We start from the raw sequence: 114,773 nt of genomic DNA, 5'->3' as shown, positions 1-114,773 counted from the left end.
CCACATAGCCATGAACGGTTTGCAGTGCCTCCTCTTTCGGCATGACCCGCTGCAAGGTCTCGTAGGCCGCAATGCCTGGTAATATCTGCCGCTTGAGGTGGTATTGCTTTTCCTTGCTTGCACCCGCATTTTCAGCCAGAAGTGCATTTAACCGCACATCAAAAGCGGCGTTCAGTTCCTTTGCCTGCGCGGGAAAGCGTTGCGCCGCAGTCTCCCGAAAGTCACGGGAAAGATAGGTTTCCTTCCTCTTCATCGTCCGTTACCCTTTCTTTTTGTACCCACAGTCGCAGTAGGGCCCGCCGGAGGCAAGGGTGTACTGCCGCACAAAATTTGTCACGCCGCCCGCCTCGTTCATGGTGTAGTCCAGATGGCACAAAGCGGGGGTCAGGTCGTACAGACCCAGCTCCTTCATCAGCACACAGATGCCGCACTTGGTAAAGCGTCCCTCGTAGCCGCTGCCATCCGGGTATTCGTAAAACTCCATGTTCCACGAATAGGGGTTGCGGTCGGCGGCTTTCAGGGCGGCAGTGGCTTTCATAGCGGCAATATCCTTTGGGGTGAACTTACTTTTTCCGCTCTTGCGGCAGAACCACTGCATGGGCGCTGTCATCATGGATTTTGCGTAGTAATCCGTCAGCCTGTCCACCTCCGGACGCTGCGGCATGGAGGGGATGAACGCGCCGAGCATTGCGCAGTTGACGATGTTCATTTTGAAGCGGTCGGCCTTTTCAAACTCCGGCAGCCTGCGGATGATCTGCCGGTATTGCGGCTTTGCCTTTTTCGTGATGGTTCTTGCGGTGGCTGCATCATAGCCCAGCACAGCGGTCAGTTGTTTTTGAAAGGAGCCTGAAAACAGCACCCACATTCCAAAAGGCATCCCGGCGTATTTCATTGCAGATACCTCCCGGCTTCCGTTTCCAGTGCCTGCCATACCGGGTAGGCTGCGCCATGTTCATCAAAAAATTTCTTGAGGTCCCGGTTCAGCGCGCTCATTTCGTCGATGGCGTTCATAGCATGGTCGGAGGCGCAGAGCTTGCCCAGCGAAGTGGCACACATCAGCTTGAAAAAGCGCAGGCAGGTCTTGCGGTACTTTTCCCCTTCAAAGTCCGCATCCTCCTTGGGCAGAATGGCGTGCCCGGCATCTCGGATGGCGCGGTATCCCTCGATGTTGGCATCCAGCACACGGTTCAGGTACGCGGTATCTCCCCTGAGCTTTTTCAGGTCGCCGTCTGTCTTATAGCAGGCGAAGGCCGCAGGCATCACAAACGCAGCATGGCAGAGCAGATAATCCTCCATGTTCGACTCGTAAACGACCTTGTATTTTGTGCCGTGGAAAATGCGCCCGATCAACTGTTTATTGGAGGTTGCACCCGTCAGCTGCCCGATGGTGATCTTCTTCAGGTCGATGGAGACCACCCGGTCAGCCTCCCGATGCCCGGCAGAAAGCGCAAAGGCAAACAGGACGTTCTTTTCCGGCAGTGCCGCCGCCAATGCTTTTGTCTGTACGTTGTTGCCCACAAATACGATGTTTTTCGTCCGATTCGCCCGCAGCGTGTCCAGAGCGGAATCCAGCTGTGTATAACGCAGGACCACAAAGATCACATCGTACTTTGCATCCGGCGCAAGCTCCGTCACCACCGGAATGCGGCTGACCGAAGTGCAAAGCGAAAACTTATCCTTGATCCGCAGGCCGTTCTGCTTGATCTCCGCAGCCCAGTTTCCTCGCGCAAGCAGGGTAACATCCTTTCCGGCGCGCAGCAGATTTCTTGCCAGATTGCACCCCAGAACGCCTGCACCATATACCAGAATTTTCATTTCTTGCCTCCAAATCCGATCTTCACGATCTGCATTTTCATCCCGTTGTCCCCGACCCTTGCAAGAAACCGGAAAAAGCTACTGACGGAAGGGCCTTTCCGATCACTGTATTGTCATCATTGCCGCCAGCACCGCCGCTATGACTGCCATGCCCACCGTGCCGAATAGCCACTTTTTCTGCTTGTCTTTTGCAGTAATGTAGGGCTTCAGATCCTCTGTTCCGGGGATCGTCCATGCGTTCGTGTGCCCCACCCAGTAGCCATCGATCAAAAAGCGGTCAATGAGATTCATAACGGACAAGATGACAAGCAGCTGCCAGAAGCCCGCCGCAAAGCCTTTCGCACCATTTATCCCATAGACACAGACCAGCACATAGCTGATATAGCCGGGGACGCATACCGCTTTGAAAATCAAAGCATTTCGCTTTATTTTCTCGTGTGTTGTAAGTCCCAGCTTCACGCACCGCCGCTGCACCGCCGGGCTGTAAAGATGCACCATCCCAACAGCCCCTTTGCGGATGCCCACGGCACAGACAAGAAACAGCAAAGCCCCCAACCCAAGACCTTCCAAAATCACCTGTAAAAGCATTACTTGTTCCTCCTGTATCCGTTTTCATCCCGGTATTCGGGATGTTCCTTTGCATACGGGTCTTGATCGCCGCAGATGGTATAGTCGCATCGGCAGCCGTCCACGCAGGTGGTCGTCCGCACGAGCTTGGCATGGAGCAGTTCCATGGACGCATAGTCCACATTGCACAGGGCGGGCATGATCTCTGTAAGGCCGTTTCTGATAGCAAATTCCGCTGCGGGACAGGCGGTAAATTCATAATAGATTGGCTTGTTCTTTTCGTAAGGAGCCACTGTCATTTCATAATCGTGCCACTTGTCACAGCCCGCTTTTGCCTGTACGAATGACTTGTACATCAGTTTCTTCCAGAATGGCTTGTTGCAGTCCACGAATTTCAGTTTGCGGAAGGTCGGCAGGATCAGATTTTCCTCGATTTCCTCGATTTCGCGGAAGGATGTAACCGCTTTGCAGGCTGCATAGTAGCTCATGATGGCGATGCAGTCATAGGTGCCGCCTGCGCCGTTGTGAAAGTTCCGTTTCCCGCCCAAATCAGTGCGCCAGTCTGAAAGAAAATCCACATACTGCCGCTGCACCTTTTCCCATATCATCTCCCGCTCCGCTTCCGGGTAATGCAGGGCGATTTTCGACTGTATCTCCTTCTTGCAGGGCTTGGAATACAGCACATGACAGCTGCGGTCGAATGGGAGTTCATCGTCCTTCATCTGTTTGCCGCCTCCTCACGGTTCGTTTGTGTGAACAAGGTTGTTGTCTACTGCTTGACATCTTTCCAGCGGGTAAACCATCGTGCAGTTAGATTTTTCATCGATTCCGCTACTATGTATGGTTCAAAACGCTGTGACGATCAAGGCTGACAGTGCAGCGACTGCGGCAAACAACGGGATGCCGCGCCAAAACGATTCGATATGTTTTTTTGGATTTTGATAGTATTTCTTCTCCGGCAGGAAAGAAAAGCGGGTACGTTTTGTGTTGCGCCACCAGAGAAGATCGATCACCAAAAGATCGAACGGCCCAAGCCCCTCGCTGAACGCAAGAAAGTACCAAAATGCCGACAGATAACCGTCCAAGTTCAGCACACCTCTCAGCGCAAGTCCTAAAGCGGAAAACACGACTGTGAAAAGCAAAAGATTGCTGAGCCAAACGGCAGCGGTGGATTTTCCCTTCGGAACAGCCTTTCCAAGCTGATGGTCGCTTCGCACACGGTTTTGAACTTCTTCGGGATAAGAACGCAGCCCCATGAGATTTTTCTTGTCCGTGCCTGTTCCAAGAAAACATACGCCCCAATACAGAAAATAAAAAGCAATTGCAACGATGATTTTCATCAGCCTATATCTCCGTTGAATCCAAAAAGCTGCGGATAGAGCATTCTGATTTTTCCTTTCTTTCAGCTTCTTTTGTTTTGAGCTGCCGATGTGTGTGTCAGGAACTCCATGATTCTCCGATAAAAATCCTGCGGATACATCATCACAAGCTCCGCGTGATCCATCTTCGGAATTTCATGCAGTTGCGCCCGTGGAAAATATTGCTTTATAAAGCAGCTATTGCTGTGTCGCGCCTGCTTTTCCTCTTCGCCGTACCAATATGTGATTTGGCAGCCCATTTCAGCCGGCTTCGTCGGCAGAGTATAATTGTTCGCCGACCAGAAAATGTTGCGGACGGTGCGTTTTGAATAGGTTTTCAGATACGCCGCCAGCGCATCATACTCCTTCACTGGATCGCGCCCCGGCATCGTCCAGCGCTCTGGCGGATAGACCGTCTCAAGGACCTTGCGGCTCTTCGCTATGAGCCTGAAACCAAGATTGTCACGCAGGCAGGCGAGACGGCGCAAAATCAGCGGCATCCGATACGGCGTAATGCCTGCATCAATAACGGCGCGCTCGACCGGGATTTTTCCCAAGGCGAGAAAGCGTGTCAGACACGCACCGCCCAGAGAACAGCCATATGCCGCGTTCAAGTGGGTAATGCCGCGCGCTTGCAGCCAATCTGTTACCTCGTCTACTGTCGTCTCCACAGAGATAAAGTCTTCTCCCGTTTCGCCGTGACCGTCATAGACGATCTGAATCACATGGTAATCCTGCGAAAGCAGGCCAACCGAGTCGGCGAACGCCCACTCCGGCTCCGCCGTGCACGGCAGAAACAGCAGCGTCTTTTCATGTTCTTTTCCATATTCCAAAGTTCTCATACCATCCGCCCCTTGGTTTTTGCAGCATTATTTTTTCGGATTACACTCCGTCATCGCGCCAAAGAATGCCGGTGCGCCGCCTGCACTTCCTTATCTTCCCACGCCCTTTAAGTACCCGCTTTTTGAGTTTTCCTCAGTATCATCGGATTCATCATAGGCATCGTAAAGCGCATTGGGGTCGTGGGCTCTTTTCTTGAAAGGCGAGCACAGCTCATTTTTGTGCGCAAAGGCAAACTCCATGTTGTCCGTCCAACCTGTGTGACCGGTAATGAACAGCGGATGCAGCCCACGTTTTCTCAGCTTTTTCTCCAGCAAAGCCAAAGACTTCACCGCCAGCTTGTTATCCTCTGCCAGCGAAGAAATAAAACTGTATCCGCCGTCCGCACCGAACCAGAGGGTATCGCCGGTAAAGAGATATTTCCCGTCCACAAGGTATACCATGTGCCCCCATGTATGACCGGGAACGAGAAAACACTCGATCCTGATGCCGTCAATATCAAAGACCTCACCATCGTGCAGCAGCACTTTTTCATTGTTGATCGTCACCTGCGGCAGCTTATAGAGATGATAAATGACCTTGCGGCGTGCTTCTCCGGTCAAATACCGGTTCTCGATCTCGCCAATGTACAGCTTCGCATTCTGGAACAGCCCCGGACTGTCTGCTTCCACCGCACCCACATGGTCGGTGTCCTGATGGGTGATAAGGATATGGTGTATCGACTTCGGATCAATCCCAAGCCAGCTCATTTTTTCGGCAAGGCGATCGTAGTTATATCCCGCATCGACCATAATGGTCGTATCGCCTTTGCGGTAGAAGAAGATGTTCGCCACCCATTCGCGCACGCAGGCAACATTCTTGTCAATCCAGCCGGTGTTCAAAGGCTTGAAGATCTCCTTGCCCCGGTACATCCAGCTCATTGCTTTTCTTTGAAATTCCGTTGCCTTTTTCGACATGATCGCACCTCATTTCTGTGCTGTGATGCACAGCCAGCCCTTTTTATTTTTGTGGTTCTGGATCTTACAAAATCCTGCTTGCTCCAGATACGTTTTACCGTTCACAATGCAATGCTTTTTACCAGATGCGCCCACTGCTCCGGGTGACAGGCCAGCAATTCTTCGTGCTGCAAGTTCTGCTCATGGAGAACAGGATGTGCAAAATGCTGCTGATACCGGGCACGATATTTTGCGCCCATTTTCAGGGCGTAAAAAATATGGATTTCGGTACCGGGCACATGGATCTTATCCGGCAGCGGAGTGATAAGATCGGAGTAGAACTGATTTTTACAGCTCTGCATGGTCACATAAGGGCGGGCCTCACCGAACATTTTCAGAAAGGCTTTGACATAATCCCCCGACTCTCTGGCACGCTTATCCAGACGCTTTTGGAGAAATTTTGCCTTGAACTTTCCGTCCCGCACCACAGGGTAGATCAATGGCAGCAGAAAATCCGTCTGCAAGCTTGCCGCCAGCGGCGACGCCTGATCCAGATCGGAGCTACCCAGAATGCCGTAGTCCATGTGGATATTCTGCCGCGCCGCCAGCAACCCCACAAACGAGCCGCCCAGAGAGCAGCCGTAGGCCGCCCGGATGCGACCGCCGCAGTGGGTCTTGAGGTAGGCCTCGATTTTTTCGGTCTCCTCCAGCATGGTGGGAAATTCAGTCTGTTCAGTCTCATCAAAACCATCGTAGCTGACGCACAGCACCCGGAAGCTGTCAGCCAGAAGCGGGATTACCGCACCGAAATTGCTTTTCCAATGGCAACAGGTGCCCGGCAGCAGCAACAGCACCGGGGCATCCTCTGCACCAAATGTGTAGATTTTCATCGTGATACGTTCCTTCTCTATTTATTTTCCACCTGTAAATAGAAGAGATATATTTCTTCGTATAGGGCAGAGTTTTGAGTTAGGTAAAGCTAACTTTTCATTCTATAAAAAGCCGCTTCTCAGCGGTCCTTCTGCCAAAATAATACGCCCTGCCGTCTCCTCTGTCAAGAAGTTTAGGCATTTTCGGAGATTTTGAAAAAGATTTCGTTATTGGAGCTTTCCCTGCGGCATAGAGGAGGCAAAACGTTTCCCGCATCGAAAAAATTTCGTCCCTGTAAACTTGTCTGTTTCTGCTTGACAACGCCCTGTGGGAGTGCTATTTTAGTTTTTGTCAATTAGCCTCACCTAACTATCTGAGGGATACTTCTCCCGCAGTTTTTTCTTTGCGCGCATTGTTAGGATAAGCTAACTATATGTTTTTAGAAATAAAGATAGAGGTGTGTTACGATGAGATTGAAAAAAGTATTTGCAGGTGCCCTTGCGGCAGCTATGCTGGTGTGCGCTGTGGCAGTTCCGGCCTTCGCTGCGGAAGACGTGGAGCAGGAGAACTGCCTGTCCTCCAGCTATGTCCAGATGAACATTCCCTACGCCGACTTCTACAAGGCTGCCGGTGTGGACAACGCATCTGAGATTGATGCAGTTACCAGTGCCACCAAAAACAAGACTCGTGCAGGCAACCTTGCCGCCGGTTCCTACCACGTCAACGCTGATGGCACTGACATCACCGGCGTTTCCTTCCCGGTCAAGGTGCTGACCCCGTGGGCGCTGAAGAATGCAAAGCAGGTCACCGATGCCGACAGCTACGACATTACCGTTACCCTGAAGGGCAAGGAATCCACTACCACCTACACCGGCGCAGATGCTCTGTTTGAGAACGAGAGCTACGCTTACTACAAACTCAACGAGACCCCGGCCTACTACATCACCGCATGGTACAACCTGCTGAGCGGCAAGTGGGAGTTTGGCAAGGTCCACGCCGCCGAGACCACTGTAGAGGGCGCAACCGTGGAACTTAACACCAACGGTCACCACACCACCTACGAGATGAAGATCTCCGGTTTTGATCTGGACTACAAGACCAACAAGGTCTACGGCGTGGTACTGACCACCGCCGACGGCACCGAGTATGGCCTGCATCATGTGACCAACATCTGGCATGGTACCAAGTTGGGCTTCAATGCCAATGACCCTTACTTTGCATCCATCATCGGTAAGACTGTTACTCAGATCACCTTCTACGCCGCCGATGGCGTGTATGTCCTGCCGGTCAACGTGGCGCTGTGAGTGCACGGGAAGCTGCCTAATTTATTACATAGCACAGAACGGCAAGGTCGCTTGGCAGCAGGCGGCCTTGCCGTTTTATAGCAACCTGCGTCTTGAATGCACAAGCAACAGCCTGTTGCTACTGGCAGTAGAATGATTTACCGCAAATAGAAGATGGGTTTTGTTCTGATTCACATAGCTTATTTTTCCCAAGACACAAGATGTGTCGTACTTTTCCCGCTTCACTTCAATAAATTTTCTAAAACCCTCTTGACGTATTCTACATACCGTGGTATTTTCCTTGTAAATCCCGCTGATTTTGTGGATTGGTTTGTCCATCCACAAGATGTGGTCGTGTTCATTCTGAACACAGCCACAGAAAGTGGTTGGTTATCACCGTGAGACCCACCACTTCCGTGAGGAAAAGTCCACGAAAAATTTACCGCCCCGCAACACACCCGATTCATTTTGCCGCTTACTTCACCCGACAAAATCCTTCGCTGCGCTGCGTGGGCGGTATTTTTCTTTTTCACAAATAAAATCTTATGTAGTTGTTCAATCTTCCGAAATTTATTTTTAGTTGTTGGCTGTACAACCTCAAAGCGTTATTCTTATGCTTGAAAGAAGCAGGACGTAGTGTCCGCACTGCGCCCGGCTTTCTTCATACTGTACCTTGAATCCTTCATAAGCCGTCTGAACGCGATACTGTGCCACGACCTCACACTTTCCGTGAGCGAGCCGGACAACGCCGCTGCAAAACAGGGGCAGGAACTTCGTTCGGAGCAAACGGTGACTCCCATACATGAGCAGAAACCCTCTACTTATTTTTTGTGTCTTAACAATTCGGAAACATTTGTTGAAAATGCGTTTTGAGCGCAGCGGTAGAGGGCAAGAACCGTCCCGTGGCCACAAATTTTCAATTCTTGAAAATTTCCTGTCCATCCGGGACTTCACTTTTCAAACTCTTGCGAGTTTTCCAAGTGATCTTGTTAGGGCGTGCCTGCCCCAAACCCTGCTCATCATTCGTGCCTTGCGGCACGAATGGAACGGCGTGTCGTGCTTTACATAACTTCACCGAGGAGTTATCGAACAGACAGGAGGTACAATGACCAAAACGAATGTTCAACCGATTCCTAGCAATTCCCAGCACCACGACACGCCGAACAACAAAACGCACATCATCAAGTTCCGTGTGACAGCGGAGGAAAAAGCGTCACTGGAACTCACTTGCAAACTCCTGAATCTCTCCCTCTTTACGTTTATCCGCCGAGCCATCCACAACGTCAAGATCGAGAAAACAGTCATCGTTGCAGGCGGTGGAGAAGAAACCCTGACCACTGTTTCCACCCTGCTTGCCCAGTGCAGCAAGGTGGGCGGCAACCTGAACCAGCTTGCAAGGTATTTCAATTCTGGCGGTGCGGACACCGAGCAGATACGAGCGAAACTCCTTGACGAACTTGCAGACCTGACCGCATTTCGGCTGCACGCCGAGAAAGTTCTGGGTGAACTGTATGGCAACGCTCAAGCATATAAGCTCTAAGAACTCGGACTACACCGCCATCGAAGCGTATCTCGTTTACCAGCACGATGCGTTCACCGGAAAGCAACTTCTGGATGAACAAGGCAAGCCGAAGCTGCGGGAATCCTACCTGCTCGACACCCTTGAGTGCGGCGATTTCTCGTTCGCAACGGCCTGTCTGCTGGCAAACCGCAAGTATGGCAAGAACACCCAGCATGGTGATATCAAAAGTCACCAGTATATCATCAGCTTTGACCCCAGAGATGCGGCCGACAACGGCTTAACCATGGAAAAGGCACAGGCTCTTGGCCTGAAATTCTGCGAAGAAAACTTCCCCGGTCATCCTGCCATCGTCTGCACGCACCCCGATGGGCACAACCATTCGGGAAACATTCACGTCCACATCGTGATCGGCAGCATCCGAACACGAGAGGTGGAGCGTAAGCCCTATATGCAGAAGCCCCGCGATTGGCGTGAGGGCATGAAGCACTCCAGCACCGCCCAGACCATGCGGCACCTCCGTGTCGAGGTCATGGAACTGTGCGAGGGTGCCGGACTGTACCAGATCGACCTGCTCAACGGCTCGAAGGAGCGCGTGAGCGAAGCTGAGTATTGGGCGCGTAGGCGCGGCCAGTTGAAACTTGACCGTGAAAACGCAGCCCTCACCGCAGCCGGACAACCGCCCCGGCAGAAGAAGTTTGAAACCGTGAAGGACACTTTGCGGAAGCAGATTTCTTCGGTGTTGTACCGTGCAACGAGCTTTGAAGATTTTTCTGACAGGCTCATGCAGCAGTACGGCATTGCCGTCAAGGAAAGCCGTGGACAACTCAGCTATCTGCCTGCTGGCAGAACAAAGTTTATCCGAGCGAAACATCTCGGTGACAAGTTCGATAAGACGGCAGTGTTTGCCACGTTGCAGGCAAACGCCGAACGCAAATCCAAGGCTCAGTTCAAGCAGGATGCCATCGGGAAACTGATCGACATCCAGTCGAGGATGACCGAGGGCAAGGGCATCGGCTATAAGCGTTGGCTCACGAAACACAATCTCAAAGTTATGGCACAGACCGTGAAGCTTCTGCAGGAAAAGTGCTTGACCGACGAGGACGCTCTGAACCAGCGCATCGCCGAACTGGAAACCAAGTATCACGACGCACTGGCTGTGGTGAAAGACCTCGAAAGCCACATGAAAACCAACAAAGAGCTGCGCTATCATGTTGCAACCTACGCCAACACCAAGAGCGTCGCACAGCAGTTAAAAATCGCCAAGCGACCCGCAGCTTTTGAGGAGCAGCACCGTGCAGAGCTGACAGCGTACCGGGCGGCAGCAGCCTATTTTAAGACAAACAACATCACAAAGCTGCCCAGCCCGAAAAAGCTGGAAGCCGAGAATGCGCAGTTGGCATCCGAAAAGGCGAAGTTCTACGAGCAGTACAAGGAAGCCAAGGAAGAACTGCTCAAACTGAAAACCGCAAAGCAGAATGTTGCGTCCTTTTTCCGGGAGGAAGAACAGGCGCAGCAGGAGAGATAAAGGAGTGTGCGTATGATCAATCTGAAAATCGACCCGGAGTTCCAGTCCCAGATTCCTCCTCTGACCGATGATGAATTTAAGCAGCTTGAAGAAAATATCCTCAAAGAGGGCAAGCTGCTGTCTCCTTTGATCGTGTGGAATAACACCCTTGTTGACGGACACAACCGTTATGCGATTCTTCAGAAGCACCCCGAAATCTGCTTTTCTACCATGCCGCTCCGCTTTGCAAATCGTGAGGAAGCACTCGCTTGGATTTGCAAAAATCAGCTGGGGCGGCGCAATCTTTCCCCCGAACAGAAGCGTTACCTGCTGGGGAAGCAGTACGAATCCGAAAAGAAAGCCGAGAAAATTTTTCACGGCAACCAGTACACTTTAGCAAAGAAAAGTGGTGGGTCTCACGATGATACCCACCACTCCGGCAAGAAAACCTGCGACCGTATCGCAGAAGAAAACGGTGTCAGCCGTGCATCGGTTCTTCGTGCACGGCACTACACCAAGGGCATTGATATCGCTGATACTCTCGCTCCCGGCATCAAGAAAAAAGTCTTTTCCGGTGAGGTAAAATTCACCAACGATGAAATGTCCAAACTCGTGCAGAGCAGTCCCGACAAGCGGCAGGACGTATTCGCCGAGATCATGCACCCGGAGATCACGAAAGCGATGGAAGCTGCTGACGCAGAACCCAACGCCGACACTCCGGTTCCGATGCCCACAGCCGACCCGGAACAGTTCAAGACTTATCAAGTCCCGGACGAGTTCATGCGGGTCTACAAAACCTTGAGCACTGCCACAGAAATGATGAAAAACACATGGAAGCGGGTGCTCAAGAACAATCAGAGCTATCTCTCCGACCCGGAAAAGCAGAAAGTTCTCCGTTTTGCCATGCAGCGGCCGGCCCTCTATCTGAATGAGCTGGAAGCCTGCATGGAACAGATTCTCACTGAAACCCTTGAAGAAGCTGAAAAGACCGCATAACGACAGGCACTTGTAAGCCATCAACGAGCCACCAGCTGCAAGTGCAAGGCGGAAAACATCCGCGCTCTTGCGCCTGATAAGAATTGGAACTTTGATTTTCTCGCCCGACTTTGCCACGGTGGGACAGTCAAAGGAGCGTGCGTTTGAACAAAAAGAAAAAGTCCACAAACACTTCCCCTTACCCCGATGAAGTCATCGACCGTCTGGCACGGGCATTCTACCCGGCCATCCTTGCCTGCTGGAACAGTGAGGAAGGCCAGAGGGAGTTTGCTGCGTGGCAGGCGGAACAGGCTCATCACACTACCAGCAAAGAGAAACAGAGCGTTCCCGACGGGGAACGCCCTGTTGTACATATTGCTATCGCATGTGGTCTTTGGCAGGGTGCGTCCGCAGGGCGCACCCTGTTTTTTGTTTTTAACAAACAAGATGGAGCAGATCGGCCAGTATGATCATAGCAGCAATTATAGCAAAAAGGAACACGGGCAATCAATTTCTGGGCTGTGATATGGAATCACCCGGTCGAATTGATTCTTTTCCGCAAGCTCCCGGCACTGCCTTGCATCCAGATGCACCGGGTACCGCAGGAAGAGCATCTGTCCCTTCTCCAGCATTTCTGCACTCAGGCTGCCTGCATCTGGGGTCCCGGTCATAATGCCGAGTGCCCCGTGCGCTACCATTTCACGAGCGCGCTGCCCGGCTTTTCCTGTCAGCTGCGGGCCGCTGAGAAAGACAATGCCTTTTTCCCGGTTGAGGAAAGCATCCGGCTTTACCCAGTCCGCAAAATTCGGCGGCACCGGCAGCAGCCATGGCCCACCCAGCTGGATCTGCTGAATCTGCCGAAGGAAATGCGCATCGCCGTAAAATTTCAGATTCGGTGCAAAGTGTTTCAGCAGCAGAAGGATCTCCGGCCCTCGACCATATTTCGGCACCGGGAAGAACAGAAGCTGCGTCTGTTTCAAGCGCTGCACGGTCTCCACGCAGAGCTTTTTGACGCAAATGTTCCAGTCTGCATTCGTGCTGCCGTAAGCCGCATCCAAAACGGCCAGATCTGCCCTCTGGCTCCGCAGCAGGTCGCAGGGGTAGAGCGGGCTATGCTCTGCATAGTCGCCGGAAAAGAGGATGCTTTTTTCGTTCCATTCAAATCGCAGCCAGACGCTGCCCGCACAGTGCCCGGAACGTCCCCATGAGACCTGTAGGCCGGGCAGTTCCGGCACAGAGCCAGAGCCTTTGCAAGGGCAGAGACTTTCCAACGTTTGGATGTGATTCAAGGAAAAGGGCAGCTGGGTCAGAGTAGGCAGTGTAGCATAGATCGGCCCCTGATACCCCTGCTGCACCAGCCACGGCAGCGCCCCGGTGTGGTCAGCGTGGCTGTGGGTCAGAAAGACCGCCCTTAGCTTTTGAATTTGTGCCGCATTCAGCCGGGGCAGGTCATCCTCTGCGCCAGCCAGCAGACCGCAATCCACCAGAAAAGCATCCTCATCATGTTCTACATAAAAGCAGTTGCGGCCATGTTCGCCGCAGCCTCCTGCAATGAAAAGTTCCATCTCAATGTTCCTTCCGACGATCAATGACAGTGTTCAGGATCAGCAGTGCCGTGGTAGAAAACAGCACACACAGCACCGCCATCGCCATGCCAACTGAAACGCTGCCCTGCTCAAACTCCCGCACGATAAAGGTAGAGACCACCAGTGTGTTGGGCGGGGCAATCAGACTTGCCGTTACCAGTTCCCGGAAAGCGATGATGAAAGTCATCATCCAGCCGGTGGCGATGCCCTGCCGAATCAGCGGCAGTGTGATACGCCGCAGGATGTAAGCCGGGCTTCCACCGAACACCTGTCCTGCTGCCATCAGGCTGTCACTGATCTGGGTAAAGGATGAGGTGACGTATTGCACCGTATAGGGCAGAAACAGCACCACATAGGCCAGTACCATGATGCCCATGGTGTTGTACAGCGGCAGGATGTTGTAAATTTGATTCCAGAATAGCATAATTCCGATGACTAGTACAATACCCGGCAGCATTTCCGGCAGCAGACCAATGGCTTCCACCACCTTGCGCAGCTTGGAGTGTGACTTTCGCACTGCCAACACCAGCAGAGTTCCCAGCACCGCACAGATGGTAGCCGAAGTGACCGCCAGAAAAACGCTGTTTTTCAGAGCACTCAATCCCTTTTCGTTCTCGGTGAACAGTTCTACATAATGTGCGATGGTAAAGTTGCCCGGTGCCAGACCGTAGCCGCGGAGATTGATGAGAGAGGTGGAAATGACCGAGAAGTACGGAACCCCAACTGCAATCAGCAGCACCAGAACGATATATGCCCACGCACCGATGGCGGCTCCTTTGCTCATGGACTGCTCTACGCGGCGGGCACCCTTGCCGCTGACCAGATTATAGCTTTTGCGCGTGGTAATGTAATTTTGCAGCATCCACATACACAGACAGATGCCCACCAGCACGGAGGAGAGCGTGGCCGAACTGCCAAAGTCGATGGGTGCTACGGTAGCGTGGCGGTGGATCTCGGTGGTAAACACCTCAAACCCGATGCGCTTGCCCAGCGTAGAAGGAGTGCCGTATTCAGACAGCGTTTTCACAAACACCAGTAGCGCACCAATGGCGTAGTTGCCGGAAAGCAGCGGTAGAAAGATCTTGCGCATCCGGGCACCGAACCCCGCCCCGAACACCGCGCCTGCCTCTTCCAGACTGGAAGGAATATTCAGCATGGCGTTTTTGAGCATAGTGAGCATGAACGGAAAAACGTGCAGGCTCATCACCAGCACCAAACCGCCCAGTGTGAAGAAGATCTTTTCGCATCCGGCAGCTGCGGGGACCAGCTGCTGCAAAAGCCCCTTTTTCTGCATAAATAAGATCCAGCCCATGGAGGCAATGTAGGGCGGTGTCATGAACGGGATCATAAAGAGGATGTCAAAGACACGGTAGCGGGCAAATTTTGTCCGGGAGAGCAGATAGGCCAGCGGTGCGGCGATCAGCGTAGACAACAGCACCACCAGCACACCCAACAGCAACGAATTGCCGATCATGTGGGCGTTTTCCGGGTTCAACAGCGTCTGCACAGCGGGAGAAAAGTCAAGGCGGCCATTCTGCATGACCGCCTTGGCAAAAATCATTCCCACAGGACAGACGATCAGAAAGATCAGCACCACTGCCAGCAACAGCAGCGGAAGATCCGCCTTACGATTCGTCTGTTTCATGGAGCGTTACCCGTTGCTGGCACCGCAGATCTGGTTGATCTTTGCAGCATCATCGCTGGCTTCCGCCATCATCTTGTCCCAATCGGGCGTGATCTGAGGAATATCCTCCAGATTGCTGCGCTTGTCGCACTTGATGTCGGTGCGGCCGGGCAGCAGATAGGCATTTGCCACCAGCTGCTGTGCCTCATCGCTGAACAGATAATCGACAAACACCTTGGCATTGTCCATGTTGGGAGCCGTTTTCAGGATCATTGCCGGGCGGGGGTTCACGATGGTGCCGCCTGCCGGGTAGTAGATGTCCAGCGGCTCCCCCTTATTCTTGGAAGAATAGGCGTTGTAGTCCACGCCGGCCACAAGAATTCCCACTTCGCCGGTGGTGACAGCTTCCAGTGCAGCCTTGTTTGCGCCGGGGACCGTCATACCGTTGTCGGCCATAGCCTGAAAATCATCCCAGCCGTTCTTGACCACATAGCCTGCCACAAAATCCTTGCAGGCACCGGACTTTTCCGGGTCGGGGATGGCCAGCTGATCCTGATACTTTGCGTTGCCAAGGTCTTTCCAGTCGGCATCCAGCGTAGAGAACACCGTGGTGTTATAAATAACGCCCACAGCGGATGCACTGTAACCAAACAGCACACTGTCGTCATCCATCCAGCCGTCCACGATGAGGTCGGCGTTCTCCGGGGTGTAGCTTTCCAGCTTGTCATCCGCCTTCATGGACAGACCATCCGACCAAGAAGCCAGAATCACCACATCGGCCACCGGGTTTGCTGCTTCGGCTTCCAGACGAGCGAGGATTTCGCCGGTAGTGCCCTGAAACTGCTCTACCTCGATGCCAGTCTTTGCCGTAAAGCCCTCAGCCAGCTTATCGGCCAGACCAGCCGGAGAAGGCATATAGACCGTCACTTTGCCGGTGCCGGATGCCGCAGCGGAAGTGCTCTCACTTGCCACGCCGGAAGAAGCCGTGCTGGAAGTAACTGTGCTGCTTGCGGAGCCGCCGCAGGCGGTCAAGGCGGCAGCGGCAGTCAGAGTGCCCGCCACAGCCAGAAAATTACGACGGCTGATTTTATAATTACGCATAAGGATTCTCCTTTTTCATTTCCAATGATGTATCATCAAGCCGCACCTTGCGGCTGGAAGCAATTTCAGACGGCAACGATGGCGCTGCGGGGCAGATAAAGCGAGAGCTTTTCGCCCACCGAGACCCGCCGGGGGCTGATATATGTCCAGTTCTGTCCGTTGTGGTTCAGCTGCAGCTGGTAGCTGCTGCCAAGGAACTGCACCGCCGTGACATCGGCATCGTATTTTTCGGCCTGCTCGGCGGGAACCGTCTGTGCCTGTTCCGGGCGGAACAGATGATTCTGGTCGAGCCAGTTGGAAGAACCTACAAACCGTGCCACGAACTCCGTTGCCGGATGAGAATATATCTTTTCTGGGGTATCATACTGCTCAACTTTGCCGGCGTGGCAGACCGCAATGGCATCGCTCATGCTCATGGCCTCGATCTGGTCGTGGGTCACAAACACGCCGGTAATGCCCAGCTTGGTGATCAGCGTCCGCAGTTCCGAGCGCATTTCTTCCCGCAGCAGTGCATCCAGTGCGGAAAGCGGCTCGTCAAACAGGATGCAGGCCGGTTCAATGACGATCGCGCGGGCAAATGCCACACGCTGCTGCTGACCGCCGGACAGCTGATGAGGATACCGCTGGGCAAAATCATCCAGCTGTACAGCGTGGAGTGCATTTTTCACTTTTTCGTCCAATTTGTCCGTCTTGCCAGCCGCCCGCAGGCCAAAAGCCACATTTTCAAAGACAGTCATGTGCGGCCAGAGGGCAAAATCCTGAAACACAAAGCCAAGGCCGCGCTTTTCGGGTGGAAGATTGATCTTCTTTTCCGAGGAGAACACACAGCGATCCTCAAACCAGATCTCACCGCTGTCCGGCGTTTCCAGTCCGGCGATCATCCGCAACAAGGTGGTCTTGCCGCAGCCGGAAGGCCCCAGCAATGTGGTCAGACTGCCACTTTGAATGATAAAGCTGGTAGGCTGGATCACCTGCTTTGCGCCAAAGGATTTTGTAAGGTTAATGAGCTTGATCTCCATATTTTGCACTCCCATTTTTGATACCTGCTCTATGGTAGCACGAAGGATTTATGCAAACTATCCTGCTAGGGTAAAGCTCATGTAAAAGTCTGGCGACAAAAATTCCCCGCCAAAGTCAAGACCTTGACGGGGCAGAAGGAGAAAAGAAGGATTGCACTCAGGTATGGGGTCATTCAAACTGCGACTTGATTCCTTGCACAGGTCATACGTTGATGCCGCTCTGCCCTGTACCATGGCAAATAAAGAAGCGACAGGATCGCTGCAAGAACCGGCAGAAAGCCCATCAGATAAAACCGTTCTCCCAAGCAGTGCGCGAAAAAGGCTGTGATGGCATTGCCCTGCGGATCATTGAGAAAGAAAAAGTTTGTTTTCAGCATCCGATTCAGGAAGAAGATCGGCGTTGCAGTTGCACACAGAAAAGCCAGCACCCAGCGGATGTGATGCACCTGCGGGCGAAATCCACCGGCAAGCAGAAGGACTGGATAGAGGATCAGCAGAACGTGGATGCTGTAGGAATGCAGGTGCAGCAGGTTCCAGACCGGGAGCCGCTGCCACGAGGGACTCAACATTGCGACCACTGCTCCCGGAAGACAGATTGCGTAAAGGATCTCCTTGCTCCGATGACTCTGGTGTACGGCATCGTACCAGCAGACAAAGATATTGATGCTGCACAGGTGGAGAGGCAGATAGGTCACGTTCCATTGGCCGGTGTAAAGCAGGACAGCCTGTTTCATCAATTCATCGGCCAGCATCAGGACAAAAACAGCGCGAAGGATTTGCTGCCGGGTCACTTCCCTGCAGCGGCGATAGATCATAGCGCAGAGAACGACGATTGCAATCGCTCCGAGCAGTTCTGCCCAATGGACGGCACCAAACAGCGGGAATGCGCGGTAATCTGCCCCGCGCTCTGCCTGTATCGTCTGCACAGACTTCCAGAAATCTTCCATAGGAATCCTCCTTTTCTGCGATTTCATTTTACAATAAAATTGTATCATGGAAATCGAATTGGAGAAACCGTGCTGTGGTCAAATCCATGTGAAATCCGGGTGCAACTCATTTCAGGTCGGAATGCACATTGGCCTGATAAGCTTCCTCATAGAACTGTGCTTGGCAGTCCACCGCATCGGCACCGGGCATCCGACGGACATAGCTGCCGTCCGGCTGCTGTACACGGGCATTGCTGTTATCGGCCAGCATCGTATTAAAAATGTGCTGCAGGCGCGCTTTCAGAGCCGGAGCCGTGACCGGCGCAGCAATTTCCACACGGCGGAGAGTCGAGCGGGTCATCCAGTCGGCCGAGCCGATGTAATATCGGGCACGCTCTCCCCGCCCCAAAATATAGATACGGGAATGTTCCAGATACCGTCCCACAATGCTGATGATGTGGATGTTATCGGTCTCATCCGGGACACCGGCCCGCAGGCAGCAGATGCCGCGCACCACCATATCGATATGGACACCGGCCTGGCTGGCCTCGATCAGCTTATTGATGAGCACCTTGTCGGTCAGGCTGTTGATCTTGATGCCGATGTAGCCGCCCTCGCCGCGGGCGGCGGCTTCAATTTCGCCGTCTATCAGATTCAGCAGACGGTTCTGCAGGCAATGGGGTGCTACCAGCAGATTCTTGACCGAATCCACCGTTTCGCCCTGATCCAGTGCGCGGAAAACCTCGGTCGCTTCCAGACCGATTTCCCTAGATGCGGTCAGGAAGGAAAGGTCGGTGTACAGGCGGCTTGTCTTTTCGTTGTAGTTGCCGGTGCCAATCTGGGTGATAAAGGAAATGCCGTCCTTTGTTTTGCGGGTGATGAGACAGAGCTTGGAGTGGACTTTCAGCCCTTCGATACCGTACACCACATGGCATCCTGCCCGCTCCAGCAAACGAGACCACTCGATGTTGTTTTCCTCATCAAAGCGGGCTTTCAGCTCCACCAGAACATCCACCTGCTTGCCGTTTTCGGCGGCTTCCACCAGTGCATCCACCACCTTGCTGTGGTTGGCCAGACGGTAAAGAGTCATCTTGATGGAGACCACGTCCGGGTCGCAGGCGGCCTCGTGCAGCAGTTGCAGGAAGGGACGGATGCTCTCATACGGATAGTGAAGCAACTTGTCCTCTTCCAGGATCTGCGGAATGATGGGCTTGCGCTCATCCAGTGCAGGGCTGGGCTGCGGGTGGCGGGGCGCAAAGAACAGGTCGGTGTGGCTGCGCAGCTGATCCTCGATCTGGAACAGGAAAGAGTGATCCAGCGGAGAATCGTATTCAAACACCCGCTTGGGGTCCAGTTTCAGGTTTTTGCACAGGGACTGGATAATTTCTTCGTCGATCTCACGGCTCAGTTCCAGACGGACAGGTGCCAGCTTTTTGCGCTTCTTGACCACTTCGGCCATGTGATCCCGGTAGTTCAGGTCTTCGTCATAGATCAGGTCGGCGTCAATATCCGCATTGCGGGTGATGCGGGCCAGCGTTTTGCTGGTGACCTTATAGCCCTTGTAGAGCAGCGGCAGGAAGTGCAGGATCAGTTCTTCCGACAGGATAAAGCAGCCGGTACGGCCCGGCACCGGCACCAGCCGGGGGAAGATCTCATTGCCGCAGGGCACAATGCCGATCTTCTTCTTTTCTGCCTTGGTGCTCAGCACCGCAACCGCATAGATGCCCTTGTTTTTCAGGAACGGAAATGCCTGCTTTTTGCTGATGATGAAACTGGACAGCAGCGGCAGGTAGTCCTGCCGGAACAGTTTTTCCAGCTCCGCACGGCTTTCTTCTTCCATGTGAGCAAAATCCAGCAGGCGGATACCCTGCTCTGCAAGCTGTTCCAGCAGACCATTGTAGGCAGCATCCCGCCGGGCCGTCAGCTTATGAATAAACGCCAGTGCAGCATCGATCTGCTCCCCGCTGGTCATATTCGTTTTGTTTTCACGTGCGTTTTTGTCCAACAACATCTGATCCTGCAGGCTTCCGATTCGCACCATAAAAAACTCATCCAGATTGCTCTGGAAGATCGACAAAAAACTCAGGCGCTCACAAAGGGGCAGGCGAGAATCCTCGGCCTCTTCCAGAACGCGCTCGTTGAACCGCAGCCACGAAAGCTCACGGTTTGCATAGCAATGATAGGTGTTTTCCATATTCCTCTTCCTTTTCTCCGACCGGAATGCAGCGGATTGCATGATACAAACGCTTTTATTGTACCGTGCAAATGTAAAATCAAAAATCAGGAATGTGTCTGGAATATGTAAAATTGCTTTCGCACACAGATTTTACCGCAATTTGATTGCAACTGCGCCAAAATTATCGTACAATCATAAATACTTTCTTTTAACAAGGGAATCGAGGAACAAAAAAACATGACGTATAAAGATATCAAGCACAACGAAGAAGTCAACGAACTGCTGAAAAAAGGCAATCGAAATCTGGGCTTGCTGGGCTACACCGACCACTCGCAGGCTCATTGTGTCCGGGTAGCAGAAACCGCTGCGCACATCCTGAAAGAATTCGGTTATTCGGAACATGACATCGAACTCGCTCGGATCGCAGGCTATATGCACGACATCGGAAATGCCATCAACCGGAACCGCCACGCCGAATACGGCGGGCTGCTGGCCAACGAGATTCTCAAACAATATGACCTGAGCATTCCGGACCGCATCACCATCGTGTCTGCCATTTCCAACCACGATGAATCTACCGGCGGTGCTGTGGACCCCATCTCGGCAGCTCTCATCATCGGCGACAAGACCGATGTGCGCCGCAGCCGCGTGCGGGAAAAACCGAAGGCAACCTTTGATATCCATGACCGGGTCAATTATGCCGTGACAGATCAAACCCTGAAGATCAACGCTGAGAAAAAGGTCATCTCGCTGAACCTGCAAATTGACACCGACATTTGCAGTATGTACGAATACTTTGAGATTTTCCTGCAGCGGATGCTGATGTGCCGAGGGGCCGCCGATATGCTGGGAGCAACCTTCAAGCTGACGGCCAACGGTGCCAAAGTTCTTTGAAAGTTGAAAAGCCGAAGTTGTCGCACACTTTTGTGTGCAGCAACCTCGGCCCAATTTTAATCTTCTAATCCATGACTCCCGGCCACATTCTTCAAATACACCTCCGGGTCACCGTTCAAAATCAAATCCGCATAACCCAGTGGGTCATTGTAGATGAGGTAGTCCAGTTCGGTCTGCTGGGCCATGGTCACGTCCAGTGCATCCTCGATCCCAGTGCAGTCGATGGAGATTTTTCTCCCATCTTGGAGCAGCAGTTCCACACACCCGGTGTCCATGTTAAATTTGCAGGCTCCTTCATCGTACTTCATGTTCGTGTCCTTTCCGCCTTACGGCACCTTTACAGTTGTGATTTTCGTGATACGATTCTTCTGATAAGGTTTTGGACACACAGCGGCTGGAAAAGAACCCTCGTTCTGCTTTCCAAAGAAAACAAAAAATCCGAACCCTTCTCCTATCGAGAAAAGGTTCGGATTTTCATTGTTTGGTGCGGATAAGAGGACTTGAACCTCCACCGAGTTGCCCCGATTAGAACCTGAATCTAACGCGTCTGCCAATTCCGCCATATCCGCATATTCTGTTTTGTTCGCTGCCGTTCGGCTCGGAACGATATTTATTATACCACAGGTGCAAAGAAAGTCAAGCGTTTTCTGCAAAAATAGTACGACAAATTTTTTTGCGAAAATTGTTGCATTCCGTATAGGCCGAATGGGGCGAAAAATCCGGTGGAGTATGATACAATAAATATTACCCCTGCGGGGCAGCGGCCCGGCGGGACTATTTACGGAAGAGGGAAACTGCGAATGTTCAACATCATTATCTTTCTCATCGGTGCAGGCATCATGTTCTACATGGCATGGCGGAGCTGGTCGAGACGCCGCAAGCTCATGACCAAGGGCGAAAAGGTCGAGGCCGCTGTGGCAGGCACCGTGCAGAGCCGGGACGGCGAAGCCTACCTGTTGGAGTTCACCACTGCTGGCGGCACCCACCGCCTCCATTACCCCAAGTCTGCCAAGGGCAGAGAGCTTGCACAGGGAGCTGTCGTCACCCTTTATTATAACCCCGACGACCCCGCCGAGATGTACGTCGAGGGCGACAAGTCCGTCCTGGGTGCAGAGGTGCTGTATGTGGTGCTGGGCATCGTGCTGCTGGTGCTGATGGCCGGCATCGTCCGCTGAGAGGGGGAGAAGAAAATGAAACTCGAACATTTTGGCATGGCAGAACCCGGTGACTGCCGGGTGGTCTTTTCCGCCGCAGCAGAAGAGCTGGAAGCGGCGGTGCAGGCCGAAAAGGCGGCCCCGGACGCTCCGCAGGACGAGGATGACCTGCTGACGGCGGCGGTCAATCGGGCGATTCTGGAGGGTTTCTCGCCCCTGTTCGCCCAGCTGATGAAAGAAAACGATTTGCAGCCCGTCACCGACCCGGATTTTGAACTTCTGGCGGTCAACCGGGCCGAGGGCTTCCGGGCGGGGGTGCAGTTCTTCTGCCTGCCGCCGCTGGAACTGGGAGAGTACACCGGCTTTACCCAGCCCATCCAGCCTCGGCCTATCCGGGAGCTGACCATCGAGCTTGAAATAAACCGCCGCCACGGTGACGAAGACCGCGCCGCCGACGCCGAGGGCAAGCGCGCCCTCCGCGCCAAGGTGACGCAGGACATCTACGCCCAGCGCTGCCAGCAGGCCCGCGCCGTGGCCGAACAGGCCCTCATCGCCCAGCTGGGTACACACGTCACCGGCACGCTGCCCAAGCAGCTGGTGGCCGGCAACTACTTTGCCGAGCAGCGCCAGTTCAACCTGCGGATGCAGGCCAACGGCGTCAATTTCGACCAGTACTTAAAGGTGCAGGGCCAGACGGTGGAAGAATTCCGAGCCTGGCTCCACGCCGAGGCCGAGCGCAAACTGCGCAGCCGGATGGGTCTGCTGCTGGTGGCGCAGAAAGAAGGGCTTTGGCCGACGGAAGCCGAGGTGGACGACGAACTCGCCCACTGGGACGCAAAGCGGGACGGGGAGCACACCTTCGCTTCCAACGACCGCCGCCGCGCCGCCCAGCGCATCGCATCCAGCCGCGCCGCTGCCTTTATTCTGGCCCACTCCACCCTCACACCGCCGCCTGCTGAGGCAACGGTGCTGAAAGCCGAAAACAGGTAAAAAAGAAAATGTTGCCGACCCGCAAAAAATAAAACAGAGCAAACAAAAATGGGGCTGTTGCAAAATAGCCCCAACGAAAAAAATGAGATAGACTTCCCCGAAAGGGGCTGCCTATCTCATTTTTTGTTGTAAACTGAGGTTGTGAAAAAACAGATATAACAAGAACAGTATACAGGAAAGGGCGGCATCTACTCCACCCGAAAGCTGGAGCTTGCGTGCCACAAGCTCTGTAAGTGAAACCCGTCAGAACAAAGCACCTCTCCACTGCATGAAATCATTGAGATACCGCTGCTTTATCCTCTGGCCACGATCTTCTAAGCGCCGCATAGGAAATAAGGAAGTTTGCAAGCCAACCTGCAGGGACTGCAAGCCAAACAAAAGCAATGCCAAAACGCGGTGCACAAATCAAAGCAACAGACAAGCGGATCGCAAGGTTTACCATATTTGCAATAAGAAACGGCCGCATGATTCCGAGTCCGCGAAGAACGCCATCAGTTGCCATCTTGATGCCCATGAAGATGAAAAAGTAACCAAGCCATCTCATATAATCACCGGACACCTGATAGGCCAACGCGGTTCCGTCTTTTCCCAAGAACAACGAGGAAATCTGTGTGTGCAGTGTTTCAATGACCACGAAAGCAAGAACTGCAAAGCATAGATCCAACACCAGTGCAGCATGATAACCTTTTTTGATGCGCTCAATTTTCTTTGCGCCAAGATTCTGGGATACAAACGGCGAAACTGCATTGCCGATGGATACGAAGATCAGCGAAAAAACATTTTCTACCCGCATCGTTGCCGCATACCCGGCAAGTGCCTGTGTGCCGAAGGGATTTACCACTGCCTGCACGATCATCATACCGATAGACACTGTGGACTGCTGCAAAACCGATGGTACCGCAATGCGAAGCATGGAATACAGCTCCTGCCGGTCGAACCTGCTAAAGGAGCTCTTGTATTGCCGCATCCGAGACAGAAAGATCAAAAACGAAAACACGGCAGAAATTCCTTGTGCGATCAAGGTCGCAAGGGCTGCACCAAACACCCCCAGACCAAGACCAGCCACCATCCAGAGGTCCATAAAAATATTCAGGATAGATGAGAATATCAGCAGTCCCAACGGAATTTTGGATTCACCGATGGAAGTGAACATGGTAGAAAGAATGTTGTACATGAATAGAAACGGGAAACCCACAAAGTAGACACGCAGATACAATACTGCTTCTTCCAATATATCGGCAGGGGTCTGTAATCCGCTCATCATGAAATGGGAAAAGCAAAAGCCAAAGACACCAAGGACAACGCTTAAGATCAAAAAGCTGATCAGGGACGTTGACACAATGGTTTTCATTCTACCATAATTTTTTGCACCAAAACAGCGGCTTACAAGCACACCTGCGCCCACACCAGCACCAAGCGCCACACAAATAAAAACATTGGTCAGTGCAGCACAAGCACCAACAGCCGCAAGTGCCGAGGAGCCAACAAATTGACCAACTATTATGGAATCGGCCATATTGTATACTTGTTGAAAAAAGCTGCCAAGGATCATCGGCATCGCAAAAACAGTCAGCGCTTTAAGGGGTGGATCTGTAATCAAATATTCATCTTTCGACACGATTATATTCCTTCCAAAAATCGTTTATCGCAAATTTTATCGCAAGTCAAGAAATTAGTGCAACATTCAAACAGCATCTTTGCGATATGCAATTCACCGCTGTTGCATTGAAAAGTTGAATTGCTATAAGTTGAAGCGTTAAGTCTCCACACCCTCGAATTGGCTGTTGTAGAGCTTGGAGTAGAAGCCGCCCTGTGCCAGCAGAGTATCGTGGTCGCCCTGCTCCACGATGTGGCCGTCCTTCATCACGAGGATGACGTCGGCCTCCCGGATGGTGGAAAGGCGGTGTGCCACGATGAAGCTGGTGCGGCCCTGCATCATCCGGGCAAAGGCTGCCTGGATACGCACCTCGGTGCGGGTGTCGATGGAGGAGGTGGCCTCGTCCAAAATCAGCATCGGGGGCAGACAGAGCATCACGCGGGCGATGCAGAGCAGCTGCTTCTGGCCCTGGCTGATGTTGCCGCCGTCCTCGGCGATGACGGTGTCATAGCCCTTGGGCAGGCGGCGGATGAAGCTGTCGGCATGGGCTGCCTTGGCCGCAGCCACCACCTCGTCGAGGGGGGCGTCCGGCTTGCCGTAGGCGATGTTCTCCCGCACGGTGCCGGCCCGGAGCCAGGTATCTTGTAACACCATGCCGTAGCTGCCGCGCAGCGAGGCGCGGGTCACGTCCCGGATGTCGGTGCCGGAGACTTTGATGGAGCCGCCGTTGACATCATAGAACCGCATGAGCAGGTTGATGAGGGTGGTCTTGCCGCAGCCGGTGGGGCCGACGATGGCGATGCGCTGGCCGGGCTTGACGTCCAGAGACAGACCCTCGATGAGCGGGCGGTCGGGCAGATAGCGGAAAGAGACGTCCTCGATCTGGACGTGGCCGTCCGGCACGAGCTTTGCGGCGTTCTCCGCTTCGGGGGTCTGGTCTTCGGCGTCCAGCAGCTCGAACACGCGGGCCGCGCAGGCCAGAGCGTTCTGCAGCTCGGTCACGACGCCGGAAATTTCGTTGAAGGGCTTGGTGTACTGGTTGGCGTAGTTCAGGAAGATGCTCAGCTGGCCGATGGTGATGCCTCCGGCTACGGCATAGATCGCGCCCACGAGGCCGACGCCTGCGTAGACGATGTTGTTGACGAAGCGGGTGGCGGGGTTGGTCATGCTGGAGAAGAAGATGGCCTTCAGGCTCACGTTCTGCAGTCGGCCATTCACCTCGTCAAAAGCCTCGAGGCTCTGGGCCTCGTGGCCGAAGGCCTGCACGACCTTCTGACCCTCTATCATCTCGTTGACAAGGGCAGTCTGCTCGCCGCGCACGGTGCTCTGGCTCTGGAAATACTTGTAGCTGCGCTTTGCGAGGAAGCTGGCCACCACAAGGCTCAGCGGGGTGATGCAGACCACCACCAGCGTGATGGGGATGTTCTGCTGCAACATGAAGAGCAGGGTGCCGAGGATGGTCAGCACACCCGAGAACAGCTGGGTGAAGCCCATCAGCAGGCCGTCTGCGAAGGTATCCACGTCGGCCACCATCCGGCTCACGATGTCGCCGGATGGATGGCTGTCGAGGTAAGAGAGGGGAAGGGTCTGGATCTTCCGCATGGCGGCGTTGCGCAGGTCACGGCTGACTGCGAAGGTGATGCGGTTGTTGCAGACGCTCAGCAGCCACTGCGCAAAGGCGGCGACAACAGCCACCACGATGATCTCGTAGATGATGCGCAGCACGCCCGCGAAGTCCACGGCACCTTTGCCCAGCATCATGTCGATGGCGCTGCCGCAGAGGATGGGGATATACAGCTGGGCCGCCACGCTCACAGCGGCCACGATGAGGCTGCACACCACGAAGAAGCCGTAGGGCTTGATTTTCTGAAGCACCCGGGTCATGGTGGCCTTCTGCTGTTCAGGGGTCAGCTTGCTTTTTGCTTTTGCACTCATTTCTGCGCATCCCCTTTCTTGAACTGGCTCTCGTAAATTTCCTTGTAGACCGGGCAGCTTTCCAGCAGCTCGGCGTGACGGCCAAGGCCCACCATGCGGCCATCGTCCAGCACGATGATCTGGTCGGCGTGCTGCAGGCTGGCGGCGCGCTGGCTGACGATGAAGACGGTCAGATCGCCCGGCAGAGCGGCCAGAGCCTTGCGCAGGGCTGCGTCGGTGGCGTAGTCCAGTGCGCTGGCGCTGTCGTCGAGGATGAGGATGTCCGGCTTGCCTACGAGGGCGCGGGCGATGGTCAGACGCTGTTTCTGACCGCCGGAGAGGTTGCGTCCGCCCTGCTCCACCGGCTCGTCGAGGCCGAGGGGCTTGGCTTTCACAAACTCCGCAGCCTGTGCCGTTTCCAGTGCAGCCCAGAGGTCGGCGTCGGAGGCATTCTGGCTGCCCCAGAGCAGGTTGGAGCGGATGGTGCCGCCGAAGAGCTGGGCCTTCTGCATGACCACAGCCACCTTGCCGCGCAGGTCGGCGCGGGGGTACTGCCGGATAGGACGGCCCATGATCTCCACACTGCCATCAGTGGCGTCGTAGAAGCGGGGGATGAGGCTGATGAGGCTGGATTTGCCGCTGCCGGTGCCGCCGATGACGCCGATGGTCTGGCCGCGCTTGGCGGTGAAATTGATGTCAGAGAGGCTGGGTGCGCCTGCGCCCTTATAGGTCAGGCTCACATGGTCGAAACGGACGGCGTCGCCGGCCTTTTCCGCCGGAACATTGCCGGTGAGCTCAGCCGGGAACTCCATGCCGGGCTTGGTGTCCAGAACCGCCTGCACACGGCCTGCACAGGCCAGAGCCTTGCTCACCTGAACGATGAGGTTGGCCAACTTGACCAGTTCGACCAGGATCTGGTTCATATAGTTGACCAGCGCGATGACGTCGCCGGAGGCCATGCCGCCGATGCTTATCTCGATGCTGCCTACATACAGCAGCGCCACGATGGCAAGGTTGATGATAACGTAGGTCAGCGGGTTCATCAGGGCGGAGATGTGGCCCACGTGGAGCTGCATTTGGGTCAGCAGCTCATTGGCGTCCTCGAAGCGGTCCACCTCGCTCTTTTCCTTGTCGAAGGCGCGGACGACGCGCACGCCGGTCAGGTTTTCGCGGGTGAGGCCCAGAACCCGGTCGAGGCAGGTCTGCACCGACTTATAAAGCGGACGGGTGATGACCATGACGCCGAAGACCACGACGCTCAGCAGCGGGATAGCCACCACGAAGATGAGGGCGGCGCGGAAGTTGACCGTAAAGGCCATGATCATGGCGCCAATCACCACGAAGGGGCTGCGCAGGAACAGACGGAGGAAGAGGTTCAATCCGCTCTGCACCTGATTGACGTCGCTGGTCATCCGGGTGATGAGGGTGCTGGTGCCCATGGTGTCCATCTCGGAAAAGCTCAGCGTCTGGATGTGCTCAAACAGCGCATGACGCAGGCCGGTGGAATAACCCACGGCGGCTTTGGCCGAGAAGTATTGGGCCGTCAGGCTGCACGTGAGGCCGACGATGGCCAGAAGCAGCAGGATGCCGCATCGCACGAGGATGTAGTGGAAATCGTGGGCCGCGATACCCACGTTGACGATGTCGGCCATCACAAGCGGCACGAACAGGTCAAACGTAGCTTCCAGCATCTTGAAAAGCGGTGCAAGCACGCTCTCGCGCTTGTAGTCGCTGAGATAGCGAAGCATTTTGTTCAAGGCTCGATACTCCCTTTCTTTAATACATTTAGTCGAGACGCTCCTTATTATAACGCACTCCCAACAGGAATGCTATGTTTTTTGCCAAAGAAAACCGGCTCTGGATGCAGATTTCGGCTCCGGAGATTGAGAAAACCGGAAAATCCTGCTATACTGGAAAGGAATCTCAACGGAAAGAATGGTGGATGCAATGGCAAAAGATGGTGCGGCACGGCTGCGGCTGCGCCCGGTGGGCGCGGCAGACCGCAAAAAGCTGCCGGAATACGGGCCGCTGGGTACGGGCTGTCCGGCGATAGAGCGGGCTGTGGCAGCGCTCTATAAGGGCCAGAACGAGGAGAGCTTCTGGGCACTGATGAACGCCATCAACTATGCCCTCGAACTGGACACCAGGGTTCTGGTGCCGCTGGAAGCTGCGTCCGACCAGCCGGACGGGGCCGCCCCGTGGGCGGAGCATCCTGTCCCGGCGGAGAAAGCGAAAGACCTGCAGCCATGGACCCTGCGTACCCAGAAGGGCCGGTGTTACCTGCCGGTGTTCACCTCAGTGAAGATGGCGGAGGCCGATAAAGGCACAGCCAGCCGCCCCATGGCGGAACGGCTTCTGGCTTCCGCCATGCAGATGGCGCTGGACTCGGACAGCATCGACGGCGTGGTCATCGACCCGTGGACCAACTCTGCCACGCTGGACTGCTCGCTTTTGAACGGTCTGCTCCACGCCAGCCACGACACCGATGAGCCGGGCGAAGCGGAGCTGCGGGCCGGCAACCGTGCCATGGCCGAGGAACGCTGGGACGACGCGATGCATTATTATCAGCTCTCTGCCGAAGAGGGCTGCGCCGAGGGCCTTGCCATGATGGGCGAGATGCTCTACGAGGGCCGGGGCTGCCGCAAGAGCCCTGCACAGGCCCGCAAGTTCTGGAAAAAAGCTGCCGACGCCGGCGATGTGGCCGCATGGGTGGCGCTGGGCGACGATGCCATGGTGCAGGGAAAAGGGGCCGGTGCGGCTCTGCGGGCCTACCGCAAGGCCCAGAAGCTCTGCGCCTCCACCCCCGACATCGCCTATATGCCGCAGGTCTGCCTGCGGGTGGCCCAGTATGAGACCCAGTATATCTCCCGCAAAAAGGCGCTGGCTCAGCTGGCTGAGGCGAAGCAGGGCTTCCTCGTCCGCAAAAAAGAGGGCGACGAGACAGCCCAGAGCTGGCTGGACGAGACGGAGGCCGTCATCCGCCAGCTGCTCGAGAGAGAATGAGCGGAAACACAAAATCTTTACAAATGCTCTAAGAAATCGTCATACGGAACCGATATGATATTGAAGGAAAAATATGCGCGTCGCAAAAACAGAGAGGACGACCAGAATGAGCAAAGTGATCGGTATTGACCTTGGCACCACGAACAGCTGCGTGGCAGTGGTGGAGGGCGGCAAGCCCGTCGTCATCACCAACGCAGAGGGAGAGCGCACCACCCCCAGCGTGGTGGCGTTCACCAAAGACGGCGAGCGTCTGGTGGGCGGCGCGGCAAAGCGCCAGCTTGCCACCAACTCCGGCCGGACGGTGTCCAGCATCAAGCGGCATATGGGCAGCGACTACCGCGTCCACATCGACGGCAAAGACCTGACTCCGCAGGAGATCAGCGCCATGATACTGACCAAGATACGCCGCGACGCCGAGAGCTACTTGGGTGAGCCGGTGACAGAGGCCGTCATCACCGTCCCCGCTTACTTTGACGACAGCCAGCGCAAGGCCACCCAGGATGCGGGCCGCATCGCGGGCCTGAACGTCCTGCGCATCATCAATGAGCCTACCGCCGCCGCTGTGGCCTACGGCCTTGACAACGAAGCGCCCCAGAAGATCCTGGTCTACGACCTCGGCGGCGGCACCTTCGACGTCTCCATCATCGAGATCGAAGACGGCACCTTTACGGTGCTGGCCACCGGCGGCGATACCCGCCTCGGCGGCGACGACTTCGACCAGCGCATCGTGGAATACGCCGTGGCAGAGTTCAAGAAATCGGACCGCATCGACCTCTCCCGCGACCCCGCCGCCATGGGACGCCTGAAAGAAGAGGCCGAAAAGGCCAAGAAAGAGCTGTCCAGCGCCCTCTCGGCCCAGCTCAATCTGCCCTTCATCGCTGTGGGCAAGGACGGCCCCCACCACCTCGATTTGACCATCTCCCGCCCCCAGTTCGAGATGATGACCGGCGACCTGCTGGCACGGACGGTGGCCCCGGTGCAGAACGCACTGCGGGATGCCGGCATCTCGGCCTCGCAGCTGGGCAAAGTCCTTCTCGTCGGCGGCAGCACCCGGATGCCTGCCGTCGAGCGTCAGGTGAAGGAACTGCTGGGCTGTGAACCGAGCCACAGCCTCAACCCCGACGAATGCGTGGCAATGGGTGCCGCTGTGCAGGGCGGTCTGTTACAGGGCGGCGGCAAGCTGGCTGGCGCTTCTGGTGCAGCGGCGCAGGGCCTTGTGCTGATGGACGTTACCCCGCTGACCCTCTCGATCGAGACACTGGGCGGCGTGGCGACCCCCCTCATCACCCGCAACAGCATGATACCCACCCGCAAGAGCCAGATATTCACCACGGCCCGCCCCATGCAGACCAGTGTGGAGATCAACGTCCTGCAGGGTGAGCGGCATTTCGCCCGCGACAATAAGAGCCTCGGCAAGTTCAAGCTGAACGGCATCCGAGCCAGCTTCTCGTCCAAGCCCCAAATCGAAGTCACCTTTGATATTGACGTCAACGGCGTCGTGAAAGTCTCGGCCAAAGACCTCGGCACCGGCCGGGAGCAGAACATCACCATCACCGGCAGCACGAACCTCTCGGAGAATGAGATCCAGCGCGCAATGGCCGACGCGGCCGCCTACGAGGCCGAGGACAGCCGCCGCAAAGAGCGGCTTGACCTCCACAATCAGGCCGAGGTGCTGGCCTACAAGGTGGACGAGGCCCTCTCCAAGTGCAAGAAGGAGCTGGACAAAGAGGAGAAGAACCGCATCAAGGCCGATGTGGCAAACCTCCGCCGCTGCCTGCGGAAGGATAAGCCCGAGAAGATGAACGAGACGGAAGAAGCGAACCTCCGTCAGGCCAAGAGCCAGCTCGAAGCATCCGCAAACCACCTGATGGTGCTCTATGCATCGGAGCAGAGCGAGAATGGCTCGGACGGGACCATTTGATAAACAGTAAGACCCCCGCTGTGTTTGCAGCGGGGGTCTTTTGCGTCTGAGGGAAAAGTATCTATGGAAAACGAAGAGGAGAGAGGGAAAAGCTTATCGGCCAACGATGAGGTCGCGGCGGCTGCGGAAGCCCACGGTGAGGTGAGCGCTGCTGCCGAGGTGGCGCAGAGTGACCCGGGTGCCGGGCTTCTGGTCCTGGCACAGCAGAGTCAGGTTCAGGGTGGTGGAAGTCTTGCCGGTCTTGAGCACCAGAGTGCTTACGCCCTGATTCATCAGAGTCTGCATGTCGAGGATGGTGGTGCGGAAGGTGGCGTTGTCATCGGGGGCGTCCAGCGTCAGCACGCGGCCTTCCTGACGGGCGGTGTAGAGCACCTGCTTGCCCAGCAGACCCTTGACGGTGTAGCGAGCTTCGCTCTTCTCCACCGGCGTGTCAGAGGGCAGGGGAGTTTCGTCGGAGATCATCATCACGTTGCCCTGAATGGGGTTCTCCACCGGGGAAGCGTAGCCGCCGTAGTTGGGGTCTACCTCCCCCACCGGAACGTCAGAGTGGAGAGCAATGTCACCCTGAACCATGACCTCGGACGACTGAGGGGGCAGATAACCGGCAACAGTCGCGTCCTCGGCGTCGGCGGCAAAGGCACCCACGCTCATGGCGGCGGTCATGGTCAGCAGAGCGGCAGCAGCGGCAGCGCGGCGGGCAGTGTTCTTGTTCAGCAGTCTCATAGTAGTATCCTCCTGTAGATGTAGGGAGTCAACCTCTCCGTCAGCGCTGGTGCGCTGACGGAGAGGTTTATCCCAAATGCTTTTATCAGCGGTACGGCGTATCAGAAAACCGCCGTATCTGTAATGAATACGGATACGGCGGCTGGATTATTGCAGAGATCCTATTTTAATTTTCGCTGGAATCTTTTTCCTCAAGGATAGCCATGAACTCGTCGCCGGTGATGGTCTCCTTTTCATAAAGGTACTTCGCCAGCTCGTCGAGCTTTGCACGGTTGTCGGTGAGGATCTTGATGGCCTTTTCGTGCTGGGCCTTTACCAGCTCCACGACCCGCTGGTCGATCTCCCGCTGGGTCTGCGCCGAGCAGGCCAGCGAGGTGTCGCCGCCCAGATACTGGTTGTTCACCGTCTCCAGGGCCACCATGTCGAACTCTTTGCTCATGCCGTAACGGGTGAGCATGGCGCGGGCAAGCTTGGTGGCCTGCTCGATGTCGTTGGACGCGCCGGTGGTGATGGAGCCGAACACCACTTCCTCGGCAGCGCGTCCGCCGGTGAGGGTGGCGATCTTATTTTCCAGCTCTTCCTTGGTCATCAGGTAGTGGTTGCCTTCTTCGACCTGCATGGTGTAGCCCAGTGCGCCCGAGGTGCGGGGGATGATGGTGATCTTCTGCACGGGTGCGGAGTGATTCTGAAGCGCCGCCACCAGTGCGTGGCCGATCTCATGATAGGCTACGATGCACTTTTCCTTGTCGGTGAGGATGGAGTTCTTCTTCTGGTAGCCTGCAATGACCACCTCGATGCTCTCCTCGAGGTCGGCTTCCGTGACCGACTTGCGGCCGGCGCGCACGGCCCGCAGGGCGGCTTCGTTGACGATGTTGGCCAGCTCTGCGCCGGAGGCACCGGAGGCCATCCGGGCCACGGTGTTGAAGTCGATGCCGGGGGCAAGAGCGACTTTCTTGGCGTGGACCTTCAGGATCTCTTCGCGGCCCTTGAGGTCGGGCAGCTCCACAGGAACACGGCGGTCAAAGCGGCCGGGACGGGTCAGAGCCGGGTCGAGGGAATCCGGGCGGTTGGTGGCCGCGAGGATGATGACGCCGCTGTTGCCCTCGAAGCCGTCCATCTCGGTGAGCAGCTGGTTCAGGGTCTGCTCACGCTCGTCGTTGCCGCCCAGCTGGCCGCTGTTGCGCTTCTGGCCGATGGCGTCTATCTCGTCGATGAACACGATGCAGGGGGCTTTTTCCTTGGCCTGCTTGAACAAATCACGGACTTTGGACGCGCCCATGCCCACGAACATCTCCACAAACTCCGAGCCGGAGATGGAGAAGAACGGCACGTTGGATTCGCCCGCCACGGCCTTTGCCAGCATGGTCTTGCCGGTACCCGGAGGGCCGACGAGCAGGATGCCCTTGGGCATCGAGGCACCGATCTCTTCGTATTTCTTGGGGTCGTGCAGATAATCTACGATCTCCTGTAAGTTCTCTTTGGCCTCATCTTCGCCGGCCACATCCGCAAAGCGGATGCCGTGGGTGGACTGGACGTAGACTTTGGCGTTGGACTTGCCCACGCCGCCGAACATCATTGAGTTCGCGCCGCCGGCCTTTTCTATGAGCTTTTTGTTCATGAAATTGCCCAGCCAGACGAAGAGGACGATGGGCAGCACAAAGCTCAGCAGAAAGCTCAGCAGCGGCGAAGCCTGCTCGACGATCTCACTGGAAAACTGTGCGCCTGCGTCGTAGAGGCGCTGGGTCAGGTCAGGGTCGTTCATCAGGCCGGTCTTGTAAATTTGCTTTTCGTCTTTGTCAGTAAAGATGATTTGGTTCGATTCCATATCCACCCGGCCGATGTCTTTGTCCTCGGTCATAGACATGAAGGTGCCGTAGTCCACTTCTTTTACCTGCCGTTCGCTCATCCACGGCACGAGCACGAAGTTGAGCAGCATCAGCACCAGTAATACAATGGCGTAGTAAATAGCCAATGGCTTTTTGGGGGTCTTGACTTCTTTCATGGGGGTCCCTCCTTACGTTGCAAACAGCATACCACGACGCCATTTCAGAAACCAGCGTTTCGAGGCGAACTTTGCAAAAACTTCGCAGATTCTTAACAAAGCAAAGAATCCACCCGCAAATTTTGAAAATTTATGCTGCTATTTATGTGAAATTGTTTCATTTTCAATGTGAGCCGAACTTCTTGACAGGGGCGGCGGCTTTTGCTAAAATGAAACCACTTTGAACAAAGCGCAAATGCGTTGACGGGGAAAAAACGATTTTCTTCTGCGTGCAGAGAGCCGCCGGATGGTGCAAGGCGGTGCAGAGGGTTTCGGTTACTGGCCCCTGAGCGGCAGGACTGAAGCAGACAGTAGGTCCTGACGGAAGCCCACCGTTATAAGGGCAGCGATTCGCCTCAAAAAGCCGATCGTGCAGAGCGGCTGTGCTTTTGGCACAGCAAAGAGAGTGGTACCACGGGTGCCCTGTAACAGAAATTACAGGCTCTCGTCTCTCAGGGGATTTCGTCCTTTGAGAGACGGGAGCCTTTTCGTTTGATAAAAGGAGTCAACCTCTCAGTCAGCGCTGACGCGCTGCCGTAACCCGGCCCTGTCGAGCGAATGCGAGACCGAGAGGTTGACACAGCAAAAATGGAGGACAAGAATTATGATGGACGCTACCAAGTACGCACCGGGATATTACCCGGTCCCCGCCGGCTATGACAGCTGGGTCAAGAAAGACCACATCGAGAAAGCTCCCACCTGGTGCAGCGTGGACCTGCGCGACGGTAATCAGGCCCTTATCGTCCCCATGAGCCTCGAGGAAAAGCTGGAATTCTTCCAGATGCTGGTCAAAATTGGCTTCAAGGAAATCGAAGTCGGCTTCCCGGCCGCCAGCGAGACGGAGTACGAGTTCCTCCGCACCCTCATCGAGAAGAACATGATCCCCGACGATGTCACCGTGCAGGTGCTGACCCAGTGCCGCGACCACATCATCCGCCGCACCTTCGAGGCTGTCAAGGGCGCACCTCGTGCGGTCGTCCACTTCTATAACTCCACCTCCGTCGCCCAGCGCGAGCAGGTGTTCCACAAGTCTAAGGAGGAGATCAAGCAGATCGCCATGGACGGCGCAAAGCTGGTCAAGCAGCTGAGCGAGGAGTATGAGGGCAACTTCCTCTTCGAGTACAGCCCCGAGAGCTTCACCGGCACCGAGGTGGACTACGCCGTTGAGGTCTGCAACGCGGTCCTGGACATCATGCAGCCCACCCCCGACCGCCCCATGATCATCAACCTGCCGGTCACGGTCGAGATGAGTATGCCCCACGTTTACGCAAACCAGATCGAGTATTGCGACAAGAACCTCAAATACCGCGACAGCGTCATCATCTCCACCCACCCGCATAATGACCGCGGCACCGGCGTCGCCTGTGCAGAGCTGGCCGTTCTGGCAGGCGCTCAGCGGGTGGAGTGCTGCCTCTTCGGCAACGGCGAGCGCACCGGCAACGTGGACGCTGTGACCCTCGCCATGAATATGTACAGCCACGGCGTAGACCCGAAGCTGGACTTCTCCGATATGCCCGCCATCTGTGCTACCTACGAGCGGGTCACCCGGATGCACATCTACGAGCGCACCCCCTACGCCGGCCAGCTGGTGTTCGCCGCCTTCTCGGGCAGCCATCAGGACGCCATTGCAAAGGGCATGGCCTACCGCAAGGAGAAGGGCGACCACCGCTGGACCTGCCCCTATATTCCGGTGGACCCCCACGACATCGGCCGCACCTACGACGCCGACGTCATCCGCATCAACAGCCAGAGCGGCAAGGGCGGCATTGGCTTCGTGCTGGAGCAGAACTACGGCTACAACCTGCCCGCCAAGATGCGCGAGGCGCTGGGCTACAAGGTCAAGAGCGTGTCCGACCACAGCCACAAGGAGCTGAGCGCAGGCGAAGTGCTCCACATCTTCGAGGATACCTTCCTCAACAAGTCGAAGCCCCTGTCTGTCGTCGAGGCCCACTTCGCACAGGTCAACGGCATCACCGCCACCGTCACGCTGGATCTGAACGGTCAGCGCAAGGTGGTCACCTCGGTGGGTAATGGCCGTCTGGATGCTATGGCAAACGCTATCCAGAGCGCCACCGGCATGGACTTCCACCTGGAAACTTACTCCGAGCACAGTCTGGACGAAGGCTCCACCTCCCGCGCCGCTTCCTACGTCGGCCTCGAGTGGGGCGACGGCATCGTCACCTGGGGTGCAGGCACCGATACCGATATTATCGTGGCCGGCATCCATGCACTGGTCAGTGCGATCAACAATAAATAAAGAGAGATTTTTGAGAGAGTATCAAAAGGAGAATGAACCATGGGAATGACCCAGACGCAGAAAATTCTGGCCGCACACGCAGGCCTCGCCGAGGTCAAGGCAGGCCAGCTCATCAACGCCAAGCTCGACATCGTGCTGGGCAATGACATCACTACCCCCGTCGCCATCAACGAGTTCGAAAAGGCGGGCTTCAACGGCGTGTTCGACAAAGAGCACATCGCCATCGTCCTCGACCACTTCGTTCCCAACAAGGACATCAAGAGCGCGACCCAGTCCAAGCAGTGCCGCGAGTTCGCCAACAAGTACGACATCCTCAATTTCTACGATGTGGGCCAGATGGGCATCGAGCACGCTCTGCTGCCCGAAAAAGGCATCGTGACAGCCGGTGACTGCGTCATCGGCGCCGACAGCCACACCTGTACTTACGGCGCACTGGGCGCATTCTCCACCGGCGTCGGCTCCACCGATATGGCCGCCGGCATGGCTACCGGCATGGCATGGTTCAAGGTGCCTGCTGCCATCAAGTTCGTGCTGAACGGCAAGCTGCCGCCGAAAGTTTCCGGCAAAGACCTCATCCTCCACATCATCGGTATGATCGGCGTGGATGGTGCGCTGTATAAGTCGATGGAGTTCACCGGCCCGGGCGTCGCTTCCCTCTCCATGGACGACCGCCTGAGCATCTGCAACATGGCCATCGAGGCCGGTGCCAAGAACGGCATCTTCCCCGTGGACGACGTGACCAAGGCTTATCTCAAGGGCCGCAGCCAGCGCGAGCCGGTGTTCTATGAGGCCGACCCGGACGCCGAGTATGAGAAGACCATTGAAATCGACCTCTCTGCACTTGAGCCCACTGTCAGCTACCCCCACCTGCCCGAGAACACCCACCCCGCCAGCGAGGGCAAGGACATCAAGATCGACCAGGTGGTCATCGGCAGCTGCACCAATGGCCGCCTCGAGGATATGGAAGCCGCTTACAACATCCTGAAGGGCAAACACATCGCAAAGGGCGTGCGCGGCATCATCATCCCCGCCACCATGGCCGTGTACAAGGAGTGCATCCTCCGCGGCTGGACGACGGCCTTCATCGACGCGGGCTGCATCGTCTCCACCCCCACCTGCGGCCCCTGCCTCGGTGGCTACATGGGCATCCTCGCCGAGGGTGAGCGCTGCGTCTCCACCACCAACCGCAACTTCGTGGGCCGCATGGGCCACGTCAAGAGCGAGGTGTATCTGGCTTCGCCCGCTACCGCTGCCGCCAGCGCACTGACCGGCTACATCACCGACCCCCGCACGGTCTGAGAAAAGGAGAGTCACCCATGAACAACGCAAACGGTTCTGTTTTCAAATACCCGGATAACGTGGATACCGACGTCATCATCCCGGCCCGCCACCTGAACACGCAGGATGCCAGAGAGCTGGCCAGCCACTGCATGGAGGACATTGACAAGGACTTCATCAACAACGTCAAGGACGGCGACATCATGGTGGGCGGCTGGAACTTCGGTTGCGGCTCCTCCCGTGAGCACGCACCGCTGGCCATTAAGACCGCCGGAATCTCCGTCGTCATCGCCAAGAGCTTCGCGCGCATCTTCTACCGCAACAGCATCAACATCGGTCTGCCCATCATGGAATGCCCCGAGGCTGTGGACGCCATCAGCGCAGGCGATACTGTCAGCGTGAATTTTGATACCGGCGTTATCACCGATGAGACCACCGGCAAGACCTTCCAGGCCGAACCCTTCCCGCCGTTCATCCAGAAGATTATCGCCGACGGTGGTCTGATGAAGTCGCTGACGAAGAAATAAGGAGCCTAAAATGGAAAAAAACATTGCTGTCATCTGGGGCGACTGCTCCAGCCCCGAGATTGTGAAGCAGACCCTCCGCGTTCTCGATAAGGTGGCCGAAAAGTACGGCCACACCTTCCACTACACCGACGCCGCGATGGGCGGCGAGGCCATCGACAAGTACGGCGACCCGCTGCCCCAGCATGAGTTGGACAAGTGCCTCGCGGCCGACAGCGTCCTTCTGGGCGCTGTGGGCGGCCCAAAGTGGGAGGGGCTGCCCGGTGAGCAGCGCCCTGAAAAGGGTCTGCTCCGTCTCCGCGCCGGCATGGGCCTCTACTCCAACAACCGCCCGGCCAAGATCTGGCCCCAGCTGGCCCCGGCCAGCCCCCTCAAGCCCGAGATCGTGGCAAAGGGCATCGACTTCATCATTGTGCGTGAGCTCATCGGCGGCGTCTACTTCGGCAAGCACGAGACTTACACGCTGGAAAACGGCGAGAAGCAGGCTGTGGATTCCATGCCCTACTCGGAGCATGAAATCGAGCGCATTGGCCGCATCGGCTTCGAGACGGCCATGAAGCGCCGCAAGAAGCTCTGCTGCGTGGATAAGGCCAACGTGCTGGATACCAGCCGCCTCTGGCGTGCGGTCATGCACCGCCTGCAGGCTGAGTACCCCGAGGTGGAGTACAGCGAGATGTTCGTGGACAACTGTGCCATGCAGGTCGTCAAGGACCCCAGCCAGTTCGACGTCATCGTCACCGAGAACATGTTCGGCGACATCATCTCCGACGAGGCCTCCATGATCACCGGCTCCATCGGCATGATCCCCTCGTCCAGCCTGGGCGACGGCACCCGGGGCCTGTATGAGCCTATCCACGGCTCTGCTCCCGACATCGCGGGCAAGGACATCGTCAACCCTACTGCCTGCATCCTCTCCGCCGCTATGATGCTGCGCTACTCCTTCGGTATGACTGAGGAGGCTGACGCCATTGAGAACGCGGTGAATAAGGTTCTGGACAAGGGCCTGCGCACCGCCGACAACATGAGCGATGGCTGCACCTGCCTCGGCTGCACCGCCATGGGTGATGCTATCCTCGCGGAGATTTGAGTTTACCGGAAAGTAATAGGATAAAGTGGTAATACCCCGCCGCTGTTCGCTGTTTGGTGAATGGCGGCGTTTTTTCTATAATACAATGTCAGCAAATTCCGCTTTCTGCCTTAAAGTGTGAAATAGATTCATTTGACAAATCAATTTATGTAAACTATACTAAATCCTGTCTTTGACAATAAAAATAGCCCGTGTGCCGGGATGGATAAACAGAGATAGGATGGGAAAAACGATATGCTGACACTGGATAAGATCTACCACGCCGCCTTTGTCCTCAAGGACGTAGCCCGCAAGACCGACCTCATCGAGGCACCCCGGCTCTCCAAAGACTGCCAGCTCTACCTCAAGACCGAGAACCTGCAGGTGACCGGCAGCTTCAAGGTGCGCGGCGCTTATTATAAGATCAGTCAGCTCTCCAAGGAAGAGAGCGACAAGGGTGTCATCGCCTGCTCGGCGGGCAACCATGCACAGGGCGTGGCGCTGGCCGCTACCCGCCGCGGCATCAAGAGCATCGTCTGTATGCCGGACGGCGCGCCCATCATGAAGGTTGAGAATACCAAGAACCTCGGTGCGGAGGTCTGCCTCGTACCCGGCACCTACGACGACGCCCACGACAAGGCCGTGGAGCTGCAGGAAGAGACGGGCATGACCTTCATCCATCCCTACGACGACGAGCAGGTCATTGCCGGTCAGGGCACCATCGGCCTTGAGATTCTCGACCAGCTGCCCGATGTGGACGCCGTCATCGTGCCTGTGGGCGGCGGCGGACTCATCTCCGGCGTGGCCTTCGCCATCAAGAGCCTGAAGCCCGACGTCAAGGTCTACGGCGTGCAGGCCGAGGGCGCACCCAGCATGTACCGCTCCCTCCATGAGCACAAATACCAGACCCTTTCCGCCGTCTCCACCTTCGCAGACGGCATTCAGGTCAAGACCCCCGGCGAGCTGACCTATAAGCTTTGTGAAGAGTATGTGGACGACATTGTCACTGTCACCGAGGACGAGACCGCAGCCGCCATCCTCTCCCTGATGGAGAACCAGAAGCTGGTGGCCGAGGGTGCAGGCGCAGTGCCTGTGGCGGCGGCGCTCTTCCACAAGCTGCCCATCGAGGGTAAGAAGGTCGTCTGCCTCGTCTCCGGCGGCAACATCGACGTGAACATCCTCAACCGTGTCATCACCCGCGGCCTCGTCATGAGCGGCCGCAAGGCCAACCTGACCATCGCGCTGGAAGACAAGCCCGGCCAGCTGCAGCAGGTGGCCGACATCGTCTCCCGCTGCGGCAGCAATGTGGTGTCCGTCCTTCACGACGGCTCCGACCCCAACATGCCCATTTCCAGCTGCTTCCTCAAGCTGACCCTCGAGACCCGCGACAACGCCCAGATCGAGCAGATCCGGCAGGAGCTCACCAAGGCAGGCTTCCAGCTGGTGGCCGAGCGCGTATAACTTTATCGGTAAATGCAGAAACGCCGCCCGAACGGGCGGCGTTTCGTTTTGTCAGCCGATGATCTCGTACTGGAAATATTCGCACTTGAGCTTGCTGCCTACGTCGATTTCCGGCGGCAGGAGTGCCAGTGCCACCGGGTTCAGCTCGTCGCTCTCGATGTCGGTGCGGCGCAGGTTGACGTAATCGCCGTCAAAGCTCACGACTTCGTAATACCAGGGCCCCATACTGTTTCCTCCCGTGATTCATTCCTGTGTGTTCTCTTTTTCCTGCTTCCGCCAGTGGTAGTACGGCCCGAGGATGCAGACGGCGGCGAGTATCATCACCGCGAGGATGATGCTGGTGACGGTCTGATTGTCGGAGAAAAAGTAGAACAGCAGCTGCCCGCCGCCCACGATGAGCTCCAGCACACCCAGAAGCCTCTGCCAAAGGCGGCGGGCCTCTTCGCTGGACGATTCCAGCCGCCGCGCCAGCACGCCGGGCAGCTGGACGCGGAGGACGTCTGCAATGCCCCAGACGAGGAAGATAACGCCGATGACAAGATGGTGTAACATAAGCCACGCTCCTTTCTGCGCTGTGCGCTGAACAGAAAAACTTTTACACAGCAAGTATACCATATCGGTGAGACCCCGGCAAGGACGGGATTTGCCTGCCCGGCTCAGAAAATTTGGGTGGAACCGCCCGGCGGGCTTGTGGAATTTTGAAAAATATGCTATACTATTCTCTACTGATGCGCCATCGCCAAGCGGTAAGGCAGGGGACTTTGACTCCCCCATCGTAGGTTCGACTCCTGCTGGCGCAACTTGAAAAAAAACCGCATGAATGCTGGAAAATCCAGTGTTCATGCGGTTTTTTGTTTTCTGTGAAGAAGAAAGGTTTGCTGATTTTGGGCGTTTTGAAGTTCCAAAAGCAGTATAAAAGTAGTATAGAACAGCAAAAAAGCCGCCCGGCTTTTGTACCGGGCGGCAATGGAGAAGAAAAATCGCAAAAGCGATGAAAATATCGGTTTTACAGCAGCTTACAGGATGTCGATGTACTCACCGGCCAGAGCCTTGTTCATGCTGCGGACGGCGCAGAACTTGCCGCACATGGAGCAGGTGTCGCTGTGGTCGTCCTCGGGCAGGCGGGCGTCACGGATGGCCTTTGCCGTCTCGGGGTCGAGGGCGCAGGCGAACTGCGCATCCCAGTCGAGGACGCGGCGGGCGTCGCCCATCTTGTCGTCGATGTCCCGGGCGTGGGGGATGCCCTTTGCAATGTCGGCAGCGTGGGCGGCGATCTTAGAAGCCACGATGCCCTGCTTGACGTCGTCCACATTGGGCAGAGCCAGATGCTCGGCAGGGGTGACGTAGCACAGGAAGGCTGCGCCGCTCATGGCCGCGACAGCGCCGCCGATGGCAGCAGTGATGTGGTCATAGCCGGGGGCGATGTCGGTGACGAGGGGGCCGAGGACGTAGAAAGGTGCGCCCATGCAGAGGGTCTTCTGGATCTCCATGTTGGCGGCGACCTGGTTCAGAGGCACATGGCCCGGGCCTTCCACCATGACCTGGACGTTGTGCGCCCAGGCCCGCTTGGTCAGCTCACCCAGACGCACCAGCTCTTCGATCTGGCAGACGTCGGTGGCGTCGGCGAGGCAGCCGGGGCGGCAGGCATCGCCCAGAGAGATGGTGACGTCGTGCTCTTCGCAGATGTCCAGAATCTCGTCGAAGTGCTCATAGAAGGGGTTCTCGTTGCCGGTCATGCACATCCATGCAAACACCAGCGAGCCGCCGCGGCTGACGATGTTCATCTTCCGCTTATGCTTGCGGATCTGCTCGATGGTCTTACGGGTGATGCCGCAGTGGAGGGTGACGAAGTCCACGCCGTCCTCTGCGTGCAGACGCACCACGTCGATGAAGTCCTGTGCCGTCAGGGTGGCGAGGTCGCGCTGGTAGTGGATGACCGAGTCATACACCGGCACAGTGCCGATCATGACGGGGCATTCGTGGGTCAGCTTCTGACGGAAGGGCTGGGTATTGCCGTGGCTCGAGAGGTCCATGATGGCCTCTGCGCCCATGTTGACGGCGCTCATGACCTTCTGCATCTCGATGTTGTAGTCCTTGCAGTCGCGGGAGACGCCGAGGTTGACGTTGATCTTGGTGCGGAGCATGGAGCCGATGCCCTCGGGGTTCAGGCACTCGTGGTGCTTGTTGGCCGGGATGGCGACCTTGCCCTCAGCGACCAGCTGACGGATCTCTTCGACGGTGCGGTACTCCTTCTTGGCCACCGTTTCCATCTGGGGCGTGACGATGCCCTTGCGGGCGGCATCCATCTGTGTGGTGTAAGTCTGCATTTGAAAATCCTCCGAAAATACGCTCTCTTTATTTATGAACAGCGTCCGGGACGCCGTGCATCCAGTTTTCGACCCCGACGCCGCCCAGAGTGTGGTCCAGCGGGCCGGAGCCGCGGCCCAAGTCGAGCTGCGCGTTCAGCGCGTCGGTCAGGTAAGCCTTGGCCCGGGCGATAGCTTCTTCCAGCGCAAACCCTTTGGCAAGGTTGGCCGCAATGGCACTGGACAGAGTGCAGCCCGTGCCGTGGGTGTTGGGGTTTGCGATACGCTTACCCGGAAACCAGATCTCCGTGCCATCCGGGAAGGTGAGCAGATCGTCGGCGTCGGTGTCACTGTGGCCGCCCTTGAGCAGGACGGCACAGCCGCAGTCGGCGGCGATGGCCCGGGCGGCGGCGCTCATGTCGGTACGGCCCGAGATGTGCAGGCCGGACAACACTTCGGCCTCGTGCCGGTTGGGCGTGATGACCTCGGCCAGAGGGAACAGCTCCCGGCGCAGGGTGCGCACGGCATCCGATGCAATCAAATCAGAGCCGGAGGTGGCTACCATCACGGGGTCCACGACGATGTGTTCCGCCTTGTAAAAGCGGAGACGCTCGGCGATCGTCTCAATGAGCGGGGCAGAGGACACCATGCCGATCTTGACGGCGCAGGGGCGGATGTCGGTGAACACGGCGTCGATCTGCTGGGCCAGAAACTCGGGGCTGACCTCGAAGATGCCGGATACGCCGGTGGTGTTCTGGGCCGTCAGGGCGGTGACAGCGCTCATGGCGAAGATGCCGTTCATGGTCATGGCTTTGAGGTCGGCCTGAATGCCGGCGCCGCCGCTGGAATCGCTGCCCGCGATGGTAAGTGCAGTTTTCATGGGTTTGCTCCTTTAGATGATTTGTTCTGTCAGTGCCTTCAGCTCTTTGCACTCAGCCTCAATGTCCTCGGCGCTGAAGATCGCGCTCACGAGGGCCACGCCGTCCGCGCCGGAGCCTTTGAGCTTGAGGATATTGTCTTTATGGATGCCGCCGATGGCCACGACCGGCACATCCACGGAGGCGCAGATCTCTTTCAGTCTGCCCTCCGGCAGGACGTCCACATCGGTTTTGGTGTGGGTGGAAAATGCCGCGCCGACGCCCAGATAATCCGCGCCGTGGGCCACGGCCAGCTGCGCTTCCTCGACGGAATGGGCCGACACACCGATGATCATGTCAGGGCCGACCTTGGCGCGGACGTCCGCTGCGGCCATATCTTCCTGCCCGACATGGATGCCGTCGGCATGGCATTTTATAGCGATCTCGACGTTATCGTTGATGATGAAGGGTACGCCATAGCTGCGGCAGAGGGCGGAAAGCTCCATGGCTTCCTGCAAAAATGCCGCGTCGTCCAGCTCCTTTTCCCGCAGCTGGACGCAGGTGACGCCGCCTTTCAGCGCGTCTTCCACCTGCTGGCGGAGGGTCTCGCGGCCCGTCCACGCCCGGTCGGTGACGGCGTAGAGAAGCATGGTGTGTTTATCGCATTTCATAGCGTGCTCCTTCCTCGAGCTGTTCGGGGGTCATGTGGTAGATCGCGTCGATGATGTAATTGCGGTAGGTGGCGCTGCCGTCCAGCCTGGAAAGGCGGCTGTGAGCTGCTTCGCCCGCAAGGCCCATGGCGCAGATAGCTGCAGCAGCGGCTTCCAGAGGCTTGTCCGGGTTGGCTGCACAGAATGCCGCCGTCAGGGCCGAGAGCTGACAGCCGGTGCCGGTGACGGCGCTCATCATGGGGTGGCCGTTGCGGATGCAGAAAGCCCGCTCTCCGTCGGCCACGATGTCGATGGCACCGGTGACGGCGACGACCGCCCCCGTGCGGGCCGCAAACGCTTTGGCGAATGCCACGGTCTTGTCCAGCGTCTCGTCAGTCACCTTGTCGGCGGTGTCGGCGTCCACGCCTTTCGTGGTGCCACTGCCTGCCGCCAGCGTCCGGATCTCGGAGATGTTGCCCCGGATGACTGTGAACTTCACTTCCCGCAGGAGGCGCAGTGCCGTTTCGGTGCGAAGATGGGAAGCGCCTGCGCCCACGGGGTCCAGCACGACAGGACGGCCCAGCCGGTTGGCGGTGTGTCCCGCCAGCAGCATGGAGGGGATGGTGCGGCTGTTCAACGTGCCGATGTTGAGGTTCAGCCCGGCACACAGCGAGGTGATGTCCTCGACCTCGGCGGCATCATCCGCCATGATGGGGGACGCCCCGCAGGCGAGGACGATGTTGGCACAGTCGTTGACGGTGACGTAATTGGTGATGTTATGGACAAGCGGGCTTTTGGCCCGGACATTGGCAAAGATGCTCTGAAACATGGGCTTCTCCTTCGAATCAGCTCAGGCTGGCCTGCATGGCGCGGAGTGCGCCTGCGCGGGAAAGTGCGGCCAACAGTGCGCCTGCAATGATGGCACCGCCGGCGGTGGAGACGAGGAAGGGGACGATGTAGGCGTAGAACGCGATGTCACCGGCGCTCTTGCCCATCAGCAGGATGGCGACGGGGTAGGCGCACAGACCGCCGAGGATGGAGGTGCCGAACACCTCGCCCACGAGGGTGGGCAGCAGCTTATTGGTCTTGTGGAAGACGATGCCGCAGAGCAGTGCGCCGAACATGCTGCCGGGGAAAGCCATCAGACTGCCCAGACCCAGCAGGTTGCGCAGCAGGGAGGCGACGAAAGCCACGCCCACGCCGTAGTAAGGCCCCAGCAGAACAGCGCAGAGGATGTTGACCATGTGCTGCACAGGGGCGCATTTGCTGCCGAAGACCGGGAAGGAGAAGACGCTGCCCACAACAGCGACAGCGCAGAACATACCGGCGAGGGCCAGCTTTTTAGCAGAATAGTGTTTCATAGTGAGTGCTCCTTTTCAACAAAAAATAAGTGCAGGGGCAGACCGCCGCTCCCGCACACGAACAGACCCGGCACCCGCGCAGAGATACCGGAAACGGAAGAAGCGGTCGAGGCTCACTGGCCTCCTCTCACGCCGGAACACGGCTTCCCATCGCAAATCATGACCCGGACTCAGGGCGCTCCCCCTCAGCCGGAGACAACAAAAAAGGAGACGCCCTCTGCGGCGTCTCCTGTAAAAATCCATAAACGGTGTTATGACTTCCTACGGCGGCATTATCCGCATCAGGTGCAGAAACTGTCCGAAAACAATTTCTAAAGGGTCGAAGTTTGAGAACTTCCTCTCAGCCTGCTTCCACAAGCTCCCCTGTATTTGTTTGTCGGGAGTATTCTACACCCATCGGGGATAAAATGCAAGGGTTTTCTTTTTTCGCGGCGCGTTTTGTGGTATACTGAGAAAAAGCCCGCATTTGAAAAAACGGGCAGATAAAGGAGATATGGCTTATGGGTCTTGTCAAAGCAGCATTGGGCGCGGCATCCGGCGTGATGGGCGACCAGTGGAAAGAATACTTTTACTGCAGCGCTCTCCCGGCGGAGGTGCTGGCTGTCAAGGGACAGAAGAAAGTCTCCGGGCGCTCTTCCAACCGCCACGGCACCGAGAACATCATCACCGACGGTTCCATCGTGGCCGTGGCCGAGGGCCAGTGCGCCCTCATCGTGGAGCAGGGCAAGGTGGTAGACCTCTGCGCCGAGGCCGGCGAGTACACCTATAACACCGGCACCCAGCCCTCTCTGCTGAGCGAGGGTCTGGCCAAGAACATCGACGAAGTGTTTGCCGAGATCGGCAAGCGGTTCAGCTTCGGCGGTCAGGCTGCCACCGACCAGCGCATCTATTACATCAACACCAAGGAGCTGATGGGCAACAAGTACGGCACCCCCAGCCCCGTGCCGTTCCGCGTCGTGGACCAGCGTGCCGGCATCGACATCGACGTCAGCATCCGCTGCTTCGGCGAGTACAGCTACCGCATCGTCAACCCCATCCTGTTTTACACCAACGTCTGCGGAAATGTGGAAAACGAGTACACCCGTGACGCGCTGGAAGGCCAGATGCGCACCGAGATGATGACCGCATTGCAGCCCGCCTTCGCCCGCATCAGCGAGATGGGCATCCGCTACTCGGCTCTGCCCGGCCATACCACCGAGCTGGCCGAGGCCCTGAACCAGGAGCTGTCCGGCAAGTGGAGCAAGCTGCGCGGCATCGAGATCGTCTCCCTCGGCGTGTCCGGCGTCAAAGCCAGCGAAGAAGACGAGCAGATGATCAAGGAGCTGCAGCGCAGCGCCGCCTTCATGGACCCGACCCGCGCCGCCGCCCACATGGTGGGCGCACAGGCTTCGGCGATGCAGGCAGCGGCTTCCAATACCTCCGCCGGCCCGGCCATGGCCTTTATGGGCATGAATCAGGCCGCTGCTGCCGGCGGCATCAACGCCCAGGCCCTCTACCAGATGGGCGCACAGCAGCAGCCTGCCGCAGCTCCTGCCCCCGCAGCCGCCCCGGCGGCTGGCAGCTGGAGCTGCTCCTGCGGCCAGACCGGCAACACCGGCAAGTTCTGCACCGCCTGCGGCAAGCCCCGCCCCGAAGCAGGCTGGGTGTGCAGCTGCGGCGCACACAATACCGGCAAATTCTGCTCGGAGTGCGGTAAGCCCCGCCCGGCGGCCAAGTGTCCGAACTGCGGCTGGACCCCTGCCGACCCGTCCAACCCGCCTAAGTTCTGCCCCGAGTGCGGCAAGCCTTTCGGAGCCTGAAAGGGGAGCTGAGATATGGCAGAAAATACCACGAATTACCAATGCCCGGCCTGTACCGGCCCGCTGCGGTTCGACAGCGCCAGCGGAAAGCTCTGCTGTGATTACTGCGGCTCTACCTACGATGTAGCACAGGTCGAGGCTCTTTACGGCGAAAAGCAGGCTCAGGCCGATAAGGCCGCCGAAGCCGCCGAAAAGGCAGCGTCCAGCGGCCCTGTCTGGGGGGAGATGGAGACGGGAGATCTCAGCAGCCGCACCTGCACTTCCTGCGGTGCAGAGCTGGTCTGCGGCCCCGAAACAGCTGCCACCACCTGCCCCTACTGCGGCAACCCCACTGTGCTGGGTGGACAGCTTTCCGGCAAGCTCAAGCCGGAGTACATCATCCCCTTCCGGATGGACAAAAAGACCGCCATCGAGAACCTGAAGAAGTATTATAAGGGCAAAGCCTTCCTCCCCAAAGCCTTCAAAGAGTCCAACCACATCGAGGAGATCCAGGGCGTGTATGTGCCGTTCTGGCTCTACGATGGCCGGATGGAGGCCCGGGGCGCTTACAAGGCCGAGATCAGCGAGAGCCACCGTGAGGGCGATTACATTGTCACCACCACCAGGCACTTCGACGTGGCCCGCGTGGGCGACGCCGACTTTGTCCGGGTGCCGGTGGACGGCTCCAGCAAGATGCCGGATGCCCATATGGACGCCATCGAGCCCTTCGACTACAGCGACCTCAAGCCCTTCTCCACGGCCTACCTGCCCGGCTTTCTGGCTGACCGGTACGACGAGGACGACAAGAAGTGTGCTGCCCGCGTCCTGACCCGGATGAAGAACAGCACCGCTGCGGCCCTCCACGATACGCTGGGCGGCTACACCGGCGTCCAGACTCTCTCGGAGCAGCTCGACCCGCGGACGCTGGAACCCCACTACGCCCTGCTGCCGGTCTGGATGCTCCACACCCGCTGGAAGGAGCAGGACTTCCTCTTTGCGATGAACGGCCAGACCGGCAAGCTCATCGGTGACCTGCCCGTGGATAAGGGCAGGGTAGCTGCATGGTTTGCCGGCATCAGCATCCCGCTGATGATACTGACGGCTCTCATCATGCTGCTGTGAGAGGGGGAGACGGGAATATGAAATACTGCAAAAAACTGTTTGCCCTTCTGGCTGCGGCCCTGCTCTGCATGGCCCTGACCCTGCCGGCCGGGGCAGCGGCCCCGCTGGTGCGGGACGAGTGCGGCGTCTTTGACGCCGATACGCTGGCCGACCTCGAGGAGCAGGCCGAAAGCGCCTCTGACGGCCACGACGTGGATGTCTACTTCCTCGTGGTGGACGACATCGGCGATGCCGACCAGCGCGACTACGCGAAAAATTATTACATCTCCAACGGCCTCGGCTATGGCGACAAACAGAGCGGCATCCTCTTCCTGCTGGCAGTCGGCTCCCGCAAGTACGTCACCATCACCTACGGCGAGGGCGTCACGGCGTTCACCGACTACCGCATCGAGCAGCAGGAGGACGAGATCGTCCCGGAGCTCTCCGATGAGGAATGGGCAGATGCCGCCTATACCTACATCGATATGTGCGACTATGCACTGGACTACTATGCCGACTATGGCGAGCCCATCGATGTGGATAACGACATCGGCCTGGAAGACCTGCTCATTGCCATGATCTTCCCTCTCGGCATTTCGGCGTTCATCTGCCTCATCCTCTACCACCAGATGAAGACGGCCCGGCAGAAAATGGAGGCCGACGAGTACATGCCCGGCTTCGCCCTCCGGGTCAAGCGTGACCGCTACACCCACACCACCCGGGAGCGCACCTACGACCCGCCCAAGAAGGAGTCCAACTCCTCCGGCGGTTCGTCCGTCGATTCCGACGGCTTCGGCGGCTCGTCGGGCGGCTCGTTCTGAAGCATAAAAACAAAAACACCTCGCTGCATGACACAGCGGGGTGTTTTTGCTTTTACAGTCTCAGCCGAGACTCACGCCCATCCGGCGGGCTACGGTGAGCAGCTCACAGCCCTCGGGGATGTTGCGGGCCTTACCGGCGATGTCCTCGAGGCGGTTGGCGATGACGCGGTTGTTGACCATGGCGACGGTGACGCCGTAGCGCTCCACTTCCACCAGCTTGGCGGCGTAGCTGCCGAACTCGGTGGCCAGTACACGGTCGTAAGCGCTGGGGCTGCCGCCGCGCTGCATGTGGCCCGGGATGCAGACGCGGGTCTCCATGCCGGTCTTTTTCTGGACGGCGGCGGCGATGCGGTTGGTGGCGGTGACGCCGTAACCGGCTTCGGCGCGCTTTGCCATCCACTCTTTCCGCTTCATCTTGGCCTCTTCGGTGTTGATGGCACCCTCGGCCACGGCGATGATGGAGAAGTTGGAGCCTTTGCGGGCGCGGCGCTCCACAGCGGCGCAGACGCGGTCGATGTCATAGGGCTGCTCGGGCAGCAGGATGATGTCTGCACCGCCGGCGATGCCGGAATAGAGGGTCAGCCAGCCGGCCTTGTTGCCCATGATCTCGATGCACATGACGCGGCTGTGGCTGCCGGCGGTGGTGTGGATGCGGTCGATGACCTCAGTGGCGATGTCCACGGCGGTGTGGAAGCCGAAGGTGACGTCGGTGCCGTAGATGTCGTTGTCGATGGTCTTGGGCAGGCCGATGACGTTCAGGCCCTCCTGGGAGAGGAGGTTGGCCGTCTTGTGGGTGCCGTTGCCGCCGAGGCAGAGCAGGCAGTCGAGCTTGGCGTCCTTGTAGGTCTTTTTCATGGCCGCGACCTTGTCGATCTTGTCCTCTTCCACCACGCGCATCAGCTTGAAAGGGGTGCGCTTGGTGCCGAGGATGGTGCCGCCCAGCGTCAGGATGCCGCGGAAATCGTCCTCGCACATCTCCTTGTATTCGCCGGTGATGAGGCCGTGGTAGCCGTTCAGGATGCCCACGATCTCGACGTTCTCGCCGAACCGTGCATACAGGGCTTTGGCCACGCCGCGGATGGTGGCGTTCAGGCCGGGACAGTCGCCGCCGGAGGTCAGGATACCAACACGTTTTTTCATATCGAACAACCCTCGTTTCTTCCGTTCTCCCTCAGAAGGGGCAGATAAATGATACTATAAGAGTATTCCCAAAGGGAGCGGGTGTCAAGAGCCGGAGATGAAAAAAGACGTGAAAACGCGGTGGTGGAGAAAGCAGAAAAAACATGGACGGAAAAATCAAAAAAGTGGTTGACAAATGGAGGCGGAGGCTGTATAATATTCCTCGTCAGCAGCGCTTCGGTGCTGAGGGCGAAACCGAATAGTGGGGATTTGCATAGTGGTAGTGCGGTAGACTCTGACTCTACTTGTGGGAGTTCGATTCTCTCATCCCCAACCAGACCGCAGCCCATTGGGTTGCGGTATTTTCGGGGCATAGCGCAGTTGGTAGCGCGCCTCGTTCGGGACGAGGAGGCCGTGGGTTCAAATCCCGCTGCTCCGACTTAAAAAAGCAAGTACACATTCGTGTACTTGCTTTTTTATTTAGTCGGGCGCGGGATTTGAACAGGGCGGCTCTGCGCAGCAGAGCAAGCAATCAGCCCAGTGGGCTGTTGCTTAGCCCGCGGGTTCCAATCTTCAGGAATGTCAACAGTTGGTGACTGCCGCTTCACATTCGTGTGCCGGTCTTTTTCTATCTCCGCAGCGGGATTTGAACAGCAGCAGAGCCGACCGCCGCCAGCGGCGGAAACAGGGAGGCGAGGCTGGGGCCGCGGCCAGCAGGATGTGAGGCCTGCCCAAGGGCCGAAACAGACGCTGGGAGCCGCAACCCGGGTCCCGCTTTATTATTCACACAAATCCCTATCTCTTTCTTCTGAAATATGCTAAAATAGTACCACTACGACACAGGAGGTCTTTCTATGCTCAAACGTCTGCGCAGCGCCCACCCGATGCTCTACTGCCTTGTGGCCGAGGTGCTGTTTCTGGGGATGCTGTTCGTGGCATCGCTGCTGTCGCTTCTGCTCATCTTGTTCGTCGTGCGGGACATTGATGCCGTCGATGATTATATGCTGACCTTCATGCAGGAGGCAGCAGGCGTGCTGGTGGCGTGGCTCTTTCTGGCGCGCACCGGGAAGAGCGGCCTGCTCCGCCGCCGGGGCAGCGGCTTTTTCAACGGTCTGCTGGTGGGCCTGTACCCCATCGCGCTCATCGGCTACAACGCCTATAATACCCTGCTGTTTGGCAGGCCGGAGGGCGATATGCTGCCTGCGTGGCATGTCGTGTGGTTCCTTATCGGCATGACCAGCGTCGGTGTGGCAGAAGAGTTTCTGTTCCGGGGCGTCATCGCCCAGACGCTTCTGGAGCATTTCGGCACCAGCCGGGCCGGCGTCTGGAAAGCCTGCCTGCTGTCGGGCCTCTACTTCGGTGCGGCCCACCTGACCAACCTCACCGGCAGTGCGCCGCTGGGCGTTCTGATGCAGTGCGTCTTTGCGGCCTCGCTGGGTACGCTGCTGGCTGCGGTATATTTCCGCACCGGAAACATCTGGGTGACGGTGTTCATCCACGCCGCGATGGACATCACGTCCATGCTCATCGGTGGCCTGTACGGCACCCAGACGGTGGCTGACAGCATCAGCACCTATGACATCACCATGCTGACGTCTATCGCGGTCTATCTCATCCCTACGGCGTTCCTGCTGCGGAAAAAGAAGCTCAGTGAAGTGGAGCTTTACTTCGGACGTGATATGAAATAAACGGAATGGCCGCGCACAGCTGTGCGCGGCCATTCCGTTTTCTATGTCAGTTATTCGTAATCGATGGGCAGAGTCGGCAGACCGTTCAGCTCCAGCCCGGCGGTATGGCCCGCGATGTACTGATAGTAGCCCTGAGCTGCGATCATCGCGCCGTTGTCGCCGCAGAATTTCAGCTCTGGCAGGTAGACCCTGGCCCCCAGCTTCTGGGCACCGTCGTTGACCAGCTGGCGCAGACGGCCATTGGCCGCGACGCCGCCCGCCAGACAGACCTGCTTTGCGCCGGTGTCGGCGGCGGCGAGAAGGAGCTTTTCTGCGAGGATGCCCGCGATGCGCTCCTGGAAGCTGGCCGCGAGGTCGGGGACGTTGATGTCAGTACCCTTCATCTGGGCCTGATTCACCTCGTTCAGCACGGCGGTCTTGAGGCCGGAGAAGCTGACGTTGTACTTGCCCTCCACATGAGGCACCGGCAGACGGTAGGCTTTCGGGTCGCCGGTCTTGGCGGCGTTGGCGACGCTGGGACCGCCGGGATAGGGCAGGCCCAGCGTCCGCGCCACCTTGTCAAAGGCCTCACCGGCGGCGTCGTCCACCGTGTGGCCGAGGATGTGGTAATGGGTGTAGTCCTGCACCTCCACGATGTGGCTGTGTCCGCCGGACGCCACAAGGCAGAGGAAGGGCGGCTTCAGCTCCGGATGGGTCAGGTAGAGGGCTGCAATGTGGCCCCGCAGATGGTGGACCGGCACCAGCGGCTTGCCCGCCGAGTAGGCGAGGCCCTTGGCAAAGTTGACGCCCACCAGCACTGCGCCGATGAGGCCGGGCGCGAAGGTGACAGCCACGGCGTCCACGTCGTCGATGGTCTTGCCTGCATCCAGCAGAGCCTTTTTGACGGTGGCGCTGATGAACTCACAGTGGCGGCGGCTGGCGATCTCCGGCACGACGCCGCCGTAAAGTGCCTGCTCCTTGACGCTGGTGGAGATGACGTTGCTCAGCAGGTGCCGGCCATCTTCCACCAGAGATGCGGCGGTCTCGTCGCAGGTAGATTCGATTCCTAAGATGATCATGGTTTTAGTGGGCCTCCAGCCAGTTTTTGCCCTGATGCACTTCGGTGCTCAGGGGGACAGCATAATTGACACAGCCTTCCATCTCTTCCTGCAGGATGGCGGCGGCTTTCGCGGCTTCTGCCTCCGGGGCCTCGACGATGAGTTCGTCGTGGACGGTCAGGATGAGGCGGCTCTCCATCTTCTCGTCCCGCAGACGCCGCCAGACCCGCACCATCGCCAGCTTGATGACGTCGGCGGCGGTGCCTTGGATCGGCGTGTTGCGGGCCATCCGCTCGCCGCTGGCCCGGATGTTGTGATTGTTGCTGGCCAGCTCCGGCAGGGAGCGACGGCGTCCGAAGAGGGTGGACACATAGCCGCAGTTCCGGGCGTCGGAGATGGTCTTGTCCATGTAGCCGCTGACTTTCGGGAAGGTGGCCAGATAGTTTTTCAGGAAGGCGTCGGCCTCCTTGACGCTCACGCCGATGTCCTTTGAGAGGCTGTAAGCGCCCTTGCCGTACATGATGCCGAAGTTGATGGCTTTTGCCGAAGAGCGCAGGCGGGGCGTGACCTGCTCGAGGGGCAGGTTGTAGATTTTAGCGGCAGTGCTGCGGTGGATGTCCTCGCCGGTGAGGAACGCCTGCTGCATATGCTCGTCGCCGGTGACATGGGCGAGGATGCGCAGCTCGATCTGGCTGTAGTCGGCGTCCACCAGCACGCAGCCGGGCCGCGCCACAAAGTAAGCGCGGAGCTGGCTGCCCAGCTCGGTGCGGATGGGGATGTTCTGCAGGTTGGGGTTATCGGAAGAAAGCCGTCCGGTGCGGGCTTCGGTCTGGTTGAAGCGGGTATGGATGCGGCCATCCTTCGCGATGACCTTCAGCAAGCCTTCGACGTAGGTGGAGTTCAGCTTCTGGTAGGCGCGGTACTGCAGAATATCCTCTACCAGCGGGTAGTCTCGCAGGGCTTCCAGCGTCTCGGCGTCGGTAGACCAGCCGCGCTGGGTCTTTTTGCCGTGGGGCAGGCCCATGGTGTCGAAAAGCATCTCGCCCAGCTGTTTGGGGCTGTTGGGGTTGAAGCTGGCGCTGCCCGTCTCCATGTGGATGCGGGTGAGGACGTCTTCCAGCTCCGAGCGCATTTTCACGCCGAACTTCTCGATGCCCTCTTTGTCCACGAGGATGCCGATGCGGGTCATGTCGGCCAGCACCTGCGCCAGCGGGAACTCGATGTCGTTGTAGAGGGAGTCTTCGCCCAGCGCGGTGATCTCCGCCTTCATCTTGGCGAACAGGTCGGCCAGCGCACCGGCGTCCGGCCACTTCTCACAGGTAAAAGCGGCGTCGGCGCGGTAGCTGATGATGAGCTCCGAGAGATTGTACTTGGAAGCCGAGGCGTCCAGCAGATAGGCCGCCAGCTTGCCGTCCCAGACGATGCTGCTGCCCCAGTTTCCCGCAGCCATGGCGCGGGCGTAGAGCGGGGCGCTGTCGAAGACGTCAAGGGTGACGTCTTTGTTGTCCAGCAGACGGAGCAGGTCGCCGTCTTCCAGCGGGAAGACCGCCTTGTCCTGTACGGCGTACCATGCGGCGGGCTGCAGCTCCACATTGCGGGTACCCTGCTTGCCCATGATGGCAGGCCGCGCGGCCACGAGGTAATGCCCCTTCGGCTCGGCGGGCAGAACAGTCACCTCAGCCTCCTGCAGAGGCTCTGTCGACGCTCTTTCCGGGTCGGAGGCGGGGGCGATGTCGCTCAGACCGAAGCGGGCGATGAGGGAGTGAAGTTCCAGCTCCTGCATCAACCGGACGGCTTCGGCCTTGTTGCCCTCGCCCACGACATAGGCACCCTCGGCGGTGTCGATGGGGGCGTCGGTGCGGATGGTGCCGAGCGTGTAGCTCAGCTCTGCCATGGCGCGGTCTTCGGCCAGATGCTCCCGCTGTTTTGGCTTGATGGTCTTGTCAGCAGTGTCGTCGAGATGGGCGTAAACGCCCGCCAGACTGCCGTATTTCTGGATGAGGGTGATGGCGCTCTTCTCGCCGATGCCCTTCACGCCCGGGATGTTGTCGGAGGTGTCACCCATGAGGCTCTTGACGTCGATGAGCTGGCGGGGAGAGACACCGTACTTTTCCTTCACGGCGTCCACGTCCATTACCGCCGTCTTGCTGCGGCCCATGGTGGTAGTGGCCAGCAGGACGGTGGTGGTGTCGCTGACCAGCTGTAAGCTGTCCCGGTCTCCGGTGGCGAGGAAGCAGTCGTCGCTGCGGGCGGCGCAGGCGGCAGAAAGGGTGCCGAGGATGTCGTCGGCCTCCCAGCCCTCAGCTGTCACCTCACGGTAGCCCAGCGCGGCCAGAAGCTCTTTGAGCACCGGCATCTGCGCGGCCAGCTCGTCGGGCATCTTGTGGCGGGTGGCCTTGTAGCCGTCATACATCTTGTGGCGGAAGGTGGGGGCCTTGAGGTCGAAGGCCACGGCCACCTCGTCGGGTCCGCATTCCTTGAGCAGGGAGAGCAGGATATTCAGAAAGCCGAAAATGGCGTTGGTATAGCGGCCGTCTTTGGTGGTCAGCAGCTTGATGCCGTAAAAGGCACGGTTGGCGATGCTGTTGCCGTCAATGACCAGTAAACGCATAGCTTGTGGTCCTCCATTCCATAATTTCACATCCTATAGTATACCACGAATGGCCCAAAGAAAAAAGAGACTGAGGGATAAACCTCTCAGCCTCTTTCGGGAAGTTTTACTCTACTCTTATCGCGCTCACCGGGCAGGCGTTGGCGGCGTCCACAGCCAGCGGCACCTGGTCGGGCGGGATGTCGCCGGGGATGGCGACAGCCAGAGTCCCTTCCATCTGGTATACCTCGGGGCAGAGCCCGGCACACTGGGTGCAGCCGATGCAGAGTTCAGGGTCTACGAATGCTTTCATGTTGGTACTACCTCCATTCAGAATAAGAAAAGGCGCTGAGAGCAGTGTGGCCCGGCGGAGCAAAAAATATGCTATAGGCTTTCGGGCGCAGATATGTTACAATAGAGCAGAATGAACAGGAGGGCAAGACCATGAACATCCAGATATTCGGCACTACCAAGTGCTTCGATACCAAAAAGGCCCAGCGCTATTTCAAGGAGCGCGGCATCAAGTTCCAGATGATCGATTTGAAAGAAAAAGAGATGAGCCGGGGCGAGTTTGAAAATGTGTCCCGCGCTCTGGGCGGCTGGCAGGCGCTGGTGGACCCCAACGCCAAGGACAAGCAGACCCTCGCTCTGCTGGACGCGCTGGTAGACTGGCAGAAAGAAGACAAGCTCTTCGAGAACCAGCAGCTGTTCCGCACCCCCATCGTCCGCAATGGCCGTCAGGCCACCGTCGGCTACCAGCCCGACGTCTGGAAGAACTGGGAATAAGAAGCTGTTTTCATAACCATTGCACATACTCTGGCTATGAAAACAGCTTTTGAGCCAGTTTCACCAAAATAACACGGGCAGAGTTTTGCACCCTGCCCATGATTGTGGTATACTGTTTTTATCTGAAAAGTGAAACAACGCAGGAGACGATAACCATATGAAGATAGAAATGACCCCGGAAGAACACGCTCGGCTCCACCGCCGCCGCGGTCGGCAGGCCCTCGGGCTGGTCATCGCGGTGCTGGTGCTCATCGGCGTGCTGACCGTGCTGCACGCAGGAGTGAACGCCGTAGCAAAACTGTTTGACGATACGGCCCAGAAGCAGGAATACGAGGACAAGCTGGAAGGTCTGGTGCTGTTCGACCCTGTGCCTTTTGAGGGCATCGAGAACATCGACGACCTGACCCTCCGCGAGGCTGCGGTCTGGGGCTGTGTGTACAGCATCCAGGAGACGCAGGGCGGTTTCGACGGCTACAACACCGACCCCGATACCGAGCAGCTGCTCATCCCCTCGGTGGATGTGGACGCCTACCTCGCAAAGCTTGTCGGCCCCAGCTTCCGCATGACCCACAAGACCTTCGAGATGGAGGATATGACCATCGAGTTCGACGACACCACCCAGTGCTATAAGATCCCCGTCACCGGCAGCGTGGGCGGCTATCGCGCCACCGTCACCAAGCTGTTTAAGAAGGACGGCCTCCTCCACGTCACTGTGGGCTATATCCCCAACCAGAACGCAACGGACAGCATCCTCACCACCACCTCGGATACGCCGGTCAAGTACATGGACTATCTGTTCAGCCGCCAGAGCGGCAGCTGGTATCTCACCGGCCTGACCGAGAGCGAGACGAAGCCCGAGTCAACGGCGGCGTCCACTGCCTCCGAGCCTGCCATGATGGCAGACAGCGAGGTGCAGGACGCCATCCTCGCCACCGGCGGCGAAACGCCCGCTGACTCCGACGCCGCGTCCTCGGAGGCCGCAGCCGCCAGCGAGGAAGCTGACAGCACCGCCGAAAGCGAAGCTGCCTCGGACGCAGAGCCGCAGGCCGAAAGTGCGGCCAGTGCGGCGGCGTAAAACGAATCACAAACAAAAACCGGGAAGCTCCCAGAGCTTCCCGGTTTTTGCATATCCAGAATTATTTCAAATCAAACCGCACGACCACCAGCCGATACCAGAGATACGGCACCATGTTCCATATCATCCACAATTCCATCAGAACATAATTCGGCAAATCACGGAGACGGAAGGGGCGCTTGCCGAGCTGGCCGTTTTTGAGCAAATCGAACGCCTCACGCATTCCCTTGTCCCACGCCTCGCCGAAACCCTGTTTGTGGAACTTGTAGCACTTGAGCAGATAGCCCAGCGCCAGCGGAATGAAGTTGAGGATGAGCATCAGCAGAGGCTCGTTCTTGAGGGGGAGAAGGATGCTGTTGCGGCCGCTCTGCTGGCTCTTGAAGGCGTTGTACCGCACCGCGCCGGTGCTGGCGCCGCAGATGTGGTAGCACTTTGCCGTGGGGCAGAGGACATTCTTGTAGCCTGCGTTGTTGGCGCGCCAGCTGAGGTCTACGTCCTCGAAGTAGGCAAAAAAGTTTTCATCGAAGATGCCGATCTCGTCGAGGATGCTTTTGCGGTAGAGGGCCGCGCCGCCGCAGGCCGAGAAGATGCGCTTCTGTTTGGTGTAGCGGCTGGCCCGGCGGCCGTCGCCGGTCTTGCAGGCAAAGCCCATCCATGTGACGTAATCGCCAGCGTCGTCGGCAAGCTCCCGGTCGAAGTGGCGTATCATAAGGCTCTGGACGGCAAAAATTTTCTCGTCGCTCTCGGCCACGCGGATGAGCTCGGCCAGCCACTGGGGCTCTGCAAAGGCGTCGTTGTTGAACAGCACCACGAACTCGCTTTTCGCCCGGGCGATGCCCTGATTGACGGCGTGGGAGAAGCCGGTGTTGGAGCCGTTCTCGATGAGCTGGAAGTTCGGGCGGCTGCAATAGCTGCGGGCCTGTTCAAGGCTCTCGTCGGTGGAGCCGTTATCCACCACGATAAGCTCGAAGTCCTGCTCCGTCTGGGCGTAGACCGATTCGATGGAGTCCTTGAGCCAGCCTTTGCCGTTGATGTTGGGGATGATGATGGTTGCTTTCATAGATTCTGTGCTCCTGCGCATTTTCTTCTAGCATACAAAAGACAGTATAACATATTTTGAAGAGATTGAAAATTCCCTCTTGACAAAAAAGATGATTTGAGTATTATTGTATTAAGCACTTAGTACAGCGACACAAGGAGATGAGACGATGGGCGAACGATTCGATATGAGCCGCCCCATCTACGCACAAATCGTGGAACGGCTCAAGGCAAAAATTCTGGCGGGCATCTACCCGCCCGGCGGACATCTGGACTCGGTGCGCGACATGGCCGCAGCGGCAGGCGTCAACCCCAACACCATGCAGCGGGCGCTGGCCCAGCTGGAAGCAGAAGGGCTCGTCTACACCGAGCGGACCACGGGCCGCTTCGTCACCGAAGATACAGCCCTTTTGGAACAGCTGCGGGACGAGACGGCCCGCGCCATGACCGCCGAATATCTCGAGAAAATGCGCGGCATCGGCTACGGCCCGGCAGAGGCCGCAAAGCTTGTGACGGGCTGGGAAACAAAGGAGAGTGATTGAAATGAAGGAACTTTTAACTTGTGAGGGCCTGACGAAATCCTACCAGAAGGGGACAAACGCCCTCGATGACATCGAGCTGCACATCGGCTTTGGCCGCATCGTGGGCCTGCTTGGCCCCAACGGCAGCGGCAAGACCACCCTCATCAAACTGGCGAACGGTCTTTTGCAGCCCACGGCGGGCAGCATCCGAATCGCGGGCATGGACCCCGGCCCGGACACGAAAGCCATCGTCTCTTATCTGCCGGACGCCGCATGGCTGCCCGACTGGATGCGGGTGGAGCAGCTGGTGGAGATGTTCCGGGATTTCTACGCCGACTTCGACCCCGCCAAGGCGAATGAGATGCTGGAAAAGCTGGAGCTTTCGCCCAAAGCACCCCTCAAGAGCCTTTCCAAGGGCAACAAGGAGAAAGTCCAGCTCATCCTTGCCATGAGCCGGAATGCCCGGCTCTACCTGCTGGATGAACCCATCGGCGGCGTGGACCCGGCGGCGCGGGACTACATCCTGAACACCATCCTCACCAACTACAGCCGGGACGCCTCGGTCATCATCTCCACCCACCTCATCGAGGATGTGGAGCCGGTGCTGGATGAGGCTGTGTTCCTGAAGAACGGCAGAATTTTCGCCCACCGCTCGGTGGATGAGCTCCGCGAGACCGAGGGCATGAGTGTGGATGCATATTTCCGGGAGGTATTCAAATGCTGAAAAAGTTACTGAAATATGAGTTCAAGGCTACCGCCCGCACCTACGGCGGAATGTATCTGGCCCTGCTGGCGGCGTCGGTGCTCTTTGGCGGGTCCGTCTGGAGATGGAACGGCACCAATAGTGACGCCTATTCGACTCTCGTGGGCCTGCTGAGCCTTGTCTACACCGCCGTCATCATCGGCACCGTGGTCGTCACCATCATGACCATCGTGCAGCGGTTCTACCGCAACCTGCTGGGCCGGGAGGGCTATCTGATGCATACTCTGCCGGTGACGGAAACACAGCTTGTGACCTCGAAGCTCATCTCCAGCACCGTGTGGAGCCTGTGCAGCATCCTCGCAGCCTGCCTTTCCTTCGGCATTCTGGCTGTTCTGATGATGGCGGATATGGACCTGCTTGAGCAGCTGCCGCGGATGTGGTCGATCATCCGGGAGGCATTTGCCCGCTATAACATGGAGTTCTGGGGAGCGCTGGCTTTCAGCGGCGTCGTCGGCTTCGTGCGGATGGTCAGCGTCATCGCCTGCATCTATGCTGCCTGCATGGTGGGACATCAGTTCAAGAACCACCCCGCGCTGGCGGGCATCCTGAGCTTCTTTGTCATGCAGTATGTGCAGGGCTGGCTCGAAAAGCTGCTCCAGATCGGCACCGGCGTCTACGAGACGATCATCTATAGCGCCGTAGGCGATGTGGGCAGCATCGAGACTGCCGTTTCGGCTCTGGGCTACATGGGGAGCGCGATGGTCACGCTGGGTATCGCGGCGGCATTCGGTGTCTTCTGGTTCGGGCTGACGGTCTGGCTGATGCGAAACAAACTCAACCTCGAGTGATGAAACGTGAAAAAATCTGACGGAAAATTTTGAAATTCCCTCTTGACTTTACACGGATAAAGTGTATAATGCAATCAAACCGATGAGGCGGAAGAGAACCTGCAAAGCGCATCTTCAGTGAGCCCGGACAGTGAAAACGGGCGAGAGCGGGGCAGAGATTCGTGGGCCGCCGAGGGCCGGGCAAACGAGGCAGAGCCTCCAGTAGCTTGGGACGGAAGCCTCCGTTACAGGGCAGGGGAGTGTTGGCTCTCCGTGAGGGGCTTTGCGGCTTTCAAGAGGAAAGCGAGCAAGGCAAGCAAGGTGGCACCGCAGATTCGAATTTTTCGACTCTGTCCTTGTGGATGAACACACAGGGACAGGGTCGTTTTGTTATATGAGAACAAAAGCCCGTCCCGCAAGTGGAGCGGGTTTTTATTTTACATGCCGCCCGCTCCAGGGAAGGAGCAACCGCTATGAAAACCATGAACATGATCTCCCGCCGCAGCTTTCTGAAAGCCGCTATGGCCGCCGCCACTGTTTCCGCTCTGGGTCTGACCGGCTGCGGTTCGTCCGCTTCGAGCACTGCATCCAGCACCGCTTCCAGTGCAGCAGCATCTTCTGCCGCCGCCAGCGAGGCAGGCCAGACCTTCAAGGTGGGCATTGTCAACTATGTTGACCACGCTTCTCTGAACCAGATCGTTGCGTCGGTGGAAGAGCGTCTGGACGAGGTGGGCAAGGAGAAGGGCGTTACCTTCGACTACGCCGACTACTACGCCAATGCGCAGGCCGACCAGACCAACCTGAACCAGATCGGCGCCGACCTCGTGGCCGACGGCGTAGACGTCATCGTGGCTGTGGCTACCCCCACCGCCGCTACCATGCTGGCCGCTGTGGAGGACACCGACATCCCCGTCGTCTACTCCGCCGTCACTGACCCCGCCGCCGCAGGCTTTGACACCGAGCCGAACATCACCGGCACTTCCGACGCCCTGAACACCGACGCCATCATGAACCTCATCCTGGCCGTCAACCCCGACATCGACACCATCGGCCTGCTGTATGACCTGAGCCAGGATGCTTCTACACAGGCCATTGCAGACGCCAAGGCTTTCTGCGACAGCAAGGGCATCCAGTACATCGAGAAGAACGGCACCACCACCGCCGAAGTCCAGATGGCCGCTGAGGCCCTCATCGCCGCCGGTGTCAAGGCTGTCTTCACCCCCACCGATAACACCATCATGACCGCCGAGCTTTCCATCTACGAGACCTTCACCGAGGCAGGCGTCCAGCACTACACCGGTGCTGACAGCTTCGCCCTGAACGGTGCCTTCGTGGGCTACGGCGTCGATTACGTCCAGCTGGGCGAGGCTACCGCCGATATGGTGGTGGAACTGCTCTGCGACGGCAAGACCCCTGCTGACCTGCCTTTCCAGACCTTCGACAACGGCATTGCCACCATCAACACCGAGACCTGCGAGGCTCTGGGCCTCGACCTCGACACCGTGAAGAAGGCCTTTGCACCCTACTGCACCGAGGTCGTGGAAGTGACCACGGCGGAAAACTTTGGTTAAACCTCTCCGTCATTGCTTCGCAATGCCACCTCCCCTATCGAGGGGAGGCTTTGGCGTTTCGGAAAGCTTTCTCTCTTCGCCAGAGGCTCCCCTCGGTAGGGGCAACAACGACGACTGCCGCCAGTGGTGGAAACAGGGAGTCGTTGTTGGGGCCGCGGCCAGCAAGACGCAAGTGTAAAACACGAAGCGGATGCTGGGTGCCGCAACCCGGCCTTGTCGAGCGGTAGCGAGACTGAGAGGTTACACATTAAAATAAAAGGAGCACACCATGCTGGCGAGTATCTTTTCGCTCAACGTCATCCAGACCGCGCTCGAGCTGGGCTGCATCTACGCCCTCGTTGCGCTGGCTCTGTTTCTGAGCTATTCCATCCTGAATATCGCGGACCTGTCCACCGACGGCTGCTTCACCCTTGGCTGCGCTGTCGCCTGTCAGGTGGCGCTGACCGGCCACCCCTTCCTCGCCCTGTTGGCGGCGATGGCGGCCGGTGTGTGCTCCGGTTTTGTAACAGCCTTTTTGCAGACCCGCCTCGGCGTCGAGAGCATCATGGCCGGCATCATCGTCAACACCGGCCTCTACACCATCAACCTGGCCGTGATGGGCTTCTCGTCCACCATGTCGCTGGTCAAGACCGATACCGTCTTCTCCATCGCCAAGAGCGCCCTGAGCTTCACGGGCGGCGGGTATAAGCTGGTGCTGGCGGCGGTAGTCATCGCGCTGGCCGGTGCCGCCATGGTGGGCTTCCTCGGCACCCGCCTCGGCCTCTCGATTCGTGCCACCGGCGATAACGCTGCCATGGTGCGTGCTTCCAGCATCAACCCCGCCTTCACCATCACGGTGGGCCTCTGCATCTCGGGCGCATTGACGGCCCTTTCCGGCGGCCTGCTGGCTCAGTACCAGAAGAGCTGCGACATCAACGTAGGCACCGGCATGGTGACCATCGCGCTGGCTTCCCTCATCATCGGCGAAACGCTGGTGGGCAAGCGGACGATGGTGCGCCGTGTGCTGGGCGTCGTGTTCGGCAGCTGCCTCTACCGTTTTATCGTGGCGGTAGCCCTCCGCTTCAACGTCCCGGCTGCTGCCATGAAACTGGTCAGCGCCATCATCGTGGCTGTGGCCATCTCGATGCCCGCCATCCAGGAGAAGATCGCCTTTGAGAAGCGCCGCAATGCGGCCCGTCAGGCACGGAAGGAGCGTGTGTAAAATGGAGATGCTCGAACTTCGTGACCTGCACAAGACCTTCAACCCCGGCACTGTCAACGAGAAAGTGGCCCTGAACGGCGTCAGCCTGACCATGGAAGCGGGAGACTTCGCCACCATCGTCGGCTCCAACGGTGCGGGCAAATCCACCCTCTTCAACGCCATCACCGGCGGCTTCATCGCCGACGAGGGCAGCATCACGCTGGGCGGCGAGGACATCACCTTCGCGCCGGAATATCAGCGCAGCCGGGTCATCGGCCACCTGTTCCAGGACCCGCTCAAGGGTACGGCCCCCAACATGACCATCGAGGAGAATCTGGCGCTGGCCTACCTTCGCGCCGGGACCGCTCCCAACGCCATCTTCTCCCGCATCTCCCGCAAGGATAAGGAGATCTTCCGTGAGAAGCTGGCCCTGCTGGATATGGGCCTCGAAGACCGGATGAAGCAGCCGGTGGGCCTGCTGTCGGGCGGTCAGCGTCAGGCACTGACCCTGCTGATGGCCACCCTCGTCACCCCGAAGCTCCTGCTTCTGGACGAGCACACCGCCGCTCTCGACCCCGCCACCGCCGAAAAGGTGCTGGACCTCACCAAGAGCATCGTGGCCGAAAAGAAGATCACCTGCCTGATGGTCACCCACAATATGCATCAGGCATTGGAGCTGGGCAACCGCACCCTCATGATGGACGCGGGCCGCATCGTCTTCGATGTCAAGGGCGAGGCCCGCAGCAAGATGACCGTGGACGACCTGCTTGAGAAGTTCCGCGAGAACGCCGGCAAGGTCCTCGACAATGACCGCATCCTCCTGAGCAAGGTGGAAGCCAACAACTGAGCATAAGAAGAAAGACTGCTGCAAAACAGCTCTCTGAAAAAAACAATGAACAAAACCCGGAACTCCTTCAGAGCCAGGACGGCTTGAAAAGAGTTCCGGGTTTTGTGTTGTTTCTTTCTATCTTACAGCATCTTGGAGAGGAATGCCTTCAGACGCGGGTGCTTGGGGTTGGTGAACAGCTCCTGCGGCGGCTCATCCTCCTGGATCCTTCCCTCGTCAATGAAGATGACGCGGTTGGAGACTTCGCGGGCAAAGCCCATCTCATGGGTGACCACCAGCATGGTGATGCCGGTGTGAGCCAGCTCTTTCATCAGCTCAAGCACTTCACCGACCATCTCGGGGTCGAGGGCGCTGGTAGGCTCATCGAAGAGGATGACGTCCGGGTCCATTGCCAGTGCACGCGCGATGGCGATGCGCTGCTGCTGGCCGCCCGAAAGGCTCTTGGGGTAGACGTTGGCCTTATCGGCCAGACCTACGCGGGCCAGAAGCTCGTCGGCGCGCTTGGAGATGGCCTCTTTGTCCTTGAGCTTGAGCAGGCTGGGGGCCAGCTCAAGGTTTTTCTTGACGGTCAGGTGGGGGAAGAGGTTGAAGTGCTGGAACACCATGCCCATCTTCTGGCGGACAGAGTCGATGTGGTCGTCGTCCACCTCCACGCCCTCAAATTTGATGCTGCCGCCGGTGGGGATCTCCAGCCGGTTCAGGCAGCGCAGGAAGGTGGATTTGCCGCAGCCCGAGGGGCCGATGAGGCAGACCACGTCGCCGCGGTAGATGTCGATGTCGATGCCCCGCAGCACGTCCAGAGTGGGGGCAGCCTGCTTTGCGCCCTTGCGCTTTTCGCCGCCGTAGGTCTTGGTCAGGCCCCGGACTTCCAGGATCTTATCGGTCACTTTGTGCCAGCCTCCTCTCAAATTTTGCAAGCAGCCAGGTAAAGATCATCACCAGCACCAGATAGATCAGTGCCACGCCAAACAGGGGGAACATGGCCTCGTAGGTGCGGTTCATGATGCCCTGGGCCGCATACAGCAGCTCCTTGCCGCCGATGACGGTGATAAGGGAGGTATCCTTCAGCAGCATGATGAACTCGTTGCCCAGGGCAGGCAGCACCGCCCGGATGGCCTGGGGGATGATGATGACCACCATGGTGGTGATGTAGTTCAGGCCCAGGCTGCGGCCGGCCTCCATCTGGCCCGGGTCCACAGCCATCAGGCCGCCCCGGATGATCTCGGAGACGTAAGCGCCGGAGTTGATGCCCAGCGCCAGAGCGCCTACCATGGTAAAGTTGCGGCTGTTGTTGAAGATGACCATGCTCATGATCAGCAGCTGCACCATCATGGGGGTGCCCCGGATCACGGTGGTGTACACCTGGCACACGGCGTTAAAGATCCCCAGCACCGGGTTGCGGCGGCCGGGACGCTGCTGGTCGTGGGCCACACGCACCAGCGCCACCACGCTGCCCAGCAGGACGCCCATGGCCAGAGCAATGGCAGTGACCAGCAGGGTGGTGCCTACGCCCCCGATGTACTGGAGCCAGCGGTCCTTCAGGACAAAGGCCTGATAAAATTTGTAGAACAGCTCCTGCCCCATGTCCAGCCGGCCGCCGCTTTTCAGCAGCTGGCTCAACAGTTCGTATTGTGCGGCCATTCGCATCCTCACTTTCTTTTCGTCTGTTGTGATCTTGTCAGAATTTTGTAACCTATATCCCTTAAAAAAGGGGAGGTGCCCGGTGGGCCGCCTCCCCTTGAGGGGTCTGTTTACTCAGCCTTGATGTACTTGTCCACGATGGCCTGCAGGGTGCCGTCGGCCTTCAGCTCCTCCAGAGCGGCGTTCACAGCCTCCAGCAGAGCGGTGTTGCTCTTGTTCATGCCAATGGCGTAGTCCTCCTCGGCGTAGCTGGTGTCCAGGATCTTCAGGCCGGGGTTGGACTCCACATAGGCCTTGGCGGGCTCGTTGTCGATGACCACAGCGTCCACCTGGCCGTTGTTCAGGGCCTGTACAGCGGTCAGGCCGTTGTCGTAGGCCACCACGGCGTCCTCGCCAAAGTCGTCGGAGCAGTACAGGTAGCCGGTGGTGCCGCGCTGGGTGCCGATCTTCTTGCCGGCCAGATCGTCCACAGAGGCAATGTCGGAGCCCTCGGGCACGATGACGGACTGGATGCCGGTGGCGTAGCTGTCGGAGAAGGACATCACAGCCATCCGCTCGTCGGTGACAGTGATGCCTGCCATGGCGATGTCGGCCTTGCCCTGCTGCACGCTGAGCAGAGCGGCGTCAAAATCCATGTCGTCGATCTGCAGCTCCAGACCCAGCTTCTCGGCAATGGCCTGTGCGGTGTCCACATCGATGCCCTCAATGGTGCCGGCGTCGGTGGTCATCTCGTAGGGAGGGAAGGTGGCGTTGGTAGCCATGGTCAGCTTGCCAGCCTCAACGGTGGTCAGCTCAGCAGCGGCAGCGCTGGTAGAAGCAGCCTCAGAAGAAGCAGCAACAGAGCTTGCAGCAGCGGAAGAAGCAGTGGAGGCAGAGCCGCCGCAGGCGGTCAGAGCCAGAGCAGCAGCGGAAACAGCGGCGGCAGCCAGGAAGCTGCGGCGAGAGATCTTTTTCATATTCAAACACTCCTCTTTATGTGCATATCGTTTGCATCTCTCTGCTGCGATGCGATTCATCGAAAAATCAGAGAGCGTGTTTAGTATAGGTTGTACAATTTGAAAAGTCAAGTGTTGTGCAAAAATTCCATCAAATTGAAACCGAATTGCAAACAATTATGCAGAATAAAGCTTGAGAGCGATGTATATATGCAGAACCTCTCAGTCTGCTTCACAGACAGCTCCCCTATCAGGGGGAGCCCTTAGCATGTCGGTCAGGCTTACGCTGGACGAGCAAGGCTTGATTTATCGGGAGCTGTAGTGTCCTGCTGCCTGGATTCACGGCAGCTTGACAAAATGCGTTGTCCAGAAGTTGCTGCCCTCTGCAGCGAGGCCCGGCATTTTGCGCCACCGAAAGCTTTCAGCAGTCAGCGCAGAGCGGCCCGGCGCGCCAGCGCTGACGGAGAGGTTAAACCGTCCGCGCCAGCTCTTCCACGCTCCGCTTCGGCACGCAGTAGTCACCGTTCTCATCGAGGTAATACTTGATGCCGGTCTTCTCCGTCATCGGTACGACTCTGGCGGCGTGAGTGGGGTAGCCAAGAGCTACCATGAACGCCAGCTTGTCCGGCGCGGCGATGCCCAGCAGCTCGCTCAGGGCGGGCTTGTTGATGGCGCCCATGATGCAGCTGCCCACGCCCTTGGCCCATGCGGCGGGGGTGATGTTCGCCAGCGCGATGCCGGTGTCGGTGTTCAGGTCGCCGGGAATGGAGCTGTCCTGCACGACGGCCAGATACATCACAGGCTGCTCGTCGGCTTTGGGAGCACCCTGCTCCGGCGGCAGATAGGCGGCCCACTTGACCAGCGGATGGACCTTTTTCACCATCTCAGGGCTCTGCACAACCACCAGCTTCACGGCCTGACGGTTCGCGCCGCAGGACGACAGGCGCAGGGCCTCCACCATATCGTCCACCACATCCTGTGACACCGGCTTCTGGGCGAAGCGGCGGTAGGTGCGGCGGGTGTTGAGCGTTTCCATAATAGACATCGGCAGACACTCCTTTATATTAAGTATGATTTGATTATAGCACCGGCGAAAGGGCCGCACAAGGGAGGCGGAGATCTATTTCCGCTTCCAGGCGTGGCCGCTGGGCATGGGCAGACCCAGCACCAGCGCGATGCCCACAGCCAGCGCCACGGCCACCTTGAAGGTGGAGATGCCGTTGGCCAGCGAAAGGGCATTCTCGCCCTGGATGAAATAGTAGGCGGTGTAGTAGATGCCCGCGCCGGGGACCAGCGGGAAGATGCCGGTCAGCAAAAAGACCGTCACCGGCGTTTTGAGCAGCACGGCGCAGATACGCGCCGCCAGCGACAGTGGGATGACCGCGATGAGGGAGGCGGCCGCCGCGTCGGCCCCGTATAAGACAGCCAGCTCGTAGACGAACCAGCCCACCGCGCCCACCAGCGCACAGCAGGGGAGCGTGCGCTTAGGGCAGGCGAAGAGGACGGCGAAACTCAGCGTTCCCGCCCCGGCCAGAAAGAACTGTGCCACCAGCTGGCCGATCTGTGTGCTTGTCAAGGTCATCATACCACCGTCACCCCCGTCAGCAGAGAAGTAAGGCTCAGAACAAGGCCGGTGCCGATGGCGATGCTGGCCGCGATGAGCAGGGCATCTATCATCCGGATGGTGCCGGAGAGGTAGTCGCCCTGCACGAAATCCCGGATGCCCATGGTGAAGGCGATGCCGGGGGTCAATATCATCAGGGTGCCGATGATGGCGTGGCTGGCCTCAGTGTCCAGCAGATGGCACCCCAGAATGCAGACCAATGTAATGAGCGCTGCCGCCGAGATCTTGCGGAAGCCGTTGGAAAGATTCTTCTTTTCGCACAGCAGCAGATAGCCGCTGACGATGAAACCCGCCGCCGCTGCCGCCAGCGCCGAGCGTATCGTGCCGCCGAAGATGAGCGCAAAACAGGCTGTGCCGCTCATCCCGGCGAGGAGCTGGGTCTTCCCCTTGGGGAAGGGGATGCGCCGGGCCTCGGCCAGGCGGTGTTCAGCCTCGTCCAGTGTGACGCCCCCGGCTGCTATCTTGCGGGAAAGGGCGTTCACCGCGACCACCCGGCCTAAGTGAGTCGTCCGCACCGGCACGTTCCGCACTTCGGCGATCTCTGCCGTGCCGGCGCTGGCGAAGATGCCGTTGGTCAGCACATAGACGTGGAACTCCCGCAGATGGAAGCTGCGGGCCATGATCTCCATCGTCTGCTCCACCCGGAAGACCTCTGCTCCGTTTTCCAGCAGCGTCTCGCCCGCCGCCATGATAAAGTCCATGATGCGGCGCCGCTGCTCGTCGCTGGGATATAACTCTCTGCTGTCCATTCCGGCCCTCCCTGTCATGCCCGCCAAAGGGGGGCATATCATCTCATGCTATACTGTATCATAATTCCGGCGGCTTGCAAAGGCGTCTTTTCACATTTTTGCACAACTTCCGTCCTTGCCGTCGGGGGTGCAGTGTGTTACACTGATAATAACTATGAAAAGATCCAGAAACCACAGGAGGAAATGACCGTGAAGCAGAGTCTGAGTTTCGCGCGCCGTCTGACGGCGCTGGTGCTGGCAGCTGTGATGCTGTGCGTGGCTGTCCCGGCGGCGTTCGCCGAGGATGCCGCACCCGGAGCCACCACCATTGGCGGTGCAAACACCACCCTTATCCCTGAGGAAGAGGAAAATTGTCTGAGCTGGCTCTTCGGCTCCAAAGATAAGATCACACTGCCCTATCTGAACATCAAGGGCAAGGGCCTGCGCCGGAATGTGTCGCTGGACCTCGTGGACTGCCTGGTGGGCATCACCTACACCGAGCTTGGCTCCATCGGCAGCTATGTCAGCGCCAGCGCCGCGCAGGAGGCGTGGAAGGCCCAGGCCGTGGCCATCCACTCCTACCTCGAGTACCATAAGCAGTACGGCTCCTCGGCCAACGCCCTCATCTACACCCCCGTGGAGAACATCCCGTCCTCGGCCCGGTCGGCTATCCGCAAGGCGGTGGAGTCGGTGAAGGATGAGGTGCTGACCTACAACGGCAGCGTCATCGACGCCGTCTGGTCGGCCAGCGCGGGCTACAACACCCAGACCGGCGTCTACGGCACCTGTTCCAGCCTCGACGCCTGGGGCTCGGACGTGCCTTACCTTAAGAGCGTGGAAAGCCCCTATGAGCGCCAGTACCACGAGAAGATGCGCCGCATCATCGGCAAGGATTATGACTATGTCGAGTACAACGACAGCCGCACCGGTGAGCCCTACCAGAGCGCCGACACCACCCACAAAGACCTCGGCGGCTTCGTCCAGTACAATACGCTGGTGTCCAATGGCCGCAGCTACCGATATATCGGCCAGTTCGTGTCCTCCCGCTACTGCTTCGATTTCAGCACGGATGCAACGGGCGTACCCTGTATGTACTACTACGGCTTCGGCCACGGCGTGGGCATGAGCCAGTGCGGCGCCGTGGGCTACGCCGCCGAGGAGGGGATGGGCTACCGCGACATCCTGAAGCACTACTACTCCGGCGTTTCCATCCGGACGGTGGGCAGCGGCACGAGCTCCGGCGGCGGTCTGTTCGGCTGGCTGCGCCGCCTGCTGGGCATGTAAAAAATCAAAAGGAATTGCGCAAAATACTTCTCAAATGAGACGTGATTTGGTATACTGTACACGCTTGTACACAAGAGACAGACTATTTCGCGTTTCACGCTCCAGAGCGGGAGCGATACGATAAAGAACAACAGGTGGAGAGAACGGAATGCAGTTGGAGAAGGAAAAGAAAGAAAAGCGGGAGCGGGATCGCTGCCGCGCACTGGCGCAGCGCATCGCGGAGGAGGCAAACCCCGCCTCGGCGGCCCTGCTGGGAGAGCAGATGCCCCTGCTGACGAAAGCCCTGCACAGTGCAGGTGTGGAGGCAGAAGAGTGGACAGAGAGCTCTGAGGCAGAGCTTCTGGTGGTGGCAGACCCCGCGTGGGAAACGCTGCCCGAGACGCTGCCCGCCCGGGTGCTGCTGGTGAGCGATGAGAGCACCGTTATGGCGGGCTGGGCCGAGCAGCTGGCTCAGCGGGGATACTTCCGCGATTTTGGCTGGCGCAGCAAGGGCCGCGCTCAGCCGTCGGCGCTGTTCTGCACCAGTCAGCCCACCCAGCTGAAGATGGTGCGGGGCTACGAGATGGAAATGGACATCCTGCGTGACCGGATGGTGCGCGCCGAGCGCACCTGCGGCGAGGAAGCCGAGCTCATCGCCCGGCTGCGCACCGACCTTTCGCTCAGCCGCAGCCATGAGCAGCAGCTGGAAAAGACGCTCGGCGAGGTGACCGGCTCGAAGTTCTGGAAGATGACCTGGCCCATGCGCTATGTCGTCAGCAAGAGCCGCCAGCTCTGGCACACTCTGCCCCTCTTCGTGCTCCTGCGGGAGCTGCGCAGCGGCGGCATCGAGGGTGTGCGGGAACAGGCCCGCGCCCGCCGCGAGTACGCCGCCCTCTTCCCGGGCAAAGTCATGCGCGCCGACCGGTTCGCACCGGTGGAACTGCTGGTGCGGCAGGTAGACGACCAGCCCGCAGGCCCCAAAATCAGCATCGTGGTGCCGCTCTACAACACCCCGCTGGACTTCCTCGAAGAGCTGCTGGATTCCGTTGTGAACCAGACCTACCGCAACTGGGAGCTCTGCTGTGTGGATGCCGGCACTGCCCCGGGTGTGGGCGAGATGGTGCAGCAGCGCGCCGCTGTGGACCCTCGTATCCGCTACAGGAAGCTGGAGAAGAATGAGCTCATCCCCGGCAACACCAACAAGGGCATCGAGATGGCCACCGGCGACTTCATCGCCCTGCTGGACCACGACGACATCCTCCACCCCTGCGCCCTCTGGTACGCGGCCAAGGCCATCGCCGAGCAGGGAGCCGACTTCGTCTATACCGATGAGGCGACCTTCGAGGGCAAGGTGGAGAATGTGGTGCTCTACCACTTCAAGCCGGATTTCATGCTGGACAACCTCCGCTCCAACAACTATATCTGCCACCTGACCCTCTTCAGCCGCCGGCTGATGGACGCCGCAGGCGGCCCGGAGCGGATGGAGTACAACGGCAGTCAGGATTACGAGCTCTTCCTCCGCCTGACCGAGACGGCCCGGAAGATCGTCCACATCCCCCATGCCCTCTATTACTGGCGTTCCAGCCCCGGCAGCACGGCCAGCGACATCTCCGCCAAGACCTACTGCATCGACGCGGGCATTGCTGCCCTCAAGGCTCATTACGCCCGCTGCGGTGTCGCCGTGGACGATGTGTCCCTCATCCCGGGTACGCCGGGCTACTACAAGACTGACTACACCATTGCCCATCCGGGCCGGGTGAGCATCCTCATCCCCACCTGCGACCACATCCGCGACTTGGAGACCTGCGTGGAGTCCATCTACGCCCGCACCACCTACCCGGATTTTGAGATCATCCTCATCGAGAACAACAGCAAGGCCCCCGAGACCTTCCGCACCTACGAGCGGATGCAGAAAGAGCACCCCGATAACCTCAAGGTCGTCACCTGGGAGGGCAAGGGCTTCAACTACAGCGCCCTGAACAACTTCGGCGAGAAGTTCGCCACCGGTGAGTATCTGCTTCTGCTCAACAATGACACCGAGGTCATCACCGCCGCCTGGCTGGAAGAGATGGTCATGTATGCCCAGCAGAAGCGGGTGGGCTGCGTGGGCGCAAAGCTGCTCTACCCGGACGATACCATCCAGCACGCCGGTGTCGGCTTCGGCATCGGCGGCGTGGCGGGCCATCTGCACAAGTACTATCCCGCCAGCTCCGACGGCTATATGGGCCGCCTGAACTATGTGCAGGACGTCTACGCTGACACCGCCGCCTGCCTGCTCATCCGCAAGGAGATCTACGACGAAGTGGGCGGTCTGGACGAGAGCTATGCCGTGGCCTTCAACGATGTGGACTTCTGCGTCCGCGTCCGTCAGGCAGGCTACACCAACGTCTTCACCCCGTTTGCCCAGCTCTACCACTACGAGAGCAAGAGCCGCGGCATGGAGGACAACCCCGAAAAGCAGAAGCGTTTTCAGGGCGAGGTGCTGCGTTTTCAGGCCCGCTGGGGCGATCTGCTGGCTGCGGGCGACCCCTGCACCAACCCCAACTTCGACATCCAGCGCGAAGATTTCAGCCTGAAGATATTACCGCTGGAATGATAAGGAGAACGAACTTGGAACTCTCTGCCTGTATCGTTGTCTATAACGGCTGCGACGAAGCCCTCAAGGCGGCGCAGACGGTGCTGCAATACACCCGCCGCCACCCGCTGACCCTCTATCTGGTGGACAACGCCAGCCCCGACGGCAGCGGCGCACGTCTGGAAGCCGCCGTGAAGGGCGGCGCTTTGAGCACTCAGCCCGGCCAGAAAGTCGAGGTGCGCTGCCGCAAGGAGAACGGCGGTTTCGGCACCGGACACAACACCGTCCTGCCGGAGCTGACGAGCGACTATCACTTTATCCTGAACCCGGACATCCAGCTCACCGCCGATACCCTCAGCGATTTGGCCGACTGGATGGCCGCTCACCCGGATGCTGTGATGGCCCGGCCGGGGCTGCGCTTCCCGGATGGCCGGCTCCAGAGCCTGCCGCTGCGGCGCTGTGCGCTGCGGCCCATGGTCTACCGCCAACTGCCGTTTTTGAAATTCTGGGAGAAATATAACCGTGCGTATTTGATGGAGGGGGAGGATCTGTCCGCTCCCGTTGAGATCGAGTTCTGCACTGGCAGCTTTTCCGCTGTGCGGACAGCGGAGTTCAAGGCCGTAGGCGGCTTCGATGAGCACTACTTCATGTATGTGGAGGATGCCGACCTGACCCAGAAGATGCGAACCACCGGCAAAGCCTATCTTGTGCCGCAGTACACCGCCATCCATGCGTGGCATCGTGCAGCCCACCGCAGCCTCAAGCCCTTTTTGTGGCAGACCGGGAGCCTGCTGCGGTACTTCCACAAGTGGGGGTTCAAGTTCTGAGCCTCGCTGATGAAACAAAAGAGCGCCCTCCGCAAAAATTTTTGTGGAGGGCGCTCTTTCCTTGCTTTTTTTCCGATTTGATAGTAGAATAAGGTGTAATACTATCGCAAGCTTGCCAGTAGTGCATAGCGAGATCCTGCCAGCGCGCGTGGCGCGGGAAGCCCGGCGGCTGGCGGCGTATTACCACCAACATTGTTTACAGCGGACGCAGCTCCGCTTTGAATCCATACAGGACCCGGCGGATACGCTGCCGGGCCTTGTACAAGCTGCACAACTTTTTTATTTCATAATATAAGGAGTGCACAAAAATGAAAGGTATCATTCTGGCCGGCGGTGCCGGCACCCGGCTCTATCCGCTGACGATGGTCACCAGCAAACAGCTGCTGCCCGTCTACGACAAGCCGATGATCTATTATCCTCTGTCCACCCTCATGCTGGCGGGCATCCAGGACATCCTCATCATCTCGACCCCCACCGACACGCCCCGCTTCGAGGCGCTGCTGGGCGATGGCAGCCAGTACGGCATCCATCTGCAATATAAGGTCCAGCCGTCCCCGGACGGTCTGGCTCAGGCTTTCATCCTCGGTGAAGAGTTCATCGGCGACGACTGCTGTGCAATGATCCTGGGCGACAACATCTTCTACGGCAACGGCTTCTCCAAGATTTTGAAGAATGCTGTCTCCAACGCCGAGAACAAGGGCCGCTGCACCGTGTTCGGCTACTATGTGCCGGACCCCGAGCGCTTCGGCATCGTGGAGTTCGACGCGAACGGCAAGGTGCTGAGCGTCGAGGAGAAGCCCCAGCACCCCAAGAGCAACTACGCCATCACCGGCCTGTACTTCTACAACAAGGAAGTCGTTAAGATGGCAAAGCAGGTCAAGCCCTCCGCCCGCGGTGAGCTGGAGATCACGACCCTGAACGATATGTACCTCAAGCAGGATGAGCTGGACGTCCAGCTGCTGGGCCGCGGCTTTGCATGGCTGGACACCGGCACGATGGACAGCCTCGTGGAGGCAGCCGACTTTGTGCGGATGATCGAGAAGCGTCAGGGCATCAAGATCAGCGCCCCCGAGGAGATCGCATTCAAGTACGGCTGGATCGACCGCGACACCCTGCTGGAAAGCGCAGAACGCTACGGCAAGAGCCCCTACGGCCAGCACCTCAAGAATGTGGCCGACGGCAAACTGAAGTATTAAGAGAGGCGGTATCCGCATGAAAATCATTGTTACCGGCTGCAGAGGCCAGCTTGGCACCGAGATCATCAAGCAGCTCCGGGAAGGCCGCAGTGAGCTTGGCCCCATCCCCGAGAAGCTGGTGAACGCCACGGTCATTCCGGTGGACCTGCCGGAGCTGGACATCACCAACTACAAGATGGTGGATGACTTCATCCGCCGCCAGCGCCCGGACGTCATCATCAACTGCGCCGCTTTCACCAACGTGGACGGCTGCGAGGTGAACCATGACGCTGCCTTCAAGGCCAACGCCATCGGCCCCCGCAATCTGGCACAGGCCGCCACCAAGACCGGCGCACGTCTGGTACACGTCTCTACGGACTATGTCTTCTCCGGCCGTGAGAACGGCGGCATTCCGCAGGATGAGGCCACCATTCCCGGCCCCATCAGCGCCTATGGCTCCACCAAGCTCATGGGTGAGAAGTATGTGGAGCAGTTCTGCCACCGCCATTTCATCGTCCGCACGGCCTGGCTCTACAGCTACTACGGCAAAAACTTCGTCAAGACCATCGTGAACGCCGGCAAGAAGTTCGGCAAGCTGGAAGTCGTCAACGACCAGTGTGGCAACCCGACCAACGCTGTCGATCTGGCCCACGAGATCCTGCAGCTCTGCGTGACCCACGAGTACGGCCTGTATCACTGCACCGGCGAGGGCATCTGCTCCTGGTATGATTTCGCATCGGAGATCATCCGCCTGTCCGGCGTGGACGCCACCGTGGCTCCCTGCACCAGCGAAGAGTACAAGGCAAAGCACCCGGACAGCGCTGACCGCCCCAAGTGGAGCGCTCTGGACAACCGGATGCTCCGCTGCACCGTCGGCAACGATGTCCGCGACTGGAAAGATGCGCTGGCCTGCTTCTTCGAGCACTGGGACGGCGACAATGGGATGAAAGCTTAATTTAAGAGGAAAATCTTATTATGAAAAAATATCTGATCACCGGCTGCGCCGGTTTTATCGGTTCCAACTTTGTGCATTATATGCTCAAGAAGTACCCCGAGATCCTGCTGGTCAACCTCGACAAGCTGACCTACGCCGGCAACCTCGAGAACCTGAAGGACGTTGAGGGCGACCCCCGCCACGTCTTTGTGCAGGGCGACATCTGCGACAAGGAGCTGGTCGAGAGCCTGTTTGCAAAGTACGATTTCGATTACGTCATCAACTTTGCCGCGGAGAGCCATGTTGACCGCTCCATCAAGAACCCTGAAATTTTCGTCCAGAGCAACGTGATGGGTACCGTCAACCTGCTGCAGCGCGCCAAGGAAGCATGGTACGACGCTGAGGCCAAGACCTGGAAAGAGGGCAAGAAGTATCTGCAGGTGTCCACCGATGAGGTCTACGGCGCTCTGGGCGCTGAGGGTTTCTTCATGGAGACCACTCCGCTCTGCCCCCACAGCCCCTACTCTTCCTCCAAGGCCAGCGCTGATATGTTTGTCATGGCATTCCACGACACCTACGGTATGCCCATCAACATCACCCGCTGCTCCAACAACTACGGCCCCTACCAGTTCCCCGAGAAGCTCATCCCGCTGATGATCAACAACGTCAAGCACCACAAGCAGCTGCCCGTCTACGGTGACGGTATGCAGATCCGCGACTGGCTGTACGTTGAGGACCACTGCAAGGCCATTGATATGGTCTGCAACGGCGGCAAGGTGGGCGAGGTCTACAATGTCGGCGGCCACAACGAGCGCCCCAACATCTTCATCGTCAAGACCATCATCGAGCAGCTGCACGACCGCCTGAAGGACGACGGCATCAGCGAAGACCTCATCAAGCACGTCGCTGACCGTCTGGGCCATGACCGCCGCTATGGCATCGACCCCACCAAGATCAAGAACGACCTTGGCTGGTATCCCGAGACTCCCTTCGAGAAGGGCATCGTCCTGACCATCGACTGGTACCTCGACCACGAGGAGTGGATGGAGCACATCACCAGCGGCAACTATCAGAAATACTACGAGGAAATGTACAAGAATAAGTAACTCCTTGTAAATAGCCTGAAAGCGAAAAAGAGCAGGGCGTGCGGCCATATGGCTGCACGCCCTGCTCTTTTTTGTCGGAGTTAAAGCTTGTCCTCTTTCATGTAGCGGATGAGCAGGGGCAGCTCATAGACCAGCATGGACAGCCAGCCGATGCCGTAGCTTACAGGCATGATTTGAAGGTCTACCTTGAGTACCAGCACCAGCACAGCGGCGGCGGCCACGCGGAAGCCCATGTTGAGCATACTGCTGTTCAGGGTGATCTTCAAATCGCCGAGGCCGCGGAAGCCGCCCTGAATGCCGTTGGTCACGCCGGGCATCAGGTAGAAGAAGGAGGCGCACCGCAGGAACTTGACGCCCAGGTCGATGACGGCGGGGTCATCCACGAAGAGGGAGATGATGGGGCGGGCGAAGAGCAGGCAGACGGCCATCAGGCAGAAACCGTAGATGAGCTCGATGCGCAGGCCGCAGAAAAAGCCCTGACGCACCCGCTCCTTTTTGCCGGCACCGTGGTTCTGAGCCATCAGGGTGGTCATGGCGTGGGCGATGTTCTGCTGGGGCATATAGGTGAAGTCGTCCACCCGGCTGGCGGCGGTGAAAGCGGCCATTGCGTTGATGCCCAGAGTGTTGACGATGGCCTGCACGGCGATCTTGCCCAGCTGGACGGTGGCCTGCTGCATGGCGCTGGTCCAGCCGTACTGGACGGTGCTGCGCAGCAGAGAGCCGTCAAAGACGAGCCAGCGCCGCCCCAGCTGAAGGACGGGGACTTTGAGCTGGATGTAGACGACGCAGAGCACACAGCAGAGCGCCTCGCTGAGGACGGTGGAGAGGGCGCAGCCTTCGCTGCCCCAGCCCAGCACCTCGACAAAGAAGAGATCGCCGCCGATGTTCAGCACCGAGCTTATCATCAGAAAGTAAAGGGCGCTCTTGCTGTCGCCCAGCGCCCGCATGGTGGCGGCGAGGAAGTTGTAAAAGAAGGTGAAGATGAGGCCCGCAAAGACGATGCGGAGGTACTGCACCGCGATGGGCAGGATCTCTTCCGGAACCTGCATCAGCCGGAGCAGCGGCGTCGCCAGCAGGACGCAGAGGGCCGAAAAGACCAGCGAGAACACCGTGCCTGCGATGGCAGTGGTGGAGACCTGACGCTCCACGCGCTGGGTGTCTCCGGCACCATAGGCGGTGCTGACAAGGATGCCAGCACCGAGGCAGAGACCGTTGATGAAGAGGATGGCCAGCGTCATCAGCGGGTTGGAGGTGCCGACGGCGGCAAGGGCGTCTTCGCCGACAAATTTGCCCACGATGATGCTGTCGGCGGCGTTATAAGTGAGCTGAAACAGGTTGCCCAGCACCAGCGGGATGGTGAATTTGACCAGAAGGGGCGTGATGGCTCCGGTCGTCATGTCTTTTGTCATGGATTCCTTCTCTTTTCCCTTTTATAGTATGTTCTGGCGTGCGCTGAACACGGCCAGTGCCGAACGGCTTTTGCCGTTTGCGATAAGCCGGGCCGCTGCGTGAAGGGCGGCACCTGCGCTGGGGGAGGCCGGGATGGCATCGGTGCGCAGGACCCGCTGCGCCGCCCGGACGGCATCGGCGGTGGTGACGGCAGCGATGTTGTCCACTACATAGGAGTTGTAGTTGCCGGGAACGAGGCCGAAGCCGATGTCCGGGATGCCGTGGGAGCCGGTGAGGCCGCTGGTCAGGGCCTGACTCTCGTAAGGCTCCACGGCTACGATGCGGACGTCATTCGTCCACGCCTTGACCGTTTCGCCCACGCCGGTGATGGTGCCGCCGCTGCCCACGCCGATGACGATGCTGTCCACGATGCTGGAACCCTCCCGCGCGATGGAGCGCACCAGTGCAGGCCCCGTCACCCGGCGGTGATAGGTGGGGTTGTCGTCGTTGTTGAGCCAGTCCATATAGTACCAGCCCTTTTCGGCGGCGGTGGCTTTTGCCAGCGCCCGTGCGCCTGCAAGGCCCGCCTGGGCCGGGGTATGGATGATCTGCGCTCCGAGGCGTAGCAGGCTCTCCTGCCGCATGGCGGGGGCGTCCTCCGGCATGACCAGCGTCACCGGGTGGCCCGCCGTCAGCCCCGCCAGCGTCAGCGCTGTGGCAAAAGGCCCTGACACGGCCTCCACGATGGTCTGGCCGGGGGTCAGCGCCCCGCGCTCAAGGGCCAGCGCCAGCATCCCCTCAGCCAGCTCGTCCCGCGCCGTGCCGGTGGGGCCGTTGTAGTTCAGATAGGCGTACAGCCGCCCCCGCAGCCCGCAGGCCGCAAGATAGCCCCGCAGCTCGACGATGGGGCCGGGCAGCAGGGTCTGGTAGATGTTGGGGTAGATAGGCACGGGCGGTCTCCTTTCGCGTCCGGGGGAAAGCTTACGCCTATAACTTTAACGCAAAGGAGAGGAAGCGTCAAGCAGGGCTTGGGCAGAAAAGAGAAAAATCGGAAGAAAATTTGGCAAAATGACGCAAAAAGTCCTTGACAAGGGACACCCCGTCTGCTATACTCCGTATGTAAAGCAAAAAACCTTTACAAACGGCGGAGGTCAGAGCAGGACAGAACATGGCAAAAGACTTTGAAATGGGCTATCTGCTCGATTTTTACGGCGAAGTGCTCACGCCCAAACAGCGCGAGATGCTGCGCCAGTATTACAACGATGACCTCTCCCTCAGCGAGATCGGAGAAAACTTCGGCATCACCCGGCAGGGGGCGCGGGACGCCATCAAGCATGGCGAAACGGCCCTCAAGGAGCTGGAAGAAAAGGTCGGCTTCGCGGCCCGGTACCGCCGGGTGCAGCAGACACTGGAAGAGCTGGAGCAGCTGGTCATCGACGCCCGGTTTGAATGTACCGGCCCGAACGCCCGGCTGACCACCACCGAGTATGCCGCCACTCTGAACAAGATGCTGGGGCTCATCCGCTCCATCGACGAAGTGAATGAGAGCTGAAAACTGATTTGAGAGGAGCACCGAACAATGGCATTTGAATCTTTGACCGACCGCCTTGCCGGTGTGTTCAAAAAGCTGCGCGGCCACGGCAAACTGAGCGAGGCGGACATCAAAGCCGCCATGCGCGAGGTCCGGATGGCCCTGCTGGAAGCTGACGTCAACTACAAAGTGGCGAAGGACTTCTGCGCAAAGGTCTCCGAGCGCGCCATGGGCCAGGAGGTCATGGAGAGCCTGACCCCCGCCCAGCAGGTCGTCAAGATCGTCAACGAGGAGCTGGTCGCCCTGATGGGCGGCGAGGAAGCGCCTCGTCTGGTCATCAAGAACAAGGGTCAGACCATCATCATGCTCTGCGGCCTGCAGGGCAACGGTAAGACGACCCACGCAGCAAAGCTTGCAAAATACTACATCAAGCAGGGCCGCCGCCCGATGCTGGTGGCCTGCGACATCTACCGTCCGGCCGCTATCGACCAGCTGCAGGTGGTGGGCAAGCAGGCTGGTGCGCCGGTCTTCACCCTGCCCGGCGAAAAGCCGCCTGCCATCGCCAAAAAGGCGCTGGCCCACGCCAAGGACTACGGCAACGACATCATCATCCTCGATACCGCAGGCCGCCTGCAGATCGATGAAGTGCTGATGCAGGAGCTGGTCCAGATCAAAGAGGCTGTTCCCGTGGACGAGACTCTGCTGGTCGTGGACGCCATGGCCGGTCAGGACGCCGTGAACGTCGCCAAGACCTTCAACGAAACGGTCGGCATCGATGGCATCATTCTCACTAAGACCGACGGCGATACCCGCGGCGGCGCAGCCCTCTCGGTGCTGTCTGTCACCGGCAAGCCCATCAAGTTCCAGGGTACCGGCGAAAAGCTGGATGACCTCGAAGTCTTCCATCCCTCCCGCATGGCAAGCCGGATCCTCGGCATGGGCGATGTGCTGAGCCTCATCGAGCGCGCACAGGATGCCGCCGACGAGAAGCTGGCCGAAGAGACCGCCAAGCGGATGATGGAAAACAAGTTCGATATGAACGATATGCTGGCCCAGTTCGCCCAGATCCGCAAGATGGGCGGCGCGGGTGCCATGCTGAGCATGATGCCCGGAATGTCCGGCATCGACGCCAGCCAGATCGACGAGAAAGCCTTCGACCGCATCGAGGCCATGATCTACTCGATGACCAAGGCCGAGCGCGAAGACCCCTCCATCATCAACCCCAAGCGCAAGCGCCGCATCGCTGCGGGCAGCGGCACTCAGGTGTCTGATGTCAACAAGCTGCTCAAGCAGTTTGAGATGATGCAGAAGATGATGAAGCAGTTCAAGAAGAGCCCCAAGGGCTTTGCCCGCAAGCTGGGCGGCCTGATGGGCAACCCGGGCGCCTTTAGAGGCATGAAATAATTCCGGTATACACCCCGCTGTGGGGTTGTACAGATAGATTTAATCCCCCGTAAACCGGGGAACAAGAAATTTTTGGAGGATATTACCATGGCAGTTAAGATTCGTCTGCGCCGCGTCGGCGCCAAGAAGGCTCCCTTCTATCGTGTTGTTGTTGCTGACAGCCGCTTCCCCCGCGATGGCCGTTTCATCGAGGAGATCGGCACTTACGATCCCAACCAGGAGCCCTCTGTCGTGAGCATCGACGGCGAGAAGGCTAAGGCCTGGATCGCCAACGGCGCTCAGCCCACCGACACCGTTCGCGTGCTGCTGAAGAAGTCCAACATTCTGTAAGGTGGAGGGCTGACTCATGCAGGAGCTGTTGCTGGCAGTTGCCCGCGGCCTCGTGGAGGATAAGGACGCCGTCAAGGTCACGGTGGACGCCCCCCGTGAGGACGGCACCATCGTCTACCACCTGAGCGTGGCAGAGGGAGATATGGGCCGTGTCATCGGCAAGCAGGGCCGGATCGCAAAAGCCATTCGTGTGGTGATGCGCGCGGCTGCTGTGCGGGTCGATGAAAAGGTCCTTGTTGAGATCGACTAAGCACCCTACAGGCCCTTTGCTGTAATGGCAAAGGGCCTTTTTGATTTATGAACGGGCTTGCCCTCTCCGTCACCTTCGGTGACACCTCTCCCATAGGGAGAGGCACTGGCGTGCCGGTCAGGCCTACGCTGGACGAGGGAAGCTCTTGCTGCCGTAAACGGCAGTGCGCTGCTATCGCCGATAGCAGGCAGCTGCCGGAGGGCGCACCTACACACGAACCTATAATACAGGAGCAAATTTATGCAGCAATATCTGGAAGCAGGCAAGGTCGTCACCACCCACGGTGTGCGCGGCGAAATGAAGCTGGAGCTGTGGTGCGACGGCGTGGATTTCCTCAAAAAGACGGGCCGTCTCTACGCCTCGGCAAAGGGCGGCAAGTGCTATAATATCACCTCCATCCGCCCGCAGGGGCAGATGGCGCTGCTCCAGCTGGAGGGCGTGAACGATATGGACGCCGCCCGCGCCCTGCGGGGTCAGGTGTTCTACTTCGACCGCAGCGACGCCACCCTGCCCGAGGGCCGGTGGTATGTGGCCGACCTCATCGGCTGCGAGGTGCGGGACGCCGACACCGGAAAGGTGTACGGCGTCGTCACCAGCGTGGACCACCCCGGCGCACAGGACATTTATACGGTCAAGTCCCCCAGCGGCAAGGAATATATGTTCCCCGGTGTGGACGCCTTTCTCAAAGAGCGCAACCCGCCGGAAGGCTATATCCTCGTCACCCCCATCCCGGGCCTGCTGGACGACGATTTCGACAGTGAGCGGGAGGAGGAGTGAGCGATGGGAATGCGTGTGGACATCGTGACCCTTTTCCCTGAGATGTGCCAGCAGGTGCTGGACGCCAGCATCATCGGCCGCGCAGCCAGGCGCGGCTACATCGAGACCCACTGCCATCAGATCCGGGATTACACCCTCAACAAGCAGAAGCAGACCGACGACTACCCCTATGGCGGCGGCTGCGGTATGGTGCTCTATGCCCAGCCCATCGCCGACTGCCTGCGCGCCGTCCAGAAAGAGGTAGCGGAACAGGGACGCCCGGCCCCGCATATCGTGTTCTTGACGGCGGGCGGTCAGCGTTACACCGAAGAGCACGCCCGCAGGCTGGCCCAGTACGATAACCTGACGCTGGTCTGCGGCCACTATGAGGGCATCGACGAGCGCGTCATTGAAGCGTTTGCGGACGAAGAGATCTCGATTGGCGACTATATCCTCACCGGCGGCGAGCTGGCCAGCCTCGTGGTGGCCGACAGCGTCCTCCGCCTCAAGCCCGGCGTTCTGGCGGAGCAGAAGGGCTACGAGGAAGAGAGCTACTGGGACGGCCTGCTGGAATACCCCCAGTACACCCGCCCCGAGGTCTGGGAGGGCCGCGCTGTACCCGACGTTCTGCTGGGCGGCGACCACCAGAAGATCGACGCATGGCGGGGCGAAAAGAGCCGGGAGCGCACCCGTCTGCGCCGCCCGGAGCTGTATGAGCAGTGGTGCGAGAGCCACCCCATCACCGAGCTGCCCAAGTGGAAGCGGGGCGAGAATGTCCGCCTCGTCAAGACGGAAGAACAGTTTGCCGCTGCGGCAAAGCTGTTTGCGGAGGGACGCCGCGCCGTCTGCGCCGGAAACTGGACGGAAGAGTATTGTGCAAGCCTGACAGAAGAGGAGTTTCTCGCTCAGCTCAAGGCGGAGAAAAAAGGCGGCTGGGCCTGCTACCTGCACACGACGAAAGATGTGCCGGACGGCATGGTGAGCGTAGACCACAAGACCGGCCGCATTGAGCATCTCTTTGTGTCTGGGAATGCCCGCGGTAAGGGCATCGGCCAGAAAATGCTGGACTTCGCCCGCAAAAAGCTGGAAGAGTATGAGCATCCCCGCCTGAGCGTGCTGGACACTAACGCCCGCGCCATTGCTCTCTATCGTCGGATGGGATGGAAATTCACAGGCGAAAAAGACATGGAATTTGACCCTGCGGAATACCCTTCTGTTGTAAAGAAATGCGCGCTGCTGTGGATGCAGTACGAGGGTTGAGCGGAGTCTGCGGCAAACGTCATACTCTGCCGGATAAGCACAAAAACAGTCGGAGTGCTGACCCTCCGTCGAAAAAATGTTGAAAACTTTTGTATTACCCCGCCAACACTGGGGGAATAATTTTGTTGTATTTGTATAAAAGGTGGAAAATGCCCCCCTCATCCTTGGGAAAACCGCCAAAAATGCGTCTGGGGTCTGTACAACGGTTTCGCTTTGCGTTAAAATAATCACAACGCAACAGGCGCAAAACATAATTGCATTCCCCAGAACGATAATAGATAGGAGCGTTTTACTATGTACGTCAAAGAAGTTACCGTTGAAAATCAGGTTGGTCTGCACGCCCGTCCGGCAACCTTCTTTATTCAGAAGGCCAATGAGTTCAAGTCTTCCATCTGGGTCGAGAAGGAAGAGCGCCGCGTGAACGCTAAGAGCCTTCTGGGCGTTCTGTCTCTGGGCATCGTGGGCGGCACCACCATCCGCATCATCGCTGATGGCGCAGACGAGCAGGCTGCTGTCGATGGCCTCATCAAGCTGGTGGAGTCCGGCTTCGCAGAGTAATTCAGTTCCATTTCGTGTATGAGCGGCGGGGGTCATCCTTGCCGCTTTTTTGGTATGATGCATCAGAATAAAGGAGGCAGCCTCATGAAAGATTCGACGAAAGAAGCACTGTTCAAGTTTGGCGAGTTCTGTGATTCCGGCAAGCCGTGGTACTGCTTTTTTGGCGTCTATCTGGTGACGCTCATCGTCAACATCACCCTTCTGCTCACCTCGGAGCGGAAGCCCAAGTGGTGGAGCGTGGCCCTCGACGTGTGCGGTCTGGCGCTGGCGGCGTCGAATATTGCCAAGACCGAGATGATGCAGAAAGGCCGGCATAACACCTGATGACCAAGGCAGAACTTTACAAAAAGGCCTGTATGCTGCCGCTTCTGCCGGGTGTCTATATCATCCGGGACAAAAGCGGCACCATCATCTATATCGGCAAGGCCAAACGTCTGCGCATCCGGGTGAGCCAGTATTTCCGGGAGGGTGTGCCTCACGACAACAAGGTCAGCCAGATGATCGCCCACGCCTACGCGTTCGACGTCATCGTCTGCCAGAGCGAGTTCGAGGCGCTGGTGCTGGAAGCAAGCCAGATAAAAGCCCACACCCCGAAGTACAACATCCTGCTCAAGGACGACAAGGGCTACAGCTATATCAAGGTGACAAAGGACGAGTGGCCGCGGCTGTCGTTCACGCTGCAAAAAGAGGATGACGGCGCGGAGTATATCGGCCCTTATACCTCGAGCTTTGCGGCCCGTCAGATGGCAGAGACGGCGATGGATGCTTTTCTGCTGCCCCGGTGCAGCCGGCGCTTCCCGCAGGAAATTGGCCGGGGCCGCCCCTGCCTGAACGCCCACATCGGCAAGTGCATGGCGGTGTGCAGCGGCAAGATAAGCCGTGAAAACTACGAGCAGGCCGTCAAAAGCGCTGTCCACCTTATCCGCTACGGCAAAAAGGATATTCTGAAAACCCTCAACGAGCGGATGCTGGAAGCCTCTGACCGGCTGGAATTTGAGACAGCAGCCCTCATCCGCGACCAGATCGCCGCCATTACCAAGGTGACGGCAGGGCAGAAGGTCGTGGTTGACCCCGACGTGGAGATGGACGTGGTAGCGCTGGCGGGTACGCCCGGCAGCGTCTGCGCGGCTGTCCTCCGCTTCCGGGAGGGGCGGCTGACCGACAAACGGGAGTTTCTGTTCCACGATACTGCCGACATCGCGGCGGTGCGGGAGGAATTTCTGCCCCGGTACTACCTCGACGATGAACAGATACCGAAGGTCATCGCCGTGGATGAGCTGCCGCCGGATGTGGACGCCTTGCAACAGGCCCTCAACGAGAAGCGGGGCAGCGAGGTGCAGCTCTATGTCCCTCAGCGGGGCGATAAGGCGCACCTCGTCGAGATGGCCCACACCAACGCCGTCGAGCGGCTGGCCCGCGAGAGCGGCCGCTATGCCCGGGAGGAAAAGCTTTTGGATGAGCTGGCGCAGGTGCTGGGCCTGCCCAAGCCCCCCCGCACCATCGAGAGCTACGATATTTCCAACTGGGGCGACGGCACCAGCGTCTGCGGCATGGTGACGTTCCGGGACGGCAAGCCCTACAAGGCGGGCTACCGGAAGTTCAAGATGAAGACCGTCGCCGGGACCGATGACTACGCCTCGCTGGCGGAGACCGTCTCCCGCCGTGCGGCTGAATACGAAAAGTATTCCGAAATGGCCGCAAACGGCGAACCGAGCAGCAACTACTTCGGCCAGAAGCCTGACCTGCTGCTGATGGACGGCGGCAGGGGGCAGGTGAGCGCCGCGAAGGCCGCACTGGCCGGGACGGCACTGGCCGATGTACCCCTCTACGGCATGGTGAAGGACGACCACCACCGCACCCGCGCCATCGTGGACAGCGAAGGCCGGGAGATCGCCATCAACATGAACCGCGGGACGTTCACCTTCGTCACCGCCATTCAGGACGAGACGCACCGTTTTGCCAACGCCTACCGCAAGCAGCAGATGAAGCAGAAGAGTTATTCGTCCACCCTCACCGAGGTGCCGGGCGTCGGCCCCAAGACGGCCAAGGCCCTGATGACCCAGTTCAAGAGCGTGGGTGCCGTCAAAGAGGCCACCCCTGACCAGCTGGAGAACACCCCCGGCGTCGGGCGGCAGATGGCCCAGACCATTTACGAATATTTCCACCCGCAGGGGTGAAGCAAGTGGAAAAGTCCGGCGCAGACCAGTCTGCGGCCGGGCTTTTTGTAAGGAGTTTTTATGTACCAGTTCCAATACGACATCAAGCCGGGCCGCTACCGGCACTTCAAGGGCAACGAATATCAGGTCATCGGGATGGCCCGCCACAGCGAGACCGGAGAGGAAATGGTGGTCTACCGCCCTCTGTACGGCGAGGGTGGGCTCTGGGTGCGCCCGGCGGCTATGTGGGCCGAAGAGGTGGAGCGGGACGGCAAGCGTCAGCCGCGCTTTGCCTACATTGGTGAAATGTAAGGGCTTGCGCTCGGAGGCCAAACGCGATACAATGGGTTTTGCAGAACAAACGCGCCTGCGAAACTGTATAAATGAGCACTATACATACAAGATGTAAAATTTTGGAGGATAACAGCTATGGCTTGTACTACCATCCTTGTCGGCAAAAAAGCCTCGTATGACGGCTCTACCATGATCGCCCGGAACGACGATTCCGGCTCCGGCCACTTCACCGCGAAAAAGTTCGTTGTCGTTCAGCCGGAGGAGCACCCGGCAGTCTATAAGTCGGTCATCTCTCATGTAGAAGTTCCCCTGCCGGGCGATGCCCTGCGGATGACCGCCATGCCCAACGCCGTGGAGGGCAAGGGCATCTGGGCTGCTTCGGGCGTCAACGCCGCCAATGTCGGCATGACCGCCACCGAGACGATCACCTCCAACCCCCGCGTTCTGGGCGCAGACCCGCTGGTGGTCTACCAGCCCGCCAGAGACGGACAGCCGGAAGTCCCCGGCGGCATCGGCGAGGAAGATATTGTTTACCTCGTCCTGCCCTACATCCATTCTGCCCGCGAGGGCGTGCTCCGTCTGGGCAAGCTGCTGGAAGAGTACGGCACCTATGAGATGAACGGCATCGCTTTCCAGGATGTGGACGAGATCTGGTGGCTGGAGACCATTGGCGGCCACCACTGGATGGCCCGCCGTGTGCCGGATGACTCCTATGTGGTCATGCCGAACCAGCTGGGCATCGACGCCTTCGACCTCGACGACGCTTTCGGCGCACAGGAGAATTATCTCTGCTCTGCCGACCTGAGGGAGTTCATCCGGGACAACTACCTCGACCTCTCGCTGGATGGCCGTCTGAATCCGCGTGACGCCTTCGGCAGCCACGACGACGCCGACCACGTTTACAACACCCCCCGCGCATGGTTCATGCTCCGCCACCTCAATCCCAACACCTGGGTCTGGGACGGCCCTGCCGCTGACTACGGCCCCCGCTCGGACGACCTGCCCTGGTGCATGGTGCCGGAGCGGAAGCTGACCCCGGAGGATGTGAAGTATGTGCTGTCCTCCCACTATCAGGGGACTCCCTTCGACCCCTACGCCAGCTACGGCGACAAGAGCATGAAGGGAGCTTACCGCTCCATCGGCATCAACCGCAACGACTTCATGGCCCTCATCCAGATGCGGCCTGATGTGCCGGAAGACATCCGCGCTGTGGAGTGGATCGCCTACGCCTCCAATGCCTTCAATACCATGGTGCCGTTCTACGCCAACGTCGAGCGCACCCCGGCCTATCTGGCCTGCACCACCGGTGAAGTCTCCACCGACAGCTTCTACTGGGTGAGCCGGATGATCGCCGCCATGGCCGATGCCTCCTACGCCAAGAGCCTCATCCATGTGGAGCGGTACGAGGAGGGCGCCCTCTCCGCCAGCCGCGCACTGCTGAACCAGTACGATAAGAACATCACTTCGGCCGAGGAAAGCCAGCGCGCCGCCCTGCGGGAGGAGGCCAACACCGCCATCGCTGCCGAGCTGAAGAAGCGGGCTTCCGATACGCTGGATAAGGTCCTCTTCGAGCTGAGCAGCGGCATGAAGAACGCTTACGCCCGTTCGGACGCTTAAATCGCATCCGACCCGGAAGGAAAAATCATTTCCGGCAAAACCAAAACCGTCAAAAACGGTCAAATCAAACCACAAAACCGTCATCCGCCCCGAAGCTGACCGCTCCGGAGCGGATTTTTTGTGCTCTTTTATGGGTTGTATCCCACTTCTTGTGCAGAATGCATGATTTTGACGGAAATATTTTGGCAGATAAACTGACGGAAAGTGATTGATTTTGACGGAGTATTTGCTATAATACAGACAGAAACAGTCAAAACGATTCAAACACAAGCAGAAACGTGCAACAGGAGGGATGAAGATGTTGGCAGAGGAGCGGCTTTCCCGCATCATGAAGCTGCTGAGCCAGCAGCGCACCGCGACGGTGCAGGAACTCTGCGAGGCGCTGGATGCCAGCGAGTCCACCATCCGCCGCGATTTGAACGAGCTGGACAGGATGGGCAAGGTGAACAAGGTACACGGCGGCGCAACGCTGCCGGACAGCCAGTTCCTCGCCGACGAGCCGACGATGGCCGCAAAGGAAACGCTGGCCGTCGTCCAGAAAAAGTGCATCGCAAAGGCGGCAGCGGCCCTCATCACCGCAGAGGATTTCGTCTTTCTGGACGCCGGAAGCACCACGCTGGCGTTGGCCCGGGAGCTGAGCGGCCCGGCGCTGGACGCCCGGTATGTCACCAACGGCGTCGCTCACGCCCGTCTGCTGGCCCAGAAGGGCTGCAAGGTCTTTCTGGTGGGCGGTCTGCTGCGGCCCGAGACGGAGGCCATCATCGGCGCTGCGGCTCTCCACAGCCTGCAGCAGTACAACTTCACGAAAGCGTTCCTGGGGGCAAACGGCGTGGCGCTGGACGCAGGATTCACGACACCTGACCCCGAGGAAGCGGCTGTCAAGGCCGCGGTCGTGCGCCGGGCGAGAGAAGCCTGGTTCCTCGTGGATGACTCGAAGTTCGCCCGCATCTACCCGGCGGTCATCGCCGAGCTGTCCGGCGGCGCTATCCTGACGAATCATTGTCCGAATCCGAAATACAGACAATTCACTCTGGTAAAGGAGGCAGCAGAATGATCTATACCGTGACATTCAACCCGGCCATCGACTACGTCGTGCGGCTGGACACGCCGCTGGAAGTGGGCGAGGTGAACCGCGCCAAAGGCGAGGACTGCGTGCTGGGCGGCAAGGGCATCAACGTGTCCGGTGTGCTGGCCGAGCTGGGCTGCCGGAACACGGCGCTGGGCTTTGTGGCTGGTGAGACGGGTGCGTGGCTCGAGCGGGGTCTGGCCGCGCAGGGCATCAACACCGATTTTATCCACCTCGAGCAGGGCATGACCCGCATCAACGTCAAGATAAAGGCGGGGCAGGAGACGGAGCTGAACGGCGCAGGCCCGGACATCCCTGAGAGCGCCATGGAGCAGCTGGAAGCACAGCTCGATAAGCTGGCCGAGGGCGACATCCTCATTCTGGCGGGGAGCATCCCGTCCAGCCTGCCCCAGACCACCTACGAGCGTCTGCTGGCCCGTCTGGAAGGCCACGGTGTGCATACGGTGGTGGACGCGACCCGCGACCTGCTGGTGAATGTGCTGCAGTATCACCCCTTCCTCATCAAGCCCAATAATCATGAGCTGGGTGAGATCGTGGGCCGCACCCTTACCACCGACGCCGACATCACCGCTGCCGCCCGCACCCTGCAGGAAAAGGGCGCCCGGAACGTACTGGTGAGCATGGCCGGTGACGGTGCGCTCCTGCTGGACGAGAAGGGCGAGGTCCACCGCATCGGCACGCCCAAGGGCAAGGTGGTCAACAGCGTGGGCGCAGGCGACAGCATGGTGGCCGGTTTCGTGGCAGGCTACCTGCGCAGCGGCAGCTATCTGGAAGCCCTGCGTCTGGGTACCGCCTGCGGCAGTGCCACTGCGTTCAGCCTCGGGCTGGCAAAGAAGGAAAAAATCGACGCCCTGCTGGCGACGATTTGAGCGATAGAAGGAAACAAGGAGAGGAGACACACTATGCGAATCACGGAATTGTTCACGGCACAGTCCATCGCGCTGGACGAAGCCCAGCAGGACCGCAGCCAGATCATCGACCGTCTGGTGGAGTTGCAGGCGACCCACGGCAACATCAGAGACAAGGAAGCCTACAAAAAGGGCCTGTATGAGCGCGAGGACGAGGGCTCGACCTATGTGGATAACGGCATCACCGTCCCCCATGCCAAGTGCGACTGCGTGACCCGGCCCAGTCTGGCGGCCCTCCGCCTCAAGACCCCGGTGCAGTACAATGCCGAGGACGACGGCAAGACCGATCTGCTGTTTGCCATCGCAGCCCCTAAGAACGGCAGCCTCCACGTGGATATGCTGGCCCGTATGATGCAGATGCTCATGAACGAGGACTTCGTGGAGAAGCTGCGCACCGCCAAGACCCCGGAAGACTTCCTCGCCGCCATCGACGCGCAGGAAGAAGCCCAGTTCGGCGACGAGAGCTTCACCGACCAGGAGATCGAGCAGGCGGGCTACCGTGTGCTGGCCGTCACCGCCTGTGTCAACGGCATCGCCCACACCTACATGGCCGCTGAAGCCCTGAACAAGGCCGGTGCCAAGATGGGCGTGACCATCAAAGTCGAGACCAACGGCTCCGACGGCGCAAAGAATCTCCTGACGAAAGATGAAATTGCAAACTGCGACGGCATCATCGTGGCAGCGGAGAAGAAGATCGAGACGGCCCGCTTCGACGGCAAGCCGGTCCTCTTCACCCGCGTGGACGACGGCATCCACAAGCCTGAAGAGCTCATCCATAAGATAACCTCCGGCGAGGTGCCGGAGTTCCACGCTAAGGGCGGCGCACAGGCCTCGGAGGACGCTTCTGCCTCCGACAGCTTTGGCCGCAGCCTCTACAAGAACCTGATGAACGGCGTCTCCCATATGCTGCCCTTCGTGGTGGGCGGCGGCATCATGATAGCGCTGGCCTTCCTGCTGGACGATTACAGCATTGACCCCTCCAACTTCGGCATGAACACTCCGCTGGCCGCCTTCTTCAAGACGGTGGGTTCTGCGGCCTTCAGCTATATGCTCCCCATCCTGGCGGGCTTCATCGCCATGTCCATCGCAGACCGTCCGGGTCTGGCTGTCGGCTTCGCAGGCGGCGTGCTGGCCATGAACGGCACCAACTTCGCCGGTATCGCCGCTGGTGAGACCACCGGCATCTCCGGCGGCTTCCTGGCCGCTCTGCTGGCCGGTTTCGTGGCCGGTTATGTGGTGGAGTTCCTCAAGAAAATCACGGAGAAGCTCCCCGCCAGCCTGAACGGCATCCGTCCCATGCTCATCTACCCGCTGGGCGGCATCCTCATCGTGGGCGTGGTCATGTGCGGTATCAACCCCATCATGGGCATGATCAACACCGCCATGACCAACTGGCTGAACGCCATGGGCGGTACCTCCAAGGTCCTGCTGGGCGCGATCGTGGCCGGTATGATGAGCATCGACATGGGCGGCCCCTTCAACAAGGCGGCTTACGTCTTCGGCACCGCAGCCCTCGCCTCCGGCAACTATGAGGTCATGGCCGCTGTCATGGTGGGCGGCATGGTGCCTCCCATCGCCATCGCCCTCTCCACCACTTTCTGCCCCAAGAAGTGGACTCCCGACGAGCGCCGCAACGGCATCGTCAACTACATCATGGGCCTCTGCTTCGTCACCGAGGGCGCTATCCCTTACGCTGCCGCTGACCCGCTGCGCGTCCTGCCCAGCTGTGTCATCGGTGCAGCCCTCTCTGGTGCGCTGTCCATGACCTTTGGTTGCGCTCTCCGCGCCCCTCACGGCGGCATCTTCGTATTCCCGGTCGTTGACCACGCCGTGATGTACTGTGTGGCTCTGGCGGTCGGCAGCGTCGTGGGTGCGGTCATCCTGAGCCTGCTCAAGAAGACCCGCACCGAAGAATGATCAGGCTATCCTCCCCTTTTCAAGTATAAACAGCCAAAGGCCCCCATCCGGCATCTGCCAGATGGGGGCCTTTGGCGTGTAAGATACAGTTAAAAAGGCTCTCCCAAGGGGAGAGCCTTGGCAGAGCCATAAAAACCTGTATAAAACACAAAAACCCGCCTGGCAGCGGGTTTTTGTGTATAGAGGGGTGGGAAAGTATATAAAGTGGTGAATCGCGTGATCAGTCGGCAGCATATCGTACCCGAACACCGGGATCCCCGGCGGTACATCAGAACTTTAGTGACGCTGCCTTGCAGTATGTATTATACCCGAATTTGTTTTCTTGTCAAATGCAAAAATTTGGTTTCGCTTTAATTTAGCACTTTACTTTTTGACAAAAACTTTATATAATTAAAGACGGCAAAACGAAAACTGATTTTTGCACGGTTTGTACTATTGCTACAACAATAAAACTTTACTTTCAAAAAAATTTATGTAATGTAACATATTTCAAAAGGAGTACTTTTCCTATGGACGATTTGGACCGCAAGATTCTCGCCCTCCTCGCAAAGAACGCCCGTATGCCGGTGAAGGAGATCGCCGAAAAGGTGGCGCTGACCAGTCCCGCTGTCTCCAGCCGCATCCACAAGCTGGAAACGGACGGCATCATCAGCGGCTATACCGTGATGCTCAACCGCCCGTCTGACCGGGTCTATGTGGATGCTCTCATCAGCCTCTCGGTGGCCCCGTCCCAGCGGGACGAGCTGGTGGAGCTGATGAAGAACAGCAAAGAGGTGCTGCAGTGCTACCACGTCACGGGCGCTTACACCTTCCTCATCAAGGTGAGCTGCGGCAGTATGCCCCAGCTGGAGCATCTTATCTTACAGTTCCAGAAGCTGGGCACCACCAGCACCCAGATCATCCTCTCGACGCCCGTCAATCACGGTGACCTTGAGGCCATGATGCTGTAAGCGTTCATAGAACTGTTACACTTGTGGGTGCAATTTTCGCCCGCCGTGGGTCGTTTACCGAATAGCAGGGATAAAACATCAAATACTATCACTGCACACCGAAAACCTCACCCTGCGAACGAAAGGATAAATTGAATATGAAACGTATCATTGCTTGTCTGATGGCCGGCGTCATGCTGCTGGCTCTGGTGGGCTGCGGCGCGTCGGGCAGCTCCGGCAGCGCGTCTTCTGCCGCGAAGAAAGATTACACCCAGATCCTCCACGACGCCCGCAGCGACGAGGACAACAAGTATGAGATGATATTCACCAAAGGCGAGGACGGCAAGTTCACGGCCCAGTACGGCTACAGCGCCGAGTATGAGGCCGACCAGCTCTCCGATGAGGTGGCCAACATGATGATGCCTCTGCTGGGCCTCGAGGACGATATGTACGACGACTTCGCCGCCTCAGTGTCCGGCATGATGGTCAGCGTCTACGGCGTGGCCATCGTCAAGCCCGCCGAGGGCAAGACGCAGGACGTGGTGGATGCGATGGATGCCTATGTCCAGAGCCAGCAGAAGTCCATGGAGCATTACCTCGAAGACCAGTACCAGATCGCTTCTGCTGCCCGCGTGGCGACTGTCCCCACCGGCGAGGTGGTCATGGTCTGCTGTGAGGACAGTGACACCGTCTTTGAAAACATCAAAAAGGCTCTGGCCGCATAACGTATTGTAGGAAAAAGCCCCCGCTTCCAGCTGGAAACGGGGGCTTTGCTGTATTTGTTGATTACGGATTCTCGATGGCGTTCACGAGCTTGTTGGCGATGTACTGGTGGCCCTTGATGGTGGGATGCACGTCGAGGGTGGTCTCCGTGTTGGGGATGGCCACATAAGTCAAGTTATAAGTCTTGGCGATCTGCTTCTCAAACTTGTTCAGCTTGTTGAAGTAGCTGCGCCAGCAGGGGATGAGCGGCACAGGGTTGGTGTAGCCCACGAGGATGATCTGAGCATCCGGGTTGAGATTGCGGATCTCCTGCACGATGGAGATGAGGGCTGCGGTGGTCTTGGGGTAAGTCTCGTCGCAGATCTTGCTCATGCCGGAGAAAAGCAGGTTCCAGGTGGCGTCCCTCTCGGCCTTGGTCAGGTCCATCGCCTTGATGCTGCGGTAGATGGCGGACATGGTGGAGCCGGAACCTTCATTGCGCAGGTCGCCGGCCAGAATGGTAGCGGCCAGCTTCTCGCTCTTCCAGTTGGTGGCGTTGCCCAGAGCCACGATGCAGGGGACGAAGGCGTCGTTGGAGCCGATCTGGACGGAGACGACGTCGGCCTTGCGGATGTAGTCCTGGAACTCAGGGTAGTTGTACTCGCAGCCGGACGCCATGTTCATCTGGGGCATCTTGCCGTACCGGATCATGTCCGCGAGGTCGGGAGCCGTCAGGGCCGGCAGGCCGAGGTTGATGGCGTGGTCACGGTCGAGGCCGAGAGCTGCAGCCACCTTGCCGACATAGCAGTTGGGAGAGTAGCCCTGAAAGTTGGGAGTCATATCGACGCTGTAGCCGGAGCGCGCACTGTACTGGACATCGGCCAGGCCGACGCCGGCCACGATGCTGTCGCCCAGTGCGACGTAGGTGAGCTGCTCGTCCTTATCTTCCTCTTTGGTGTCATCGGCCTTGACCTCGGCCTCTGCAGCGGTCAAGGCCTCCTCTGCGTCGTCCGCAGAAGGGACCGGGTCAGCCTGAGCCGTCTCGGTGGCAGAAGCCGCGGCTTCCGCCGGAGTTTCGGGCTGCAGGGCAGCCTCCGGGTTCAGGGTGACGATGACATGATCATCGCTGACGGTGTCCGCAGCGGCCTCGGTCCCCTCGGCCAGCGCGGGGACGCTGAGCAGGGAGACGAGCAGCAGGGCAGAGACCGCCAGACTTGCAAAACGCTTGTTCATGGCAGAAGAGTCCTTTCATGGAAATCAATAGTCGCGGGGGGAGATGTCAGCTTCGAGCTGACGGTAATCGACCTTGCCCACAGGGGTCATAGGCATACTGGAAATAAACTTGTAGGCCACGGGCTGGACGTATTCGGGCAGCTCCTCGGCGCACATCCGCTCCAGCTCCCGTATCACCTGCTTTTTCTTGGCAGTGGTGTCGGCCTTGAGCACGATGTAGACGAAGGGCAGACGGCCCTGCACATGGTCCTTGTCGGTGCAGCCCACCACAGAGCACTGATGCACAGCGGGGTGGCGGCTGACGACATTCTCTATCATGGAGGGGAAGACTTTGAAGCCGTCGTGGCGGATGATGAGGCGCTTGATGCGGGAGTCGAGGTAGACGAAGCCGTCCTCGTCCAGATAGCCGATGTCACCGGTGTGGACCCAGATGCGGCCATCCGGGTGGCGGCGAAGGATCATGGCCGTCTCGTCAGCCTTATTGTAGTAGCCCTTCATGGTGGTGGGGCCGGAGATGCACAGCTCGCCGCGCTCACCGATGGGCAGTTCCCTGTCAGTACCCGGCTCAAAGGCGGCGATGATGGTGTTGACCATCGGGATGCCGACGCTGCCGGGCTTGTTGTCTGCGCCGGCAGCCACGGTAGCGGCAGAGGATACCTCGGTCATGCCGTAGCCCTTTGCCATCGGGTAGCGGACGCCATGGGCGGCGAGGAAGTCGTTGACGGTCTGCTCTGCGCCCCGGGCGATGGAGTCGCCGCCGGCGGCGTAGTTCAGAATGAAGGAGAGATCCTTATCCCGCAGCTTGGGGTCTGCGGCCAGCTGCTGATAGTGGGCCGGCACGCCGAACATATGCTCGGGCTTGTACTTCAGCACCAGACTGCCCAGCTTGGCCGGGTCGAGGTTGGGGATGATGATGACCGTGAAGCCCAGCACCAGCGGCAGATGGACGCCGCAGGCGTAGCCGTAGGCGATGAAGGGGGGCATGATGTTCATGAGCTTCTGGCCCCGGTGGAACAGCTTGTCGTAGGCGCGGAACTGCTGCGCCAGAGCGTTGAAACAGTTGTCGGTGAGCATGACGCCTTTAGGGGAGCCGGTGGTGCCGCCGGTGTGGACGACGACGCAGGCGTGGTCGGGGTCATAGGGCTCCGCAGCGGTGCTCTGGCCCTCGCCGCCCTTGATGAACTGCTTCCAGCGGATGACATTGGAAGCATATTTGTTCTTGTCGGGGGTGGTCAGCTTGTAACCTACGGCCATCACCGGGGGCAGAGAGTCGGCCGGAGAGAGGACGATGACCTTTTCCACGTTGGTGCGCTTTGCGGCCTGACGGCAGCGCTCGTACACGACGTTCAGGCAGACGAGAAGGTGGGAATCCACCTCCTCGATATACTCATGGATGCCCTCGACGCTGTAGCGGGGGTCCACAAGGTTCAGAGTGGCGCCGACCATGTCAGCGGCGTAGAACAGAGCGATGACCTCAGGGGTCATGACGCTGACCACCGTCACGATGTCGCCCTTTTTGACCCCGACGCCCCGCAGGGCGGCAGCAGTCTTTTTGACATTGACGATGAGGTCGGCGTAGGTGAATTTCCGGCCATAGTAGTCCAGTGCCGTATCGTTCAGATGGTTCCGGTTCCGATGGCAGACATAATCGAATGCCGAAAGGGTGGGCAGGGTCTGGTCGATGTACTTCTGAGCGTAGTATTTGAGCCAGGGTTTGGCCTGGGATGCGTAAACAGGATTCTGCGTCGTCATCAATTTCTCATTCCTTTATGTTTGTAGACCCGCGCGGGGGCCAATGTTTTGTTTCGTTTTGTTACAGAGCCACTCCTGTTATTGTAGTAGAGCAGAGAACAAAAGTCAATAAACAGAGAGGCCACAATGAGAAAAACGCAAGAAAAAAGTTTACAATTCCCGGCACCAGTCTTCGGCCTCGGAGGCGCTGCAGAGCACCCAGTGACGGGGCCGAAGCTCCCGCCACTGGGGAGCCTCCGTAGAGTAGTCATGCATGGAGGGGTCATAGACCAGCAGCTTTTTCTGCCGCTCGCGGCGGGGGCTGGGCATGGGAATGGCCGACAGCAGGCTGCGGGTATAGGGGTGGATGGCGTGAGTCACAAGCTCTTCGGCGTCGGCCAGCTCCACGATGTCGCCCTTGTGGATGACGGCGATGCGGTCGGAGATGTAGCGCATGACGGAGAGGTCATGGGCGATGAAGAGGTAGGTGATGCCGCGCTCTTTCTGCAGATGGCGCAGAAGGTTCAGGACCTGGGCGCGGATGGACATATCCAGTGCCGAGATGGGCTCGTCGGCGATGATGAATTCCGGCTCCACGATGAGAGCCCGGGCGATGCCGATGCGCTGGCGCTGGCCGCCCGAGAACTCGTGGGGGAAGCGGGACGCAAACTCGGGCAGCAGGCCCACATCCAGCAGCGCCTGACGGACTTTTTCGTCCCGCTCGGCGGCGGAGAGGTCGGGCCGGACGTTCATCAGGCCCTCGCCTACGATGTAGCTCACCTTGGCGCGCTCGTTCAGGGAGGACTGGGGGTCCTGGAATATCATCTGAATTTCCTTGATGACCTGCTTGTCCAGCGCGTGGGAGATCTTGCCGTTTATCTTCTGGCCCTTATAGAACACCTCGCCGCCCGAGGTGGGCAGGATGCGCATGATAGCCCGGCCGATGGTGGTCTTGCCCGAGCCGGACTCGCCCACCAGACCGAAGGTCTCGCCTTTATAGATGGTGAAGTTTGCGTTCTTGACGGCCTTGTAAGCCTTGCGGCCGGAGCCGTAGGTCACTTCGAGGTTTTTTACCTCGACCAGAACTTCGCGTTCGTCGGCCATGTTATTTGCCCTCCTCTTGCAGCATCCGCACAGCGGCGGGCGGTTCTATCTTGGGTGCGCGGGGGTCGAGAAGCCACGTCTTGGCCCGGTGGGTCGTGCTGACATCAAAATAAGGGGGACGCTTGACGAAGTCGATCTTCAGCGCCAAAGGGTTGCGGGGCGCGAAAGCGTCGCCGTGAATTTCCGTGAAGAGGTTCGGGGGCGTACCCTGAATGTTGAACAGGTCTTCGCCCTTCACGCCCATCTGGGGCATACTGGACAGCAGCGCCCAGGTGTAGGGGTGGCGGGGGTCGTAGTAAATTTCGTCCGAAGTGCCGATCTCCACGATGTCGCCGGCATACATGACGGCCACACGGTCAGCGATGTTGGCCACGACGCCGAGGTCATGGGTGATGAGGATGATGGTGAGGTTATATTTGACCCGCATCTCCTTCAGCAGCTCGAGGATCTGGGCCTGAATGGTCACGTCCAGAGCCGTCGTGGGCTCATCGCAGATAAGGATCTGCGGGTTGCAGGCCACAGCGATGGCGATGACGACGCGCTGGCGCATACCGCCCGAGAACTCGTGGGGATACTGCTTGAAGCGCACTTCCGGGTCGGCGATGCCGACATCCCGCAGGTACTCGAGGGTCTTCTCCCTGGCGGCAGCGCCCTTGAGGCCCTGATGGAGCTCCACGGCCTCCATGATCTGGTCGCCGATGGTCTTCAGAGGGTTCAGGCTGGTCATGGGGTCCTGCATGATCATGGCGATCTCGTGGCCGCGGACTTTCAGCCAGTCCTTCTCCTTTTTCAACTCGGAGAGCCGGATGGGCTGGTGGTCGTCGGCACCGAAGTAGTCGATGGTGCCGGAAGTGATGGAGCCGTTGGAGTCCAGCAGGCCCATGAAGGACTTGGTGAACACGCTCTTGCCTGAGCCGGACTCGCCCACGATGGCGAGGACTTCGCCGTGGTAGACATCGAGGTCGATGCCCCGGATGGCGTGGAGGATCTTTCCACGCAGATTGAATTTGATGTTGAGATCCCGCACAGAGAGGATCAGTTCATTCTTTTTCATGCCTGTTCCTCCTTACTGCAGATGGTTCTTGGGGTCGGCTGCGTCAGAGAAGGCGTTGCCGATGAGGTAGAACGCGATGGTGACGAAGCTGAGGATGATGGTGGGGTAGAGCAGCTGATAGCGCAGGCCGACCTGCATCATGACCTTGCGGCCATCGTTGATGAGGTTGCCCAGAGAAGGCACCTCGACAGAGAGGCCGAGGCCGATGTAGGTGATAAAGACCTCGCTGCCGATGGCGGCGGGGATGGTCAGGGCCATGCGGAGCATGATGACCGACACGAGGTAGGGCAGCAGGTTGCGCACCACGATGCGGGAGGTGGGGGTGCCGATGCAGCGGGATGCCACGTTGTAGTCACGGTCACGGATGATGAGGATCTGGTTGCGGATAAAACGCGCCATGGCGATCCAGCCCGTGATGGACATGCCAAGGATCAGCGTCTGGACGCTGGGGCTGGCGACGTAGGAAATAAGGATCAGGATGATGGTGGAAGGCACGTTGTCGCAGATGTTGTACAGCTCGGTGAAGAAGAAGTCCAGCTGACGGACATAGCCCCAGAGCACACCCACCGTGATGCCCACTACGGCCTCGATGAGGGCCACGAAGAAAGCGATGGTCAGGCTGGTGCGGGCGCCGGCCCAGATGCGGGCCCAGAGGTCCTGGCCGATGGCGTTGGAACCCCAGATGAAGCCCTTTTCACCGGGGGCGATGTTGCGGTACTGGATGCCGGTGACGGGGTCCACGGCGCAGAGGTTGGGGTCTACCTGACCGGGCAGGTAGGGCTGCAAAAATGCAAACGCCACCACGGCGATGAGGGCGACGAGCAGCAGCACGGCCACGCGGTTCTTGAAGAAGGCGCGGAAGGTGCTGCCCCAGTAGCTGTAGTTGGAGTAGGACGTGGCCTCGGCCCGCTCTTCGCTGAACCCGGCGGGGGTGAACAGCTCTTCTTCGGGCAGTTTTGCCCATGCGGCGGGGCCGTCCGCCTGTAACTTATCCAGCTCTGCCTCGAGCTGGTGTGCTTTTTCATCTTTCATACGGAAAAGCATTATCGGCCACCTTCTTTCTTGCCAAAGCTGATGCGGGGGTCAATGAGCACCATGAGCAGGTCGCCCAGAATAAGGCCGATGATGCCCACGCAGGCGTAGAGCAGAACGATGCCCTGCACCATCGTGTTGTCGTGGCGCTGGACACAGGTGACCAGCAGGCCGCCCATGCCCGGGATGCTGTAGAGGCTCTCGATGTAGATAGAGCCGACCACAGTGTTCAGGAAGGCGGAGGGAATATACTGCACCAGCGGCACCATTGCGTTGCGGAAGATGTGGCGCAGGGCGATGTTGTTTTCACTCACGCCCTTGGCACGGGCAAGGCGGACATAGTCCTTGTTGCTCTCGTCCACCATGTACCGGCGCAGCCACATGGCGTAGAACGCCACGTTGCCCAGACTCATGGAGCAGACGGGCAGCACCCAGTATTTCCAGTTGGAGGCGTCGAAGAGCAGGCCCACGTTCAGCGCGGTGGTGCCGTACATCTGGATGTACAGATAATACACTGCCGCAGGCACAGCCTGGATGAGGACGATGATGGCCGTGCCGATCTTATCGGGCCAGCGGCTCTTGAAGCGGCCCATGAACAGGCCCATCGGGATGCCGATGACAAGGCTCAGCAGCATGGCGTACACGCCCATCTGGATGGAGATGGGCAGCTTCTTAGCGAGGATGCTGGTGACGGAGGCGTTGACCTTATAGATGTGGCTCACGCCGAGGTCGCCGTGGAGCATATTGACCCAGAAGCGGCCGATCTGCACCGGCAGCGGGTCCAGCAGGCCCATGGACTGTAAGCCGGCCTGTATCTGGGCCTCGGTCATTTTTTCGTAGTTAGCAAAATAGCCTTCCACCGGCATCAGCCGCAAAAGGCAGAAAACGAGCGTGACGATAATAAACAGGGTCAGTATCGAGCGCCCGATGCGTTTCGCCAGATATTTGAGCATATCTGTGCGCACCCCTCTCTTTTATAAAATGAATGTCGGATAGGAATAGAATACAACAAAAAACCACTTTTGGAAAGTGATTTAGCAAAGTTCGTTACAAAAATTCATGTAAGAAGCTTCAGAAACGAAAAGCTCTCCGCTTTCCCGTGGGAAAACGGAGAGCTTTGGAGCGGACAGACTCAAAAAGTCTTAGCGGGCGTCGCGATTGGCCTCGTACTCGCTCATGGAGATGTAGTGGTCGAGGACGTGGATGCCCTTCAGACGCTTGTTGGAGAAGCCGGTGGAAGCGTACTGGCCCTCCCAGTAGTTCAGACGGGTGGCAATGTAGGCCGGGATGCTCATGCCCATGGGGACGACGAGGGCATTGTTGATGAGGGAAGCCTCGGCGTTGGCGAAGGCATCGTAGCGGGCATTGATGTCGTCGGTGATCTTGACAGCCTCTTCGATGGCCTTCATGTAGTTCATGACGGCGTCCGCGGTGTCGCCGGTGATGAAGCCGTCCTCGACGCCGGTGCGCAGGAAGGCGTAGCGGCTGCCGCGTGCGCCCTCGGCCTGATAGAAGGGGTCGGTCTCGGTCTGGGGGTCGGAGTAGTCAGCGCCCCAGTTGCACTGCAGGAAAGCAAACTTGCCGTTGCGGCGGACGCTGGACAGGAAGCTGTCGGAGGGGCCGGCAGTGATGATGATGTCGATGAAATCGAAACCGTCGTTCAGCACACCCTCGAGCTGCTGCTTGAACACCTGGCACTGCTTGTCCCAGTCGGTGGAAGAGGGATTGTAGGGCATCTGCACCTTGATGGGGAAGGTCACACCAGCAGCGGTCAGCTCCGGGATGGCAGCGTCGCGGTACTCCTTGGCCTTCGCCTCGTCGAAGAACTCGGTGATGTTGGCCAGGTCGCCGCACTTGAGGTAGTCCACGCCGTCAGCGTTGGCACAGAAGCTGGGGGGCGTGATGGTGTTCAGCTTGTAGTTGTCGTAGCCCTCGGGTGCCTTGACGGCCAGCGTGACAGAGTTGTTGATGCCGTAGAGGAAGGACTTGCGGAAGTTGGTGTTGTTGATGGCCTTGGCCCAGTTCTCCGGCTCATACTCAGCGTCCATGCCCTCCACGCTCCAGTTGGAGAACTCGTGGGAGAAGGGCATGAAGTTGAACATATAGAAGTAAGTGTAGTTGGTGTTGGGGCGGTCCATGGACACCATGTCCTTGGTGGTGTCGTCGGACAGCCAGCTGTCGAGGATGTCGGAACCGATGGTGGCCTCGTCGATCTCGCCGCGCTTGATCATTTCGGGGCCGTTGACGCTGGCCTCGGCGTTGTAGATGCGGCTGATGGTGTCGATGAAGACGTTGTCAGCGTCGTAGTTCTCGGGGTTCTTCTTCATGACCCAGGTCTCCAGAGACTCGTAGGCGGCCAGATAGAAGGCACCGCAGCTGTAGGTGGTCTCTGCGCTGGTAGCAAACTGGTCGCCGGTCTCTTCCAGCAGCGGGCCGTAAGCGGGCTCGTAGGGCAGATAGCACAGCAGGCTCAGGAAGCCCGGGAAGTCGTAGGTCAGGGTGTAGGTCAGGGTGTGGTCATCCACAGCGGTGACACCCACGGCGTCGAAGTCCACCGGTGCGTAGGTGGCGGGGTCAGAGTCGGGGGCAGTCACGGTGACGACGCCGCTGCCGTCCACGGTGTAGGTGGTGCCGTCATCGTCCACGACGCCGGTGTTGGCGTTGTTCAGATAGAGGTGGTAGTTGTAGTAGTCGTCAGCGCCTGCGATGTAAGCAGTGACGAGGCCCACGTTGGAGGCAGCGTAGTCCGGGGTCAGGACGTACTTCAGAGCGTCCACGAAGTCCTGTGCGGTGACGGGGGCCACGACCTCGCCGTTGCAGTCCACCCAGTTCTCCTCACGCAGATGGAACGTCCAGGTCAGGGTGTCGGCATCCCAGTCCCAGCTGGTGGCCAGGCCTTCGCGCATGACGCCCTTGTTGTCGTACTCGACCAGCGTATCCACGCAGTTTGCGCCCACGACCATCTCAAGGTCAGTGCCGGTGGTCAGGTAGTTCAGGGTAGCGGGCTGGCTGTCGTACAGGATGGTGTAGCTGGAGCCGGAACCGGAAGAGGCTGCGCCGGAAGCGCTGCCGGAGGAAGAGCCGCCGCAGCCAGTCAGAAGGCCGGCTGCGCAGGCACCGGCGGCTGCCAGGCCGCTGGCCTTCAGGAACTGACGGCGGGAGATGGAAGTGTTCATCATAAATTCCCTCTTTTCTTGTTTTTGCTGTACAAAGGACAGCATCGCGTTGTGCGGTGTCCGCTGTTTCCCGGCAACGGACAAATGGACCGTTTTTTATGAAAAAAGAGCAACGGAAATCCATCCGTTACTCCTTTGTAACAGTCCCGGCCACCAAACAGTGTGGTCATGACTGAGTATAGCATTGATTTGCGGCCGCGTCAATCCTTTTCGGGTGCAGATGCTGTTTCTGCAACAGAAACAGCTGTTGCCGCCGCAGCGGCAGGTGCGGCAGAGACAGGAACCGCTGCCGTTTCGGCTGCGGCGGTACCGGAAGCATTTGCGGCATTTTCAGCGGCCAGCTCTGCGGCAGCGGCCTTTGCCGCCTCCTCCGCTGCCTTGCGGGCCTCGCGCTCGGCGATCCGCTCCTTGGCGCGGGCTGCGGCCTCCTCCTGACGCTGTTTGGTGCGGCGCTTGATGCGGCAGACCGAGCAGATGCCCTCGGAGCTGTTCGGCGCGATGGGCTTGCCGCAGTCGGCGCAGAGGGTCTTGCTGCATTTGTAGACGCTCACCGGGCCGAGGGTGGTGAGCTGGCGGAGCTTCATGCCGTCGATGCCGCTGTTGGAGCAGGCCGCGACGCAGACGCCGCACTCGCTGCACTTCCAGGGTGTGACGACCACGCGGGTCTGGCCGTCGGGCATATCCTCGAGCTTGAGTGCGCCGGAGCGGCAGGCTTTTTCGCACTTGCCGCAGCCGAAGCACTTCTGGGTGAAGTTCGGCAGATACCAGCCGTAGCGCAGCGGCGTCTCGGAAGCAGCCTTAAGCTGCTTTGTCCGCTGGTGGAGCATGAGGCGGAAGTCGGCGGCGCTGTCCTCCTCGCTGCGCAGGCCGGGCAGCATCTGCAGCAGCTTCTTGGTGCCGGCGCGGGAGCCCTCGGTCATGTGGGAGAACATCTCCCGGCGGCTCAGCTCCTGTACATGGTAAGGCGCTTCGTCCTGCTCATAGGCCAGCGTGACCCGGCTCTCGAAGAGCTGGGGGCCGAGGAACTCCACCAGACGGGTCAGCTCCTTTCGGAGCTGGGCGGCGCAGACGTCGTTCTCGCACTCACCGCAGGGAGTCAGGTCGAGGACCAGCTTCTTGTTCAGAGCCAGATAGGCCAGCGCTTCCCACGAGAAGGAGGCGATGCAGGTGCGGACGGTGGTGTTCTTGCGGGTGCTCTTCTCGCAGCCCAGCCAGAGGGTGTCGTTGTCGGTATCAGCCAGCGAGGTGTCCCGCTGTACCTGCTCCGGCGAAGGGACGATGCAGCCCGAGCGGCAGGCAGATACGCAGAGGCCGCAGTCGGTGCAGGGGTCCCAGTCTTTAACGAGGTTGGGGCGGGTGAAGATGGCATCGCCGTAGGGGCAGATGTCCTTGCAGGCCGTGCAGGGGGTGCGGTGGGGGTGGAGATTCCAGCACTGACGGCGGATGACCTCGGGGTGGGAGGTCTTCATCAGGGCGTCCATTGCATAACGGGTAAACAGACCCATAGCGGTATCACTCCTTTTCGGGGGCATCGGTCACGGTGGTGACCTGTGCGTTGTCCAGCAGGAAGCGCTGCACTTTCTTTGCGGCCAGCGCGGCGGCGATGGTATCCTCGGGCAGGGCTTTCCGGATCTCAGCCTCGGGGGTGTCCTGCAGCTGGGACAGGCGGCGGTACTCGGCGTTGACTTCCTCGGGGTGGACGACGATGTTCTCTGCCTCGGCGATGGCACGGGCTGCCAGCACGAAGCGGATACGGCTCTCGGCCTGTGCGCGGTAGTCCTTCTCGAGAGCTTCCGGAGTGGTGCGGCTGTTCTTGCAGTGCTGCTCGAGGGTGATGCCGCTGCGGGAGAGACGCTCTTTCAGCAGCTTCATTTCGTTTTGGGCGGTGCGGTCGAGAATTTCGGCGGGCAGGTCCACGGCCATGTTGGCACCGGCCATGTCCAGCAGCTGCTTTCCGGCGGCGCGGTCAGCCCCTTCCTCGTGGATCTTCTGCTTTTTGGCGCGAAGGTCAGCCTTCAGCGCATCGAGGGAGTCGAAGCCCAGACTCTTGGCGAAAGCCTCATCCGGTGCGGGCGTGACTTTCTCGGCCAGAGAGCGGAGCTCGATCTCGAACTGTGCGGTCTTGCCGGACAGCTCCGGCAGGCGGAAGTCCTGCGGGTAAGTAAAGTCGAAGCGGAACACCTCGCCGGCACGGTGGCCGTAGATGGCCTGCTCGGCGGCGGGCATCAGCTTGCCGTCGCCCAGCACGACCATGACCTTCTCCATCCGGCTGTCGGGGATCTCCTTGCCGTCCATGTAGCCGGCAAAGTCCAGCAGGGCGCGGAAGCCGCGCTTGGCAGGTTCGGTGGTGGGGTGGTAGACGGCGTGCATCCGGGCCTGGTGGACAAGCTCGATGTCCACGGTCTTGTCGGTGACGGGGCGGACGTGACGGGTGACAGCCAGGCCCTTGTACTGGCCCAGCTTCACTTCAGGCGTGTTCTTCTTATCCATAGTGGCGTACTCCTTATGACGTAAGCAGGCCGGCAGGCGGCGCTGCAGGTTTTATAGCAATCAATCGAATTATACACGTTTTCGGCAGAAAGGGCAAGCTCACAGCCCGTGAGCGGTGAGCCAGGCTTCGGCCACCTGGGAGAACATTTCAGGGTACTGGGCGTCTTCCTCAGCGAAAGCGCTCAGATAATATTCCACTTCCTCCCGGGTGGGGGCAGCGGTGCGCTTCCAGATGGTGAAGGTGGTGCCGTTGCCCATGTCAAAGCTTTTTTCAAAGGTGAAATACTGGTCCCGCACCGCCAGAAAACAGTCGTTGAGCTTGATGGACATCTCGCCGCTGCCGACGTAAGTCTGGGGGAAGGGCTCGCAGGTGATAACGTATTTGGCCTCGAAGAACTGCATGGGGAAGTTGTGGGTGCCGGGGACCGAGAAGCCGAAGGCCAGCTTGTCGTTGATGGGGGCGTCCGGCAGGCGGCAGTTCTTGAAGTGGTCGGGGTTGTAGAGCATATCGTGGGGGATCATGTAGCACAGCTCCCCCTCATCGCAGTGGGTGTCGATCCAGTCGGCGATGGCCCGGATCTGGCCGATGTCCTTCCTATCGTAGATGAGCTTGTCCAGCGAGATGAAATACTGGGTGGCCGGAATTTGAATCGGGAAATGCTCGATGACGAAACCCGGCATGGCCAGCGTAGTCAGCGGCGAACACCGCACTGACATGGACAGCACCAGCACGAAGGCCCAGCACCCCAGCTTGAGGTTCCGGCGGCGCGTGATGCCCTCGGCCAGCGCGGCGGCACCCAGCAGAAAGAGAATGAAGTATCCCGGCAGGAAGAGCAGAAACTGATGGGAGCCGGTGTTCTGCACTCGGGTGAAGAGCAGGATGCTCACCACCAGCTCACACCCGGCGAGACAGGACAGGGAGGGCGCTCTGTGCTTCGCCGCAAAGGCGAGACCCAGCACCATGAGGAGAATGTTGAACAGGCCCATCCGGCCGATGTGATAGAACGCCTCGAGGGCTAGACCGCCGCCGTTATAATAGGAGTAGCGGCCTGCGTAGTTGTAGGCGAGGATGTGGGACACCATCGGCCAGAGCAGGATGACCATCGCCACGACGGACGCAAGGCCGAAGAGGACGAGGTTTTTGATTCGAACAAGGGCGGCGCTTTTTTCGCCGCCCTTCGCCAACCGCACACAGCCCGCGATGAGCAGCAGCGCGTAAGCGAAGTAGTAGCCCACCACAAAGTAGAGGAACCACCGGCGGGCGAGGATGATGGCGGCAGTGGCCAGGAAGATGAGGCCGAACCGCACCGGCTCCAGCTTGTCGAATCGGAGATCCAGCGTCAGTAGAAGAATCGCAAACGCGAAGATGAGTCCGAACCAGTCCGGCTGGGCCAGCACCGCGCTCATCCGCAGGAAGGGATAAGCCGCCGTGAGCGTCATCCCGAAGAGGAAATAGTACATCCGGTTCTTCACATTCAGGATCTGCCCGACCTTGACGACAAGGCCTGCCAACAGCACCAGCAGGGTCGGCAGGATGCAGAACACCTGACTGAAGGAATAGGCGTCGCCGGTGTGGCTCGTGAGGCAGAATGGGAACTCGGTGAAGAGGGTGATGAAATTGGTGTAGTCGTCGGCCATGGAGCCGAAGATGTATGCGAGGCCCGCGCCTGCACTCTGGGCAAAGGCGGCTTCGGCGTCGTACTGCTTGAGCAGGTAGTTGGCGTAATCCCAGACGTATACAAAGCTCCGGCTCGATAATATCCAGTAAAAATAGACGACAGCCACAGCCCAGATGCCGAAGACGACGGCTTTGTGGAAGAAGTCCAGCTCTGCGCCTGCCACACGGAGAACGCAGAGGGCCAGAACAAAGAGTCCCACGCTGGCCCAGAGACTGAGCAGCGGGAAAAAGAAGGCGCTGGCCGGTGCAAGCAGCCCCAGAAGAGCCAGCAGCACCGCACAGCCGCCCAGACCGACCCCTGCCCATTGCAGAGGCGAGAGCCGGCGAACAGCAGCAGATGGCATAGAAGGATGATTCCTTTCATTTAACTTCCGGAAAATGCAAAACACAACTTTCCATCTAACAGTATAACGGCTCCGTCAAGGCTTGTCCAGCCGCAGACCGCGCCAGAACGCAGAATATCCCGCTGCGTTTTCAGCAGACGGGATATTCTGAAACGAATATTACTTTTTGGAGTTGTATGCAGCGGCATCCGCCTTGGCGTTCTGGGTGCGGGCTGCCTTGCGGCGTGCGGCAGCGGCCCGGCGGGCGCTGGCCTGTGCAGCCTCGGGGCGGGGCGCTTCGGGGGTGATCCGGAACATCCGGCTGCCCATGGCGGGCAGGTCCACGGTGAGGGTGTAGTCCCGGCCATAGACGCCGCCGTCCGAGGTGTGGAGGGTTTTGGGCTTCGATTTGTCCGCACCGCCCCAGCAGGGGGCTTCAGTGTTCAGAAGTTCTTCGGCCCCGGCGGGGAAGCTCAGGTAGAGCGGGAACTTTTTGTGGGCAGTGTTCTGGGTGTTCATAACGCAGAGGATGGTCTGTCCCGCACCCTTGCGCAGCCAGGCGTACACGCCCTCGTCCCGGCTCTCGCTGGCCACCCACTCGAAGCAGCGGGGGTCATACTCGTCCGCGTAGAGGGCGGGCTGGGTGGCGTAAAGGCGGCTCAGAGCGCCGAAATATTTCTGGAATGCATCGTGGAAGGGGTACTTGAGCAGATCCCAGTCCAGCTCCCGCTTTTCGTCCCACTCCCGGAAATGCCCCAGCTCGTTGCCCATAAAGTTCAGCTTTTTGCCCGGGTGCGCATACATATAAAAATAGAGGGTGCGCAGCTGGGCGCATTTTTCTTCGTAGGTGCCCCAGAGCTTGTCGATGACTGTCTTTTTGCCGTGGACGACCTCGTCGTGGCTCAGCGCCAGCAGGTAAAGCTCGTTGTAGAAATAGTGCATACTGAAAATGATCTTCCCGTATGCGTCGGGCCGCTGGCCGAAGGGGGTGGCGAAGTAGTCCAGCGTATCGTGCATCCAGCCCATGTCCCACTTGTAGTCGAAGCCGATGCCATCGTAGCGGGTGGGGGCCGTGACTTTGAGGAAGTTGGTGGAATCTTCGGCCATGTAAACGCCGGTGGGCCAGCGATCGTTCAGGCCGTGGTTGAGGTTCCGCAGGAAGGTGACGGCGCCCTCGTTGACGCCCCGGGCAGGGTCGCCCTGCCAATAGAGGGCGCGGGAGATGGCGTCCATCCGGATGCCGTCGCAGTGGTAGACCTCCATCCAGAGGGCGGCGGCGCTGTTCAGGAAGCTGCACACCTCCCGGCGGTAGTAGTTGAAGTTGCAGGTACCCCACTCGCTGTGGCCCACGTCGCTGTCGTATTCGTAGAGGTGGGTGCCGTCAAAGTTGGCCAGCGCGTCGGCGTTGGCCGCAAAGTGGACGGGGACAAAGTCCATGATGACGCCGATGCCCATCCGGTGGCAGGCGTTGACAAAGGAGGCAAACTGGGACGGGGTGCCGTACCGGCTGGTGACGGCGAAGTAGCCGGTGGTCTGGTAGCCCCAGCTGCCGTCGAAGGGGTGCTCTGCCAGCGGCAGAAGCTCTACATGGGTGAAGTGGTGTTCCAGCAGCCAGGGGATGAGCTCCCGGGCCAGCTCTTCGTAATCGTACCAGCCGTCCGAGCCGTCGGGCTGGGTGGAGTTGGGCTTATGCTTCCAGCTGCCGGCATGGAGTTCGTAGATGTTCATGGGCAGATTACGGCATTTATCCCGCCGCTCCATCCATGCGCTGTCGTCGAAGGAAAAGTCCAGTTTGGTCAGGCGGCTGGCGTTGGCGGGGCGGACTTCGGACGCGAAAGCGTAGGGGTCGGCCCGCATGACCACGCTGCCGTCGGCCCCGTGGATGCGGTATTTGTAGAGCTCCCCCTCGTACAGCCCGGAGACAAAGCCGCTCCACACGCCGGTGTCGGCTTTCTGGAGCGGGATGCCTGCGCCCCAGCCGTCAAAGCCGCCGCAGACCTCCACAGCCGTGGCACCGGGAGCCCAGACTGCAAAGCGCCAGCCCTCTTCGCCGTGGTCACCCTGCCAGGGGTGCGCGCCGAGGATGCGGTAGGCGTCGAAGCAGTCGCCGTTGAAGAAGGATTTGGGGATGGCGGGAAGATTCATACGAAAGACTCCTTTTATCGCAATTTTTACAGAACACGGACGATGGAATATGTAAAATGAGAAATATACAACACTTTTACCACACTTTTGTCGGAAAATGTGCTATACTGAATATGACACAGATGCACTTTTGTCGGAAAAGTGCTCTGCTGTAACTTTTTGAAAACAGGAGCGGTACAGACAATGGCTTGGTATGACAATGCGGTATTCTATCACATCTATCCTCTGGGATTGTGCGGCTGCGCGCATGAAAACGACGGACAGCCTGTCCCCGGGGCTTTCAAAAAGCTGGATGCGTGGGCAGAACACGCGGCAAAGCTTGGCTGTACGGCGATCTATATCGGCCCGCTGTTCGAGAGCGGTTCCCACGGCTATGACACCATCGACTACCGTCTGGTAGACCGGCGTCTCGGCACCAATGAGGAGTTCAGGGAATTTGTCGCCGCCTGCCATGAGCGGGGCCAGAAGGTCATCGTGGATGGCGTGTTCAACCATGTGGGCCGCGATTTCTTCGCGTTCCAGGAGCTGAAGGAGCACCGCGAGAACGCCCGCTACCGCGACTGGTTCTGCGACGTGAATTTCTGGGGCAACAACGAGTACAACGACGGCTTCTCTTACGGCAACTGGGGCGGCTTCAACCTGCTGGTCAAGCTGAACCAGCGCAACCCCGAGGTGCAGAACTACCACTTCGACACCATCCGCTTCTGGGTGGATGAGTTCGATATTGACGGCATCCGTCTGGACGCTGCCGACGTGCTGGACTTCGACTTCATGAAGGGCCTGCGCCGCGTTGCCAACGAGGTGAAGCCCGAGTTCTGGCTGATGGGCGAGGTCATCCATGGCGACTACAGCCGCTGGGCCAACCCGGAGATGCTCCACTCCGTCACCAACTACGAACTGCATAAGGGTCTGTGGAGCGGCCACAACGACCACAACTATTTCGAGATCGCCCATACCATGCGGCGTCTGCAGGGCCTCTGCCACGATACCAGGCTCTATAACTTCTCGGATAACCACGATGTGGAGCGGCTGCCCAATAAACTGCGCAACCGCGACCACATCCGGCATATTGCTCTTCTAGTATATACGCTTTGGGGCATTCCGTCCATCTATTATGGCTCGGAATTTGGCATCGAGGGCAAAAAAGAGTGGGGCAGCGACTGGCCGCTCCGCCCCTGCCTTGAGCTGGCCGACTACACCGACGCCGAGAAGACGAACCCTGTCACCAGCATCTATGCCGCACTGGGCAGGCTGAAAGCGGAGTGTCCCGAGCTGAGCTGGGGCGAGTTCAAGGAGCTGACGCTGACCACCCAGAGCTACGCCTACGCCCGGGTGCTGGACGGCAAGGCTGTCGTGGCGGTGTACAATAACGGTGACAGCCCGGTTTCGATGGAGTTCCAGCTGCCGGTGGAGGCTTCTGGGATCGAAGACCTGCTGGCCGACTGTGTGGGCAGTCAGCCCATCCTGACGCAGGTGGAGTGGGGTAAGCTGAAAGTCCAGCTGCCCTCCAACTACGCCACCCTGCTGCGGCTGGTAGGATAAAAAGGGGGAGTGCGGAAGATGAATGCTGCGCAGCGCAGAAAAGTGATCTTAGAGCGGCTGACGGAGGCTGATGCGCCGCTGAGTGCCAGTGTACTGGCCGGGGAACTGGGGGTCTCGCGGCAGATCGTGGTGGGTGACGTGGCCCTGCTGCGGGCGTCGGGAACTCAAATCGACGCAACGCCCCGGGGTTATCAGCTCCACCCGGCGGCGCGAGGCTACACGGGCATTCTCGCCTGTGTCCACAGCACTGCAGACCAGATGCGGGAGGAGTTGTATACCGTGGTGGACCAGGGCGGCATCGTGGTGGATGTGGCCGTGGAGAACCCGCTTTACGGTGAGCTGCGCGGCAACCTCAACCTCGCCAGCCGGTACGACGTGGATCATTTTATCCAGCAGGCGGCGGATACGCCCGAGTGCCTGCTGAGCCGGATGACCGGCGGTGTGCATCTGCACACCTTGAGCTGCCCCACGCCGGAGGCGTTCCGCCGCATCGAAGCGGCACTGGACGCCAAGGGCCTGCTCTATAAAAAAGAAGAATAAGGGTACTGCTTTCATTGTAAAAAATCCACGGGGTCTTGTCCATCGACGAAAGACGAAAACCGTTGGATAATCAACTAAAACACGGAAGAGGTGGATTTTGTGGACATCCGTATCGCCCGTACCGACCGCGCCATCGAACAGGCTTTCATGGAACTGCGGGAGAAGAACCCTCTGGAAAAAATCAAGATAAAAGACTTGTGTGCGATGGCCTGCATCAACAAATCGACGTTCTATGCCCACTATGAGGACATCTACGCGCTGGCCAATGCACTGGAAAACAAGCTCATCGAGTCTATCCTGGCCAGCGTACCCCGCACCAACGACAGCGTGGCACTGCATCAGGCAGAGACGCTGACGCGGGAGCTGTTCCATGCCTTCATGCAGAACCAGCGGGCCGTGAACATCCTCTTTTCGGGCAGTCGGCAGGGCATCTTCGCCAACAGCATCGAGAAGGGGCTGCGCCAGCGCTTTGAGGAAGCCGACCCGACCTTCGCGGCTGATTTGAACCGGGGCATCCTGCTCTCGTTCTGTGTGCAGGGCTGTTTCTACGCCTTTGCCAACAACAGCAGCCGGATGGACGAGGGCAAGCTGGTGGAGCTGCTGGGAGCCATCGCCAAGGCGGCGCAGAGCATCGAGTTTTAAGAAGCAAAAAATGGCTCCGGCAGATGCCGGAGCCATTTTTTACGATGCGAAGTTATTTAGAATAAAGTTCAACGATATTCAGCAGGATCTCGGTGGCCTTGTCCATCCGCTCGACGGTGGTGCATTCGCAGACGCCGTGGAAGTTGAAGCCGCCGGTGCCGAGGTTGGGGCAGGGCAGACCCTTCCAGCTCAGGACAGCGCCGTCGGTGCCGCCGCGGACGGGGATCTCTTCCGGGGTCAGGCCGGCCTTTTCGATGGCCTTGCGGGCCGTCTCCACAAGGTGGAAGTGGGGCTTGATCTTCTCCAGCATATTGCGGTAGCTGTCCTTGATCTCGACTTCCACCGTGCCGGGGCCGTACTTGCCGTTGAGGTAGCAGGCGATGTGGAGAAGGTTGTCCTTCTTGAACTGCAGCTTGCTGGCGTCGTGGTCGCGGAGGATGTAGCCCAGCTTTGCCTCGGTGACGTCGCCGTACATCTGGCACAGATGGTAGAAGCCCTGATAGCCCTCGGTAGTCTCGGGGCGGGCCATGACGGGCAGGGCCATGTGGAACTCCATTGCCACGTTGGAGGCGTTGATCATAGCGTCCTTGGCGCTGCCGGGGTGGACGGAGAAGCCGTGGATGGTGACAGTGGCAGATGCGGCGTTGAAGTTCTCGTACTCGATGCCGCCCACGTCGCCGCCATCGACGGTGTAGGCGAAGTCTGCGCCGAAGCCCGGGATGTCGAAGAGAGAAGCGCCTTCGCCGATCTCCTCATCGGGGGTAAAGGCGATGCAGAGCTTGCCGTGGGGCAGCTTCTTTTTGATAAGGGTCTCGGCAGCGGTCAGAATCTCAGCGACGCCGGATTTATCGTCAGCGCCCAGCAGGGTGGTGCCGTCGGTGGTGATGAGAGTCTCGCCCTTCAGCTCCTTCAGGAAGGGGAAGGTGGAGGTCTTCATGACCATGCCGGTGCCGGGCAGGGTGACATCGCCGCCGTCGTAGTTCTCGTGGAGGATGGGCTTGACGTTCTCGCCGGAAGCGTCGGGGGCGGTGTCCATGTGGGCGATGAGGCCCAGCGCGGGCTTCTTCTCGCAGCCCTTGGTGGCAGGAATGCTGCCGTAGACGTAGCAGTGCTCGTCCACAAAGGCGTCCTCAATGCCGATGGATTTCATCTCTTCCACCAGCAGGTGGGCGAGGTCGAATTCCCGTGCGGCAGAAGGATGGGTGCCGGACTCGGGGTCCGAGGTGGTGTATACTTTGGCATATTTCAGCAGTCGCTCGTAAGCACGCATAAGTAAGGCTCCTTTGCTTTTTTCTTTATGATACCCTTTTTGAAGGCTTTTTACAAGGGGAGAGTGCTCTTCCATTAAGGCTAATTGTTCTCTTTTGATGTCAAAAGAGAACCAGAAAACCACCAGCGATTTCGACG

General features: G+C 58.8%; 107 protein-coding genes, 4 tRNA genes, 1 riboswitch and 1 other annotated feature (1 of these 113 running past the window's edge). Of the genes, 57 read left to right on the top strand and 54 right to left on the bottom strand.

Going from position 1 to position 114,773, the window contains the following annotated elements:
- The 9 genes from J3349_RS07960 to J3349_RS07920 all read right to left on the bottom strand — a co-directional run.
- Positions 1-253, bottom strand: the 5' end (the start) of a protein-coding gene (locus tag J3349_RS07960; RefSeq protein ID WP_207677031.1) for an L-2-amino-thiazoline-4-carboxylic acid hydrolase. 350 nt of this gene lie to the left of the window's left edge; the window shows 253 of its 603 coding nt (coding positions 1-253); it begins with the start codon at positions 251-253; the stop codon falls past the left edge of the window.
- A 6-nt stretch (positions 254-259) separates the two neighbouring features.
- Positions 260-892 carry an L-2-amino-thiazoline-4-carboxylic acid hydrolase gene (locus J3349_RS07955; RefSeq protein ID WP_207677030.1) on the bottom strand — a complete coding sequence of 211 codons (633 nt, stop codon included), beginning with the start codon at positions 890-892 and terminating at the stop codon, positions 260-262.
- Entirely contained in the window at positions 889-1,815 is a 927-nt protein-coding gene (locus tag J3349_RS07950; RefSeq protein ID WP_207677029.1) for a 2-dehydropantoate 2-reductase N-terminal domain-containing protein, read from the bottom strand. The genes J3349_RS07955 and J3349_RS07950 overlap by 4 nt, the downstream gene beginning before the upstream one ends.
- A 102-nt stretch (positions 1,816-1,917) precedes the next feature.
- Complete coding sequence (locus tag J3349_RS07945; RefSeq protein WP_207677028.1) at positions 1,918-2,403, bottom strand: hypothetical protein; 486 nt, start codon at positions 2,401-2,403, stop codon at positions 1,918-1,920.
- Positions 2,403-3,104 (bottom strand): L-2-amino-thiazoline-4-carboxylic acid hydrolase, encoded by a 702-nt coding sequence (locus J3349_RS07940; protein ID WP_207677027.1) that lies wholly within the window; start codon positions 3,102-3,104, stop codon positions 2,403-2,405. The genes J3349_RS07945 and J3349_RS07940 overlap by 1 nt, the downstream gene beginning before the upstream one ends.
- A 123-nt stretch (positions 3,105-3,227) precedes the next feature.
- Positions 3,228-3,722 (bottom strand): ABC transporter permease, encoded by a 495-nt coding sequence (locus J3349_RS07935; protein ID WP_207677026.1) that lies wholly within the window; start codon positions 3,720-3,722, stop codon positions 3,228-3,230.
- Between the two features lie 62 nt (positions 3,723-3,784).
- Positions 3,785-4,582, bottom strand: a complete 798-nt coding sequence (locus J3349_RS07930) for an alpha/beta hydrolase (protein WP_207677025.1) — start codon at positions 4,580-4,582, stop codon at positions 3,785-3,787.
- 90 nt (positions 4,583-4,672) lie between these two features.
- Positions 4,673-5,536 carry an MBL fold metallo-hydrolase gene (locus J3349_RS07925; protein ID WP_207677024.1) on the bottom strand — a complete coding sequence of 288 codons (864 nt, stop codon included), beginning with the start codon at positions 5,534-5,536 and terminating at the stop codon, positions 4,673-4,675.
- Positions 5,537-5,637: 101 nt separating this feature from the next.
- The gene (locus J3349_RS07920) at positions 5,638-6,405 is read right to left on the bottom strand and encodes an alpha/beta hydrolase (RefSeq protein WP_207677023.1); all 768 of its coding nucleotides are present in this window, start codon (positions 6,403-6,405) and stop codon (positions 5,638-5,640) included.
- 447 nt (positions 6,406-6,852) lie between these two features.
- On the opposite strand from J3349_RS07920, the gene J3349_RS07915 reads away from it, so the two are divergent.
- The 5 genes from J3349_RS07915 to J3349_RS07895 all read left to right on the top strand — a co-directional run bounded on the left by J3349_RS07915 (position 6,853) and on the right by J3349_RS07895 (position 12,139).
- Positions 6,853-7,689: a hypothetical protein gene (locus tag J3349_RS07915; RefSeq protein WP_207677022.1), complete on the top strand. Its 837-nt coding sequence runs from the start codon at positions 6,853-6,855 to the stop codon at positions 7,687-7,689.
- Positions 7,690-8,773: 1,084 nt separating this feature from the next.
- Positions 8,774-9,208 carry a plasmid mobilization relaxosome protein MobC gene (locus J3349_RS07910; RefSeq protein ID WP_207677021.1) on the top strand — a complete coding sequence of 145 codons (435 nt, stop codon included), beginning with the start codon at positions 8,774-8,776 and terminating at the stop codon, positions 9,206-9,208.
- Positions 9,180-10,715: a relaxase/mobilization nuclease domain-containing protein gene (locus J3349_RS07905; protein WP_207677020.1), complete on the top strand. Its 1,536-nt coding sequence runs from the start codon at positions 9,180-9,182 to the stop codon at positions 10,713-10,715. The genes J3349_RS07910 and J3349_RS07905 overlap by 29 nt, the downstream gene beginning before the upstream one ends.
- 12 nt (positions 10,716-10,727) lie before the next feature.
- Positions 10,728-11,690 (top strand): hypothetical protein, encoded by a 963-nt coding sequence (locus tag J3349_RS07900; protein ID WP_207677019.1) that lies wholly within the window; start codon positions 10,728-10,730, stop codon positions 11,688-11,690.
- Between the two features lie 137 nt (positions 11,691-11,827).
- A complete protein-coding gene (locus J3349_RS07895) occupies positions 11,828-12,139 on the top strand; it encodes a transposase (protein WP_207677018.1) in 312 nt (103 codons plus the stop codon).
- A 12-nt stretch (positions 12,140-12,151) separates the two neighbouring features.
- Here the strand turns inward: J3349_RS07895 and J3349_RS07890 are convergent, their stop codons facing one another.
- Complete coding sequence (locus tag J3349_RS07890; protein ID WP_347564991.1) at positions 12,152-13,153, bottom strand: MBL fold metallo-hydrolase; 1,002 nt, start codon at positions 13,151-13,153, stop codon at positions 12,152-12,154.
- Here J3349_RS07890 and J3349_RS14060 point away from each other — a divergent pair.
- Positions 13,094-13,261, top strand: a complete 168-nt coding sequence (locus J3349_RS14060) for a hypothetical protein (protein WP_242699584.1) — start codon at positions 13,094-13,096, stop codon at positions 13,259-13,261. The two genes, J3349_RS07890 and J3349_RS14060, sit on opposite strands and share 60 nt — an antisense overlap.
- Here the strand turns inward: J3349_RS14060 and J3349_RS07885 are convergent.
- From J3349_RS07885 to ppk1, 5 genes are all read right to left on the bottom strand, one after another.
- Positions 13,236-14,900: an iron ABC transporter permease gene (locus J3349_RS07885; RefSeq protein WP_207677016.1), complete on the bottom strand. Its 1,665-nt coding sequence runs from the start codon at positions 14,898-14,900 to the stop codon at positions 13,236-13,238. The two genes, J3349_RS14060 and J3349_RS07885, sit on opposite strands and share 26 nt — an antisense overlap.
- Before the next feature lie 6 nt (positions 14,901-14,906).
- Positions 14,907-15,980, bottom strand: a complete 1,074-nt coding sequence (locus tag J3349_RS07880) for an ABC transporter substrate-binding protein (RefSeq protein WP_207677015.1) — start codon at positions 15,978-15,980, stop codon at positions 14,907-14,909.
- A gap of 65 nt (positions 15,981-16,045) precedes the next feature.
- Positions 16,046-16,999 carry an ABC transporter ATP-binding protein gene (locus J3349_RS07875; RefSeq protein ID WP_207677014.1) on the bottom strand — a complete coding sequence of 318 codons (954 nt, stop codon included), beginning with the start codon at positions 16,997-16,999 and terminating at the stop codon, positions 16,046-16,048.
- A 173-nt stretch (positions 17,000-17,172) separates the two neighbouring features.
- Positions 17,173-17,946, bottom strand: a complete 774-nt coding sequence (locus J3349_RS07870) for a TIGR02206 family membrane protein (protein WP_207677013.1) — start codon at positions 17,944-17,946, stop codon at positions 17,173-17,175.
- 106 nt (positions 17,947-18,052) lie between these two features.
- A complete protein-coding gene (gene ppk1 / locus J3349_RS07865) occupies positions 18,053-20,161 on the bottom strand; it encodes a polyphosphate kinase 1 (protein WP_207677012.1) in 2,109 nt (702 codons plus the stop codon).
- A 177-nt stretch (positions 20,162-20,338) separates the two neighbouring features.
- On the opposite strand from ppk1, the gene J3349_RS07860 reads away from it, so the two are divergent.
- Positions 20,339-20,995, top strand: coding sequence for an HD domain-containing protein (locus J3349_RS07860; protein ID WP_207677011.1), 657 nt, complete (start codon positions 20,339-20,341; stop codon positions 20,993-20,995).
- A 56-nt stretch (positions 20,996-21,051) separates the two neighbouring features.
- Here the strand turns inward: J3349_RS07860 and J3349_RS07855 are convergent, their stop codons facing one another.
- Entirely contained in the window at positions 21,052-21,303 is a 252-nt protein-coding gene (locus J3349_RS07855) for a DUF6061 family protein (protein WP_207677010.1), read from the bottom strand.
- 174 nt (positions 21,304-21,477) lie between these two features.
- A tRNA-Leu gene (locus J3349_RS07850) sits at positions 21,478-21,564 on the bottom strand.
- A 231-nt stretch (positions 21,565-21,795) separates the two neighbouring features.
- On the opposite strand from J3349_RS07850, the gene J3349_RS07845 reads away from it, so the two are divergent.
- Together J3349_RS07845 and J3349_RS07840 are read left to right on the top strand one after the other, a co-directional pair.
- On the top strand, positions 21,796-22,170 hold the full coding sequence (locus tag J3349_RS07845; protein WP_207677009.1) for a DUF3592 domain-containing protein: 375 nt from the start codon (positions 21,796-21,798) through the stop codon (positions 22,168-22,170).
- A 15-nt stretch (positions 22,171-22,185) separates the two neighbouring features.
- The gene (locus J3349_RS07840; protein ID WP_207677008.1) at positions 22,186-23,139 is read left to right on the top strand and encodes an FKBP-type peptidylprolyl isomerase; all 954 of its coding nucleotides are present in this window, start codon (positions 22,186-22,188) and stop codon (positions 23,137-23,139) included.
- Between the two features lie 274 nt (positions 23,140-23,413).
- Here the strand turns inward: J3349_RS07840 and J3349_RS07835 are convergent, their stop codons facing one another.
- From J3349_RS07835 to J3349_RS07825, 3 genes are all read right to left on the bottom strand, one after another.
- A complete protein-coding gene (locus tag J3349_RS07835) occupies positions 23,414-24,757 on the bottom strand; it encodes an MATE family efflux transporter (protein ID WP_149794430.1) in 1,344 nt (447 codons plus the stop codon).
- Between the two features lie 138 nt (positions 24,758-24,895).
- A complete protein-coding gene (locus tag J3349_RS07830) occupies positions 24,896-26,671 on the bottom strand; it encodes an ABC transporter ATP-binding protein (RefSeq protein WP_207677007.1) in 1,776 nt (591 codons plus the stop codon).
- Positions 26,668-28,407, bottom strand: a complete 1,740-nt coding sequence (locus J3349_RS07825) for an ABC transporter ATP-binding protein (RefSeq protein WP_347564987.1) — start codon at positions 28,405-28,407, stop codon at positions 26,668-26,670. The genes J3349_RS07830 and J3349_RS07825 overlap by 4 nt, the downstream gene beginning before the upstream one ends.
- A 190-nt stretch (positions 28,408-28,597) precedes the next feature.
- Between J3349_RS07825 and J3349_RS07820 the strand changes: the two genes are divergently transcribed.
- Together J3349_RS07820 and dnaK are read left to right on the top strand one after the other, a co-directional pair.
- Positions 28,598-29,653 (top strand): SseB family protein, encoded by a 1,056-nt coding sequence (locus J3349_RS07820; RefSeq protein WP_242699572.1) that lies wholly within the window; start codon positions 28,598-28,600, stop codon positions 29,651-29,653.
- A gap of 106 nt (positions 29,654-29,759) precedes the next feature.
- Positions 29,760-31,574, top strand: coding sequence for a molecular chaperone DnaK (gene dnaK, locus J3349_RS07815; RefSeq protein ID WP_149794426.1), 1,815 nt, complete (start codon positions 29,760-29,762; stop codon positions 31,572-31,574).
- 93 nt (positions 31,575-31,667) lie between these two features.
- Here dnaK and J3349_RS07810 read toward each other — a convergent pair whose 3' ends face one another.
- Both J3349_RS07810 and ftsH read right to left on the bottom strand, forming a co-directional pair.
- Positions 31,668-32,297, bottom strand: coding sequence for a transcriptional regulator, IclR family protein (locus tag J3349_RS07810; RefSeq protein WP_158395102.1), 630 nt, complete (start codon positions 32,295-32,297; stop codon positions 31,668-31,670).
- A gap of 166 nt (positions 32,298-32,463) precedes the next feature.
- Entirely contained in the window at positions 32,464-34,299 is a 1,836-nt protein-coding gene (ftsH, locus tag J3349_RS07805) for an ATP-dependent zinc metalloprotease FtsH (RefSeq protein WP_207677005.1), read from the bottom strand.
- A gap of 231 nt (positions 34,300-34,530) precedes the next feature.
- Positions 34,531-34,794, top strand: a binding site (T-box leader).
- A gap of 148 nt (positions 34,795-34,942) precedes the next feature.
- On the opposite strand from ftsH, the gene J3349_RS07800 reads away from it, so the two are divergent.
- From J3349_RS07800 to ilvA, 5 genes are all read left to right on the top strand, one after another.
- Complete coding sequence (locus tag J3349_RS07800) at positions 34,943-36,595, top strand: 2-isopropylmalate synthase (RefSeq protein WP_207677004.1); 1,653 nt, start codon at positions 34,943-34,945, stop codon at positions 36,593-36,595.
- 39 nt (positions 36,596-36,634) lie between these two features.
- Complete coding sequence (gene leuC / locus J3349_RS07795; RefSeq protein ID WP_158402789.1) at positions 36,635-37,894, top strand: 3-isopropylmalate dehydratase large subunit; 1,260 nt, start codon at positions 36,635-36,637, stop codon at positions 37,892-37,894.
- 17 nt (positions 37,895-37,911) lie between these two features.
- Positions 37,912-38,400: a 3-isopropylmalate dehydratase small subunit gene (gene leuD / locus J3349_RS07790; RefSeq protein ID WP_158402788.1), complete on the top strand. Its 489-nt coding sequence runs from the start codon at positions 37,912-37,914 to the stop codon at positions 38,398-38,400.
- A 10-nt stretch (positions 38,401-38,410) separates the two neighbouring features.
- Positions 38,411-39,484, top strand: coding sequence for a 3-isopropylmalate dehydrogenase (leuB, locus tag J3349_RS07785; RefSeq protein ID WP_207677003.1), 1,074 nt, complete (start codon positions 38,411-38,413; stop codon positions 39,482-39,484).
- Positions 39,485-39,718: 234 nt separating this feature from the next.
- A complete protein-coding gene (gene ilvA, locus J3349_RS07780) occupies positions 39,719-40,924 on the top strand; it encodes a threonine ammonia-lyase (RefSeq protein ID WP_149794418.1) in 1,206 nt (401 codons plus the stop codon).
- A gap of 51 nt (positions 40,925-40,975) precedes the next feature.
- On the opposite strand, the gene J3349_RS07775 is transcribed toward ilvA, so the two are convergent.
- Both J3349_RS07775 and J3349_RS07770 read right to left on the bottom strand, forming a co-directional pair.
- On the bottom strand, positions 40,976-41,149 hold the full coding sequence (locus tag J3349_RS07775) for a hypothetical protein (RefSeq protein ID WP_015565547.1): 174 nt from the start codon (positions 41,147-41,149) through the stop codon (positions 40,976-40,978).
- Between the two features lie 18 nt (positions 41,150-41,167).
- On the bottom strand, positions 41,168-41,476 hold the full coding sequence (locus J3349_RS07770; RefSeq protein ID WP_207677002.1) for a hypothetical protein: 309 nt from the start codon (positions 41,474-41,476) through the stop codon (positions 41,168-41,170).
- 177 nt (positions 41,477-41,653) lie between these two features.
- Between J3349_RS07770 and J3349_RS07765 the strand changes: the two genes are divergently transcribed.
- A tRNA-Gln gene (locus J3349_RS07765) sits at positions 41,654-41,724 on the top strand.
- Between the two features lie 60 nt (positions 41,725-41,784).
- Positions 41,785-41,919, top strand: coding sequence for a hypothetical protein (locus J3349_RS14190; RefSeq protein WP_278251800.1), 135 nt, complete (start codon positions 41,785-41,787; stop codon positions 41,917-41,919).
- A gap of 21 nt (positions 41,920-41,940) precedes the next feature.
- Here the strand turns inward: J3349_RS14190 and thiC are convergent, their stop codons facing one another.
- Genes thiC through thiW form a run of 5 tightly spaced genes read right to left on the bottom strand, consistent with a single transcriptional unit; the run spans position 41,941 to position 46,098 of the window.
- Entirely contained in the window at positions 41,941-43,251 is a 1,311-nt protein-coding gene (thiC, locus tag J3349_RS07760; protein ID WP_207677001.1) for a phosphomethylpyrimidine synthase ThiC, read from the bottom strand.
- Between the two features lie 28 nt (positions 43,252-43,279).
- Positions 43,280-44,110, bottom strand: coding sequence for a bifunctional hydroxymethylpyrimidine kinase/phosphomethylpyrimidine kinase (gene thiD / locus J3349_RS07755; protein WP_207677000.1), 831 nt, complete (start codon positions 44,108-44,110; stop codon positions 43,280-43,282).
- Positions 44,111-44,122: 12 nt separating this feature from the next.
- Positions 44,123-44,758 (bottom strand): thiamine phosphate synthase, encoded by a 636-nt coding sequence (gene thiE / locus J3349_RS07750; protein ID WP_207676999.1) that lies wholly within the window; start codon positions 44,756-44,758, stop codon positions 44,123-44,125.
- A complete protein-coding gene (thiM, locus tag J3349_RS07745) occupies positions 44,745-45,566 on the bottom strand; it encodes a hydroxyethylthiazole kinase (protein ID WP_207676998.1) in 822 nt (273 codons plus the stop codon). Before thiM ends, thiE begins: the two co-directional genes overlap by 14 nt.
- Before the next feature lie 16 nt (positions 45,567-45,582).
- The gene (gene thiW / locus J3349_RS07740; RefSeq protein ID WP_158395090.1) at positions 45,583-46,098 is read right to left on the bottom strand and encodes an energy coupling factor transporter S component ThiW; all 516 of its coding nucleotides are present in this window, start codon (positions 46,096-46,098) and stop codon (positions 45,583-45,585) included.
- Positions 46,099-46,339: 241 nt separating this feature from the next.
- Positions 46,340-46,473, bottom strand: a riboswitch (TPP riboswitch).
- A gap of 125 nt (positions 46,474-46,598) precedes the next feature.
- Here thiW and J3349_RS07735 point away from each other — a divergent pair.
- Genes J3349_RS07735 through J3349_RS07725 form a run of 3 tightly spaced genes read left to right on the top strand, consistent with a single transcriptional unit; the run spans position 46,599 to position 49,798 of the window.
- Positions 46,599-47,897, top strand: coding sequence for an SPFH domain-containing protein (locus tag J3349_RS07735; protein WP_207676997.1), 1,299 nt, complete (start codon positions 46,599-46,601; stop codon positions 47,895-47,897).
- A gap of 15 nt (positions 47,898-47,912) precedes the next feature.
- The gene (locus J3349_RS07730) at positions 47,913-48,998 is read left to right on the top strand and encodes a hypothetical protein (RefSeq protein ID WP_242699571.1); all 1,086 of its coding nucleotides are present in this window, start codon (positions 47,913-47,915) and stop codon (positions 48,996-48,998) included.
- A 17-nt stretch (positions 48,999-49,015) separates the two neighbouring features.
- The gene (locus tag J3349_RS07725) at positions 49,016-49,798 is read left to right on the top strand and encodes a TPM domain-containing protein (RefSeq protein WP_207676996.1); all 783 of its coding nucleotides are present in this window, start codon (positions 49,016-49,018) and stop codon (positions 49,796-49,798) included.
- A 60-nt stretch (positions 49,799-49,858) separates the two neighbouring features.
- On the opposite strand, the gene J3349_RS07720 is transcribed toward J3349_RS07725, so the two are convergent.
- Positions 49,859-50,938: an ATP-dependent 6-phosphofructokinase gene (locus J3349_RS07720; RefSeq protein ID WP_207676995.1), complete on the bottom strand. Its 1,080-nt coding sequence runs from the start codon at positions 50,936-50,938 to the stop codon at positions 49,859-49,861.
- A gap of 242 nt (positions 50,939-51,180) precedes the next feature.
- Between J3349_RS07720 and J3349_RS07715 the strand changes: the two genes are divergently transcribed.
- The 3 genes from J3349_RS07715 (at position 51,181) to J3349_RS07705 (ending at position 52,605) form a co-directional block, all read left to right on the top strand.
- Positions 51,181-51,254 (top strand) — tRNA-Gln (locus J3349_RS07715).
- A 29-nt stretch (positions 51,255-51,283) separates the two neighbouring features.
- Positions 51,284-51,356 (top strand) — tRNA-Pro (locus tag J3349_RS07710).
- A 415-nt stretch (positions 51,357-51,771) separates the two neighbouring features.
- On the top strand, positions 51,772-52,605 hold the full coding sequence (locus tag J3349_RS07705; protein WP_207676994.1) for a CPBP family intramembrane glutamic endopeptidase: 834 nt from the start codon (positions 51,772-51,774) through the stop codon (positions 52,603-52,605).
- Positions 52,606-52,655: 50 nt separating this feature from the next.
- On the opposite strand, the gene tsaD is transcribed toward J3349_RS07705, so the two are convergent.
- The 3 genes from tsaD to J3349_RS07690 all read right to left on the bottom strand — a co-directional run bounded on the left by tsaD (position 52,656) and on the right by J3349_RS07690 (position 56,545).
- Entirely contained in the window at positions 52,656-53,663 is a 1,008-nt protein-coding gene (gene tsaD, locus J3349_RS07700; RefSeq protein ID WP_207676993.1) for a tRNA (adenosine(37)-N6)-threonylcarbamoyltransferase complex transferase subunit TsaD, read from the bottom strand.
- A 4-nt stretch (positions 53,664-53,667) separates the two neighbouring features.
- Entirely contained in the window at positions 53,668-56,253 is a 2,586-nt protein-coding gene (gene polA, locus J3349_RS07695) for a DNA polymerase I (RefSeq protein ID WP_207676992.1), read from the bottom strand.
- A gap of 106 nt (positions 56,254-56,359) precedes the next feature.
- Positions 56,360-56,545, bottom strand: coding sequence for a ferredoxin (locus J3349_RS07690; RefSeq protein WP_149794405.1), 186 nt, complete (start codon positions 56,543-56,545; stop codon positions 56,360-56,362).
- Between the two features lie 131 nt (positions 56,546-56,676).
- Here J3349_RS07690 and J3349_RS07685 point away from each other — a divergent pair, with 131 nt between their 5' ends.
- Complete coding sequence (locus J3349_RS07685) at positions 56,677-57,018, top strand: ArsC/Spx/MgsR family protein (protein WP_158395083.1); 342 nt, start codon at positions 56,677-56,679, stop codon at positions 57,016-57,018.
- A 157-nt stretch (positions 57,019-57,175) separates the two neighbouring features.
- The gene (locus J3349_RS07680; protein ID WP_207676991.1) at positions 57,176-58,093 is read left to right on the top strand and encodes an Ice-structuring protein; all 918 of its coding nucleotides are present in this window, start codon (positions 57,176-57,178) and stop codon (positions 58,091-58,093) included.
- 61 nt (positions 58,094-58,154) lie between these two features.
- On the opposite strand, the gene J3349_RS07675 is transcribed toward J3349_RS07680, so the two are convergent.
- Entirely contained in the window at positions 58,155-59,153 is a 999-nt protein-coding gene (locus tag J3349_RS07675; protein ID WP_207676990.1) for a glycosyltransferase family 2 protein, read from the bottom strand.
- Between the two features lie 148 nt (positions 59,154-59,301).
- On the opposite strand from J3349_RS07675, the gene J3349_RS07670 reads away from it, so the two are divergent.
- From J3349_RS07670 to J3349_RS07645, 6 genes are all read left to right on the top strand, one after another.
- On the top strand, positions 59,302-59,673 hold the full coding sequence (locus J3349_RS07670; protein WP_207676989.1) for a GntR family transcriptional regulator: 372 nt from the start codon (positions 59,302-59,304) through the stop codon (positions 59,671-59,673).
- Between the two features lies 1 nt (position 59,674).
- Positions 59,675-60,376, top strand: coding sequence for an ABC transporter ATP-binding protein (locus J3349_RS07665; protein ID WP_207676988.1), 702 nt, complete (start codon positions 59,675-59,677; stop codon positions 60,374-60,376).
- Positions 60,370-61,203, top strand: a complete 834-nt coding sequence (locus J3349_RS07660) for a hypothetical protein (RefSeq protein ID WP_207676987.1) — start codon at positions 60,370-60,372, stop codon at positions 61,201-61,203. Before J3349_RS07665 ends, J3349_RS07660 begins: the two co-directional genes overlap by 7 nt.
- A gap of 452 nt (positions 61,204-61,655) precedes the next feature.
- Entirely contained in the window at positions 61,656-62,753 is a 1,098-nt protein-coding gene (locus J3349_RS07655) for an ABC transporter substrate-binding protein (RefSeq protein ID WP_207676986.1), read from the top strand.
- A 268-nt stretch (positions 62,754-63,021) separates the two neighbouring features.
- Positions 63,022-63,954: an ABC transporter permease gene (locus J3349_RS07650; RefSeq protein WP_207676985.1), complete on the top strand. Its 933-nt coding sequence runs from the start codon at positions 63,022-63,024 to the stop codon at positions 63,952-63,954.
- 7 nt (positions 63,955-63,961) lie between these two features.
- Positions 63,962-64,780 carry an ATP-binding cassette domain-containing protein gene (locus J3349_RS07645; protein ID WP_316542292.1) on the top strand — a complete coding sequence of 273 codons (819 nt, stop codon included), beginning with the start codon at positions 63,962-63,964 and terminating at the stop codon, positions 64,778-64,780.
- Positions 64,781-64,902: 122 nt separating this feature from the next.
- Here J3349_RS07645 and J3349_RS07640 read toward each other — a convergent pair whose 3' ends face one another.
- The 6 genes from J3349_RS07640 to J3349_RS07615 form a co-directional block, all read right to left on the bottom strand.
- Positions 64,903-65,667 (bottom strand): amino acid ABC transporter ATP-binding protein, encoded by a 765-nt coding sequence (locus J3349_RS07640; protein WP_149794396.1) that lies wholly within the window; start codon positions 65,665-65,667, stop codon positions 64,903-64,905.
- Entirely contained in the window at positions 65,657-66,421 is a 765-nt protein-coding gene (locus J3349_RS07635; protein ID WP_207676984.1) for an amino acid ABC transporter permease, read from the bottom strand. The genes J3349_RS07640 and J3349_RS07635 overlap by 11 nt, the downstream gene beginning before the upstream one ends.
- Positions 66,422-66,531: 110 nt before the next feature.
- On the bottom strand, positions 66,532-67,377 hold the full coding sequence (locus tag J3349_RS07630) for an ABC transporter substrate-binding protein (protein ID WP_207676983.1): 846 nt from the start codon (positions 67,375-67,377) through the stop codon (positions 66,532-66,534).
- Between the two features lie 448 nt (positions 67,378-67,825).
- Positions 67,826-68,401 (bottom strand): nitroreductase family protein, encoded by a 576-nt coding sequence (locus J3349_RS07625; RefSeq protein WP_207676982.1) that lies wholly within the window; start codon positions 68,399-68,401, stop codon positions 67,826-67,828.
- Between the two features lie 75 nt (positions 68,402-68,476).
- Positions 68,477-68,938, bottom strand: a complete 462-nt coding sequence (locus tag J3349_RS07620) for a threonine/serine exporter family protein (protein WP_207677081.1) — start codon at positions 68,936-68,938, stop codon at positions 68,477-68,479.
- A complete protein-coding gene (locus tag J3349_RS07615) occupies positions 68,938-69,729 on the bottom strand; it encodes a threonine/serine exporter family protein (RefSeq protein WP_207676981.1) in 792 nt (263 codons plus the stop codon). The genes J3349_RS07620 and J3349_RS07615 overlap by 1 nt, the downstream gene beginning before the upstream one ends.
- A 183-nt stretch (positions 69,730-69,912) precedes the next feature.
- Between J3349_RS07615 and J3349_RS07610 the strand changes: the two genes are divergently transcribed.
- The 6 genes from J3349_RS07610 (at position 69,913) to rfbB (ending at position 77,588) form a co-directional block, all read left to right on the top strand.
- Entirely contained in the window at positions 69,913-70,992 is a 1,080-nt protein-coding gene (locus tag J3349_RS07610) for a SpoIID/LytB domain-containing protein (protein ID WP_207676980.1), read from the top strand.
- Between the two features lie 148 nt (positions 70,993-71,140).
- Complete coding sequence (locus J3349_RS07605; protein ID WP_207676979.1) at positions 71,141-73,567, top strand: glycosyltransferase family 2 protein; 2,427 nt, start codon at positions 71,141-71,143, stop codon at positions 73,565-73,567.
- 14 nt (positions 73,568-73,581) lie between these two features.
- Positions 73,582-74,373, top strand: a complete 792-nt coding sequence (locus tag J3349_RS07600) for a glycosyltransferase (RefSeq protein WP_207676978.1) — start codon at positions 73,582-73,584, stop codon at positions 74,371-74,373.
- Positions 74,374-74,681: 308 nt separating this feature from the next.
- Positions 74,682-75,569, top strand: coding sequence for a glucose-1-phosphate thymidylyltransferase RfbA (gene rfbA / locus J3349_RS07595; protein ID WP_158387888.1), 888 nt, complete (start codon positions 74,682-74,684; stop codon positions 75,567-75,569).
- Between the two features lie 16 nt (positions 75,570-75,585).
- Positions 75,586-76,503, top strand: a complete 918-nt coding sequence (rfbD, locus tag J3349_RS07590; RefSeq protein WP_207676977.1) for a dTDP-4-dehydrorhamnose reductase — start codon at positions 75,586-75,588, stop codon at positions 76,501-76,503.
- Between the two features lie 20 nt (positions 76,504-76,523).
- A complete protein-coding gene (gene rfbB / locus J3349_RS07585) occupies positions 76,524-77,588 on the top strand; it encodes a dTDP-glucose 4,6-dehydratase (protein ID WP_158387884.1) in 1,065 nt (354 codons plus the stop codon).
- 80 nt (positions 77,589-77,668) lie between these two features.
- Here the strand turns inward: rfbB and J3349_RS07580 are convergent, their stop codons facing one another.
- Together J3349_RS07580 and J3349_RS07575 are read right to left on the bottom strand one after the other, a co-directional pair.
- Positions 77,669-78,997 carry an MATE family efflux transporter gene (locus tag J3349_RS07580; RefSeq protein WP_207676976.1) on the bottom strand — a complete coding sequence of 443 codons (1,329 nt, stop codon included), beginning with the start codon at positions 78,995-78,997 and terminating at the stop codon, positions 77,669-77,671.
- A 21-nt stretch (positions 78,998-79,018) separates the two neighbouring features.
- Positions 79,019-79,927: a pyridoxal-phosphate dependent enzyme gene (locus tag J3349_RS07575; protein WP_207676975.1), complete on the bottom strand. Its 909-nt coding sequence runs from the start codon at positions 79,925-79,927 to the stop codon at positions 79,019-79,021.
- A gap of 218 nt (positions 79,928-80,145) precedes the next feature.
- On the opposite strand from J3349_RS07575, the gene J3349_RS07570 reads away from it, so the two are divergent.
- The 16 genes from J3349_RS07570 (at position 80,146) to J3349_RS07495 (ending at position 94,699) form a co-directional block, all read left to right on the top strand.
- Complete coding sequence (locus J3349_RS07570; protein WP_149794382.1) at positions 80,146-80,529, top strand: sigma factor-like helix-turn-helix DNA-binding protein; 384 nt, start codon at positions 80,146-80,148, stop codon at positions 80,527-80,529.
- 27 nt (positions 80,530-80,556) lie between these two features.
- Entirely contained in the window at positions 80,557-81,912 is a 1,356-nt protein-coding gene (gene ffh / locus J3349_RS07565; RefSeq protein ID WP_158395060.1) for a signal recognition particle protein, read from the top strand.
- Positions 81,913-81,999: 87 nt separating this feature from the next.
- Entirely contained in the window at positions 82,000-82,242 is a 243-nt protein-coding gene (gene rpsP / locus J3349_RS07560) for a 30S ribosomal protein S16 (RefSeq protein ID WP_015565585.1), read from the top strand.
- A 16-nt stretch (positions 82,243-82,258) separates the two neighbouring features.
- Positions 82,259-82,492, top strand: coding sequence for a KH domain-containing protein (locus tag J3349_RS07555; protein WP_015565586.1), 234 nt, complete (start codon positions 82,259-82,261; stop codon positions 82,490-82,492).
- 240 nt (positions 82,493-82,732) lie between these two features.
- Entirely contained in the window at positions 82,733-83,269 is a 537-nt protein-coding gene (gene rimM / locus J3349_RS07550; protein ID WP_158395059.1) for a ribosome maturation factor RimM, read from the top strand.
- 3 nt (positions 83,270-83,272) lie between these two features.
- The gene (trmD, locus tag J3349_RS07545; protein WP_158395058.1) at positions 83,273-84,508 is read left to right on the top strand and encodes a tRNA (guanosine(37)-N1)-methyltransferase TrmD; all 1,236 of its coding nucleotides are present in this window, start codon (positions 83,273-83,275) and stop codon (positions 84,506-84,508) included.
- Between the two features lie 294 nt (positions 84,509-84,802).
- A complete protein-coding gene (locus J3349_RS07540) occupies positions 84,803-85,066 on the top strand; it encodes an HPr family phosphocarrier protein (RefSeq protein ID WP_005920365.1) in 264 nt (87 codons plus the stop codon).
- Between the two features lie 84 nt (positions 85,067-85,150).
- On the top strand, positions 85,151-85,390 hold the full coding sequence (locus J3349_RS07535; protein WP_158395057.1) for a hypothetical protein: 240 nt from the start codon (positions 85,151-85,153) through the stop codon (positions 85,388-85,390).
- Positions 85,390-87,243 carry an excinuclease ABC subunit UvrC gene (gene uvrC / locus J3349_RS07530; RefSeq protein WP_207676974.1) on the top strand — a complete coding sequence of 618 codons (1,854 nt, stop codon included), beginning with the start codon at positions 85,390-85,392 and terminating at the stop codon, positions 87,241-87,243. The genes J3349_RS07535 and uvrC overlap by 1 nt, the downstream gene beginning before the upstream one ends.
- A gap of 60 nt (positions 87,244-87,303) precedes the next feature.
- On the top strand, positions 87,304-87,534 hold the full coding sequence (locus tag J3349_RS07525) for a DUF1653 domain-containing protein (protein WP_207676973.1): 231 nt from the start codon (positions 87,304-87,306) through the stop codon (positions 87,532-87,534).
- Positions 87,535-87,651: 117 nt separating this feature from the next.
- The gene (locus J3349_RS07520; RefSeq protein WP_207676972.1) at positions 87,652-89,133 is read left to right on the top strand and encodes a C69 family dipeptidase; all 1,482 of its coding nucleotides are present in this window, start codon (positions 87,652-87,654) and stop codon (positions 89,131-89,133) included.
- A 292-nt stretch (positions 89,134-89,425) separates the two neighbouring features.
- Positions 89,426-90,187, top strand: coding sequence for a DeoR/GlpR family DNA-binding transcription regulator (locus tag J3349_RS07515; protein ID WP_242699570.1), 762 nt, complete (start codon positions 89,426-89,428; stop codon positions 90,185-90,187).
- The gene (pfkB, locus tag J3349_RS07510) at positions 90,184-91,089 is read left to right on the top strand and encodes a 1-phosphofructokinase (protein ID WP_207676971.1); all 906 of its coding nucleotides are present in this window, start codon (positions 90,184-90,186) and stop codon (positions 91,087-91,089) included. Before J3349_RS07515 ends, pfkB begins: the two co-directional genes overlap by 4 nt.
- A gap of 33 nt (positions 91,090-91,122) precedes the next feature.
- On the top strand, positions 91,123-93,045 hold the full coding sequence (locus J3349_RS07505) for a fructose-specific PTS transporter subunit EIIC (protein ID WP_158395053.1): 1,923 nt from the start codon (positions 91,123-91,125) through the stop codon (positions 93,043-93,045).
- 509 nt (positions 93,046-93,554) lie between these two features.
- On the top strand, positions 93,555-93,995 hold the full coding sequence (locus tag J3349_RS07500; RefSeq protein ID WP_015565596.1) for an Lrp/AsnC family transcriptional regulator: 441 nt from the start codon (positions 93,555-93,557) through the stop codon (positions 93,993-93,995).
- Positions 93,996-94,132: 137 nt separating this feature from the next.
- On the top strand, positions 94,133-94,699 hold the full coding sequence (locus J3349_RS07495; RefSeq protein ID WP_158395052.1) for a DUF4358 domain-containing protein: 567 nt from the start codon (positions 94,133-94,135) through the stop codon (positions 94,697-94,699).
- 61 nt (positions 94,700-94,760) lie between these two features.
- Here the strand turns inward: J3349_RS07495 and J3349_RS07490 are convergent, their stop codons facing one another.
- The 11 genes from J3349_RS07490 to glgB all read right to left on the bottom strand — a co-directional run bounded on the left by J3349_RS07490 (position 94,761) and on the right by glgB (position 110,642).
- A complete protein-coding gene (locus J3349_RS07490) occupies positions 94,761-95,909 on the bottom strand; it encodes a GDSL-type esterase/lipase family protein (RefSeq protein WP_207676970.1) in 1,149 nt (382 codons plus the stop codon).
- A 24-nt stretch (positions 95,910-95,933) separates the two neighbouring features.
- Entirely contained in the window at positions 95,934-97,661 is a 1,728-nt protein-coding gene (locus J3349_RS07485; protein ID WP_207676969.1) for a class I adenylate-forming enzyme family protein, read from the bottom strand.
- Positions 97,662-97,811: 150 nt separating this feature from the next.
- Positions 97,812-98,744 (bottom strand): ATP-binding cassette domain-containing protein, encoded by a 933-nt coding sequence (locus tag J3349_RS07480; RefSeq protein ID WP_158395049.1) that lies wholly within the window; start codon positions 98,742-98,744, stop codon positions 97,812-97,814.
- A gap of 1 nt (position 98,745) precedes the next feature.
- The gene (locus J3349_RS07475) at positions 98,746-99,798 is read right to left on the bottom strand and encodes an ABC transporter ATP-binding protein (RefSeq protein ID WP_149794369.1); all 1,053 of its coding nucleotides are present in this window, start codon (positions 99,796-99,798) and stop codon (positions 98,746-98,748) included.
- A gap of 12 nt (positions 99,799-99,810) precedes the next feature.
- On the bottom strand, positions 99,811-100,842 hold the full coding sequence (locus J3349_RS07470; RefSeq protein WP_207676968.1) for an ABC transporter permease: 1,032 nt from the start codon (positions 100,840-100,842) through the stop codon (positions 99,811-99,813).
- Complete coding sequence (locus J3349_RS07465; RefSeq protein ID WP_158395047.1) at positions 100,842-101,783, bottom strand: ABC transporter permease; 942 nt, start codon at positions 101,781-101,783, stop codon at positions 100,842-100,844. Before J3349_RS07465 ends, J3349_RS07470 begins: the two co-directional genes overlap by 1 nt.
- A 189-nt stretch (positions 101,784-101,972) precedes the next feature.
- A complete protein-coding gene (locus tag J3349_RS07460) occupies positions 101,973-104,009 on the bottom strand; it encodes an ABC transporter substrate-binding protein (RefSeq protein ID WP_242699569.1) in 2,037 nt (678 codons plus the stop codon).
- A 197-nt stretch (positions 104,010-104,206) separates the two neighbouring features.
- Positions 104,207-105,511, bottom strand: coding sequence for a 4Fe-4S dicluster domain-containing protein (locus J3349_RS07455; protein ID WP_207676967.1), 1,305 nt, complete (start codon positions 105,509-105,511; stop codon positions 104,207-104,209).
- A 7-nt stretch (positions 105,512-105,518) separates the two neighbouring features.
- Complete coding sequence (gene tig / locus J3349_RS07450; protein WP_207676966.1) at positions 105,519-106,496, bottom strand: trigger factor; 978 nt, start codon at positions 106,494-106,496, stop codon at positions 105,519-105,521.
- 99 nt (positions 106,497-106,595) lie between these two features.
- Positions 106,596-108,518 carry a hypothetical protein gene (locus tag J3349_RS07445; protein WP_207676965.1) on the bottom strand — a complete coding sequence of 641 codons (1,923 nt, stop codon included), beginning with the start codon at positions 108,516-108,518 and terminating at the stop codon, positions 106,596-106,598.
- A 159-nt stretch (positions 108,519-108,677) separates the two neighbouring features.
- A complete protein-coding gene (gene glgB, locus J3349_RS07440; protein WP_207676964.1) occupies positions 108,678-110,642 on the bottom strand; it encodes a 1,4-alpha-glucan branching protein GlgB in 1,965 nt (654 codons plus the stop codon).
- A 183-nt stretch (positions 110,643-110,825) separates the two neighbouring features.
- On the opposite strand from glgB, the gene J3349_RS07435 reads away from it, so the two are divergent.
- The 3 genes from J3349_RS07435 to J3349_RS07425 all read left to right on the top strand — a co-directional run bounded on the left by J3349_RS07435 (position 110,826) and on the right by J3349_RS07425 (position 113,366).
- Complete coding sequence (locus J3349_RS07435) at positions 110,826-112,184, top strand: alpha-amylase family glycosyl hydrolase (protein WP_207676963.1); 1,359 nt, start codon at positions 110,826-110,828, stop codon at positions 112,182-112,184.
- 18 nt (positions 112,185-112,202) lie between these two features.
- The gene (locus J3349_RS07430) at positions 112,203-112,724 is read left to right on the top strand and encodes a transcription repressor NadR (protein WP_149794362.1); all 522 of its coding nucleotides are present in this window, start codon (positions 112,203-112,205) and stop codon (positions 112,722-112,724) included.
- Positions 112,725-112,823: 99 nt separating this feature from the next.
- Positions 112,824-113,366, top strand: coding sequence for a TetR/AcrR family transcriptional regulator (locus tag J3349_RS07425; RefSeq protein ID WP_207676962.1), 543 nt, complete (start codon positions 112,824-112,826; stop codon positions 113,364-113,366).
- 52 nt (positions 113,367-113,418) lie between these two features.
- Here J3349_RS07425 and pepT read toward each other — a convergent pair whose 3' ends face one another.
- Entirely contained in the window at positions 113,419-114,636 is a 1,218-nt protein-coding gene (pepT, locus tag J3349_RS07420; RefSeq protein WP_158395040.1) for a peptidase T, read from the bottom strand.
- Positions 114,637-114,773 lie beyond the last annotated feature (137 nt).

The sequence above is a fragment of the Faecalibacterium sp. Marseille-P9590 genome, from assembly GCF_017377665.1.
GTDB lineage: Bacteria > Bacillota > Clostridia > Oscillospirales > Ruminococcaceae > Faecalibacterium.
The sequence above is the reverse complement of the archived record's forward strand: the minus strand, read 5'-3'. Positions and strand labels throughout refer to the sequence as shown.

Coding starts and splice junctions, on each gene's coding strand:
- J3349_RS07955 (WP_207677030.1), bottom strand. CDS start 892: ATGAAATACGCCGGGATGCCTTTTGGAATGTGGGTGCTGTTTTCAGGC.
- J3349_RS07950 (WP_207677029.1), bottom strand. CDS start 1,815: ATGAAAATTCTGGTATATGGTGCAGGCGTTCTGGGGTGCAATCTGGCA.
- J3349_RS07945 (WP_207677028.1), bottom strand. CDS start 2,403: ATGCTTTTACAGGTGATTTTGGAAGGTCTTGGGTTGGGGGCTTTGCTG.
- J3349_RS07940 (WP_207677027.1), bottom strand. CDS start 3,104: ATGAAGGACGATGAACTCCCATTCGACCGCAGCTGTCATGTGCTGTAT.
- J3349_RS07935 (WP_207677026.1), bottom strand. CDS start 3,722: ATGAAAATCATCGTTGCAATTGCTTTTTATTTTCTGTATTGGGGCGTA.
- J3349_RS07930 (WP_207677025.1), bottom strand. CDS start 4,582: ATGAGAACTTTGGAATATGGAAAAGAACATGAAAAGACGCTGCTGTTT.
- J3349_RS07925 (WP_207677024.1), bottom strand. CDS start 5,536: ATGTCGAAAAAGGCAACGGAATTTCAAAGAAAAGCAATGAGCTGGATG.
- J3349_RS07920 (WP_207677023.1), bottom strand. CDS start 6,405: ATGAAAATCTACACATTTGGTGCAGAGGATGCCCCGGTGCTGTTGCTG.
- J3349_RS07915 (WP_207677022.1), top strand. CDS start 6,853: ATGAGATTGAAAAAAGTATTTGCAGGTGCCCTTGCGGCAGCTATGCTG.
- J3349_RS07910 (WP_207677021.1), top strand. CDS start 8,774: ATGACCAAAACGAATGTTCAACCGATTCCTAGCAATTCCCAGCACCAC.
- J3349_RS07905 (WP_207677020.1), top strand. CDS start 9,180: ATGGCAACGCTCAAGCATATAAGCTCTAAGAACTCGGACTACACCGCC.
- J3349_RS07900 (WP_207677019.1), top strand. CDS start 10,728: ATGATCAATCTGAAAATCGACCCGGAGTTCCAGTCCCAGATTCCTCCT.
- J3349_RS07885 (WP_207677016.1), bottom strand. CDS start 14,900: ATGAAACAGACGAATCGTAAGGCGGATCTTCCGCTGCTGTTGCTGGCA.
- J3349_RS07880 (WP_207677015.1), bottom strand. CDS start 15,980: ATGCGTAATTATAAAATCAGCCGTCGTAATTTTCTGGCTGTGGCGGGC.
- J3349_RS07875 (WP_207677014.1), bottom strand. CDS start 16,999: ATGGAGATCAAGCTCATTAACCTTACAAAATCCTTTGGCGCAAAGCAG.
- J3349_RS07870 (WP_207677013.1), bottom strand. CDS start 17,946: ATGGAAGATTTCTGGAAGTCTGTGCAGACGATACAGGCAGAGCGCGGG.
- ppk1 (WP_207677012.1), bottom strand. CDS start 20,161: ATGCAATCCGCTGCATTCCGGTCGGAGAAAAGGAAGAGGAATATGGAA.
- J3349_RS07860 (WP_207677011.1), top strand. CDS start 20,339: ATGACGTATAAAGATATCAAGCACAACGAAGAAGTCAACGAACTGCTG.
- J3349_RS07855 (WP_207677010.1), bottom strand. CDS start 21,303: ATGAAGTACGATGAAGGAGCCTGCAAATTTAACATGGACACCGGGTGT.
- J3349_RS07845 (WP_207677009.1), top strand. CDS start 21,796: ATGTTCAACATCATTATCTTTCTCATCGGTGCAGGCATCATGTTCTAC.
- J3349_RS07840 (WP_207677008.1), top strand. CDS start 22,186: ATGAAACTCGAACATTTTGGCATGGCAGAACCCGGTGACTGCCGGGTG.
- J3349_RS07830 (WP_207677007.1), bottom strand. CDS start 26,671: ATGAGTGCAAAAGCAAAAAGCAAGCTGACCCCTGAACAGCAGAAGGCC.
- J3349_RS07820 (WP_242699572.1), top strand. CDS start 28,598: ATGGCAAAAGATGGTGCGGCACGGCTGCGGCTGCGCCCGGTGGGCGCG.
- dnaK (WP_149794426.1), top strand. CDS start 29,760: ATGAGCAAAGTGATCGGTATTGACCTTGGCACCACGAACAGCTGCGTG.
- J3349_RS07810 (WP_158395102.1), bottom strand. CDS start 32,297: ATGAGACTGCTGAACAAGAACACTGCCCGCCGCGCTGCCGCTGCTGCC.
- ftsH (WP_207677005.1), bottom strand. CDS start 34,299: ATGAAAGAAGTCAAGACCCCCAAAAAGCCATTGGCTATTTACTACGCC.
- J3349_RS07800 (WP_207677004.1), top strand. CDS start 34,943: ATGATGGACGCTACCAAGTACGCACCGGGATATTACCCGGTCCCCGCC.
- leuC (WP_158402789.1), top strand. CDS start 36,635: ATGGGAATGACCCAGACGCAGAAAATTCTGGCCGCACACGCAGGCCTC.
- leuD (WP_158402788.1), top strand. CDS start 37,912: ATGAACAACGCAAACGGTTCTGTTTTCAAATACCCGGATAACGTGGAT.
- leuB (WP_207677003.1), top strand. CDS start 38,411: ATGGAAAAAAACATTGCTGTCATCTGGGGCGACTGCTCCAGCCCCGAG.
- ilvA (WP_149794418.1), top strand. CDS start 39,719: ATGCTGACACTGGATAAGATCTACCACGCCGCCTTTGTCCTCAAGGAC.
- J3349_RS07775 (WP_015565547.1), bottom strand. CDS start 41,149: ATGGGGCCCTGGTATTACGAAGTCGTGAGCTTTGACGGCGATTACGTC.
- J3349_RS07770 (WP_207677002.1), bottom strand. CDS start 41,476: ATGTTACACCATCTTGTCATCGGCGTTATCTTCCTCGTCTGGGGCATT.
- thiC (WP_207677001.1), bottom strand. CDS start 43,251: ATGCAGACTTACACCACACAGATGGATGCCGCCCGCAAGGGCATCGTC.
- thiD (WP_207677000.1), bottom strand. CDS start 44,110: ATGAAAACTGCACTTACCATCGCGGGCAGCGATTCCAGCGGCGGCGCC.
- thiE (WP_207676999.1), bottom strand. CDS start 44,758: ATGAAATGCGATAAACACACCATGCTTCTCTACGCCGTCACCGACCGG.
- thiM (WP_207676998.1), bottom strand. CDS start 45,566: ATGTTTCAGAGCATCTTTGCCAATGTCCGGGCCAAAAGCCCGCTTGTC.
- thiW (WP_158395090.1), bottom strand. CDS start 46,098: ATGAAACACTATTCTGCTAAAAAGCTGGCCCTCGCCGGTATGTTCTGC.
- J3349_RS07735 (WP_207676997.1), top strand. CDS start 46,599: ATGGGTCTTGTCAAAGCAGCATTGGGCGCGGCATCCGGCGTGATGGGC.
- J3349_RS07730 (WP_242699571.1), top strand. CDS start 47,913: ATGGCAGAAAATACCACGAATTACCAATGCCCGGCCTGTACCGGCCCG.
- J3349_RS07725 (WP_207676996.1), top strand. CDS start 49,016: ATGAAATACTGCAAAAAACTGTTTGCCCTTCTGGCTGCGGCCCTGCTC.
- J3349_RS07720 (WP_207676995.1), bottom strand. CDS start 50,938: ATGAAAAAACGTGTTGGTATCCTGACCTCCGGCGGCGACTGTCCCGGC.
- J3349_RS07705 (WP_207676994.1), top strand. CDS start 51,772: ATGCTCAAACGTCTGCGCAGCGCCCACCCGATGCTCTACTGCCTTGTG.
- tsaD (WP_207676993.1), bottom strand. CDS start 53,663: ATGATCATCTTAGGAATCGAATCTACCTGCGACGAGACCGCCGCATCT.
- polA (WP_207676992.1), bottom strand. CDS start 56,253: ATGCGTTTACTGGTCATTGACGGCAACAGCATCGCCAACCGTGCCTTT.
- J3349_RS07690 (WP_149794405.1), bottom strand. CDS start 56,545: ATGAAAGCATTCGTAGACCCTGAACTCTGCATCGGCTGCACCCAGTGT.
- J3349_RS07685 (WP_158395083.1), top strand. CDS start 56,677: ATGAACATCCAGATATTCGGCACTACCAAGTGCTTCGATACCAAAAAG.
- J3349_RS07680 (WP_207676991.1), top strand. CDS start 57,176: ATGAAGATAGAAATGACCCCGGAAGAACACGCTCGGCTCCACCGCCGC.
- J3349_RS07675 (WP_207676990.1), bottom strand. CDS start 59,153: ATGAAAGCAACCATCATCATCCCCAACATCAACGGCAAAGGCTGGCTC.
- J3349_RS07670 (WP_207676989.1), top strand. CDS start 59,302: ATGGGCGAACGATTCGATATGAGCCGCCCCATCTACGCACAAATCGTG.
- J3349_RS07665 (WP_207676988.1), top strand. CDS start 59,675: ATGAAGGAACTTTTAACTTGTGAGGGCCTGACGAAATCCTACCAGAAG.
- J3349_RS07660 (WP_207676987.1), top strand. CDS start 60,370: ATGCTGAAAAAGTTACTGAAATATGAGTTCAAGGCTACCGCCCGCACC.
- J3349_RS07655 (WP_207676986.1), top strand. CDS start 61,656: ATGAAAACCATGAACATGATCTCCCGCCGCAGCTTTCTGAAAGCCGCT.
- J3349_RS07650 (WP_207676985.1), top strand. CDS start 63,022: ATGCTGGCGAGTATCTTTTCGCTCAACGTCATCCAGACCGCGCTCGAG.
- J3349_RS07645 (WP_316542292.1), top strand. CDS start 63,962: ATGCTCGAACTTCGTGACCTGCACAAGACCTTCAACCCCGGCACTGTC.
- J3349_RS07635 (WP_207676984.1), bottom strand. CDS start 66,421: ATGGCCGCACAATACGAACTGTTGAGCCAGCTGCTGAAAAGCGGCGGC.
- J3349_RS07630 (WP_207676983.1), bottom strand. CDS start 67,377: ATGAAAAAGATCTCTCGCCGCAGCTTCCTGGCTGCCGCCGCTGTTTCC.
- J3349_RS07625 (WP_207676982.1), bottom strand. CDS start 68,401: ATGTCTATTATGGAAACGCTCAACACCCGCCGCACCTACCGCCGCTTC.
- J3349_RS07620 (WP_207677081.1), bottom strand. CDS start 68,938: ATGACCTTGACAAGCACACAGATCGGCCAGCTGGTGGCACAGTTCTTT.
- J3349_RS07615 (WP_207676981.1), bottom strand. CDS start 69,729: ATGGACAGCAGAGAGTTATATCCCAGCGACGAGCAGCGGCGCCGCATC.
- J3349_RS07610 (WP_207676980.1), top strand. CDS start 69,913: ATGACCGTGAAGCAGAGTCTGAGTTTCGCGCGCCGTCTGACGGCGCTG.
- J3349_RS07605 (WP_207676979.1), top strand. CDS start 71,141: ATGCAGTTGGAGAAGGAAAAGAAAGAAAAGCGGGAGCGGGATCGCTGC.
- rfbA (WP_158387888.1), top strand. CDS start 74,682: ATGAAAGGTATCATTCTGGCCGGCGGTGCCGGCACCCGGCTCTATCCG.
- rfbD (WP_207676977.1), top strand. CDS start 75,586: ATGAAAATCATTGTTACCGGCTGCAGAGGCCAGCTTGGCACCGAGATC.
- rfbB (WP_158387884.1), top strand. CDS start 76,524: ATGAAAAAATATCTGATCACCGGCTGCGCCGGTTTTATCGGTTCCAAC.
- J3349_RS07580 (WP_207676976.1), bottom strand. CDS start 78,997: ATGACAAAAGACATGACGACCGGAGCCATCACGCCCCTTCTGGTCAAA.
- J3349_RS07570 (WP_149794382.1), top strand. CDS start 80,146: ATGGCAAAAGACTTTGAAATGGGCTATCTGCTCGATTTTTACGGCGAA.
- ffh (WP_158395060.1), top strand. CDS start 80,557: ATGGCATTTGAATCTTTGACCGACCGCCTTGCCGGTGTGTTCAAAAAG.
- rpsP (WP_015565585.1), top strand. CDS start 82,000: ATGGCAGTTAAGATTCGTCTGCGCCGCGTCGGCGCCAAGAAGGCTCCC.
- J3349_RS07555 (WP_015565586.1), top strand. CDS start 82,259: ATGCAGGAGCTGTTGCTGGCAGTTGCCCGCGGCCTCGTGGAGGATAAG.
- rimM (WP_158395059.1), top strand. CDS start 82,733: ATGCAGCAATATCTGGAAGCAGGCAAGGTCGTCACCACCCACGGTGTG.
- trmD (WP_158395058.1), top strand. CDS start 83,273: ATGGGAATGCGTGTGGACATCGTGACCCTTTTCCCTGAGATGTGCCAG.
- J3349_RS07540 (WP_005920365.1), top strand. CDS start 84,803: ATGTACGTCAAAGAAGTTACCGTTGAAAATCAGGTTGGTCTGCACGCC.
- J3349_RS07535 (WP_158395057.1), top strand. CDS start 85,151: ATGAAAGATTCGACGAAAGAAGCACTGTTCAAGTTTGGCGAGTTCTGT.
- uvrC (WP_207676974.1), top strand. CDS start 85,390: ATGACCAAGGCAGAACTTTACAAAAAGGCCTGTATGCTGCCGCTTCTG.
- J3349_RS07525 (WP_207676973.1), top strand. CDS start 87,304: ATGTACCAGTTCCAATACGACATCAAGCCGGGCCGCTACCGGCACTTC.
- J3349_RS07520 (WP_207676972.1), top strand. CDS start 87,652: ATGGCTTGTACTACCATCCTTGTCGGCAAAAAAGCCTCGTATGACGGC.
- J3349_RS07515 (WP_242699570.1), top strand. CDS start 89,426: ATGAAGATGTTGGCAGAGGAGCGGCTTTCCCGCATCATGAAGCTGCTG.
- pfkB (WP_207676971.1), top strand. CDS start 90,184: ATGATCTATACCGTGACATTCAACCCGGCCATCGACTACGTCGTGCGG.
- J3349_RS07505 (WP_158395053.1), top strand. CDS start 91,123: ATGCGAATCACGGAATTGTTCACGGCACAGTCCATCGCGCTGGACGAA.
- J3349_RS07500 (WP_015565596.1), top strand. CDS start 93,555: ATGGACGATTTGGACCGCAAGATTCTCGCCCTCCTCGCAAAGAACGCC.
- J3349_RS07495 (WP_158395052.1), top strand. CDS start 94,133: ATGAAACGTATCATTGCTTGTCTGATGGCCGGCGTCATGCTGCTGGCT.
- J3349_RS07490 (WP_207676970.1), bottom strand. CDS start 95,909: ATGAACAAGCGTTTTGCAAGTCTGGCGGTCTCTGCCCTGCTGCTCGTC.
- J3349_RS07485 (WP_207676969.1), bottom strand. CDS start 97,661: ATGACGACGCAGAATCCTGTTTACGCATCCCAGGCCAAACCCTGGCTC.
- J3349_RS07480 (WP_158395049.1), bottom strand. CDS start 98,744: ATGGCCGACGAACGCGAAGTTCTGGTCGAGGTAAAAAACCTCGAAGTG.
- J3349_RS07475 (WP_149794369.1), bottom strand. CDS start 99,798: ATGAAAAAGAATGAACTGATCCTCTCTGTGCGGGATCTCAACATCAAA.
- J3349_RS07470 (WP_207676968.1), bottom strand. CDS start 100,842: ATGCTTTTCCGTATGAAAGATGAAAAAGCACACCAGCTCGAGGCAGAG.
- J3349_RS07465 (WP_158395047.1), bottom strand. CDS start 101,783: ATGCTCAAATATCTGGCGAAACGCATCGGGCGCTCGATACTGACCCTG.
- J3349_RS07460 (WP_242699569.1), bottom strand. CDS start 104,009: ATGATGAACACTTCCATCTCCCGCCGTCAGTTCCTGAAGGCCAGCGGC.
- J3349_RS07455 (WP_207676967.1), bottom strand. CDS start 105,511: ATGGGTCTGTTTACCCGTTATGCAATGGACGCCCTGATGAAGACCTCC.
- tig (WP_207676966.1), bottom strand. CDS start 106,496: ATGGATAAGAAGAACACGCCTGAAGTGAAGCTGGGCCAGTACAAGGGC.
- J3349_RS07445 (WP_207676965.1), bottom strand. CDS start 108,518: ATGCCATCTGCTGCTGTTCGCCGGCTCTCGCCTCTGCAATGGGCAGGG.
- glgB (WP_207676964.1), bottom strand. CDS start 110,642: ATGAATCTTCCCGCCATCCCCAAATCCTTCTTCAACGGCGACTGCTTC.
- J3349_RS07435 (WP_207676963.1), top strand. CDS start 110,826: ATGGCTTGGTATGACAATGCGGTATTCTATCACATCTATCCTCTGGGA.
- J3349_RS07430 (WP_149794362.1), top strand. CDS start 112,203: ATGAATGCTGCGCAGCGCAGAAAAGTGATCTTAGAGCGGCTGACGGAG.
- pepT (WP_158395040.1), bottom strand. CDS start 114,636: ATGCGTGCTTACGAGCGACTGCTGAAATATGCCAAAGTATACACCACC.